The sequence below is a fragment of the Halalkalibacter sp. HAAS-P014 genome (assembly GCF_056619965.1).
This window is the reverse complement of record NZ_JBWQTV010000017.1, coordinates 57672-173014: the sequence shown is the minus strand read 5'-3', so window position 1 is coordinate 173014 and position 115343 is coordinate 57672. Positions and strand designations below refer to the sequence as shown.

The window sequence follows — 115343 nt, the reverse complement described above, 5'->3', positions numbered from 1 at the left end:
TTGCAGTAAGTACGATTAATAATTGCTTTTTCATTATGACTCCTCCAAAATTTTTCTCTTTTCATCTAGATGACAACATGATTATGATAATCACTCTCAATACATTCATAAGTCTAATTTCTTTTTTCCTTTTTGTAAAGGGGGTTTGAGAAATTAAACGAAAATGATTCTCATTTTTAGTGTTTTTTGTGTTACACTATATTCATTGATAAACCTTATCATTTAGTCTACATTGAACACGGAGGGATTTTGTAATGAGGACACCTATTGAAGCGAATAAATTGTCTATAGGTTATCATGACCATTTACTATTTGAAGACTTACACTTATCGATCCCACGAGGCGAAATATCGGTATTTGTGGGAAGTAATGGTTGTGGAAAATCGACACTACTTCGTTCCATGGCACGTTTGTTAAAACCTGCAGATGGTTCTGTTCTATTAGAAGGAAAAGACATTACTCGTTTGTCTTCAAGAGAAGTGGCAAAAAAATTGGGTATTTTACCACAATCCCCTATCTCTCCCGAAGGACTAACTGTGCAGGATTTAGTAAAACAAGGACGATATCCACATCAGTCATGGTTAAAACGCTGGACGGAGGAAGATACAGAAACAGTTGAAGAGGCAATGAAAGCAACTCGTGTTTTTGAGCTCCGTGACAAACCAGTAGATGAACTATCAGGTGGTCAACGTCAACGGGCTTGGATTGCGATGACCCTTGCACAAGATACGGAAATTATTTTGCTTGATGAGCCAACAACTTATTTAGATATGACCCATCAAATCGAAATATTGGACCTTTTATTTGAATTAAATGAAAAACAAAATCGCACCATTATTATGGTGTTACATGATATTAATTTAGCTTCTCGCTACGCACACAATATCATTGCCATTAAAGATGGCTCTGTATTTAACCAAGGTGCACCCGAGTCAATCATTAATTGTGAGCTAGTTAGAAGTGTATTTGGAATGGAGTGTCAGGTAGCAACGGATCCAATTTTCGGAACTCCCCATTGTATTCCTTATGGGAAAGGTCGATGTGTTTTCCCTACTAATGAGGCGATAAAAAGTGGTTAACCTGGAAGAACTTAAACGATTCCAGGTCCAAGTGGAGGATCAACCAACCGGCTTTATGTCAGTTGATGACATGCTTAACGGAAAAACGGATCAGTTGTTACCCTATATTAAACAGTCATTTGACACTCCAAATGACTCGGTAGCAACTTCTATCTTCATGCGTCGATATGGTTTTTTTATAGCAGCCCAACTTTTCCTAAAAGCACATCATAAAATCTGGGACGGCTCTTTAGAAAATATATATTTAGTGAAAAGTGAAGGTGGAATTACGTTTACGATTGACCCCAAATACCTTAGGGATACTCAAGAAAACGACTTAGCGATGATACTTGAAAAATTTGGTTATCATGTCGTCCAAAGCATGTCGAAGCTTGGTCATATATCCAAAATTACACTATGGGAGAATATTTGGGGGTATGTTCAGTGGATGTACAGTCAACTCGAATTAGAACAAGGGAAAAAAGACTTAAAGAAACTGCTAGATTATTCTGTTTGGCACCCACATACTCGCAAATCCATGTTTCAGCTATTCCTTAATGGTCAAAATTTTGAAGAAGCAGCTGCCAATTATAAACGAATCACATGCTGTTTATTAAAGGAGTTACCTGCAACAAATAAATGTCCGTATTGTCCACATTTGAAGAAAGAGACGTAAGGGTAGTGAAAGAAGGCATTTTTCCCTTTTTCACTACCCTACAGGCAATGAGCGAAGCCGTTACTCTCTTTTGAAAGCCTTACTATGAGTGGGTTTCTCATAGTAAGGCGCGTAACGTGTCGAGCCATTGCGCTCCCTCGAAAGGATTATTTCAACACTTCTTGTCTCTTAAGTCTTTGTTCCAAGTCTCGTTGAATAAGTTCCTCCCCTATAAAAACCAATACAGGCTTTACTTGAACATGGGACTTTATCCGTTCATACATTGGATATCCATATGCATAATTAAACAAGTACATTGCAGGGCTATCTGTTAATTGGATAAATCCCTTCACCCTTAAAAGTTGCTCTTGATTCTTTTCCAAAAAATCCTCTAGTTGAATACGGTCTATAGGTTGTTCCATTGAAATGGCACAAGTTTTTAAATGTAGGCTTGTAACATCTGTTTTGATCTCAGACCGTTTCGTTTGTAACCTATCTTTTGGATCCTTCGGGCCTTCAAGAATAGACATATCCATTTCAGAGAATGTCACCACTTGTTTTACTGCTAAAGGATTCTCCTGTTCAATAGTAGCTTTTACTTTTGTCAATTCATCTACGGTTAATTGATCGATTTTATTAATTAGTACTACATCAGCAAATTTCACTTGATGCGTAATCAATTTTTTTAGCTTGTTATTCATCTTTTGATCTAGCCATTGCTTTGCATTCACTACAGTGATAATTGCATGAATCTGAATCGTTTCTAATAACAAAGGATGAGTGCATGCGTCAAGCACATCTAACGGATGGGCAGCTCCAGTTGCTTCAATATAAATCACATCAAGTTCATGCTCTTCTGTCATGCTTTTTAATTGGGCACTCAGTTCTCCTTGTATCGAACAGCAAATGCAGCCATTTAACATTTCCTTTAAAGGGATATTTGTAGGGACAACAGATGAATCGATACTCACTTTTCCAAGCTCATTCATTAGCACAGCTACCTTACGTCCCTTTTTCTTTTCATAGGAAAGAAGTCGAGATAATAATGTACTTTTTCCACTCCCTAAAAATCCACTTAAAATGACAACCTCAACTTTTTTCTTCATTCTAACACCTCACAGTTACCCTTTCATTCCTTTATACCCTTTTACATCAGCTAATACCTTATCTAAAGCCTGCCAGGCCATTAATGCACAGTTATGTCTTGCTCTTAACTTATGAACACCTTCAAGTGACATCGCATCCTGAAGATCAACTTCTTCATTCGCTAGCTTTCCGTTTCGAATCAATTGCTCAAACTCATACCTTAGCTCCGAAACATCACCTAGACTTTTTCCTTTAATTAATTCTGTCATCATCGAGGAGGCAGCCATGCTAATGCTACAACCTTCTCCTTCAAATGAAACATTCTTGACCTTATTCTCTTCGATATCTATATACAATGTGATGACATCTCCACATGTCGGGTTTTTATAGTGAACCTTCTTAACTTGTTCCCCATCCAACACACCTGCATTCCTACGATACTTTGCATGATCCATCACCACTTTTCGATAAAGGTCTTGAAGCATGTAATCACACCTTTCATTATCCTAATTCGTAATCATTCCGAATTAAAATTCACATGCATTCATTATAATTTAATATAAACCTTCAACTACTATCTCCAATGCTTTTGCCACTCGAACTCCTTCTGCTGCTGATGAAAGTGGCAGAACAATAAAATTCTCTTCCTTAATAGCTGTCACATCCGTTAATGCTGGATGTGTTAGTAATTGTTGACGTTTCTGTTTTGCAGTTGTTTCACCGTAGTCAACAATGATGATGACCTCAGGATCTCGTTCGACAACTTCCTCCCAGCTTACTTCAGCCCAATTTTTATCTATATCAGAGAAAATATTCGTAGCTCCAGCCATCGTAATAATTTGATTTAAGAAGTTTTGTCCAACTGTAAATGGTGCTGCTTCGCCATTATCAAAAACGAATACTCTTGATTCAGGTTGGTCACTTGGAATTTGTTTCTTTAATTCGTTAATATCATCATCTAGCTCACTAATTAACGCCTCTCCTCTATCACTAACATTGAAAACCTTGGCAATATTACGTATATCTTCGTATATATCTTCAAGTGTCGGTCCTACTTTTGTAGAAGATTGATGAAGGTATGCGTCTATGCCGAAGCTCTGCAACTCCTCTACCGTACCAATCGCTTCTTCATTAAACGCACTGCCCCACCCTGCATATGCAAAGTCAGGTTCAACGTCTAAAAAGACTTCTTGAGACGGGTAACGTTCAGCTAGAACTGGAATCGACTCATACGCTTCCTTCCATTCAGGTAGCACATCATCATCTAAATAAGCGGTTCCTACCATATGATCCTCTAGCCCAAGAGCCAGCATTACTTCGGTTACATGCTGATTTAATGTTACCGCACGTGTTGGCACTTCAGAGATTGTTAATGTGCGATCCCCGTTTTGAATTTCTACTACTTCATTTTGTGATGTTTCTTCTGCTCCATTAACTTGTTGACTAGATCCATCTGCTTCTGAACAAGCAACGACAATGGCTGCAATTCCTAAACCTAAGATAGCTCTTTGAACTAGTTTCTTCATTCCACTTCCTACTCTCTTCTTGATAATTTAACAATTACTGAAAATGAATGACCATTTTTCTGTACGGTGTTAGATAATGGAGATCCACCACCATCCCAAGCATCTTCTTTATATGGATAATTCCCCATAGCCCTACCTTTCCTTAGCTCTGAAGCCAGCTTTTTAGCTGAAGATCAAATATTCCTTGTTTCATTCCTGGTGAAACATACAGGACTTGTACTTTTTGAGTTAAAGGGTGTGTCCATATAGTTGCTTCTACTTGAAAGACCTCCTCTAATAGTTGCTTTGTGAGAATTTCTTTTGGTGGCCCGTTTGCTACCAATCTACCATCCTGCATAACAAGGAGCCGATCACAATAAGAGGCTGCTAGATTTAAGTCATGCAGGGCAGTAAGTACCGTCATCTTAGAACCTTGTAATACATCGAGAATATGAAGTTGGTGGTGAATATCTAAATGGTTCGTAGGTTCATCTAAGATAAAGAAGCTAGGTTCTTGTGCAATCGCTCTAGCAATAATGACACGCTGCTTCTCTCCACCAGACAATGTGGCAAAACTGCGCTGTTCATAACCATCTAGTCCAACATGTTTAAGTGCATTTATAGCAATGTCATGATCAACCTTTGTTTCTTGGTCAAGTAAACGTTTATGTGGATTTCTTCCCATAAGGACAATATCGAGAACGGAAAAATCAAAAGGAACAGAACTTTCCTGTCCTACGACAGCTACTCTTTTAGCAAACTCTTTATGATGAAAAGAAGTAATTACTTCATCATCTAACATAACTGCACCTTCAGAAGGTTTGAGCACTCGATATAACGTCTTTAGAAGTGTCGATTTCCCACTTCCGTTTGGACCAATTACCCCAACAAATTCCCCTTCGTTTACATTGAAGCTAACATCTTGAACAATGGCTTGGTGATTTAATTCAGTAACTAACTCATCAACAACTAATTTCATTTTTCTCCACCTCCCCCAAATGAGTACGAACTTTTTCTTAATAGCCAAATAAAGAATGGTCCTCCACATAAAGCCGTAATAATTCCGATCGGTAGTTCTTGTGGCGCTACGATTGTTCTTGCAATTAAATCCGCCCAAATCAGAAAAACCGCCCCCACTAATGCACTAAGTGGAAGCACATATCGATGGTTAGAGCCGATCACTAATCGAACCATGTGAGGTACCATTAATCCTATAAATCCAATAGCACCACTAACAGAAACCAATACACCCGTTAATAGCGCCGTTAAAACAATTAGCCACTTCTTTAACCTCTGACTATCTACACCTAAGGTTGCTGCTGCATCCTCCCCCATAAGCATCAGGTTAAGAGGTCTTGCAAGAAGCCTTAGTATTATCAAAGCGAGTATGAGACTAAATAATGGTATTGGTAGCTGTGACCACTTTGCACCTGCCACACTCCCCATCATCCAAAACATTGCATCTCTAATTCCTTCTTCACGTGGAGCAGAAATGACAATATAACTAGTAACAGCTGAAAGCATCATAGATACAGCAATTCCGGCTAGCAAAAGTCGAACCGTGGAAATGCGTCCATTTACTTGCGATAGAATAAACACAAGTAACACAGAAAGCAACGCACCACCAAAAGCAGCTGTTGACAAGGCAAATTGTCCAAACACAGAGAAAGCACCGAAAATAATGACAAGTGTCGCCCCTACCGATGCACCAGAAGAAACACCTAAAATATATGGATCCGCCAATGAATTTCTAACAAGTGCTTGGATAACCACTCCAACAAGGGACAACCCCGCACCAACTACAGCTGCTAATATCACTCGTGGAAATCGAAGCTCCCAAATAATTTGTTGCTCAGCACGTGACCAATCCACTATGATGTAAGGTTCTATGAACGAAATCTTTGATAAGATTACCTTCCACGCAGTAAGAGGGGGAATCGTAACAGCACCTACCATCACTGAGATGGTCATTGATATTGTTAGGATGATGAGCATCCACCATGTTAAGAAAACAGGGGATCTCAGATGAAGACTTGAAGATACGTTCATCTTTCGCTTAGTAACTTCTAAAGTACCCATTTCTTTCCCTTTCATCGCTCCTTCTCTTCTGGCAAACATAAATCAACCTGGGAGAATCATTTTTCTCATACCTACTACCATCATAATCACCAAATGTATGGAGAATGGTAAACCCAACTCCTTCCAACATCACATCTAATTTCTGGCGTTCATATAACTTTACTCGTTCCTCATACTCTCTTAATGCCCCTTTATCTTCTACTTTGATCTTCTTTACTACCGTATTGTCGATAATCATTCGATATTGAAGAATAGAAAGGTCATCAATGACATCCTTTGAAAAAGGGACAAGGTAATTTTCTAAGAACGATGGATTCAAATAATCAAAGACAAAATATCCATTTGTTTTCAGTGCATCATAAACATTCGCTAACACTTTTATATTCTGTTCATCCTCTTTAAAATAGCCGAAGCTTGTGAAGAGATTAACAACTACATCAAAATCGTCTTTATAATAGAGTTCTCTCATATCTGAGCGCACATAATGAATGTCATTTCCGTATTCTTTCCTTTGTGCTTCATTTAATAATGTAGGTGACAAATCAACCCCCGTTACATGAAAGCCTTGTTTAGCAAACCACCTACTATGCCTCCCATTCCCACAACATAGATCTAGTAATAACTGACCCTTTGTCGTTGGCACAAACTTCATTAATTGAGTTAACTCCTTATGAGCTAAATCATCATTACGATGTTTATAGATTCTTAAATAGTCTTCATTAAAATGTTCTTCATACCACTTCTCCATTTGCTCCTCCTAAATCATAATGATTACGATTTGCGAAGTGTACTTCCCCTAGTTTTCTAGTTTCACCTAAGCAAGAAGTAAGCTACTTGACGTAGCCTACTCTTAACTCACAATACATTCGTTAAATTGTTTTTCTAGTTCAACCTTATCTAGATTTCTTCCAATGAAAACTAGTTCCGTTTTCCTTTTTTCTCCCTCTTTCCACTTCTTGTCAGGTTTACCTGTGAACAACATATGTAATCCTTGAAACACAATTCTTTCTTGCATCCCTTCGATATTCAGTATCCCTTTATAACGAAGTAAATCTTCTCCCTTTTCTTGAACCAAGTAGCTCATCCAACGATCTACCTTGCTCATATCAAGGGGCCTCTCTTCCGTAAACGCAATCGAAGAAACACGATCATCATGATGATGGTGATGATGATCATCTAGAAAATGTGGGTTAACATTCAGCTTATGATCGACATTAAAAGTAAGAATATTTAAGATGTCATCTAGATTGATCTGGCAATTCTCGGCATAAAGTCTTTTAGCTGTTGGATTCATTTGGCTGACCCTTGCTTCTAGTTGCTTGATTTCATCAGCATTGATTAAATCTTGCTTATTAAAAACAATCACATCGGCAAAGGCAATTTGTTCCTGGGCTTCGTCTTTTTTATCTAAGTGTTTTGTAATGTGTTTACTATCTACAACTGTGACGATACTATCTACCTCAAACACCTCGCGCAACATCTCATCAACGAAAAATGTTTGTGCAACAGGAGCCGGATCAGCTAAGCCCGTCGTCTCAATGATTACTTGATCAAAATGCACATGCCCTTGTTCCATTGAAAAGTGTAAAGTACGAAGAATTTTTATTAAATCACCACGGACCGTGCAACAAATGCACCCATTGTTCATCTCTATAATTTCTTCCTCAGAATCCACAACAAGCTGATTATCAATCCCAACCTCACCAAATTCATTCACAATGACAGCAATCTTTTTATTATGTTTTTCAATTAAAATACGATTAAGTAAAGTTGTCTTCCCAGCTCCAAGATAACCTGTTACGATCGTTACTGGAATCTTTGATTGCTTGGCAAAAACCATTACATCACTTCTCTCTTAATATTGTTTTGACACTTTCTTTACCTTTTCCGGGTCTTTAGAGATCCCTTTGGAAATTCCCTCTACACGTGCAAACCCTTCACCCGTATATGTATGACTTACTTTCCCTGTTAGATCTCGATTTAACACAAGTGAATGAACAAAGTCGCTCGCATCCTCTGGCACCAATCCTTTGTACCATTCCCCAGAAGGATACACGACTGCCACACAACGATCATCACATCGCCCGTTACAGCGAGTCCTTGTTGTATGTATAAGTTCATCTAAGTTTCTTTTGGAAATCTCATGGCGAATCGCTTGTGTGACATCTTCAGCTCCCCACTTATTACAACTACTCCCATTACAAAACAACACATGATGCTTCGTTTCACTAAGATCCCAATTTGCCACTTTAACATCCCTCCAAAATCGTAATCATTACGATTTAATAACCATTCTTATCCTCTTCTTCTGAAATTTATTCATCGGATCGATGTAAATCGTAATCATTACGATTATAGTTCTAAAAAAGAAGAGCTGTCAATTACAGCTTTTTAATATATGTATATTTTATCGTAATTTAATTTTTGTTTTTCAACTATAGCTGCGTTACTTTAAGTACAATGTTCACAATATCAGACATACCTTACTGCACAAATATCATTTTATTCGAATAACAAAATAAACATCACAGCCATTTTTTCTTTGCCATGATGTTTATTGATTTATATCATTATAATTTCTAGCATTATGAATTATTCGAACTACCTCTACTGTATCATTACTAATACGATAAATTATTCTATAATTCAATAACACTTTTTCTCTAATCATTTCATGTTTCATTTCCGGAATAATTCTACAAGAGTATGGAAAGACCGCAGTAGTTTCAATTATATCCATTATTCTTCTTGCAAACATCCTTGCATATTCTTCGGGGTCTTCAGCTATATAGGTACATATATTATTTAAATCTTTTACAGCTGATTCTGCCCATCTTAATTTAGCCATTTCCCCATTTTCTCCTTAACTTCATCATGAGAAAAAACCTTTCTAGCGTTTAATTCTTGAATACCTTTATCAATTTTTGATCTTACATAAAGCTCCCTCATTATATCTTCGAGAGTTGCATTTTCTGGTAAATTTTTAATTAACTTTATTACTTCTTCCTTTGTGCTCACCAATCTCTACCTCCCTTCAACTCATGTTTTTATTATAAATTAAAAATTGTATTATTACATTTCATTTTTCCTTTATGTTCATCTTATGCAAGTGTATCTTTTAAAATATCGTTCTTCTCGCGCTCCCATTATAATAATTATTAATAGGAAGCAGTAGTGAAAAGGGGTGATTTCCCCTTTTTTCACTACTGCTTCCCTACATATTAATTAAACAACAACTTCCACTAACACTTTTACATCGTCTTTTAACTATTGCTGAATACTCCACAAGTTCTTCTACATTTTTAAATACTAGATTTTGATTTGTGACAATCGCAATAGATAATGATACAAGTGCTGTTTTTTCTTTTATCCCTTCCCGGTTTTCAGCGACTATATATTGTTGCAAAAAATCAGTGACAGTATAAAATTCTTTCGTTATCTTTTCAAAATCTTTAATGAGCGATTGACATTTATTATAGATATCATAATGCTCTTCAATAACAATAAAATCGTCTCCACCGATATGACCTAAAAAAGAACCTTTATTGGCAAAATATTTTTTTAGAAGCTCTGCAGTAGTTTGGAGAAATTCATCCCCTTTTTTAAATCCATACCTATCGTTATAAGCTTTAAAATAATCTAAATCAAAGTATAAAATACTGTACTTTTCCTTTCTAATAACTTCATTTAATTTTCCTTCAATAATATGGTTTCCCGATAATCCAGTTAGGGGATTTAAGTAGCTTGCAAATTCTACTTGAATATCAACTAACTTAAATAATAATCTTTCAATACTAACAACGCCGATATATTTATTTTCTCTTGTTACAATTACATAATCATAACGATTCTTTTCTTCCCTTTCCATTGCTAACTTGCTTACTTCTGTTATGGATTGAAAATAATCGACAATAAGAGAATCTGAATGAAGCATTAATTCAACTGATCTTCCCATGAAGAGATGATACCCATATTGGGTCCCTATTTTTTGGTAAAAATACGATTTTGATATAAGAGAAATTGGGACTTCTTCATTTAAGACAACGATTCCTTGTATTCCTGGATTTCTTTTAAAAACCTTGTCTATTGTACTATTTATCTCAAACTTAGAAACACTAGGAACAGGTTCTACAATTTCACCAATATATGTAACCATAGCTTTCATCCCTTTTCTACCATACTATCCTAACTTTAAATCGGCTGAGAGATGTCGTGATGTAGTATTATATTGTGGTACTCTTCCCAGTTTCACTTCTTCTTTTGGTTGACCTAGAGCATATCCTTGACCGTAATCTACTCCTTGTTTCTGTATAAAAGAAAATTCTTCCATTCGCTCAATTCCTTCTGCGATAATTTCAGAAGAAGATTGTTTGGCATAATCGATTATTAATTTTACCAACTGTTGTTGTTCTATATTTTGATCAATATTTTGAATAAGTGACTTATCTATTTTTATAAATTCAGGCTTTAAATAAATTAATGTTTTTAGACTATTGTATCCAGACCCTACATCATCAATAGCTATGCGAAACCCTTGTGAACGATAATTTGAAAGAACCTGTTCAAACAGTGAAAAGTCTTCCACAGCGCTTTTCTCAGTCAATTCAAAAACTACCTGTTTCGGTTCAATTCCAAGCTTAGATAATATTTGAAGAGTTTCTCCACTATGATAATTTAAATCAAGTAAGACATTAGGATGAATATTGATAAATATTAATGTGTTCCTTTTAAATCCATCCTCTTTAAATCTTTCAAAAAAGCGTTTAAGTGAAATGTTTCTACAAAAACATTCAAATGCGAAAACTTGATTAGATTGTCCAACAAAATCATAAAATGTTTCCGTATTCGAAAATAGGCTTGATGAAGAAGGACGATTTAAGACTTCAAAACCTATCGTTTCTCCTGAATTCACTTTAAGAATTGGTTGAAAAAATGTTTTAATCGATTGGTATTTCATAATTCTTTGTAATTCCTTTATCCTTTTATAATATAAGAAATCATTTTTTCTCCTATTATTTAAGTAAAGTAAAAAAGAATAGAAACGATTCGTCCTTAAATTTGATAGTAATTGGCTTTTTACTTGTTCATACATAGCTACACCCTCTTTGAGTATATTCCTAGGCTTACACGGGGACGATTCTCCCTTATTCAGTCTTAAATTTCCTAGTTACATTAGAAAGTGAAGTAGAAAGGTGATTAAGCTTTAAACCAATGTCATCGGTTTTTTCTAAGTGCTTAACCTGATTTTCACTAACAGAAAGTATTTCTTCTGCATTTTCTACTGTTTGGTTAGATACCGAAGAGAAGCTATCTACTGCTGATTCAAGATCAGGTAATATCCCTTCTAACCCCGTTAGTTCGCCTTGCATTCCTTTTAATTTAGTACTAACACCGGTAATTTCTTGCATCATTTCATCAATTGAAATTTTAGACTCGTTCGCTGTTGATAAAGTTTGGTTTATTTTCTTAAGGATTTGTTCAAATTCCTGTGTAGCCCCAATCGTTACATCCTCCATATTTTTTATCGTTTGTGATATTTCTTTTGTAGCATTCGTTGATTGTTCAGCTAGTTTCCGTACTTCACTCGCTACAATGGCAAATCCATTCCCTGACTCCCCTGCTCGTGCAGCTTCTATAGCTGCATTAAGTGCTAAAAGTTTCGTTTCCTCTGCAATCCATCTAACTAACTCAACTAATTTTGTAATAGAAAAGGAATATTCCTTCACATGCTTAATCGTTTTCGTTAATTGATCAAAATCCTTTTCAAAAGTATGAATCATGGTAATTAAGTCAGTTATATTCTCTTCACCACGCTTTGAGGAGAGATTCATATTTTCTGAACTGGTATAGACTTCTTTCATGTTCTTCATCATTTCTTCTATCTGCGATTTCATTTTCCTATAACTCATTTGAGTGTTATCCGAGCTACTCGCTGTTTGTTCTGCGCCTTGTTTGACAATATTAATGGTAGAAATTAAATGCCGACTGGACTCAAGATTATGTTCTGAGGAATCCTTCAAGTCCTTCCCTTTCGTTTCAAGTTCGATGGTGGTGCTTTTCAGTTCGAAAATGATATGACGCATCTGACCAATCATCGCATTGTAACTATCATGTAATGAAATAATTTCTGGAATCGTTGTTTTCATTTCCAATGAAGGCTTTAAGTTCCCATCACGAACTTCTATCATTGTTTTACCTAGCATATTTAGTGGCTTAGTTAATGTTCTTACGAAGAGAATGATTAGTATCGTAATGATGATCGTACTGACTAAAATCACTAGTAATGTAAAATACCCCATTTGAGTAACTTCTGCCATATATGAACTTGTTGGAATAAGCATGACGTATATACCGTTAATATCTTCCATATCCTGAGAAACGATCGTATAATCCTCATTATCTATCCTCTTATGTAAAACTCCATTTTGATGTGTTGCTATATGATTTATAATCTCATCTGGTATGGTAGGTAACGAGCCTTCACTCACTATAAAAGGCACTACCTCATTATTTTTTATGTATAAAAAGTCAGACTTGATCCCATCTTCTTCAAGAATATTTTTCTGATTACGTATATTCACTTCTACTTGCTGCATAAAATACTCTTCATCACTAACATAAACAAACTTCAAGTTTTGTGTGATATATCCCATCAAATCAACTTCTCTAACTAATCTATTTTCGATTGATTCCATTGATAGATCCTTCGCCTTTATATAAGAGCTATACCCAACGATCACAATCGATGTTATAAACAGAATCACAAATATCAAGAACAAACGGGTATTTAAATTTAATCTTTGTAAGAAGCTTTTCGTAACATTCTTCATTTTATCGGTAAAAGTTGCATGGTCTGAGGGCCCTTCGTACAAACATAAAACCTCCTAACTTTTTAAAATATTTAGTATATATGAATTTAGTATAGAGGAAAGTTTGTAAAGCTAGTGTTAAGTTATGTAAAGATTTCATACACAGTTCTCAACAAAAAGGACTAGACATTTTGGTTAATGGATTCAGTTTTGGGAGAGAAAAATGTAAAAATCAGTAAACATTTAACAGTGTACACAGCGAACAAAACCGCTCATATTTTTCTGAGCGGTTTTATCGTAATATTAATTTTTGTTTTTCAACTATAGCTCCCGTTACTTTAATAAGTTGTCGGGTTCATAAAAGCTATATATGCAATAATAGCAAATAGTATAGGCAACAAAATTCCCACGCAACTACAAATAACTCCTGCTACTGCAACCTTCTTACCATCTTGTTCAAAACGATTTATTTCTTTGAGCCCTATTATTCCAAGTATTAAGCCGATAACACCAAGTATAATTCCTATAAATGCTATTATCACTGTTATAATTGATACAATGCCAAGGACTAATGAAGCAATAGCTTTACCGTTCGTTATATTACTTTTTTGTTCTTCAAGATTACTCATTTTATTCCTCCCTCTATAAAACTACACTCCATATAACAAACCATAAAAATCCAAAAACTCTTTTTTATTATCCTGCTCGTTACTTCAACAAGAGAAAAGCGATAACCTTTATTAAGCAATCGCTCTCCTTAAGTTCAATATCCTTTTTTCTTTTTAGCTATGTGATAGATAATATTGTTGATATTGAGAACCCTCGTTAGTAGTGGGTTCCCATGTTTAAAAAATCGCAAGGAATATTCCTTGCGACCCTGAATAATTATTTCTCATATTTCACTAATGAAAGTTTTAGTTAAGTCTTCTGCTTCTTCTTGCGAATAGTGATTAACATTGTATGAAAACATATAATGTCCATCATCGACAGCGATAAAGTATTGATAGTCTGTTCCGTTGTTTCTAAACAACACTTCGTTTCCATCTATCTCTACCCACTCTTCACTAATACCGCCCTCTTCGTTATTAAGCATTTCTGGCATATCTACCTTACTGAAAACAAACCAAAAGTACATATCTCCCCCATTCACATAAGGAGGAACGAGGTGTTTCATCCCTGTTTTTTCTTTTTCTTCTTCCACAATGATTTCATTTTCAAAACGTTCATCTTTATCCGATACTTCTGCATGATACTGGACATCAAAAGAAAAAGGTTCTTCGCCTGAAAAAGAAACAAACGCATTTTTAATTTCTAAATCTTCCATCTCTGGAATAAAGATATTATCTACAGATAATTCCGTTTCGGCTTTTCCCTTTATTTCTTCAATGCCACTACTTTCTTGAATAGTATCAACAGAACTTCCCTCTGTCTCAGTACTTTCTTCACCAGAACCGCATCCTACCAATCCCAGAATGATGAATAAAAAACAACTACATACCAGTATTTTCTTCATGTCTAATAACCTCCGAAAATGTACTCATAAAAATGGTAACATTTTTTTTCGGAGTGTTGGTAACTAGTTGCTTACACAAAACAACTGCTTATAGAATTACAGCAGTTTAAAATAGGTTAGGAATGATTTCCCATTCAGTTGCTTTCCTATCAGCTCAATAAGGCAAGCGATGCCTTGTTAAAGCATCGCTCACCGTTAGCGTAAGAGCGACAGTGGATTAAAATAAGGTTGTCACTTCTTCAGCAACAACCTTTACATTATTTCCTTATACGCTTTCTTTCTGTTCTTGAAGGTAATATGTTAATAACATCAACGTATCCATCATTTTCATGTACTGCATAGTAAATTATATAGTTCAACATTTTATGTCTACTTTTACCGTATACTAATCTTCTTAACCCTTTAAAACTTCCACTTTCAACTGATTGACCAATGAAAGGGTTACTGGAAAGCTTATCATCTATATAATCAATTATTTCGTCTTCTTTGGCGTACCACCAGTTTAAGGTTTCTTCTCCTTGATCAGAAAAGAAATGTTGAATTTTATCTAAACACAATTCAAACTCCTCTGTAAAAAGAACAGTATAAGGCTTTTTATTTTCTCTTTTCATTACGCTTAGATTTCAGCTCTCTTCCAGAATACCTTTTCATATCTGGATTATCTAAATACCTAGTCAATGAAGCTTTAAGTTCAGGAAATTCTTCAATTTCTTGTGCTAAATCAGAATCCAAAGCATGATCTATTCTTTCTGATTCACCTTCTACTTCAACAGAAACTAATTTACCATTCATAACAAAGACTCCTGACTCTCTTCCATTTAGAGCACTAAATAATTCTTGTTTTGCCTGTTCACTCATTGAATTCATTTAGATTTCACCTCAGTTCAATTATATCAAATGTCTCTACAAGAATTCTATTCAAAATGAAATACACTTGAAGCTCACTACCCAATAAGTCACAAAGTCCTTACTCAAAGCTACCCGTTAGTTATACATATATAGATTTATAAAAGTTGTTACTATTGCAATAACCCCAAATATTACCCACATAACTATACCTCCATATATTTTTATGTATATCGTGTAACAAAGAAAAGCGAATACCCTTGTTAAGCATTCGCCTCCATTTAGTTCAAGAAGTTATCTTCTCATTAGATTAATCCTAAGAAACCCCCATCTCATATATAAAATTATTCCGTTGAACAGTCGGATTTAACACCTATATTGGAATGAAAAAAGAAAAGAAAACGGATTCATTTTATCATGCACTTTAATATTTGAAGCATCTCTTGGCAAATTCGATTGATGGGTAATTAAATCTCGTAAAGTTATTTCTTTTCTATTATTTGAAAATGCTTGGATATAACTTGGCTGATATTTTAATACGGAATCATCTAATTGAACTATATTATCCCTTATCATTGTCTGTAAAAATACAGCAGTAAAAACTTTAGAAATAGAACCAATTTCGAAAATTCTGTCTTCAACAAGTATACTAGATTTATCTTCTATGCCTACTGAGTATATCTGTCTCCCGTTTTGATTAACAATACCAAGTAGGATACTTGAATCCTTACTTCTATTTTTATTAGACACTAAAATATTCTTAATCCTTGTTTCCATATTTTCTCCTTTCATATAAAAACTTTTAAAATCCTCTGGTAGAAGAATAAAAGTTAAACATTTTCTACCATGAGTATAATTTATCCTTCTTACGTAAACCTGCCCGTTAGCTCAATAAGCCAAGCGATGCCTTGTTAAAGCATCGCACTCCGTTTGTTGAATAAGTACCCTCATGCAAATTTTGCTTAGAATGGATTCTCCCCTTTTAAAAAGGGAACTACAATTATATAAATTGAACCGACAAATAAGAGCCAAAAAATCTTTGATGAAAGAAATCGATTATAAAATTTAACTTCCTTAAATAGGGACACATCGGGACGGTTCTCGCGCTCCCATTATAATAATTATTAATAGGAAGCAGTAGTGAAAAAGGGTGATTTCTCCTTTTTTTACTACCCTTGAACCGTCCCCCTACTCCCACTACATATTAATTAAACAACAACTTCCACTAACACTTTTACATCGTCTTTTTACTATTGCTGAATACTCCACAAGTTCTTCTACATTTTTAAATACTAGATTTTGATTTGTGACAATGGCAATAGATAATGATACAAGTGCATAAGAAAAGACCATATCTGTTAATATGATCTTAAATAAAATGTTTGGTTAATTTTCACCTGGAAATAGAACAGCTAATATAACAACATCATTGTTAATCAATTTATAATATACTCTAAACCTTTTAACAGCTACCCTTGTAATCCCTTTATATTTTCCGAATTCTTCAGTGTACGTTTGTCCAATTATTCGATTCTTTAATAGATCTTCCGTTTCGATGATAAACTGAGAGATAAAATCGAGAGTCTCTTCAGGTGTGAACTTTTCACTCCTAAACTGAGTAAGTTTTTCCTTAACAGCAGGTGCCAAATAACATTTCGGTCATACATTACATAAAATCCTTTTTAGACAAGGAGTTTAATAATTCTGAAGTAGACATACCACGTCCATTTTCATACTGCTCCACACTTTCTTTTAACATGCGTTTAAGTTCAGGATTTTCTTCAGCTTCAAATTGTATAGATTTTTTATCATCATCTTCTTGTAAAACAAGTGTAAATTTTCCTTTGCCAGGAATAGAAAACTGTAATACAGAGTTATCACTATTCATATTCTCAATATATTTCATAAGCTCTTCTGAAGATTGAATTTTTCCCATACTATTTTATCACCACCGTTGTTATCCTTTTTCTTATAATATCATCCATTTAAACATGTAACGAATCAAATATACTTATTGTGGTAAGCTTCCGTTTGTTTAATAATCTCTATCCAAAGTTCCTATCCTTTAAGTACAAAGATCCAACTCTCTAATTAGGTCTTATAGTTCCTGCTCCTCAACTATCGCTTCCGTTAATTTGAGAGTCACTTAGTTCCAATCAGGCTCTGCCTTCCCTTCCTTCCACCACTTCACCTGAAATTGTCCTTGATTACCATTAATAGCTCGAACAACAATATATTTTGTCGTTGTCTCTTTAAATTCCACGCTCAATACATCGTCATTTTCTTCATTCATCCCTGCATGATCGCCGTTTTCATCGTAAAGAGATACGCCATGGCTATTTCCATTGCTAAAATGATGTTCTACGTCAAAGTAAATTTGTTCACCTTGCTCTCCATGAATAGGTATCAAATGCTCCCCATTAAAATATTCGTATTCAACCTCTACAAATGTATCTCCTGTCACTTCATTCCATCCGACTTTACTTGTATGATCCAAAGGAATCATCACAAAACAAACAAGCGGTACAACGAATACAACCCAGCTATACCATTTTAAAGGTCTTAACTTTTCTTTACCTAGTAAAAAAAGGAGTGAGAAAAAAGCACCAACTGTTCCAGCAACCAACACGTATTCGATTGGTATCAAAACAAAAAAAATGAGATATCCGAACAAAGTATAAAGCAATATTTGTTTACCAGTAGAAAAATTAGGAATGAATTTCCCAATAAAATCAATGACAATGGAACTAATTAATCCGTAACCAAAAAACACAGCCCAAATCGCTGGTGTTGTAATCAGATCGTGGAATTCAAACAAATTAAACCCACTACTGCTGATCATGATAATAAAAAAGATTGATATTGAAAAACTGGCCCCTATCAACTTCTCTAACAAGCTACTGATGATTAAATGTTTTTCCAATTATGCACAACTCCCCGTTCAACAAGCTACCCTAATAATTATTCATTAAAATATCTTTACCATCAATATTTACTGATTCTATTTTTGAAGTATCTAAAATTCCAGAAGGCAAGAATTTAATAATAACATCATTCTCCTCATTAAGACTCATTACCGAATCAAAAGTGAGAACACTTCCATCATTCATTGTAGCAGTTACTTTAATGTTACTTGAATTATTAAAATCACCATTCCCATATATAGTGATACCTAGTGGAGAAATAGACACCTTATCGGAACTCCAAGTTTCGAATTCTTGTTTAAAATCGATTCTTTTTTCTTCTCCAGTGGTCGGCACTCTAAATGTAGTGCTCCAGTTTCCTGTTATAAATTTCTCGCTTGATACAAAATACCCCATTAATTTATCATTATTGAAATCAATACTGTCTATGCTAAAAATGTATTCAGTAAATTCTCTACCATAGTTTGTTTCATCTGAATCATCTATTCCATAATTAATATTAGAAGGATGGACTTCATTACCATTTTCATCAATAAAGTAAAAATAACCGTGGTCATCTATACCATTCGCTGTCCAATTAGCTTGGATATGGAGACGGTTATCGATAACGCCAATATTAGAGATATGCATAAAGTCTATTCCTGGTAGTGAAATAGAATTTTGGTTTGGTTTTAATACCTGTACTATACCTTCTTTTGATAATTGATGATATAAAGGACCACCGCCACCTGGAATGTTGTTCATATCAAGAGAAATTGTTTCAGGAACAATATTTGTTAAAGCCGAAAGATTAGCATTTATTGGCTGTTTAAATGTTTCTTTATGGCTTAAAAAAGATTCTATACGAAAATTAACTTTTCTATCTTTAAGTTCCCTACCTCCATTTGCTTGTATTCTAAATAAGGCAGTATTTGTTGCTTCATCAAAATCAATAATTTGACTGTTAAACATTTGAACACCAGTTAAAGAGTAATCATAAATATCTACTGTTTCATCAATCCTATTGCCAGATATATCCTGTAGTGTAAGATAAATTACAGCCATTTCATTATCGTTCATTGCACCAACTACTTCAGCTCTAATTCCATTATTCTCACTACTTTTTTCAATCGGCTGAAGCATCAATGCCACATCTGGATTTACGTTAGATATTAAATTATTAAAGCTTGGAATATGCGCAGCACCTACGCCAGCTGAAAACAAAATAGCCGTCGAAGCAACTAATGATAGCGCCACTTTTTTTAATTTCGTTTTGGGTTTTTCTGATTTTGCTTTTAATATGCCAAGCCTTGCCCTGTCGTGAAGTTCTTCTGGAATCTCTATTCTTTCTAATTCCTTTTTTATATTATTTTTCACAAATATCAGCCCCCTTTGCTTTTTTACGAAGTTTTTCTAACGAACGATATAATATCGTTTTTGCTGTACCTAATGGTATATTTAACAACTCTCCAATTTCTTTAAATGAATATCCCTTATAGAATCTTAAAATGATAATGCTTTTTTCATCTTCGTTTAATGTTTCCAATAAGTGTTGGAGAGTTATTGAAAGAGGAACGTCTTCACTCTCCGAAGGGATAAACTCCTCATACTCTGGTTTTAAGTGAACTACCTTTTGATTTTTTCTTAAACAATCAATAGAACAACTAATTGTAATTTTTATTAACCAAGTTTTAAAATACTCAGGATTTTTTAATGTTTCTATATTGGCAAATGAACGATACGCTACTTCTTGCACTACATCTAATGCATCGTGATTGTTTTTTACATATACATAAGCAATGCGATAAATATCCTCTTCATATTTTTGGAAAATTTTCAAGAAGGCTTTATCGTCTCCTTTTTGAGCCTTTTTAACTAATCGAATAATTCTAATCCATCCTTCCTTTTTTTGTCTTACACCTATTAGACAAATTAAAATAACATTTGGCTTTAATATTTTTAATTTAACTCAAAAAAATAAAACAAGGAATCGGATCCTTGTTTCTCAGTCGTTTTTCTTTAAGTTTCAACTAACAAATATAATTTTCCTTCTTATACTCTTCTGCTTCGTTAGTTAAATAAACCTGTTCTATTTTCCTCTATAAATTTCAACATAAGAATCAAAAAAACTTCTGAATACAGTTTCTATACTCCTGTTTAGTGGCTCTCCTTTAATTGAACCCTTTACGTTTAGGTCATTGTCCTTTTTGTTGGGTTGATCAAGTATAGAATTGTCTGTTTGGAAAATGCTAGTAAGAGTGGAGATTTAGGAAGGAGAATGCTTGATGAGTCGTTCAAATGACCAAAACCAAATTCAACAGATGGCCGATTGGCTAAAAACAAATGTTGTGCATAGTACGGAGGGTTCCGTTAATAAAACAATGATTCGACATCGTCTAAGTTTGGAATTTGACGTTCAAGATGAAGAGGTGGTCGATGAGGTGTATGATTTAATTACCGAATAATAAAAGAGATCTTCTCTGCGGAGAGACCAGGGGACTATGGAGACGGTTCTCGCACTCCCAAATTATTAACAGAAGCAGAATAACCGTCCCCATCCTCCCCTTTATATAACTATAGAAAACAACATTATATATATATACCAAGGTAGTAAGGAAATAAGTGGGACAAGATACGCTTTAGAGTGCTTAAGGTATATACGTTTCATTATTGCTTCAAAACCAGATACAATTGTAATAACGATAAAAACTGACAACCAACCATTAAAATAGTCTGGCCACCAATTTAATATAATGACAAAATAAGCAATCACGAATATTGCAATGGTCCAATTACCATACACGTATATCTCATAACCATCATTGGTTTCTGAAATCTTACCGTCCACCAATTGAAACTTTTTCTTTACAATTTTCTCAAATAGGAATCCTATTCCTAAAACTACAAGTAATAATATTACATCGACCATTAGGCACTCCCCCTCCCTACATCTTTTCAACTCTTCCAGGACGCATGAGGAAGCAAAAGAACCGACTCGCTGCTCCCCCGTTAACTCAATGACTTTGTTGTTTTTTATGATAGTGATAACCAATAAAATAACTGCAAATTATTCCGAGAATAAAAGGTATTACTGACATACCAGCTTCAATCCCCGTTGAAGTTTCCTCGTAAATACTTATCATTAATAATTTAATTTCAAATAATTGTCCAATCAATAAAAGGAAACTACTGATAAATATAAAAGATGCTAAACCGACAAAAATGGTTTTCAACAAATTTACACCCTCCTTTTTTAGTATGTAACGTTATAAATTGCTAACCACCAAGCGAAACCTGCCTCCTCCAACCCCTTACTCATTGTTTGACTTCTTCCATTCATATGGCACTTTAGACCAATTATAAAAAATAATAATCAAGAACATGACAAAAGAGAACGATAGATTTTCAATCCAATTAACCTCTCTATTAGCAAATAATTGCCAAGCAGTACTTGCTATAAAAGTGATTAAGGGTAAGCGAATGCTTTTCTTGATCATGTCAGCTGTATCCCCCCTACTTAGTCACAGTGATCAATACAGTCCCTTCACTTTAACATTAATTTCCTTTTTATTGTCAAAGAAAAAAGCATTCCTTGTTGAAGGAACGCTCCCGATTACTGTATTAAGTCTCAAGATTTTACTTTTATCAACTTCACTAAAGCTATTATAATCGGCAAACCAGTGCCCAAAAAGACCAGTGGTAAAAGAACGAAGCCGATACCTTCTCCCCACCCTAAGGCTATGATCATACTATTCATCATCGCAATGGCAAACAAGATTAAGATAAAGTTCTTTATATACCCAACCAGTGAGCGTGAAATACGGTATGCTGCTTCTGCATTTGATTCAGTAATCTTGATTGGATAGTTATGTAAATGTGGGTATTTCTCAAGCACATTCATTAGCAGATAAAGAGCTGCTCCGACAATCACCAGGACCACCAATTCCCATTTGGAGCCATATCGGGATACCTCACCAGTGATACCAAAATGGGCAGGAACCTGGCCTGGCAATTCACTCCACATTCCAATAAGAAAAACGACACTCCCCCCGAATAATAAGATACTTATTATCGATAGAAATCGTTCGAACACTGATTTCTCCAACTTTTCAAGTTTAATTTCAGGTCGATCTGAATGAAAAATACCCACTTGGAATGCCCCCATATTCTCATTTTTTATAGATTTGGATCCCTTTTCAACGTTTTAAATCAGCTTCAAAATAACTCCTGGCTGACGAAGAAGGAGAAAACTTTACTTTGTATTTAATCCCAAGTTCGTTCCTAACTTTTTCTGTTAGTTGTTGACCAAGTTCATTATGTTTATTTTCCAATTCAACCCCGTTTGGGAGCAATCGATCCAAATTCCAGTCAATCCTCTCACCATACAACATTGCCCAACTCATCAGCTGCTCTTTTAAATCAGCTGACAAAGGAACTTCTTCTATATCAAAGTTACACCCACATTCATTACACCACAAGGGGTCTGCCCCAACATCACCCTCAACTTTTACATGTCGAGTTTCATGATCCTCACAAAAACAATGCATCAAATAAGCACTCCCTACATTATTATTTGAGTTATTTTATTATAACTGACTTGACGCAAGGGACGGCTCTCGCTTGAATGATCTTACTAAATTTTTATTGTTTTTACTGATATATACAAAGTTAGCAGTACATAATAAAGTATATAAGGTTTACTCAGTAAAATAAGGTATAGTATATATGTTGAATAGATTCTCTTTAAAGACAGGAAAAGTAGGTGAACAAAGTGGGAAAATATCAATTGGATGCCAAAGGCCAGGTAGCTGTGAGAAAGTTTCATGAAAAACAAGGGCCTGCTAAATCTGCTAAAAAGCAGCAACTTGAAAAATTACGTGCGGAGTATTTGAAAAAAAAGCAAAAACAAACAGATAAATAATATGAATGAAAACATAGGAAGATTAAATTCTCCCTATGTTTTTCTTATTCGAAGTTCTTTTTTCATTTGATGATAGAGTTTCTTGTGCCCTTGCTCCCCTCCCAGCTCCACCCCTTGTTTCCATAGAAAGGACTTTACAGTATAATAAAAATGAGAAGTGCGCCAACACTTCTCGTCTCATTCTACTTTTAAGTAGTTATTTGTTATTGAGGGCCACCTTTGCTTTGCACGGCGTAGGGTGGTTTTCTTTTTGTGTTATAGGTTCTTCATTTAGAATGGCTGTCATCAATCTCCCCTCCTATTTGCTTCTACTGCATCACCTTTAGATATTCTATATACGGATCATAGCGAGCCTTGAGTTTCAGAGTATCCAAGAAAACCTTTTTTTATTTTTTTCGATCTTTCCTAGTAAAAATAAGACTTAACAATATCGTAATTCCCACTAAAAAGAAAACCATAAAAGAACTAATCGCAATAAACATCTCACCCGTAGCAAATCCCGCTGTAGAGGCAACAAATACACTAAATAAAATCAAACCAATTGAAAGTGCATAAAGAGTTGCACGAACCTTATTCATCGCATAGTTTTGCTTTGTCTCTCTCGTTAAATAGCTATACGTTACGACAGCTCCACCCAACACAATAAAAATGGCTGGCCCTGAAACAGCTTCTAAAGAAAGACCCAGAAAAAACAACATCGAAGTAGTTAAAATTCCAAATAATATGACTACTATTCCTACAACTAACCCTGCAGTGGAAATTCGTGCTGACATGTTTGTATAGATCGCTTGTTTCGCTTTATCCTGGCCAACCTCTCGCATATCATCAACCAAACCACTAAGATCCCCTAAAGAACTGACTGCTTCCTTAAATGCCTCCTCTTCATCCATTTCTGACTTTTTATAATCAGCTATTTTTTCTTTTAAATTGGTTGTCAACTCTTCCTTCAAATCAAATAATTGTTGACTGTCTCCAACACCCGAAAATAAATGATCTACATATGAATTTACCTTTTTGTCTAAATCACTTTTATTTCTCATCGGTCGTAACTCCTCCTTCAATTAATTTGTTTAATATGCCTTTTGCAAAATTCCATTCTATTTTGTATTGCTCATATCGCGCCAACCCTTCTTCCGTAATTCGATAGTATTTCCTTCGACCACCTTGGGTTTCATCTCCCCAATACGAGACAAGCAATCCTTCCTTCTCTAATCTGCGAAAAGCTGTGTACAACGTTGCTTCCTTTAATTCATACTGCTTCTCACTCATTTCAATAATTGTTTTATAAATTTGGTAGCCATAACTATCATCATGTCTAAGGACATTTAAAATGATCGTATCTGTATGACCACGAATTAAATCTGTGGAAATCTTGTTACCCATACTACATCACCTCCTTTAATATAATATACGGCACATTACTTTGTCTGTCAAAGTACTTTCTCTATAATATGTACTTTGAATACTAATTATGAGATGCACACTTATAAGTGCACGCTAATTAATGTGACTAGCCCCGTTTAGGAAGGGGCTAGTGAAACCTATTTCAAAGTTGTTTCGTAGAAAAGTAAAAGGGAGTGAGAAGGTTGAAAAAATATGTTGTATTTATTTTAAGTTTTGTTTTGTTATATATAGTATTTCAGATTTCATCAGGCTTGCTCCTGACAACTCTTTACACTCCAGATTTATCCTCAAATAACAATAATGTGAGTCAAGAAGTGGTGTTTGGACAGACTTCAATAATTCCATTTTTGGGAACTTTATTAGTCGCAACTTTGTCTTACTTTCTGTCTCAAAAAATATTTACAGCGAGTAATAAATAGTTTCACTAACGAGAGCTTTACATGAATAGTTTTTTGGAAGCATTGATTAAATTTTGCCTTTTACTATTATGATTGGTGTCATTATATTAGTTTTAGTCAGTATTTCTATTAATCAAAAACAAAAGCGTATTCTTGAAAAAAAATTGGAAGATTGCAAGGAATGAAATGCACATAGGAGGTATAAAAAGTGGACTTATTACTTTTGATAACTATTAGTTTCATCATAATCGGATTTGTTGTTCTCGTTTCTTTGAAAAATAGTATGGAAAGTAAGCTCGCTTTTATAAAAGCAAATATGGCAAGCGAGGAAAATTCAACAAAAGCTAAATCCGTAATTTGGTGGATAGTGAGTGCCACAGCTTGGGGAATAGTAAGTATCATTCTTATTGTTTGGTGGTTTCATAATCACTTTGGATAACTGTTGGTTTCAAATGTACTTAAACAAACGGGTAGCTAGAGCGCGAACTAAAAGTTGTCAGTTGCAGCCCCAATGCTTATTGTGTTAACGAACTTCTCCAAAACTCAAGACTATAGACCAACACTCTGATGTCAATAAGACTCTCCCACCGCCTCTAAACAAAGACACCTAGTTACGATTATTTGAATCGTAACTAGGTGTTTAGTTTTATTGTTATTCAAGTGTACCGATGATTGGTAAGTCTTCCAATACAGAAGCGCCGTGTGGAGATGCTGCAATTTGGTCTGAGTTGTCTTCACCAGCCATTACTCCATTAAAGTGTTCTCCACCTTCCCATGCTCCAATATCTGAAACATCGTAAACGACTCCGTCAACCGCTACATAAGCAGGGTTTCCATCTTGCCCATTATACTCACTAAGTTCTTCCAGTGTGAATACTTGACCTTCTTCAACTGCTTCATCTGCTGAAGCGTCTGTTTCTTCTGCAGTATTTTCCTCTGTAGTTTCTTCCGTTGTCGACGTATCTGGTTCTGCAGTTGTTTCGTCCCCACCACAAGCTGCTAAAACAAAAGCCGCCATTGACAATACTAATAAACCTTTAAATTTTTTCATTTTCTTGCCCCCTACATTTTTAAAAACTTTTTTATATAGTTATATGTTAAATGTTATCTCTCCTCACTAAAAGGGATTTTGATGACTTTAACACATTGTTCACTTTCTTTTAAAAATGTGGTCACTTTTTTGTCAAATATACTCATGGTAGAATGAAAAAATGGATATTAGGCGAGGAGATTTCAAGTGAAATATAGTAGGATTTGTGAAATACCGTACTTAAGTAAACGGGTTGCTTTACATGAATATTTTTTTAGAAAGGGTTGATTTAATTTTGGCATTTATAATTATGATTGGTGTCATTATCTTAGTTTTAGTCAGTATTTCTATTAATGAAAAACAAAAGCGTATTCTTGAACAAAATACATTGTTATTTAAGGTAAAAAACAAATTTAGTGGCAAAACCTTTGTCGTCTATTCAATAAAAAATGAAGATAATGAAAGGACAGAATTTTTAATATACGATAACAACCAATGGCAGTGGGTGTTAAGTGACATGTATATACCGTATTCAACAAACGGATAGCATTAATTTAGCAATTGAATAGGAGGTTGAGTTATGAGTAACCCCTTTTGGATTCCATTAATAGCTTCATTTGGTACGATGATATTACTGTTTACAATAGGCATTATAGCTGATTTGAAATTTTTAATGTTTAAAGTTTCTCCCTCATATACTGAAATTTCTTTCTTACCAATCGGTGTTGGTATATTAATAGGATTAATTACAGAACGAATTCTAAAATTTAAATCTAAAAAATATGAAACCTAAATCTTGTTGTGCTAACGGAAGCATTTGTTGAGGAGCTGTTGTTATGACGGTTTCTACTGATATTGAAGTAACGGGCAGGAATGTTGCGATGTTTATTTGGGTGAAATGAAATCAAAGATTGGATGATTTATTTGAAAAAGATTAAGAGTATTATTTTTATGATGTTGTTAACGTTGGTCGTTGTTGGATGTGGAATTGGTGGAGAAAAAATAGAAATACAAGGTTATATCTTGAAAGTCGAAAATGAACGAGTTCTATTTGCTGATAACATTTCTCTTGAAGAATATAACGAAATGAAAGACCTTTCAATGGAAGAACTATTTTCGTTAGAAACCGTTCCTAATCTCATTTATTTAACGTATGTAAAAGCATATGATTTAAACCAAGGGGATAAAGTTTCAGTTATCATTTCAGGAGAGGTGGAAACTTCTTTGCCTGGTCAAGCAGAAGCAAGTAAGATAAAGAAAATAGACTAAGAGCAATAAGTTATTGAGCTAAACAGGGGTGATAGCTGAATAAAGGTTATCGCCTTTGTCCTCTTGAAGTAACGTAGAGCATTCCTTCAACAAGGAATGCTCTTTTTCCTCGTCAATAAAAAGGGAATTAATGTTAAACTAAAAAGCAGGATAATTTAATAAGAATTTAATGTAATATTTATTGACAGGGGTGCGTTATATGAGTTTTTGGACTTGGGTTGCAATTGCAATTGCGTTGATAGGTGGCATAGTTGGGGGTATAGTTGGCGCTAATTCAAAGAAAAAGAATTAATTTTATTTGAATTACGTAACGCAAGGGGACGGTTCCAGTGATATCCATGCTCCCCTCCTTCCCCTCACTCCTTCCTCCCAGACCTCCACTTCAACATCCGAAGCTGCTGCTTCAGCAACTTGTTCTCTCTTATTAGTAATTCTTTCTCAAACTGGTATTTTTGAACTTGCTTTTTCAACAGTGACAGATCGTACGCTACTTTTAATTGCTGAACTTCTCCCATGTGTGGCCTCCTTTTTTTGTCCACTGAAAAAGAGTGCTTTTTCCTTTTTTCAGTGGGCTTTCGAGTTCTTTTCCCTTTTCCAACAACTATGTTTTTGCTAAATTCACAAACCTCCCATATTCCTTCTCAAATAAGACCTCCACCGTCCCAACTGGTCCATTCCGTTGCTTTGCGACAATGATTTCAATTTTGTTTTGTTGGTCCGTTTCATGATCGTAATAATCATCGCGGTATAAAAAGGCAACAATATCTGCATCCTGCTCAATGCTGCCTGATTCTCGGATGTCCGACATCATTGGCCGTTTCACTTGGCGTGATTCAACCTTCCTTGATAACTGCGAAAGGGCGATAATCGGGACATCGAGCTCTCTTGCCATTGCTTTTAGGGAACGTGAGATGTCTGACACTTCTTGTTGGCGGTTTTCTCCTCGTTTGCTAGAGGGCTGAATGAGCTGGAGGTAATCAATGATTACAAGATGGTCTCGGTTCGGGTACTTGCGTTTGATTTCGCTTAATTTAGAACGCATTTCAGACACTTTGATACTCGGGTTATCGATGATTTCCATATCCCACTTTTCAATCGTTCCGATGGCGTTTACGGCTTGATGATAATCGCTAGCTGAAAAGAAACGTGTCGGGTTTTTCCATTTCATCCCGTCAATCTGCCCTTCTGCGTTAATCCACCTCATCGCCAGTTGTTTATCTGCCATCTCGAGGGAAAAGAAAGTCGTCACTCCTCCCCTTTGGCAGTTAGCAGCACCCATGTGCAAGGCAAACGCCGTTTTTCCGACAGAAGGTCTTGCAGCGATAATGATCAGGTCCTGCTTTTGCCAGCCTCCCGTCATTTTATCGAGATCGATAATGCCACTTGGTCTTCCCCTGAGATCTTCGGTCGGTTCGTGCAACGTTTCGACGACATCAGCAAGGATCTCCATTTTCGTCCGGTGTTGTTTCTTAATCGTCAGCCCCTGTATCTGTTGGAGCTCCGTGATCAGAGTAGATATCGTCTCATCATTTACTTCATGGTGAAATTGTTCAGTAAGCTTTAGTGCTGAGCGTCTTCTAACATGTTCGAAGGTCAATTCTTCGTAGTGCTTGAAGTTGCTTGTTGTGGCGACGGCATTCATCAGATCAGAAAGGTACGCCACTCCCCCAATTGATTCGAGGACTTCTTGTAACATGGTAACGACAGCTACGATATCAGGAGGCGTTTCGGACTGTTCTAATGCTCGCATTGCTTGAAAAATGATTTTATGGCGGGCTTCGTAGAAATGTTCTTCCTGTAGACTGCATTCTTTGATCAGTTCAGGATCAAGGAGGATGGCTCCAATAACAGCTTGTTCGGCAACGGATGGATGCTCACTCATCTTCTGCCTCCGTTAATGTAAGCTGCTTGAAGCGAGCCTGGAATTCTTCGATTTGCTCTTTCGTTGGGGGATTCTCAGCAGCACGTTTTTCATACTCCTGCGTTTTTCTTAACACTTCGTTTTCCTGAAGTGGATAAGAGGCAATATCTGAAATCGTTGGTGGCCAAGAGTTGGTGATGATGTATTCATTCAACCGTTTCATGACCCCAGCAAGATCCATTTGCAGTAAGGCTGGGACAAGGATTTTCATTTTCCGTTCTGTGATTTCATAGGATGGATAGACTTCGTGGATCGTTAGGAGAACTTCGGCTGCTTCTTCATTTGTCATGAAAAATCACCTCGTTTCACGCGTTCAAGTAGATCCGTTGGGGATGTTTTCGTTTGTCGCTTCTTTAAGTGGGTTTCGGTGGCTTGAATGTCTTGGATGGTCTTTACGTTATTATTCGACCATTTTTTTAAAATTCCTTCTGCATAATCCCACCTTTTTTGCTTCATCAAAGCTTTTTTTATCGCAAGCATCACAACTTCTGGACTTAGCTCTTCTACCCATAAGGCAATCGACTCTGCGATAAATGGATTCAGCACTCCAATGTTTTCTTCGTAAAACCTGAATACGACGGCGTATGGTTCTTGTTGTTTTTCTTGTTCTTGTTCTTCTTCTTTTTCTTCTTCTTGTCCACGTAACGTCGACGTAACGTCATTTTCTGGGTAAAAGGATGCGTAAAGGTCTCGAATCGACTCATTGGTGACGGCTTGTCCAACATATTCAACAAGAGATCGATCCTTGACGTCCTCTAGTTCCTTCCGAATACAATCAAGCATTGGTTTGCCCCCACGCCCGAGGTTATGCTTGCCCCAGTTCTTGATCGCAAGCTCCCTCGTTTCAGCATTGTAACGAATGAGCCTATGCTGGTGCAAAAAGCGCTCGAATAACAACTGCACCGTTTCAACGGAAAAGCCTGTTTCAAAAGCCACTTGTTTCTTCGTAATCCGGTAGACGCCAATTTGAGTCACTTGTGGATTGGTAAGAAGATACATGAAAAAGAACTTATCCTCCGGTGTCATCTCCTCCATCACTTTCGGGTCATTCCAAAACCCTGTTTGAATCATACGGAATTTAGCCATATGAAGATCCTCCTATCGTATGTATGTCTTCATACTTTATATATAAAGATATGTTGATTTTTGATAGGAGAATTTTAAAAAAATTACTTTTTAATAAAAAATTTATTCGTTATTGGGGGAGTGAATAGTCACTCCCCCTTGATGCTAAAAAGTGATGAAATATATATTTAGATTTCACTCCAATCCAAATTGCAAAACCTATTTGCTTTCGCCGTTCAACCTTTACCTCTTTTTTTTCCCTTTATTGTTATCGCCACTAACTGGTTCTTTGCCATGTAATTCTGGTGCATTTTGATTACGGCTGCCTTTATTGTATTTTTTGGTCATATTTCACATCTCCTTTCTTGATTCTTTTTCAGTTTATCCCGTTTTTGAAATGATATGATTTTCTGTTCATATATTATAGCTAGGCATGTGTTTTGCATGGAAAAATGGCTTTAGTTTTTTACGCAATTTGGATGACTTGGGTTCTTTAATATGGGGAAAGAAGTGTGAGGGGGGTATAAAATGTTTAGTAAAAGATTCTAATTGTAATCTTTAACATCAACAGGAGAGGGAAGGACCATCTCTTTCGTTATGAATTATTATCAAAAATGCGCTATTCCCTAAACGCTCTTTCTTATCAACACGTAAGCACAGCCACTATACACGTATTTTGAAGGATCTAGCATTGGTCGTAATCATTTATCCAATGACAAATCTAACAAAGTAAAAAAAAACGCCTTCCACAAAATGCAAAAAACGTTTGGCCGCATTGAGTATGTATGGTACTGGTGGTCGAGAGCGAAATACGTTTTTTAGTACTGCTTTAATAAGCTTTATGTCAAGAGTGTGTATAATTTGGTGTTAAATGATTTGGATGTGTAAATTCATTAAGTAGGTGATTCGCTTCCACCTGCTTTTATTCAGTTTTTCGTCATAAGACTGCTGGCCTGCTTACTAAAAAGTATAAAATAATTGTAAAAGACAGCTGCATTAGCTTCGATGTTCCAAATATGTTGAGTACTGACTGTAGATAATATATTCAAAAGATGTAGCTTTGTTCACCTTTAAATAAAAAACATCTTCGGTAACCGATAGGGGCTGCACTTCAAGCACCCCCTCTATCTATTCACTTCAGCGTAAACTTCATCCATCATATCTCCATTATTACTTTTTTAATTCCTCGTTCTCTAAAATCTTTATAAGAAATTTTTCGTTTCAACCCTCAACAACATAACCATTATTAATAAACTCATTTATCTGAGTCTCCGAATACCCCAATTCCAAAAGAACTTCTGTATTGTGTTCACCTTTTTTTGGTGGTGGAACATTAGTAGGAAAAAACTTGCCATTATATAATATCGGACTGCCCATTGCCTTCACACTTCCTGATGGCAGATTAATATCAGTCAATGGGATAGTTGATTTAAAATGATTATCATGAGCAATGTCTTCAAAGTCATTTAACGGTGCACACAATATATCCGAGATTTGTAGCTTCTTGATCCATTCTGATGAAGTTTTTTTCAAAAAGACCGAATCCAATAATTTATTTAATTCTTCCCGATTTTCTAATCGCTTCATATTGTTATTATATCGATTATCATGTTCTAATTCGGGTTGTTCAATCGCTGCACAAAACTTTTTCCAATGAGACTCTCTTAAAACCGCGATAGTTATATACTTGCCATCTGCAGTTTTAAATGAACCAGCTGGTGATAGTGACGGATTTTGATTTCCGTGTCGTTCAGGTAATGTATTTTTGATTAAATACTCCGAAAATAAAGTTGTCATTAAACCTAATGAGGCATTCATAAGGCTTATATCAATATTTGCTCCTTCTTTTCCTTCCTTTTTGGCATATAAAGATAAGAGTATTGCCTGAACAGCATTGTTAGCAGCAGCAATATCAATTAAAGGAAAAGCAACACGTAATGGTGGTCCACTACTTTCTCCAATCAGATTCATCATGCCACTAATAGATTGTAAAACCGTATCACTACCGGGCAACTGAGAATACTCACCTTTTTGACCAAAAGCTGATATAGTACAATAGGTAATAGTAGGGTTAACCTCACAACAACTTTCATAGCCAAATCCAAGACGCTCCATAACTCCTGGTCGGTAGTTTGAAATAATAACATCAGCTTTTTTTAAGAGTTGGTTCAAAATTTCACGTGCTTTATTAGTACGAAGATCCAAACTTAAGTCACGCTTGTTTCGATTTAGAGCTATGAATTGGGGGTTTAATCCTTCTGTGCCTTCTCGTGTTTTGGCGAAATTCCTCCCCCAATCACCTTCAGGTCGTTCAACTTTAATCACTTGAGCTCCCATATCACCTAAAATGGTTGAAGCGTAAGGGCCAGCAACCCCCTCAGTCATATCGATCACTGTTATATCAGATAGGATTGTCATTTGTTTACTCCATCCTCTCTCGTTTGTTCAAAACCCCATGTTTTAGCAAACACCACGATGAATGAAAACTAGGACTAACAACTTAGTTTTCATATAAAAAGGATAATTTGTTTTATGCATATACTACCTCTTTGCTGTTACTGTGGTACGGTTGATAGTCTCGAGGCATTACAATAAGAGGTGGGCATGATCCTCCTTCGCAAAAGCCAATTGTTCTTGTCATACTGGCTTCCTGACTTGGGAGTCATGCCCACAGAGCTCATTGCCAAACCCGACTATGACTTTAGCACCTTATGACCTAAGCCACATGAGCCCATATTTTGTATATCTAGTTTTTTACAGATGCTGATCTAGAAGAGGTACGTAATAGATTACCAATTAACATCTGGACGTCCTGTTTTTTATTGAAATTCATCAGGCCACACGTCGTTTTCTTCATACCATCTTATTGCGCCTTGATGATATTCCACACCTAATTCGTTCACCAAGTAATCTACTCCCATGAAGGCGTTATCTATATTGTATTCTGCCCCACTGATATGAACTTCTTCGATTTCACTAGTGTTCTCATGCATTGCTTTAAGCATTTCATAAACCTTTTCCTCGGGCAGATCTGAGCGAACTAGGACATAAGTTGAATGACCGAACATTGGTACACTTTCATCCACCCCTTTATAAACTCCTTCTGGAACCTCAGTTGAGTAGATATCAGGTTTAGACTTTCGTATTTCTTCAACATAGTCCTCTGTTATTGGAAGTATACGTATGTCCGTTGTAGTGACAAGGTCTGAAATGGACGGTGTTGGAACTCCTCCAGCTAATATAGCCCCATCAATTGTTCCATCTCTTAAAGCACTGACTTGTTCAGATTGATCTAATTCAGCTGCATCAATATCTTCAATAGTTAAACCGAAGGTAGATAGCAGAACATTGGCTTCAAATCTTAGGCCACTCCCCGGCGGACCTACACCAATACGATTTCCTTCAACAAAAAGCTCCTCAATACTTGTAATACCTGAATCTTCGCGAACAACCAAGTAAATATTATTTGTATGACCAGCGGCCATAAGTTTCAATTGAGACGGATCAGCTGTCCCATCATCAATTGATGAAGCTACATCTGAAGAGCTCACTAGTCCTAAATCCATGTCACCGCTGCTAACCCTCCGTGTGTTTTCTAGAGACCCACCTGTAGCTTGAGCAGTGATTCTTATATCAGAAGCATGATTGTTAATAACATTGGCTAATCCACTTCCAACAATAAAATAGGTGCCACCCTGCGCTGCAGTGCCAAGTAAGAAAGAGGATTTATCTGCAACTCCATTTGTAGTCTCATTTAAAGGCTCATTTGATGATACCTCTGATGATTGCTGGCTACACCCTATCGCGACAAGTGCTAAAACGATGATTAAACAACATGTTAACCAAAAGTTACTTATTTTCATTTGTTTTCCCCCTTAATCTTTTGAATGTCACTTTGATTCCTTTAGGTTCGTCCGTGTGAATCGTTGTTGTCACTTGCGCATTTGTTTTCCAGTCCTTTTATTCTTAAGTGTTGCCCAACTAGATGCTTATCCCCCCAATACTATGATATATTTTGTGTACCTTTAGTTGTAGTAACTTGCGCATTTTTATTTTTAATGAAATGCGCAATATGAACAAACGCTATTATCAACAGACCTATAAAACTGAGGACGGGAACCGGTATAACTAAAATGATACCGCTTACAAAAATAGCTAAACGTTCCCACCAACAAATTGATGTCTTATACAAGATCATTCCTTGTAATGCACTAGCCAAACAGTAAACCCCCACGCCTGCGGTGACAAAGGCAATAAAAATTTCGCTGACTGTTCCATTTAACAATAGGACGTCATTGTATACGAAAAAGAATGGTAAAACATACAAGACATTTGCTATCTTCATAGAACTCCAAGCAATCTTAAACGGTGGTGCTCCGGCAATCCCTGAGGCCACAAAAGCATCTGGAGCTGCTGGGGGGGAAATTGCTGCTATAGCTCCAAAGTAGAAGATAAATAAATGGGCTGCTAAAGGATTAACATCCATACTAATGAGAGCAGGAGCTACAGTGATAGCTAATATAGAATACGCTACTAATATTGGTACACCAGTACCAAGAAGTATGGCTACTACAGCTGTTATAACCAATAGTATGAATAAATTCCCATTGGAAAGATTGACCATGATATTTGACATATGGAGACCAAAACCACTCACCATAACAATTCCACCTATTAAGCTTGCCAATCCCACTACACTTGCAATAATTAACGAATCACGAACACCAAGTACCATAATCTCCCTAATACGGTTAATTTTTTGCACTATGCCTTTGGTAGATCGATTAAAAATTAAAAATACGATAATACATGTTATAACTCCCCAAAATCCAGCTCTAGCAGGGGAGACACCTGCAACAGCAAGCATGTATATAAGAACAATTATTGGTATAACATGAAACCACCCATTTTTTATTGTAGGCCAAATTTTAGGAATTTCCTCAGCTTTGACTCCACGCAAATTCTCTTTAGCGGCCTCAAAATCTATCATAAAAAACAGACTTAAGAAGAAAAGAATTCCAAGAAGTAGGCAAGCTTTTGCTATCTCCCAGTATGACATACCTAGTATTTCCATCATGATAAAAACCGAACTTCCCATTATTGGGGGCATGATTTGGGATCCTAAGCTACTGCATGCTTCGACTCCTCCAGCAAAAACGCGACTATACCCGGTTCGTCTCATCATGGGGATGGTAAAAGCTCCCGAACTTGCTACATTTGCCATACTACTTCCAGTCATCATCCCAACTATAGCACTAGCCACCACTGCAATTTTACCAGCACCACCACGCACTTTCCCTAACAAAATCATACCCAAATCATGAATAGTCTCGGACGTTCCAGAATATCGAATATAAGCAGCAAACATCAGAAAAATAAAGATATACTCGGCTGCTATTCCAGTAATCGAACCGAATGGACCATTTGTTGTCAAAAAGAATGTAGCCATGAATTGGGGGATATCATACCCTATATGAGTAAAAGGCTCAGGAAACCAAGGGCCAAATAAAGCATATATCACAAACAGGGCTACTACACTTGTAAATCCCCACCCGATCAACCTTCGTGACACCTCAAACAAGATACAAAAAGCAAGAATACCCATGAATACATCTAGGAATGTTGGAGGTAGACCTACTCTATCATTGTAAGTTTGAAATGTAGAGAATACGTATGCCCCCGTAGTAATCGCGATAGCAGCGAGTGACATATCGACCACTAGTGCCCACCGACTCTTTATTAACCGAGAAGAGATCGGAACTAAAAGTAATGCAAAGACCAATCCTCCTGTTAAGTAGATTGAGCGATGTTCAATTCCTGGCAAACCTCTAAAACCTGCAGCGTATACAAAGTAGAGTGCATAAACAAGCATCAAAGTAGACAGTATAAATTCTCCGTATTTTGGAAAAACGCGATATTTACTATTATATTCACTATCATTACCCTCTTCTGGCTGTTTCACTTCTACACTTTGCAAAGAAAACTCTCCCTTCAAAAGACTATGCCTCATTTACTCAACTTTCGCACTTATATAATAATTCCACTTTAAAAACCCTATGTTTCACTTGCCCCTATTTATCCCAGTTAGTCTTTTGAATTTTCAACATAAAAATTGATTTTCACTTCTTGATTTAAAGAAGGCAGAAAATAATTCAGCCAAGGATAGATTTAAATACTTAATTTTTGGTTACCTATTGTATTCCATTACTTTTTCATTGTTTTTAATTAAAGGGATGGAACACATGAATCATTACCTTTCATCTGAATTTTGCTGAAAAGACGAAACTTTTGTAAATTCCTCTATATGAGATCTCATCCTGCGTACTGCGGCTTTTTCATCTTGTGCAACAATCGCATCAACTATTTTCTGGTGTGCATAAATCACATCCTCAAACTGATCGTTAGTTATTTCAGATCTGCGTGTAACTTCGTAAATGAATGGTTCTATTACTTTCATTAACATTAATAGAAAGCGATTTTGAGACGCCATTGCAATAGCCAAATGAAACTCCACATTTTTCTCCTCTTCGTTACCTTGCCCTTCCCTTAATGCAATTTCACAATCTTGCTTCGTCTCCATAATGTAGTCAATATCTTCCGGTGTTGCTCGTAATGCTGCTAATCCAGCACAAAGCGCCTCTAATTCAATTTGTGTTTCCATTAATTCAACTGGATTGATGTTGTTTAAACTAATCAAAGAAGAAAAGGAGCGGGTAACTGATGTAGTATTTGGTTCACGTACAAAAACCCCTCCTCCTACTCCTGGCTTGGATAAAATTAGTCCTTCAAACTCTAACAATAATAGCGCTTCACGTGCTGTCGCTCGACTGCATGACCATTTCTCAAGAATTTCACGTTCCGACAAAAAACGAGTATTCGAGGGGTATTTACCTTCAAAAATCATGTTTCTTAATTCTTCTGCGATCATATGGGATACTTTCAAATGGGATCTTTCTGTATTATATTTGTTGACGACCACATGCCCCACTCCTATCTAATGTACTTGTAAGGGAATGCTTCAAACAGAAACAATCCCTTAACAACTCCATTATATCCTATTTAAATGGAAGTTTTATAACTGCTGTACCTGGTACACAAACATCTCCTTTTTGATTAACTTCTTCAATCTCCACAAATACAAGGCCTTCTCCATTCTTCACCTCTTTTTTTATAACTTTACCTTGGCAGGTCAGAGTGTCTCCAGGGACAGCATAACGCCTCACACTAAGCTCCATGCTTTTCAATTCACCCTTATCGCCCATCCAATCTGTACATAATTGTGTTAAAAACGCGCCATGCAAATGAGATTGGACTAAGATATCCGGATAGCCTTCTTCGCTAGCATAGCTTTGATCATAGTGAATCCTATGCGTATTCCAGGTAATAGCACTATATCGAAATAATTGTAAATGTGTAGGTGTTTTCACCAATTTGGGAAGTTCATCACCTACATGAACATCTTCAAAATACGTAGGGTCTAAAGAAACAGAAGACTGAAGTTCCATCGAATTACCTCCTTTAAAATATCTGCTAACGAGCCATTATTGTACGCTTACAAACACTGAGTGTATTTTCATTCTCGTCTTGATATGTGTTCGTTTCTACTAAGAAAGCGACCAAACCTTTTTTTCCTGTCTTAGTAAAAGTATCCGTGACTTCAGAAGTGAGGGTAACATTTGTCCCTGCAACCACCGGGCGTAGAAACTCTTTTTCTTCCCCTCCACCCATGATTTTGATGCCTTGAAACTCTTTTGGTAAAAAACCTTCTTGTGGCATACCATCTCGATGTAAATTTTCCTCCTTTAGACCCACTCCCCATTCAATTACGGAAGCAAGTAGATTGGGAGGAGCAATGACATCGGTATACCCTTGCTCTTTTGCAAATTCCTTGTCATGATATAGTGGATTATCATCTCCAACAGCTAGTGCATATCGTTGAATAAGCAAAGGAGTTATTTGACCAAGTGACTTCTGCTTTTTTGTTCCTACCAAGGTTGAAAAATATTCTGCTAATTGTTCAATTTTGGTTGACATACATACCCTCCGATTGCTTGTTTTTCTCGTAATACTTGCAACTGATCTGGACTTAAATCTAGTAAATCTGATAACACTTGATCTGTATGTTCACCTAGCTTTGGGGATAGGCGTACTTCTTCTAACTCCGATTCAGATAATCGAATAGGAGAACCAGGCACCCTAATTTTCCCTCGTTCAGGATGGTCAACTTCCCGAATCATATTTCTGAATTTCAGATGAGGATCATCGGCTACTTCCGAAATAGACATAACAGGAGCACATGGAACTTGAAATTGCGTCAAGTTGTGAACTATGTCTACTTTCTCCTTCGATAACATAAAGCTTGCTATAATCTCGTCTAACATATCCATATTTCGAGCACGCTCCTGCTTCGATCGAAAACGGGGATCTGTTTTTAATTCCTCTTTTCCTAGATATCGAAGGAAGTTTTCCCAATGTTTCTCTGACATACAAAGTATAGCTACATAGCCATCCTTTGTTTCATAAACATTATAAGGAGCTTCTCCTAGACCACTATGTTTGTTCCCAGTCCGTTCTGGTACTTTTGGTTCAACATCATAATAAGCGGCAAGTGGGGATGCTAAAGCAGGGTACATGGCATCATGCATAGATACTTCAACCATCTGTCCTTTCCCTGTTTTTTCTCGTTGATAGAGGGCTGTCATAATCCCACCAAAAAGATGGATTCCTCCTGAGATATCAGCAAATGCAGGACCTGATTTTAATGGGGGACCGTCAGGATACCCAGTAGCAGCCATCACCCCACTCATTGCTTGAACAGTTAAGTCCATGGCGGGAAATTCCGCATACGGCCCTTCTAGCCCATAACCTTTCCCCGTTGCATAAATCAGACGTGGATTTACCTCTTTTAGCACATCGTAGTCCAGACCCAAACGGCTCATAACCCCAGGGGCAAAATTTTCAACTATCACATCAGCTTTTTTTACCATCTGTATAAACAAATCTTTTCCTTCTTCTCCTTTCAAATTAAGTGAAACTCCCAACTTATTAGAATTAAACATGAAGAATTCATGGGGTTCATCCCGGCGTTTTCTAAGCACTTCACCATCCAATGATTCTATCTTGATTACTTTAGCCCCCTGAAAGGCCAACAGTAACGAACAGTATGGTCCATTGTAAATTTGTCCTAGATCAAGAACAAGAAGATCTTCAAGTGCCTGGGCCATTTTTTTTACCTCCCTATTTGGTAAGAATTTATAATAGGAACATTTACTACAACTTTACTTTTCCACTAAGCAAATCTCTAGCTACAACCATGCGATGAACTTCCGAAGGTCCTTCTCCAATTCGTTTAATTCTCATTTCCCTATACCATCTCTCAAATGGAAATTCTTTACTCACTCCCATACCACCAAAAATTTGAATAACCCTATCAATCACTCTTCCTGCTGTCTCTGTCGCATATAATTTGGCTGCAGAAACTTCAAAACGAGCATCTTTTCCTTGATCCGCTTTCCAAGCCGCATCATAAACCAACATACGAGCTGCTCTTAATTCAATTTCCGAGTCTGCAATCATCCATTGAATCGCCTGTTTATCAGCTAATTTGCTCTTAAACGTTTCTCGAATATTTGCATATTCAACAGCTTTACGGAGAGCAGCAGCCGCTATACCAATACATCCAGCAGAGTAAGGAATGCGATTATTAATCAACCATTTTTGAGCAAATTTAAAACCATGACCTACTTCTCCAAGAACATTTTCCTCTGGTACTTCTACATCCTCTAAAAACACTTCATTTGGTGACCAAGAGCGAATAACTGGAGTCATTCGGTAACTAAAACCAGGCGTATCTCTATCAACTATAAATGCTGTAATTCCATTCCTTCCTTCGCTAGTCCGTGCGAACACTATTCCATAATCAGATCTTTCTACCATTGAAATAAATACTTTTTGGCCATTCAAGATCCAACGATCACCCTTTTTGACCGCTCTAGTCCGAATGGAACGTGCGGGATCTGCTCCTCCACTTGGTTCAGTGATAGCTATGAAAGCATGTCGCTTGCCTTCTACTGTTGGAATCACATATCTTTCAATTTGGTCCTTAGTTCCTTCATATAGAATATATGGTGGTTCATTTCCAAATGCCCCCAGTGCCGGTTGATACGCTCCCCAACGATGTCCCGAAGCCTCTTCTGTAACCACAGCTCTAGCAAATAAACTTAGATTCGCACCACCGTATTCTTCAGGAACACCTAAACACCATAAACCTGCTTTTTTGGCTTTAGATTGTAATTCTAACAATTTTTCCTTTGGTAATTCGTATTCATCGTAGTCCATTTCTTCTTCTATAGGAATAACTTCATTTTGTATAAAGGATCTAACTGTACTTTTTAACATTTTTAGTTCATCAGACATCACGAATCCATCTCTATGGATTGTTGTAGTTACTGTGTTATCACCCATGTAGACACCTCTTTTATGTTTTTTAAATTAAATTCAAAATATTCTGACTTAATTAACCGGACGTTTAATTTAGATCTTTTACTTTGTTATTGTTCATGATCTCTTTTGAAATTTCTACTTCCATCCGTAATAAAGCGGATCCCATAGTTTTCCCTAAGTTATCTCTTCTTAGTGAAGATGACCCACCACCTCCAAGTGCTTCTTTAAGGTGAAACTTTAAGGCCAATACATTAGGTACTTCATATCTGATCACTTCCCCTTGTACTAGTTCTCCATAATAGTCTTTAATACGATTAGTAGTTAATCGCTTCTTCAACTCTTCATATATTTGTTCATTAGGCGCAAATACATTGATGTCCGAGTCATTGCCTTTATCTCCACACCGAACTTGAACTATATCTTTTAATAAAACTTTCATTTATACCACCTCTACTCTAATATTGTTATCAACTATTTCTTTATCAACTAAGATAGGACAAATTCCCAAGAGCGCTCTTGGCCTCTTCATACCACTCATCCCTCCTGAGAATGGGGGCCCATTTAATCCTAATGGTGGAACTAACCTTCCCAATCTAGTGGCATCTTCCTTAGTTTTTGTATGAATTGCAATTCTTAAATCTACTTCATTCAAGTCTTGATTAGTATCTACCAAAGGGCCATGGAGAGAATTGTGTCCTATATAAGAAATATGAATATCATCATATTCAACGTTATCACGCTTCATGTGTGCAACTAGTATTTCAGATGCCCTCTTTGCTTTTTCCAGCGCATCTGGCCAACTATAACCAATAGTTGCTTCTCCTATATACCCATTTGCATAACCAATGAGAGCTTTATAAGAATCCGGTGCAGGTTTCCCAGTTGTCCCATATACACGAACTACATCCTTTCCAATTTCTTCGAATTGAGTGTCTGCGATATTAACAATTACATCTGGAAGAATATAATTGTATGGATCATGTACTTCGTATAGCAACTGTTCTTTGAGTGTATCCTTGCTCACTAAACCACCAGAATTCGGTGTTTTTGTCATAATAGCTTCCCCTGATTCATCCACTTCCGCAATTGGATACCCAATGTTTATTAAATCAATAGATTGCCAATCTCCACTAAAATTACCACCAACTGATTGAGCAGAACACTCCATAAGATGGCCTAACGTCATCGCACGTGCTAACCGATCCCAATCATCCCAACCCCAACCAAACTCATATATTAAGGGTGCAGCAAACTGAGCTGCATCAGTTGTTCTACCAGAGATCACAATATCAGCACCTTTTGTAAGCGCCTCAACCAAAGGTCTAGCACCTATGTAAGCGTTAGCAAAAGATACTTGATGATCTTTCAAATTAAATTTTTGGCCATTTTGCATATTAGACAATAGATCTCGTTCTTCTAGAATACTTAGTTTACTCATTAAATCATCACCTGTAACCACAGCCACTTTCAAATCTAATCCTAGTTCTTTTACTATCTGATCGACTACTTTTTTTGCTCCAACAGGGTTTACACCACCTGAATTGGTCATTATCTTGACCCCTTTTTCTGCACACAATGGAAGTAATTGACGCATAAACGGTTCTAAATCTTTTGCGTAGCCCCATTCTGGATTCTTTTGCCTATCCTTTTGTAAAATGGCCATGGTGAGCTCCGCTAACGCATCAAAACACAAATAGTCTAAATTTCCTTCCTTTACCCCTTGAACTGCAGGTCCGATTGTATCCCCATAAAATCCTGTAGCTGCTCCTAAACGAATTTTTGTCATTCAATCTTACCTCCCATTCGTTAATAAATACTTGAAATAACTAAATCCCCTCGAAACATTATAATGTTTATAATGAATTAACTACCTTACCTAAATATTATAATGTTTATAACCTTTAGTCAACAGTATATTTAAAATTTTCTGAATTTTTTATTTTGTTTATTTACCACATGTTTTTAAACCTATGAAAAACAGGGTAAGAGTACTATACAACGGGGTTTCAAGAATTTTTTTCATAACTTCAGAATCCTTCTCCCAATTAAATAGACGTCCTCATTGGACGTCCAATTGTTAATTATTCCTAAATTCACTATTACTAATCTTCTCTTAAGAATAGACCTTATCTTCTTTTCCGACATTACATTGCACCATCTTCCTGCCAAGATCTTTTCCAATAACCTTGTGTTTACATGCCCACTGGAGATATCTTCATCTTTCAACACTTGCTTTAAAAATGGAATCTTTGTACTAATTCATAAGCGTTGTCACCATTCTACTAATAGCGTGTGGCCTATCATGACTATGAACAATCAACTTTGCAATCATCGAATCATAAAAAATCGTGACGGTATACCCTTGGTAGTAATGTGTATCCACCCTTATCCCAGACCTTGTGGCATTTCCCATTTCGTTATAAGTCCTTGCCGGAAGCCTTCCTCCAACGATTCTGCATTAATTCGGCTCAATTGAGTGACCTAAGAAATTAATTTCAGATTGAGCAAGCTGTAGCTTTTCACCGTTAGCGACATTGATTTGCTGCTCAATTAAGTCTACGCCCGTTGTCGTTTCTGTCACCGGATGCTCCACTTGAATTCTTGTATTTATTTCAAGGAAATAAAATGCTTCCTCATCCTGATCGACAATAAATTCAACGGTACCCGCATTTTCATACAAATTATTTCCCACCAATTTGACAGCTGCATTTCGAATGTCCTCACGCAATTCTCCTAAAGTGCCGGGGGGCAGGAACCTTTTCCCGGCTGTCCTCTTGCTACCCGTAGGAAAAAAAGCAACAGGTACAGCCTAACCAAGCTGCACCTGTCGCTTTTTCATTTCAGTATTTCACTTAAAGAACACTTTATCTACATTGTACTTCGCCCTAAGTTCATTAATAATAAACGTCTCATAGATTTCTCTATGTACAGGGCCTTCGATCACACAAACATCGATTTTAGTAACTTCATCTCTATGCATTTTGATTGGTGATACAGTATCCTCAAAATGTTTTTTGATTCTTTGTCTTAACTTCCTTGCTTTACCGACGAACAATAACTCCTTCTTGTCATTATAAAACATAAAAATACCACCCTTATCTCTGGGGATCAGATGAAAATCAGTAAATCCATAGATATTACTTAGCTCTGGATTATCCTGTTTGGTAATCGTAACATTCGGTGTTGGAATCGTTATATTTATCACGAAAGTTCACTTCCTCTTTAAATATTAGCTATTTTCATTATTTATCTATGCCCATTCAGTAAAATATCAACCTTTACCAAAACTTTAATCAACCATAATACGATAATACCTACATTACATTTTAGGTTTGAAATGCCATCTTCAATCGCCTTAATTAAGATACCGTTCATTTTATCGATTATCAGAGAGGGCTATTCCAATCAATTGTGATAAACATTAGGTATTCTAGGCATTGTGTGTTATGCTTCATCTAACCATTTTTCCACCTGTATCATGTTTGCCCGAGGCTGACTATGTAAAATGCCAAATCCGTCAATTCGAGAGTATAGACTTTACCATAAGGTTTATATATCGGTTGTTAAACGGGTAGGCATTCATTAGTCAGCCTTTTTTGTATGGTTTGTTTGCATAAAAAAAGGACTCTAATCTAGAGTCCCTTCTCAATTATGCTTTGTTTACATTAACAGCTTGAGGTCCACGTTGACCTTGCTCAGTGTCAAATGTAACTTTTTGACCTTCGTCTAAAGATTTAAATCCTTCGCCTTGGATAGCTGAGAAATGTACGAATACATCATCTCCACCTTCAATTTCGATGAAACCGAATCCTTTTTCTGCGTTAAACCATTTTACTGTACCTTCTTGCATGTTTGTTTCCTCCTGTGGTGGATTACGTCCACCATTTTATTACTATAGTTGTTCAGTTATCAAAGGCGAAAAGTTTAACACTTATTCGTTCCTGCAGATCGAACAAAAATAATTCTTCCTTAGAATAACAGATAGGATTCAGAAAGGCAAACTGTGCTTAAAGTCGGGACGCACCAGGATGGTTTTAGACTGGTGAAAAAACAGGTAGTAAAAAAGGGAAAAATGCCCTTTTTACACTCCCCTTGAATCTCCCTGCTTGCTCCCAATGGTGCTTACGTCTAAATACGCATTAATGTACCATTAGGCTCTGGTAACTCTTGATCTGTTATCTGATTCATTTTACAAAAATGTTCAAAAAATTGTTGTGCCAGCTCTCGTTCCTCTGGATCACTCTTCAACGAAACTATATCATATAAAATCTGAGCCATCCATAAATTATCAAAATAACGGTATTTACCTGTATTCCATGTCATCTTCTGGGGGGATCTCTCATTTGCATAATATCTCCAGAAAAGCACCTGATCAGATTCCTGTTCTGTAAGCTGCAGTCTGTATTTTGAATGAGCAGGTATATCTCCATCTTCACAAAGCTTTCCAATAAAATCTTCATTCACCATATAGACACCTAAGATACGTCTTTCTTTTTCAGGCATACCAGAATCTATTGTTGTTAACAGGACAGCGCTATTTTGGTGCAAGCGGATGGGTTTGTTTGGCTTCCCCTTGTTATTACCACTTTTTATTACACCTGAAAAAACCTTCCACTCTGAAAGAGAACGATTCTGTTCTTCGTTGTCACACCAAAAAACCATTTGTGATTCGGGATGAAGTTTATGATTTTTCATAAGTTTTTCATGCTCCAGGCGAAGTGCGTGCTTTTTTTGTTGTAGTTTCTTTTCCTCTTCCTTCTTCCATTCTTCCTCCTTTCGTTCCATTTCCTTTCTTTGTATAATTTTTTCAAGTGAATCAGCAACACTTTTATCATGTAGTATTAGGTGCTTTTCAAATACATCTGGGTAGACAAACTTTTTAATTTCCGATGCGAAATGTATTTCGATACTAGAATCATTATGTTTAACTATACTACCAATGCCAAAACGCTTGTGTGTAACTTTCTTATTGATTAGATCCATTATTCTAGTCCTCCTTGTAGAACAAAAACTTGGTTACTATTGAATAGTAAATTCACCTAACTTACCTTTAAAGCTCACACAACTGTTTAATTTAAAAAAGGATATTAAAAAACGCATTCATAATTCTATCTGCAAAAAAACAGGCGAATTCTGAATACGACCAAAAAAAACAATTGAAAAATTATTATACCATTTTTTCCAAAATACCACAATTTATTATTGACAAGATATTTAATTTTGAGATAAAATAAAAAATTATTCTCTTTATTTTTTGAAGTAGTTATGAAATACAGGCTCCAAAAAGTCGCGAAACTTCTAGAAAGCCCCTATAAAAAATCCACATGATTACTTACTTAAAAAAGGGGCCTGGCCCCCAGTGCACGTAAGCACAGCTTAACGTGTGCCATACCTTCGAAATTTGAAAACCCCCTTACTAAATGTCATTACCCAGCGAAATCGGATTTTCACAAGAAAATAAAAGATAGGCACTAAAATAAGCGTACTCTTTAACTATCGATTAACCGATTTTTTCTATGCTCAAAGAAAAAAGCCCTACCGAAGCAGGACTTAGTTAGTAAACGAAGGATGCTCCCAATACTCATCGGCCACATCCGGTAAATTACCATGTAAGAAGTTTTCGAAATTAATCTTTTCTAGCGTCTCATCATACAGATTGATACGCATTATTTCGCCTTGATTTTCATTACCGTACTGATCGACCAACGGGAACTGCCACCGAAACGCTAATTCTCTAACGTCAAAAGCTTCGTTTAATTCCTCTGTTATATCTAGTGTATCGATATAAATTCCGGTCCTTATCATATTAGAAGAAAAATTATCACTAGCATTTAGAGTCATCAAAATGACTTTCTTATCCGGATCATTGGCGTAATCATTAACAGCGATAGATTCAATTGATTGTAGGCCCATATTCGTTTCTTCACCAAGATTATCGAGAACTATTTGTTGTGCTAATTCTTCGTCAGTTAGTTCGACCTCTTCTATTTCTTCGGTCTCTTCCGGTTCGTCAATTGCTTCTTCTTCGGGCTCAGTATCGTCTTCAACTTCTTCTACTAACTCATCTTCAGTTTCCTCTATTGCGTTCTCTTCTTCCGTTGATGGGTCAATAATCGCGATAATGATTACCAAGAAAATAAACCCATATATAAACGTAGCACACCCCATCTTCCAAGGTTTTCTACTTCTATAACCTGGAATCTTCATAAAATTCACTCTCATTTACCATATTTTTACCAATTAATATACTCTCATAAGTACGAAAGCTTGTAAAGTTTGGATCCGTTTACTTTCCCTTTAATTTCTTGATAATTTAAAGAATCTTGGATCACCTTCTTCCGTAATCTGAAGGGTAACAGATATGGGGCTGGTTGAGTGAAACTATCCGGTTCAGGACTTCCATTAACCTTAATTACAGTTATTAAAAAATGATAAATCCAACATTGTGATTATATTTTCTAAGGAAGGAGAGGTTTGATGGAGTTTAAACAATTACATTACTTTGTGACCCTAGCAGATCATTTGAATTTTACTAATGCGGCTGATAGTTTGTATATATCACAATCGACCCTTAGTCAACATATAGCAAAGTTGGAAAGTGATATTGGTGCGCAACTTTTCCTTCGAAACAAACGAAGTGTCAAGCTAACCTCTATTGGTGAAGAATTTCTATTGGAAGCAAAATTATTAATTGATAGCTATGACACGATTAGAAATAAGTATAGACATAAAATAAATACAAATGTTCAAGTACTAAGAGTTGGATATCTGCCCTCATATGCAAGTTTGTTTATTTCTAACTTAGTAATGAATTACATTAGTAATCACCCTCAAATTCAAATTGAGATGAACGAATTCATGCCTGAGCCTTTAGAAAATAAATTTAAAAATGATGAATTAGACATTATATTTTCGATTACAAATAAATCAAATGAATGGGAAAAAAATTATTACTACCAGAAAATCGCAAGTGATCAGTGCTCTATAGTTGTTTCATCACAACACCCTTTAGCATGTAAAGAAATGATTTCTTTGCATGATATAAAAGAAGAACCTTTCATTATGTTAAATAAAGATGCTTCAAACTTAGGTTACCAAGAAGTAATAAAAAACTGTTATAAGTATGGTTTCTCACCCAAAATCACTTCGCAACCTTTAAATTATAGTGCTATCTTAAATCTAATCGAAGCAAACTATGGTGTATCTATAATCCCTAATGTATATAAGCATTTATCTAACCAAAAAAATGTAAAATTTGTTAAGATCAAGAACAATCCTTTTAAGTACGATTTCTTTGTAACTTGGAAAAAAAACAATAACCCAATTATCGCATCTTTTATTAAAGAAATAACTAATATTAATATTAAGTTATCCTCTATGTTAGGATAGTTTTCGTACGATATTTTAGTAGTTAAGTAAATACACGGAAGTCGAGACAAAGAAAAGTAGAATACGCTATTTGTAGAAAAAAAGAAGCCGAGCTTAATCCAAAACGGTGTGGGATTAGCAAAGGCTTGCGAGGAACTTCAAAGAAAAGGTACCTGCCCCCATTGGTTTAAAGGGGGACAGGTATCTTTTTCTTCTTTATTATTCGTTATGGTTTCCTTATCTGTAAAAGCCCCCAAAATGGATACTTCTGGGTATGTAAATCTTAGCAATAATACTTTTCCCTTGTTTTAAGGAAATAAATTGATTTAGGTAGTATTCTTGTATAACAAAGCCCATTACATTACCCATATAGAAATGTGATATGTGTGCAGTTCTTTATCATGGGGATGTTCATTAGTTTTATAAAATCCTCCCATTTTTATCGCAATTCTCCTTAAGACCTTGAACCCAATGACTCATATATTTGTTCATTTTTGAACTGTTATTTTTTGCGCAACTTGTTTGTACCAAAACATTGCTTGGACATGGTTAATATTAACCCCTATCCCTTTTTCGTACATTATCCCTAACTTGTACTGCGCTTCTACATGCTCTTTTCTTCCTGCCCTTTCATACCACTTGATTGCTTCTTTGTAGCTTTGGTTCCCTCCTAGTCCTTCCTCATAGATTTCCCCTAATCTAAATTGTGCTTCTACATGTTCTTGCCTTCCTGCCCTTTCATACCACTCAATTGACTTTGAGTAATTTTGACTCACCCCTAGTCCTTCCTCATAGATTTTCCCTAATCTAAATTGTGCTTCCGCATGCTCTTGCCTTCCTGCCTTTTCATACCATTCAATTGACTGTGTGTAATTTTGACCCACCCCTAGTCCTTCCTCATAGATTTTCCCTAATCTAAATTGTGCTTCTGCATGCCCTTGCCTTCCTGCCTTTTCATACCATATAATTGATTCTATGAAATTCTGGCTTACACCTAATCCTTCTTCATAGATCGTTCCTAACATAAATTGTGCATGTGAATACCCTTGTTCTGATGCCTTCTTGTACCAATTTATAGCAACAATATAGTCTATGGTCACTCCTAAACCTAGTTTATATATATTCCCTAATTCATATTGAGCAATTGCATGTCCCTTTTCAGCTGCGTTACTATAATAATAAAGTGCCTGTTTATGGTCAGGTTCAAGATTTCCAGTCCCTCTTTGATAGATGGAGGCAATTTTAATATAACTTACTAAAAGTTGTTGTTCTGAAGCTTTTTTATACCACTTCAAAGCTTCTTTAATATTAACCTCCTCCACACCTAATCCATTTTCATACATTAACCCAGCATTATATTGGGCGAATAGATGCCCCTTACTACCAGCTTTTTTATATAATTCAAGAGCCTTCACTAGGTTAGTATCTCCTGCAAGTCCATGATGATATATATAACCGGTTTCAAATTGAGCATCTATGTGATCTTTTTGGGCAGATTTTTCATAGAAAACTAATGCTTTCTTATAATCCACATCACTTTTAAACCCTTCTTCATAAAAATTTCCGAGATTATACAATGTGAATTTATTATTAGATTCACTAAGATAATTTTCCAATATAACCTGATATTTAATATCTTGTTCTTCAAAAAGATATTGGCTATAATCATTTTCACCATATTTAATTACTAACCAAACAATAAATTCATAAAAGGATTCAAACAATTCAATTGTCTTATTAAGATTTTTATAGTTCTCATGAACAGCTTTGTTACCAAGTATTCTTATCTCACTTAATGTCTTGAAGAATTTATTTGGTATTAATTCTTGCATAAACAACACGTCATTAATTTCTTTTAAATTTTTATTGTCTTTTATACCTACTCCCTCATAATTTAGAATATATCTTAGTATTAACTCTTCAGCTTGTCTCAGTTTAATTAAAGATATATTTGAACTTATATAAATGTTCTTTTCAATGTCATTTACAATCTCATATATTTCTTCCCACTCGTTTTGCAATATTTTATAAGGTACATTTAAAAACACTTTTATCCCACCAGTAACTTGATTTTAGTAATGGAATAACTTTTCCTAGTCCATATTTAAGAAATGATATAGAATTGTAGGCCTATGGATATGTTTCTCCAGAAATTCATAATATCTCTAATGACTTTTTTTGTCTGCAACAAATCTAATACATCCCTCAAACTAAAAAGAAACTTTGAAGCGCATTAAAAATAACTGACCTCTCCCAAGTCCAGATGGAGTTACTAGTTTCATCTAGATGAAAAGAGTGCATATCTCCCATTTTAGCACGGGTTTTAAAGGGGTAGAACATTCTATTTGCCTTTAGTGAAATTATAATGGTTAAGTTTGTGGTCAAAATGTTTATCCTCTATTTTTTTGTATGCAAAATTAAAACATGAAAACATATCCTCTTTAGCAACAAATTCAAGGAATTAGCTAGAGAAGGAGAAACGATTGTAGTTGATAGCATTACGCGACTTTCGAAAAGGTTCCTGCCCCACTGGCATAGCACGTATTACAAAAAGATACATAGAAACCATTTATTTACATATACGGTTTCTGTGTATCTTTACGAAACAAAAAACTCCTATTGTAGAAGTTGTTGCCCTTGTTTTGTTCCCTTAAACAAACAAGTCTTCTACAAAGGAGTTTTACCATCAATAATAAGAGTATAGGGCGCGAAATGCGAACGAGAGGAACTAGCCAGTGCTTTAGACTACTTGAGAGATGGAGACAAGCTCGTCGTATACAAGGTAGATCGGTTAGCCAGAAGTACATTCGATTTACATAAGATTGCAAAAGAACTGCAAGATCGAGGGATTGGATTAGTTCTTCCTGAAAGAGTAGATAGACTTTACCATACGTGGAGCAATAGAGGAATTTGAACGTGATCTAATTGCTGAGAGAACAACTGAGGGACGAGAAAGAGAAAGAGAAAGAGAAGAGAAAGAGAAAATGGGGGCGTATCGGCAAAGCTGAGAACGAAGTTAAGAAGATATTGTAAGCCGAACAAAACTCCAACTTTTAAAAGTCGATTCCCTATTTTGGTAGGGGATCGACTTTTTATACTCATGATTAAAAAACTTTCAATACATCAAGAATCAAACTGAACAAAACTAAATTCTTATCTGTTGCAGATTCAAATAACGTTATCAGTTCAGCACACAAATAGAATCACCATTGTGAGTGTAGTTATTAGGCATCGTTGTAAAAAACTTTCTGATCTTTATGCTACTTGATTGCTTATTAAAGATTACCTTTCGAGTAGAAAACCTATATTGATACTCATTATATACCCTTACATCATTTCTATTAAGTGAGATCCTAGTATTATCAGGATGAGGATACGGAGAGTTTCCGTCTCTTAACAGTAAGATGTGTTGATTTGATAAAGGACATCCAAATTCTAAAGAGACGTTACCTTTAGTGATATGTTTGAAATTTATTATTGGATTATCCGATATAAGAAATTCATCAGTAACATACATTCGCCTAACTCGCGGATCTTTTGCTTCTTCTGGCGAATCAATACACCCGATATACCATTGAAAACTTGTCAAGAAAAATTCACTTAATCTCTCTAATGCTCCCGAACTTAGATAAAGAAGTAATAATTCATTATCACTATATGTTTCGTTTGCTTTCGAAAAGAAAGGATCGACCTGACTTAAGAATGCAAAAAAATTCTTAGACACAGATCGATAGTATGGGGTTCTTATAGATTGAAGAGCTAGAAAAAGTGCCAATTGACCCTTATCCACAGATGTAACTATCTCATTTATTTCAGTAAAGTTAGGCTTTTCTTTTAAACGCGTTGTAATATTTTCAAATGATACGCCAATATCTGACTCTAATGCGTTTGCGAAATAATCCTCTAGAAATTGCTTATCTAGGAATTTTTCATCAATCTCCATACCTTCTTTTTTAAACAATTCAAGAAAATCCTCACTAAGATTATAGAAATATCTTTGATGAGCAACATTACTATAATGCATATTTTTCATAGGTTTCCTTAAGACCTTGTCGAAATATTGAATCTTTTCATGTGAATCGGCAAATAACTTCAAATAAAGCTGTGGAACATAATGTTGCCGCTTAGTAGCCACAATTTTCACCTCCAACTCTAATAATTTCGACAAAAGGAGCCTTTTCCCTTTAAGTTATTACGAAAAATTTATACTTACTCATTCATCACACAGAAAAGAAAAATAAACTAGAACATTTGTTTCTAGGCTATTTCTTAGAATTAACAAAAATAATTTCAATAGGATTGCAGTTCGGACCACTCAGCTCTTTTTTCCAGAAAAAGGTTCCTGCCCCCCAATACGTTAAAGTTTTACCGTACTGGGGGGCAGGAGCCTATTTTTTTGTCAGCCCTCCCAGGGTAAGCACACAATCCCCCTCCATATCTTCTCTTCATTTACTTGATATACCCTTCAGCAGTAAGGAATTTGATTTGTTTAGCAATCTTATCCAAGTATACCTAGCTCCTATAAAGTTCGTGTTCCTAGAAGCAGAGGTTTACCGCTGACTTCCTTCAGATTCTGGGTCACCCCAGACACCCTTGTCTTGAGCTAACTGTTACTACTGCATTCACAGCTCGGGACTTGAACAACCCTAGAGAATGTGTACATGCCTGGCACACTAAGAGCAAGAGCCTTTCTATACGAAGAGGCTCTTTACTCAAAGTTATAACCATAATTGACTGGATAAATCATGAATAGCATGTTGAGTGCTGATTGTAGATAGAAGATGTAGCCTTGTTCATCTATATTGTGTACCTAACTCTCGCGTACTACATTGGATCTTTTTACCTCTTCAAGCTACCCCTCTATCCATTAACTTCAGCATAAACTTCATTCATCATATCTTCCATTATTGCCTCTTTAAATTCCTCATTTTCCAAAACCTTCATAAAGAATTTTTCGTTACTGCTCATACGATCGATAACAAAATCCATGAACGATTTTTCGAAAGCGAATTTGAAGTTATCTTTTGTATTGTTTTTCGCTTTTTGCTGAATGTCTTCGCTATTCATCATATCTTCTTTCACTTGATCACGTGATAGGAAGTCAGTTTCAGTAAACTCAGTACCAAAACGGTCATTCAACTTATCTAAAATCGATGATAAATGAACCTTTTCATCCTCTACTGCACCACCAGCACCATGTGAAGTCGGCTTTAGGTCGACACCACCTGTTTTCTCTAGTTCGATGCTGCCTTCAAATACCTTCTGATTACGATAATATTGAAGTGCTACATCATCGGCAACATAGATGTCTTTGTCCTTTCGGTCACGTGGGAGCTTACGTAGTAAATAATTTAAATAAATATAAAGCTTGTGTAAGTCTACATCTATGAAAGAAGCAATTTGTAAAATGAATGAGTATGTACGTGTAAATTTCGTGGCTGATCCTTTAAACGCTTCTTTTTCCTCATCACTTAATTTTTTGAAACGGTCGACACCTTTATCGATCCATGCATTCAGCTCAGTTTGTGCTTTTGTTGACTTTTTAAAGCCACCTTTGATTTCTAACTCATTGACTGCTTTTATCTCTTCTTCTGTAAAAATTTGAAACGGTTCTAACTCCCCTTGAAGGTCATATAGAATGTTAGGGTCTGTAACTTCTTCAAGACCTGTAGCTTCATAATAAGGTTGGAAAGAAGCCTTAATATCCTCTGGGTCATTCACAAAGTCCAATACGAAGGTATCATCTTTGCCTGGACATGTACGATTTAATCGAGATAAGGTTTGAACGGCCTTAATTCCACTTAGTGGCTTGTCGACATACATTGTATGCAGCAACGGCTCATCAAACCCTGTTTGATATTTCTCTGCAACGAGTAACACTTTGTATTCATCCGAATTGAACTTATCGGGCAATTCCTTTTCACTAAATCCATTCATATCAGGCTCTGAATATGGAATTTCACCGTCTTTGACGATACCAGAGAAAGCAACAACTGTTTTCAGGTCACCGTAGCCCATTTTATGGATGTATTGATCAAACGCAATTTTATAACGTACAGCGTGCAAGCGACTTGCCGTCACGACCATTGCTTTCGCACGACCACCTATCTTATGCCGGGTAAAGTTTCGATAGTGTTCAATAATGATTTCTGTCTTTTGAGCTATATTATGTGGATGGAGCGATACGTATTGAGCAAGTTTCTTTGTTGCTTGCTTTTTCGAAACCAAGGGATCTCCCTCAACTCGCTTCGCTATTTTGTAAAAAGTCTTATAAGTGGTGTAGTGACTTAACACATCAAGAATAAACCCTTCTTCAATCGCTTGACGCATTGTGTATTCATGAAAAGCATGAGGCTTCCCATCTGTACCTAACATACCAAATTTTTCAACGGTCTTAGGCTTTGGTGTTGCAGTGAAAGCAAAATATGAAAGATTATCTTGCTTACCACTTTTTATAATCGTCTCAACAATTTGTTCGTCTAAGCTATCCATATTTTCTTCCAAAATACGATCTTCCTCGAACGCATCTTCCAACGTTTTATCTGATAGGATATTTGTCAATGCTGTCGATGCCTTACCACCTTGTGAGGAATGCGCTTCATCGATAATAATTGCATACTTTTTGCGTTCAATACTAGCTACCTTTTCCACGATAAACGGGAACTTTTGAAGCGTGGTGATGATAATCCTTGTTTCACCACTGATCGCCTGTGCCAACTGGTTCGAATCCTTCGTAATTCGCTCCACCATGCCTGCCTTATGCTCAAGTTGGTACACTGCATCTTGCAACTGCTTATCTAGTACCCGACGATCCGTAATCACAATCACACTGCTAAACACTGCATCATTTTCAGCATCATGCAGCTTGGCCAGACGGTGTGCCAACCACGAGATCGAGTTCGTCTTCCCACTTCCTGCGCTATGCTGAATAAGATAGTTATGACCGACCGACTTAGCTTGTACATCACTCTCAAGCTTACGGACTACGTCTAACTGGTGGAACCGAGGGAAAATTAGCATTTGTCGCTGCCCAATTGTTTCACCACTCGAATCTAATATATCGTCCTTTTTGATAAAGACAAAGCGAAATAAAATATCAAGCAAGCTATCAGGGACAAGAATCTCCTCCCATAAATAATTAGTTCGATAGTTATTGTAAACAGTCGGATTCCCCTTTCCTCCATTATTCCCTTTATTAAATGGTAAGAAGTATGTCTTATCCTTCTTCAACTCCGTTGTCATGAATACTTCATCTGGATCAACTGCAAAATAGACAGCGACTCTCTCGTTAAATTTGAAAAGCTGCTCTTTGGGATTTCGATCACGTTCTAGCTGCTTCATCGCATGTTCTACCGTCTGCCCTGTAAACTTATTCTTCAGTTCCATCACCACAAGTGGAAGACCATTTATAAATAGGGCCATATCTAAGCTATTGTTGTTCTCATCACTGTAATAGACTTGACGACTCACCGTGAACTTGTTCTTCCGATAAAGTTCGTTCATTAGCTGATTCATCGTTGTTGGAGGCTTGTTATAAATCAGCCTCAAGGTCACTCCCCGATCTTTGATCCCGTGACGTAAACAATGAATTAACCCTTGCTTTTTCAACTGATCACAAATACGATTCAATACCTTGGGTTTATATTCTGAACCATAGGACTTCTCCAATGCTCGAAGCGACTTTGCTTGTGTATCTTCTAAAAAAGCAAATAGCACCTCAACATCCAGTGCGTATTGCTTAAATAGACGACTTGCATCGCCCTCAAGCTTGCGTTGCTTATAGCCACTCACGATTAGTGATGCTTCAATATTCGCCTCAAACCCTTTTTCCGTTGCATCAATTGCCATATTTCTCACCTCATTTCGATTCTAATTTAAAATCACGAACATCGATCTTACCAGTTACCACCTCGTAAATAAGAGATTGGCGATAGCTTTTAAGTTTTTCAATTTGACTTACTAAGTCTTTTTTACAACTATCTAAAATTTCAACTTCTCTATCTAAATATTCAATAATTGCAATTTGTTCCTCAATACTTGGTAATGGATATGCAAAGTTAACAAACGTCTCTTGATATAAATGCTTTATTGTAGATCCTGTTTCCATGTATTTAATATATTTATCAAATACAACTGAATTAAGAAGCCAAAACATATATTTTGTTAAATAGTGATTATTTAACGGACGTGTGACGAATACACCGCTATTCAAAATAGCTCTATCTGGCATATTTTTAACAATCGCTATTTTTCCGATTGTCCCATCTTTTGTAATTAATAAATCATCTTCTTTTAGTTGAATTGATGGTGCCTCATTATACCTTTCTTCACTTATATGATAGGAATTTGTCCAATTAACCATACCGTCTTTGAAATCAGTTCCTGTAACTAGATACGGCCCATCATCTATAAATTCATCTGATTTTAAACCTTGCCATCCGATTCTCCCTTTGACATAAGTTGTATACTTAATCTTAATAGTATCCCAATGTTCAGGTATTTCACCAATCCACTCAATACCAGTATCTTTCATTTTCACATTTGGATTTAACCCTTTTGTTACAGCTTCTGTAATCATTGATTGGCGTTTTTCTTCTATCAACTTAATCAATTTCTCTTTTGAATTAATAAGATTGTCAATTTCAAATAATTTTCTATCTAGAAAATTTATTATGGATATTTGTTCCTCATAAGAAGGTATAACAACTAAGAATTCAGCAAGCATAGGCCTTCTTAATGAATCGACTGTTGACTTAGCATTTCCACTTAAAACCTCAAACGCTAAATTCGATTTTAAATAATAGAATAAAAATTTACCTATTACCTTTTTAAACTTTGTAAAAACATATACACGTTGATGAGCAGAAAACTTTCCTTGGTAATGGTGAAATACCTTCCCAACTCCTACTCCGTCTCCAGCAGTCATAATCGCTTCTTCGTCATGTGTATACTCATCTAGTTTTTCTATAATTGGCGATCTAACAAAAAATGGATATTTACCTTGATCTGTTTTATCCTGAGTATCTTTACTACCTGTGTTTATATCACACAAGAACTTCAATTTTTGTAGTCCCCAATTTGCAGGATATTTGTTAAGCCACTCAATTTCTACTTGAACATACCTTGAGTATTTATTTCTCATTCCATCACCTTCTTCAACTTCTCAAAAATTACAGCTTCAAGCTCTTTAATTTCAGCCATAATTTCTTTTGAACTACGAATGGCTGTATAATTATAGAATTGACGTGTAAATGGAATTCCATAGCCTACTTTTGTTTTTGATTCATCAATCCAGGCATCAGGAACATGAGATTTCACTTCCCTTTCAAAGTAATCATAAATATCTTCTTTTAACGGTACGTTTTCAGTATCACGTAAGTCTGCATCTGGCTCAGCATCAGTCTTATTTTTCCTACAAATATCCGCTGTTTCATCCTTTTCAGACAGACCAGCTATAATTGATTTTAGAACTGGTGCGCCGATTGTAAGTGCCGCTTGCTTAAACGAACGCTTTAATAATTTTATGAACTCCTCACGATTCTTAAAGAGTTGCTCACTTTCTAGACTGCTTAACACCTCAATAATCTTTGCCTGCAAAACCTTCCCAGTCTTAATCTCCACAAGTCCGTTATCGCCTTTTTTCTTTGAAGTCGCAAGGTTCTGGAACGCCTTTTGCTCGATAACTCGCTGAATGCGTTCAACTGAAATCAGGAAGTTAAGTCGTAATGGACGTTCAACTGTTATTTTGTGATAACCAAAGTCTTCATTATCAAAAATCTTAACATGGTCACTCTCTTTAAAATTCCCGTACAAACGCACAATTTCGTCAATTTGTGCTTGACTGATTTCATTACGCTTACTGCCCATGCTCTTCTTCATCTTCTTATAAAAGTCAACTGCATTAATAAGTTGTACTTTACCTTTACGAAATGCAGCTTTATTATTCGTAAGAATCCAAACGTATGTCGAAATACCTGTGTTGTAAAATAAGTCGTTTGGCATAGCAACAATACCTTCTACTAAGTCATTTTCAAGCATGTAACGACGAATCTCGCTCTCCCCCGAGCCTGCATCCCCTGTGAATAATGGTGATCCATTCATAATAATTGCTAACCGAGAGCCTTTTGGGTTTTCCTCTGTGACTGGCTTCATCTTCGAAATTAAGTGTAGTAAAAATAATAACTGTCCATCACTCGTACGAGGTGTGCCTGGTCCGAAGCGTCCATTATAGCCTTGTTCTTCATGTTCCGATTTAATCGGCTTCTCATACGACTTCCAATCGACCCCATAAGGAGGATTGGAGATTAAATAGTCGAACTTATCTCCTTTGAACCGGTCGTTTGATAATGTATTTCCCAAGCGAATGTTTTTCGCGTCCTCCCCTTTAATTAAGATGTCTGCTTTACAAATCGCATACGATTCATCATTAATTTCTTGGGCAAAAAATTCCAAGTCCGCCGTTTGATTAAATTCTTTTAAATACTCCTGAGCAACAGAACCCATACCACCAGTACCGGCTGCACAGTCGTATAATGTTTGAGTTAAGCCAGGCTTCGTTAATACATCATCATCACTCAGGAATAACAGACTAACCATCAGACGTACAACTTCACGCGGTGTGTAGTGATCACCAGCCTCTGCATGCTCTGAAAAACGACGAATTAACTCTTCAAATATATATCCCATTTCAACATTTGACACTATTTCTGGATGTAAATCTAGCTCACTAAAGCGTTTAATTGTTAGATATAAAAGGTTGTTGTTTTCCATCTTTTCAAGTTGGCGATCAAAATCAAAGTGATCCATAATATCACGAGCCACTTTTGAAAAACCGTTAATATAATCCCTTAAGTTATCGGCAATGTTATCAGCATCACTTAATAACTTTGGAAAATCATATTTACTTGTATTATGGAAGTTTTGTTTAGCGATACGATTTAAAATTGGCTCACGCGCCTCTTCATTCATTGCTTTAAATTTCTCAAAGTTCAAAAGCACTTCCTCTTTCGTACTCTCTAATACGCAATCAAATCGACGTAATACCGCTAAAGGTAAAATCACCTTCCCGTAGTCCTCTGGTTTATACGGTCCACGCAAAACCTCTGCAATTGACCAAATGAAACTTACTTTATCTTGAAAATTAATCATAGTATATCTCCTCAGTTTTTAGATCTTATTTAACTCTAAGCATATCGAACTATATCATTTTTTTAAAGTAGCTTTCAAAATATGTAAATAAAAATAAAACGTATGTCTCAAAGTTATAAGTTTTGGACGTAAGAACAACAGGCTCGATTCCTATACGAAAGAATCCCTTTGCACTGTCTAGAAGTTAATCTAATATCACATGAACAGAAGTTACATAAATTTCAGACAACAAGAGAAAGGACTAACACAATGGCTATTATCGGATATTCAAGAGTGTTAACTCAAGACCAGGAATGGGAGTTACAAATAGACAAGCTCAAAGAATACGGTTGCGAAAAAATCTTCATGGAAAAACAAAGTGGAGCTAAAAGCGATTGAGAGGAACTAGCCAAAGCTTTAGACTACCAAAGAGATGGAGACATACTCGTCGTGTACAAGCTGGACCGTATAGTCAGAAGTACTTTTGATTTACATAAAATTGAAAAATACTTCAAAAACGAGCAATAGGATTAGTTTTCTTAAAAGAACAAATAGACTTCCCAACTACAGCCGGAAAGCACATGTCTACAATACTAGGAGCTATAGCAGAGTTCGAACGGGATCCAATTGCTGCCAAGAGGACAGCCGAGGGGCGTGAGGCAAAAGGAAACAAGGAAAACACAGGGGGCGTGTTGGTACGGCCGAGAAGGACAAAAGAAGTCCTTGAAATTATTATGTAGAAAGAGAATTCATTGGCTTGAGCGTTAACGATATTGTTAAAACGAAGGTAGTTCCAGATCCGACCATTATACAAAAGTAAAGACTCAAATTTATTAACTACCAAATTCAATACTAACAGGGGCCAATGTCAGAACCTTCAAAGGGTTTTAGAGGAGAGAATTTACAAATTTAATTCCTCTCCCTTGTTTGTAACTTAATTCTATAGCTTCGTGATAACAAACAATATCACAACTGCAACAGGTACATAAAATAAAAATTCAGTACGTGAGCGTAAACAAGCAAAATATGAAAATTTCTTTTCACCCCCGAATAAATACCTAACATTGTTTATGTTTACTTCGAATGGTTTTCTTACAGATTTACTATCTCTAACGTTTTCAAAAAGTCGTCTATACTTACGTTCTAATTGCAAATAATAAGTATCTAATAACCAAAATACAATAATAGGAATAAAGGCAATTAAATAAAAATTCTTATCTGCCCCTTCACCAGAAAGTGTTAGAATCCCAGCAGCTAAGGTAACAGACCAACCTTTTAATAAAAAAGAATTAGTAGCCATACGAGTAATTACACTTTGAACCATTTCTAGGTAGCGTATTTTGTTCTCATCCATTTAACACTTTTACCTTAGTTATTTCTTTATTAGCGTATAGGATATCCAATGGATAGTCATGGTTAGTTCTGCTGTTTAAAAGGTTCCAATTGGTTAGATCTTTTTGATCTAAATCATATAGATGGTCTAAAGGAACATCATATTTTACAACTAAGTTTTTCTCGGCTTCTGCCAGTTCATAGCTTTTTTTTATGAACCCTTTCCTATATTCCTCTAATTTTTTCTTTCTAACTAACTTAGTCATGGCTAACTCGTGATAAATCCAAGGTGATTCTGTTTTATTAATGACTTCGTCAGCAGTTAGGGATCTTGGTGTATTAAGGAAGAATAGACATTCTGTTCTATCAATCATCATAGTAAGTGCAGTCGAGAGCATCATATGGACATGACTTGTAGAATAATTTCTTCTCTCGTAACTATACGTTTTCCCATCATTTTGGAGACAATACTCATTGTCAATCTTTCTAAGTAGCTCGACAGAATATCCCCATACACATGAGTCAATAAATACCTTCAAACCAAAGTTTTGATCTAACCAACCTGCTAAACCAATTGCTTTTCTCTGATCTCGATGTGAATGAGAAATAAAAATATCTGCATCAATTTGAGGAAACCAATTATCTTGCATTTGGGTACCGTCTAAAGCTCCATTTGAATCAACAACAAACTTTTCAAGCCTTTCTTTTATAATACGTCTATTAGATTCATATCTTTCCTCTCCTTCTAAATAGAAAGCATCAAAATCTAAATCAGTTGTTAGATTAAATCCTGTAAACACCGTATTCCCCACCTTATTTTTTATAAATTCACCAACTCAACAATACCAATATTATCCACTACAATACCATGTGCGATCAAGAGTGCCCTTTAAAATCTTTGTATCATCCATTTTTAGATCAAACCATGTATCATATATTCGTCTGGAAATATCACCGGCATTCGATCTTGTTTGTATAGTTGTAAATCGTACAAGACGTGATTGGTTCATTCCATTGCTTCTAACCCTCTTATAACCCAGCCATTACGAATGATATTGTCTTAATACGATAAGGCAGCTTAGGTTAACAGTCTTTTCAATTCATAAAACCCCAGAACTTAAAGGACACTTTTTATAAACTGTTATAATCTTTATTATATACTTTTAAGAAAAACTCTCTGAATTCCTTTTCTTTCAATGGTAGATATTTTTTTATAATAGAATGAGTAATTGCAGTTAAGAATGTTCTCGCAAGACTTATAGGTACCTTTGTTTCATGATAATTAGTATTCCTAATAGGATTCAATGCTATTGAACCATCTTGATTTTTTAAGTTAGTAATTGATTTTAGACCGTGCGCCTCAGCAGACATTCCACCATAAAGGGTTTGGTGAACCCCTTTTAAACTAGTATTGTTAGAGAGAAGAGATAAGTTTTTTGGCCCCCGAAAAAGTGAATACCACTTCGGAGCATAATTCAAATTATTTTCTTTTTTCGTCCTTATTATTTCCCTTTTATATTCTTTAAAGGTGCCAGCTAGTAATTTTTCATTGTCCGACCTTTTCTTTATAAGTAATTCCTTTGATAACAAAGGATACTCCTTCTTTAGTTGTTTGTTAATAAACTCAACCTCTTCATATAACCAACAACTGTAATACGAGAGGGCCTTACTATTAAATTTCACACCATCTTTGAAAAGGTATTCTAACTGTAGAAAGACTTCATAAGCTGACCGTTGAATAGTAATTGAAGGACTTTCTAAACCATGATCGAATAATACAAATAATCCATCAATATTTTCTATTAATTTTCGGTAAAGTGTAATCACGGTTAATTCTTCATAACTAATTGATTCTAATTCAGTAAGTTCTTTAAGAATTCCATGACTGTACCTAATGGCGTTACTTAATGTAGTTATTTCTTGAGGAAGTTCTAAATCATACAGAGCATAACTAATATTTTCCAAAAATTCACCTACTTATGTAATCTAGTCTTTAAGTTTTACTGTAATTTATTTACGCCCGATAAAAAAAGAAAACGTCAGTAATCATATGTAACTAATTTAAGAGCCTTTTGTAATTTGTAACAATATTTTAACATATATCTCCGATTACCTAGTAAATAGCAACGCCAACTATTGATATATATATTAGAAGCAAAAAGAAAAGAGCCTACAAAATTTTAATCTCTATGCGTTTCCTAGGGATCAATAAATACATTTCGCTTGCCTTTTCTCTATGAATTTCTTCATAGATCTTAGCATTTCTTAGCAACCGATGACCTGTAACTTCTGCTGATCTCTCCCTATCCCTCGCACGAACGGCAGCATTGGTAGCATCGTAATCAATTTGAGATGGTTCCTTTACTTCCCTATATTAAAAATCACTAAAAAAAGAACGGATCTGTTTCCATTCTTCTCTGAGATGCATTAGTATCAATCAAAATTAAAATAAATTTGATTGATACTAATACATTTAACTATTCAATTTTGTAGTTACAACAGTAAAAGAAATAACGTATATATTATAAATTTTAACTAAGATAGTCATCAATTAGCATTTTGAGATGGTCAAACATTGTTGCCTTAAAGTTAATGGCTTTAGACAATATCTTTATTTGTTGTGAGTCTGTTAACTTTGCAAAACGTTTTTCTCTATTTAAAAAAGAAACAATAAACTTTCTTCTTTCGTCTGTTAATCTTTTTTGATCTTGATAAGGAAGCCCAGCACGTTTGAATAATAACTTCTTGATTTCCGGTCTAAATGGTTGATTATCAATCCAGTTTAATGTTATTTCAGTTGTATAGTCATTTATATGTTCAGATGGAACCGTTGGATTATATTTAAGGTTACTAAGTTCTTTTTTCGTTAAGGAAGTATATTGGCTGACAGTTTTCCAAATCACTTTTCTACTTTCTAGTAACTTCAATACACTTTGCCGGCACTTTTCGTTTTTTCACCACTTGGGTGACTCCTTCTCAAAAGCTTAAAATACTGAGAATTTCCCCCTGAATATGGTTCTACTATACAAGGCACAGTCTTCATCAAAGTTTTATTAAAGATAAAATGATAATAATCATATTTTCCAACCAAAATATATTCATCTTTTTTAGGATCTTTCTCTACAGGTAAAAGTAAATCAAAGGTCGATAGGTGCTGAAAATTCCCTTTCATTCTAGTTAGAAATACTCCCGTAACATCAGGGGGATACAACGGAACTATCTTGTCCAGGGGTATATATACAATGTCATCGTATTGATCAGATTTTTTTGCTTCATTAACCATACCATCCCTCCTCATACTCAACATATGAATTGAGAATATTGTCCTATTACAGACGGTTTTTTTACGAGGATAGGGTATCAAATAGAACTCTTATAACTTATGGAAACCAAGGAACGATTCTCTTACTTCTTTCACTTCCTCTATCAGAGTGGCAGGCCAAACAATCCTATTTTCAAGCCTTCCCCATCATCTCACCATCTAGAGAAACACATACAAATATAAACAAGCCCCCCTTAATAAGCTTTTTTTCCACTTTTTCTATAGCAGCTGTGAACTGTGATCAGACACCCCAACCCATTTCATTGTATTATAGCCCCTTATCTCGTAACATTAAGTCCATAGCCTAATAATTAGTTTAAATACAAAATACCATTACAGCTGCCTTCACCAATTTATAATAAAAAAATACTCAGAGGTGTTAACATGAAAACAGCCAATCCAACTCCCCGCTCATTTACATGGACTACTTTTTACATGGAATTTGCTGACAAACTACTACAGTACAAAGATAGAAGAACAGAACTTTTAACTATACTTAAAGAAGTCTATGATCATTTAAGGATGCGATACCCTTTTACTGACAATGGCGAACCCATTGACGATATTTGCCCGTTTACTGTTTTTGGTAGTTTCAACAAAGGAATAACGAATGACAATCGTATTGCTATCGCTAGAGAAATTAGTACTAGAATCGGGGTTGAAGCTGCTGTTCCAACTAATTTTGATGGAATCCCTGTTCTAAACAATATGAAAGCATGGTTTTTTGCATATAAAAATGATAGAGAAGCGGATGAGATTCCAAACCTCTGGCACGTATTTGAAGCAGGCATACAATACGCCGACCATCAATCTGAAGATACAAAGAAAGAGTTTACCGATAGTTATGAGAAAGTAAGAAAACAGCGAGGGGTTAAATGGAATCTAACGATGGGACTCTATTGGATTCGCCCACTTTTTTATTTAAACCTTGATGAAAGAAATAGAACATACTTATTACAGAAAGCTAGTCCCTATTCGGCTGATGTAACGAAAATATCAAAACTTAAGGACTTACCTAATGCCACTGAATACTTAAAACTAATTCATTACTTTAAAGACACATTTCAAACAGAAAAGGCTCCACACCAAAGTTTCCCAGAGCTATCTTTAGCAGCATGGAAAGCACCATCACCAAAAGAAGTAGACGTTAATATATCGAAGGCTAGCTTCCTTAAATGGTTTGCCCCACTTATCAATGCTTTAAAGGCACTTGGTGGTTCTGGAACACCAGAAGAGGTTCGGAAACAAATAGCATCTGACTTACATCTCACAGATGAAATTTTAAATGAAACTCGTGGAAAAAGTGGTGTGAAAAAGTTTAACAATGAGGTTTCGTTTGCTAGAAATTATTTGGTCTATGAGGGGTACATCGATAATTCTATTCGTGGAAAGTGGTCACTAACTGAAATGGGGCGAGCCGCAGAGATGAATGATGAGATATCTAGTGACATCTTCAACAAATGGGCAGGGAAGCTGAAAAAGCAACGAGAAGAAGGTTCCTCCTCTCCTTCTGATGTGGTGAACGAAAAGGAAAAAAGATACTGGATTTATTCGCCTGGCCATAATGCTTCCAAATGGGAGGAATTTTACTCTCAAGGGATCATGGGAATTGGTTGGGATGAGATGGGTGATTTAAGTCAGTTTTCATCGAAACAGAAGATGAAAGACAAATTGAAAGAATTATATGGACAAGAATATACATATATAAATGCTGCTCATGCAACATGGCAATTCGCTAACGAACTCGTACCAGGAGATACAATATATGTTAAAAAAGGAACGTCAAAAGTAATCGGACGGGGAATTGTTGAATCGGAGTATATGTTTGATCCAACTCGAGATGAATACAAACATATTCATAAAGTGAATTGGAAGGATAATGGCGAATGGGAACATCCAGGTAAAGCTGTCAATAAGACACTTACCGATATCACCCCCTATATGGATTATGTACGGAAGCTTGAAAATCTGTTTATCGATGAAGATGATGATGATGTAGATGAAATAGAAGTTGATTATGATCCTTATACCGAGGAAGATTTGCTTGCTGAAGTGTTTTTGGATGAAGATCGTTACAATAAGATCGTTAATCTTCTCAAAAAGAAGAAAAACGTCATATTACAAGGAGCGCCAGGCGTCGGAAAAACATTTGCTGCTAAAAGACTTGCTTATTCGATTATGGGAGAAAAAGACAGAAGTCGGGTAATGATGGTACAGTTCCATCAAAGCTATAGTTATGAAGATTTTATTATGGGTTATCGTCCAACAAATAATGGATTTGAACTTTCAGAAGGACCATTTTATGAGTTTTGTAAAAAAGCAGAAGAAGATAATGAGCGCGATTATTTCTTTATTATTGATGAGATTAACCGTGGAAACTTAAGTAAAATATTTGGAGAACTCCTGATGCTCATCGAAAAGGACAAGCGTGAGCAAAAACTTCGTCTTCTTTATGCCAATGAATTATTTTCCGTTCCTAAAAATGTCTATATTCTTGGAATGATGAACACGGCAGATCGAAGTCTTGCCATGATCGATTATGCCCTTAGAAGAAGGTTTGCTTTCTATAAACTTGAGCCTGCCTTTGATTCGGATGGATTCCAAGAAATAATGAACCAGGCAAACAACCCAAAATTCACTGCCCTTGTGGAGCAAATTAAAGCGTTAAATAGCTACATTCGTGAAGATGAATCTTTGGGTAGTGGATTTCAGATCGGACACAGTTACTTATGTTCAGATGAAGACGTAACAGATGAATCGATGTCATCGATCATAGAATATGAATTAATCCCTTTGTTAGATGAATATTGGTTTGACGAACCTTCTAAAGTTGAATTATGGACAAATCGACTTCGTGGTGTTCTAAATGATTAGAATTAAAAATATTTACCATATGCTTGCTTATGCTTTTCAAGTTTTAAATAAAACTAACTATGCAAAATTAGAAACCGAAGAATTTGAGTACACATCTGATTTATTTGCTTCCATCCTAGCAAAAGGCATCGGCAACCAAATCAAACGGGGATTAGGGAGGGACTATGTTGATAAATCGGAGTCCCTTAGATCTCCAAGAGGGAAGATCAATGTTACTCTCTCCGTCAAGCAACAAACCATGCTCAACAAGCAGTTAATCTGCGACTTTGATGAATATACGGAAAACACCTATATGAATCAAATTCTAAAAACGACTGCCCTGTTATTAATTAAAACTCCAGAAGTTTCAGTGAAAAATAAACGAGACTTAAAGAAAATCCTGCTCTATTTTTCAAACGTCGAAGAGATAGACTACCGCAGAATTCAATGGTCAAGCATAAAATACCATCGAAACAACGCTACCTATAAGATGCTGATTAACGTATGTTACTTAGTTATCAAAGGATTGCTCCTTACCGAGCAAGAGGGAAATCGTAAATTAGCCAGATTTATCGATGATCAACAGATGCATCGCCTTTTCGAGAAGTTTGTACTGGAGTATTATCGAAAGCATTTCCCACAATTTCACGCTTCTGCTTCTCATATTAATTGGAATGTAGATGACGGGATTGCAGAACTTCTCCCTATCATGAAAACAGATATTACTCTGCAATATAAAGGGAAAACGCTAATTATCGATACTAAATACTACGAAAAAACCATGCAAAGAAACAGCTATTATGATAGCAGAAGTTTTCACTCCAACAACATGTATCAGATCTTCACCTATGTGAAAAACAAGGATTCTACAAATTCCGGAAACGTGAGTGGTGCTTTACTATATGCAAAAACAGACGAGGATATTGTACCAGATAATGAGTTTTTAATGAGTGGAAATCGAATAGCAGTTAAGACATTGGATATGAATGCGGATTTTATTAATATCAAAGAACAATTGGATCGGTTGGTTGAGGGGTTTATAAGAGATTAGGATTATTGTAGCGACTTTTAGGTGAAATTGGAAATGCTTGTCGTAGTTTCTTATTTATAGGCCCCCTCTGATTTGGATTTTCTATCTATTTTAGAGGGGGTTAATTAAATGTCTCTTCTATTCTATGATACACGCAGTATTTCTATCATTATGAAGGAAAAGGTTCCTGTCCCCATTGCTTTAAATATACTTTTCGAGTAAACGAGTACTAACCCTTCCGGACACAAAATCTTCATCAGTTAAAACGTGTCGTAAAAATGGCAAGGTGGTTTCAATACCATCAATGTTGAATTCATCCAACGCGACCAACATCCTCTTTAAGGCATGGTCTCGATCCCTACCATGAACAATTAGCTTTCCAATTAACGAATCATAATAAATTGGTACTTCATAACCGTTGTAACAGTGAGAGTCTAACCGAATTCCTGGCCCTTGTGGGGGTTCCCACTTTGTAATAAGACCAGGTCTTGGCTGAAATCCATGTTCAGGAGATTCTGCATTAATACGACACTCAATAGCATGACCAGAAAAACGTACATCGGATTGAGTAAATTGTAATTGTTTTCCCCCAGCAATATTAAACTGTTCTTCTACTATATCAATCCCCGTAATTTCTTCAGTGACCGGATGCTCAACTTGAACCCTTGTATTCATCTCAAGAAAGTAAAACTCCTCTGTATCCTGATCAACAATAAATTCCACTGTTCCCGCACTTTCATATGAGATATTTTTGGCGAGCTGTACAGCAGCCTCCCTCATTTGAGTGCGGAGTTCTTCAGAAATCAATGGTGCTATTGTTTCTTCAACTAGTTTTTGGTGCCTTCGTTGAAGGGAACAATCTCGTTCACCTAAATGTATTACTTCTCCAAAATGGTCACCTATAACTTGCACTTCAATATGCCGTGCGTTTGCTATATACCTTTCAACATATAAAGTTCCATCTCCAAAGGCCGATTGTGCCTCAGCTTTTGCGGATTGAAAAATATCTTTTAAATCATTTATATCTGTCACAATTTTCATACCACGACCACCTCCACCAGCAGCGGCTTTCAGCATTATGGGCAACCCAATGTTTTCTACAATTACAAATAATTCTTCATAGGATGCAATTTTTTCAGAACCTTCTAGTACTGGAATCCCAGCATTTTTAGCTAAACTACGTGCAATGAGCTTATTCCCCATTTGGCGAATGTGATCTGGTTTAGGGCCAACAAATATAAGACCATTTTCAGCACAAGCTAATGCAAGTTCGGGAACTTCTGATAGAAACCCATAACCTGGATGAATCGCATCTGCACCTGTTCCCAATGCAGAAGAAATAATCACTGGAATATTAAGATAACTTTTTGATGCACTTTCAGGGCCTACACAAATCGTTTGGTCTGCTAACTTTGCAGGTAAACTTTCTTTGTCGGCTTCTGATACCGCTAGAACAGTCTCGATATCAAGTACTTTACAAGCTCTAATTATTCGTAATGCAATTTCTCCACGATTTGCAATTAATACCTTTGAAATACTCATTTTAATGTACCTTCATTATTTGGTCGTACTTTGAGCAATGTTTGACCATATTCAACAAATTGAGAATCCTGTACACAAATTTCAGTGATTACACCACTAACGTTAGCTGTAACTGCATTGAAGACTTTCATGATTTCAATCAAACCAACTGTAGTTCCTTCTGTAACCTCATCTCCTACTTGCACATAAGCTGGTGCTCCTGGCTCCGATTGAGTATAGAACAATCCTGCAGTTGGAGCAGGAATTAAAATCGTATCTTCTTGAGCTTCCGTAGCCGTTACTTCCGCTTTACCAAAAGCTTCTTGTACTTCACTACTTGGTACTGATTTATGAGAATGAACTTGAGATTCAACAGATTTAGGTTGAGGTTGAGGAGCTTTAATGGTAACACCTGTCTCTATTGTTCTTGTGTCAGGTGATAGTAAGTCTTCCTTGCCAATTACAATCTTTACATCCTGCATATCTAACTTTAGTGTATCAAAAGAAGATTCATCTAGTTTTTGAATTAAATTCATAATTTGTTCTACGTCATTATTACTTAAAAATCCTAAATTAGTTTTATCCTTCATCTTTATTCCCCCCAATATTTTTAAACAAAATGTATAACTTTACTAGAACTTTATTTACGAAGCGTCAATGAATCCTGACCATGCTTCACCTGAATATATTTAACTGTTGACTGTTTATTAAGTTCGCTCAAAAGTTGAAGGATTGGAGTATCAGCTGTAAAATATTGTTTCGGTGGACCAGCCGCCCGCATAGCTTCAATCTCTTTTGTACCTTTCATAATGTAGCGAAGTAAAAATTCTTCATCCGAAACCCCAGTTGCATCTAATTGTTGCCGAATTTTTTTAAGTGAATTATCACTGTTTTCATTCCATATATTTCGATCTCTTAGCTCCTTTGCTCTTGGTAAACTAAGAATTTGATCCTTTAGATTTTGATCCATAAAACTATAACCAGAATCCTCACCAAATGTTCCAAAAGCAAACTGAATTAATTCATCGATAATAACCTTGTAACGTTCTCCTGTTGCTACATTAATTGCTGATTGAGTAACAACAAACTGAGAATATGGGGTTATCATAATCGGATAACCAAGATCTTTTCGAACTTGGACGGTCTCTTGCAAAACTTCATCAATCCGATCTGAAATATTTAATTGAGTAAGTTGGTGTCTTAGATTAGAAATAACACCACCTGGTATTTGGTGGATATATTGTGCATAATCGTATTCCAATGGAACACCAATTGGCATGTTTTCCATTTTAGCCATTTCAGTAAGGCGGTCTGAAATTTGTTGTATTTCTGTTTCACTTATTGTAGTCGAATAATCTATGTCTAAGTATCTAGCATTCTTATTTATATTGAAAATGGAAGGTTGGGATGAACCGTTAGCAAGTGGTGGTATAGCAGTATGAAGTGTGCTAACCCCCATTTTTAATGCTTCCATATAGACGACTTCAGCTAACCCTGTAGTACAATGAGAATGAAGCTCGACTGGTACTCCTCCAGCATTGTCAATGATCGTTGGAATTAATGTTCTAACACGTTCAGGTGTTAGTAACCCTCCTGGATCTTTTAAATAAATAACATCGGGATTAAGTGCTAAAATTTCGCGAGTTTTCTGTGCATAATATTCATCAGTGTGCCGTGGAGAAATGGTATATGCAAGAGCAAGTGCAATTTCCATATTTAAATCCTTTAAAAATGGAACAAACCATGGAAAGGCACGACCAAGGTCATACGTATTTGTAATAACTTGAGCTCTCTCTAATGCTCCCATTTCTGCAATATGCTCGTAAAATAGTTTCACCATCTCGATTGGACAATCTTTCATCTCGAACGTATGAATAAACGGACCTGCCATACAAGCCTTCTTCGCATTTGGCATTTTACTTGTTAACATCCGTAACATATCCCATGGATCTTCTTTCAAATCCCTTACAAACTTTTTCATAAATATAGGAAACATCGGAATTTCCACAGCTTCAAATCCTGCCTGATCCATATTTTCCGCAACTGCTTCCATCATCCCCGTACGCAATCCCAATGCCCATAAGCTTTGAGAACCATCTCGAAAAGTAGTATCAATATACTTAACACCCATCGGTGATTCACCTCCTAAAATATTCAATTAAAATTTAAGATAATAAATGACTTTCTTGGTCGTTCGAATAAGAAGTATTCCCTATCAAAAGTTTTAATATAGTTCTTTAACTAGTTTTGATTTCATTTCAAACCTTGGTAATATTCCTGGCTCCACTAATTCAATCCCCGCTGTAAAAATAAGTTTTTCTCGTAGTACCTTTTCTAGTGATTTCTTTAAATCTATTAAATCCTCTTCCGTTACATTTGGTCCATGTTCTACCTTAATCGGTAAAGGCGGGTGTACTAGAGGTGGTGCCTGATGTAACTGGATTTGAATTTCTCCTGTTGTTAGAGGCCGAAAACTGCTAACAACTTCACGTATTGCACTAGGGAATACATTTACTCCACGAACAATGAGCATATCATCTGTGCGTCCAATGCAACGAAGTCGGAAACTTGATAATCCGCAAGAACAAGGTGAAGTTTCTATCCTTACTCGATCACGAGTTCTAAAGCGAATTAATGGAACACATTCTCTATCAATAGCTGTATAAACCAACTCCCCTTCACAATCCTTTGTTGTATCTAGAGGCTCTCCGGTTTCCGGGTCAATAATTTCACAAATCACATAATCATTGGCTACAAAATGCATCCCTTGTTGTTCCTGACATTCTCCAAACATAATTGGTGCCATATCAGCATTCCCCATACCTTCAACAACTTTACAACCCCAATCCTCCTCTATTTTCCTACGGGTTTCAGGTAATCCTGCACCCGGTTCTCCACCACAGTGAATGATCTTCAATCCTAATTCTTTTGGGTCTTTCCCCCATTTATTTCGTACATGTTCGGCTAAATAGAAGGCATAAGAAGGCGTACATAACATAACATCTGCTTTTAAATCAATCATAGATTGTATAACTCGGTCAGAAGCGCCTGTTCCAATCGGAATGAAAGTCGCCCCTAGCTTTTCAATCCCATCTTTTGTCGAGGAGCCAACAAAAAAGGAGGTACCCATAGCAAAAATTACTCTGCTATCACTTCGTATTCCATTGACATACATAACTCTTGAAATAATTTCAGCCCATATTTCATGGTCACTTTTCGTAACCCCAACATAGGTTGGCTTACCAGTTGTACCTGAAGATGAGTGAACACGAATAATATCTTCCATACCAACAGCGACGTGCTTCCCTAACGGAGGGTAAACCATTTGACTTTCCCTCAACTCATCCTTTACAGTAAATGGGAGTTTCTCTAAGTCCTCCACTCCACGAATATCTTCCGGTTTAATTCCTGCTTGATCAAATTTTTGACGATAAAACTCTGAATTCTCATATACATATCGTATTTGATAGGTAAGCTTTTCCACTTGTAAGCGCTTTAATTCAGAGTTAGAATAGCTTTCTTGTTTTAAAACGTTATCTAATTGACTACTCATATTTGCTTTAACCTCCGATAATTTATTAAACTTCTATACTTAAAATAATAATTCATCACTTTAAAAATATATATATAGTTTCCCTACTGAATTTTAGTATCATCATGCACTTTTCCATTTGTATTATTGATATAGGAATTTGATAAAGTATTATACTAAACATACAAATTGTGTTTTGCAAAATAAAAGTGGCTCTTACGCAATTTGGGTGAAAACTTACGAATTCTTCATTGAATGCATGGATAAATTTTTTTACAGTCTATAAAGAATTCGCTTTTTTAAGAGAGTTAAACTTGCGCGTCCATATAAAAATCGCTTTATGGTTTTTAAACGATTAATATGCCCTTCCAAAATGGCATTACTGTAGGTATAAGTTAAGGCTGTTCGGATAGAATTCTTTTCTTCCCATAGTTTTTCTATAATTAAAACAATGTCCTTTAGCTCATAGTTTCCCCTGCAAAATACATACAAATCGTTTGGTTGAAATATTAATTAACCTCAGTAAAACAAAAAAAGTTAAACCAAAGCACGGCTTAACTTTTAAAAAGACAACTTAAAGGTTATTTAATACTAGTCTAGTTCAACAGTAAAATTCCTATTTCTTGATTTGCACAAGAAATGTATTCCGTAAACAAAATTAATAAATTCCTAATTTATTGGCAACTACTCTTACCTCACCTCCAGCAGTCAATCCCCCGTCAACGGCTATCTCCGCTCCATTGACATAAGAAGATTCATCAGATGCTAAAAATAATATAACATTTACAACCTCTTCTGGTTTTCCCGGTCTAGCCAACGGGGTTACACAATTAAATTCATCAACAACATCAGATATAGACTTTGCTAAAGACGTCATTATAAATCCAGGATGTATGGAGTTAACTCTTATTTTATATTTACCCAACTCCATTGCAGCTGCTTTAGTCATTCCCCGTACAGCCCATTTACTAGCAGCGTATGGAACTGAAAAATAGCCAGTTAAACCAGCAAATGATGAAATATTTACAATTGAACCGCTTTTTGACTTTGCTAATAATGGTGTTAAGTGCTTAATACCTAAAAATACTCCTTTTTGGTTTACATCAATTATTCTATTCCAATCATCCACACTACAATTTTCAAATGTTAATGGTTGTCCGATACCAGCATTATTAACAACAATATCCAGATAACCAATTTCTTTCTCTATCCGTCTGGTTACTGAAAGCCAATCTTGTTCTTTGCTAACATCCATTTTTATAGTAATTACTTTTATATTATGTTTCTCTTCAAGCACCTTTGCTGATTTTATTAGTTTATCTTCAAGTATGTCAGTTAATATAATAACTTCTATACCTTCTTCTGCAAATCTCAAACACGTTGATGCACCTATTCCATTTGCAGCACCAGTTATCAGAGCAACTTTTCCTTCAAGCCTCTTAGCCATTTTTTTCCTCCTATAAAAAAAAGTAAAAAATTTATTCCGTTTGTAGGAAATTAATGTAGCCCTCTAGGGAAATAATACGGATTTTGTACATTGAGTCTTTTTAGTATTTCCTTACGTGTTAGTTTTTCCCCTGGTGAAACCGGTTTTAATTGATTATTTTCCACAGCCGGATCGTCTTCCCTACTATTTAAAATGGTAACTAATTTTTCTCTCCATTCATTCATTATATCTGGTTCTGTTGATGCTAAATTCTGACTCTCACCCTCATTGAGATTAAATAACAATTCGTATCCATCCTCTTCATACCAAATATACTTCCATGAACGATTAGCCAGCATTAAAGAACGATTACCCACTATTCCAAATTCACCCATAACTGTTTCTCGAACAGATGAGACTGAACTTTTTAGTAAAGGTACTAAACTCTTACCATCAATTCCTTCAGGTATAGATCCGCTTGCAATATCCAGGCACGTTGGTAATATATCTTGTAAACCGATAACCGAATCATTCGTTGTTCCCACTTCATACATATCTATGAACTTTTCTCCCATAGGAGGAGTGACTATAAATGGAATATTACACGAGCCTTTCAAAAAGTTCGCTTTTTGCCATAGGTTATGGTCACCTAAGTTATCACCATGATCTGAGGTAAAGATAAACCATGTATTTTCAAGCATTCTCTCTTCGCGTAATGTTCCAATAATTTGGTTAATTTGTCTATCAACTTGAGTTACCATTGCAAAAAACGCTTTATGGGCAAGCTCAACCTGATATTTAGTCAATTTTTCTTTCAATAAAACTTGATGTGCAGTTGGATGTTGATCAGCCCAATCACCAATTACTGGCTTCGGCACTTCAGCTTGATCATAAAGATATAAATCCCTTTGTAATGGTGCTAAAGGCGGATGTGGTGCTGTAAAGGATGTCCATAAAAATAACGGTCTAGTCCAATCACGTCGTTTGATCTCCTTACATGCTTGATTACCTATCCATTCAGTCGGGTGAAGGTGATCAGGTAAATGCCACGGCGTAACCGCATATTCATTTAAAGCTACACCATGTGTATAAGCTTGACCAGGGTAACCCTGTTCAGCAAGCCATAGTTCATAGTCATCGTAACCTCTATTTTCCCCGTAAGGTGTACCAAATCTACGACCCTCTTCACAAAGGACCATCTCATCAAAACCGTAATGACAGCGCTCCGGATAAACATGCATTTTACCAACAACTTTTGTCTGATATCCCGCTTCACTTAGCTGCTTAGGCAATGTTTCTTCCACAGGGAGTTCGAAACCGGCACTATAATGCGTAAGTCCTAAATTTTGTCCTTGCAAACCCGTCATTATCGTACCACGTGCTGGGATACAGATTGGTGTTGTTGAATAGGCTTGAGTAAAGCGTACTCCCCTCTCTGCAAGTTGATCAATATGTGGAGTTTGAATAACAGGATGGCCTGCACACCCTAATAAATCCCCCCTTAAATGGTCACATGATATCATTACTATATTCGGTTTATCACTCCGATTATTCATAATAACCTCCAATCTATTATCTAACTAATTATTAATTAACTAAAAATAGTACAAAATATCGGATATTTAATCCTTATCTTCCAACATAATCTACATTATAGAAGGTAAGAATGTAATGATTTGTGGAAATAATATAAACAAAGCAATAATAACAAAATCTGCAACAACAAACGGAATGCTTCCCTTATAAATATCGCCTAGATTACTTCCTGGTACTGCTCCTTTTAAAATAAACAGACTTATTCCAAATGGTGGAGTAACCAAAGATACTTCTACTAAAAAGACAAGCATGACACCAAACCATATAGGATCGTATCCTAAGGCAATAACAGCAGGAAATAGAATAGGTAATGTTAAAAACATGGCAGAAATCATGTCCATAAACATCCCCATAATTAAATACATTACAATAATACTCAATAAAACAACTATCGGTGGAACTGGTAAGGATACTAAAAAGTTTGATAGATTTGTAGGAATTCTAGTTAATGTCATAAAATAACTAAAAATATATGTGCTACCTACTAAAAGAAAAATCATACTCGTTGTTGAGGTTGTTTCTAGAATTGAGTCTTTGATTATTCCCCAATTTAAACCTTTTGCTATTAGCAACATAATGAATACAACAAAAGCCCCGATGGATCCGGCTTCTGTAGGTGTGAACGCACCAGAGTATAACCCTCCTATGATTACAATAACTAAGATTAGAAATCCCCATATATTTTTTAGTGATGATATACGCTCTTTCAAGGGGCTTTTTGGTAAAGCTGGAGCAATTGAAGGATCCCTTTTTACTAAAATGTAAATTAACACCATATAAACTAATGCTGCTAAAAGCCCAGGTAAAAGTCCTCCTATTAGTAGTTTCCCTATTGATTGTTGAGTTACAATAGCAAAGATAATCATCATAATACTTGGAGGGATCATTACAGCCAACGGACCAACTGAAGCAATAGTTCCAAAACCTAATCTATTATTTACTCCTGCTTTAATCATTTCTGGATAAACTATTTTAGCCAATGTAGCGGTAGAAGCAATACCTGATCCAGAAGTAGCACCAAACCCTGCACCTCCTAAAACCGTCGCTTGAGCTACCCCACCTGGTATATGACCTATCCATTTTTTTGCAGTAGCAAACAGTTCCGAAATAATTCCTGAATGAGATGCAAAATAGCCCATTAAAATAAATAAAGGAACTGCAACAAAACTCTCACTTCTAAGAACCGAATAAAAAGTGGTCTGCATAATATTTAAAGCCGGTGTTAAACCATTGATCAATAAAAAACCAATAAAACCAACAAATGCCATTGCGTATGCAACTGGCACTCTCAGAAACATGAGTACTAACATGACAACAATTCCTATATATCCAATCGTTTGTGGCTCAAATGTCATATTCATCCTCCCTCGTACTTATATTCGGTAATATAATATTTTTACAATTCAGTATGTGCTTCTGTTTCGCTATCTCTGTTTTTAATAGTAGATCCAATCAGAATAACATTGGTAAATAATCTTATAGATAGAAAAGTTAAACCTAAGGTAAGGATACATTTTGCAGGCCAAATTGGAATCCTAAGAAGACCTGAACTATATTCATTCTCAATAAATGATGAAAATGTAGCTATACCAGATTGCCATGCAATAATGCCAATGACAAATAATCCTATAAGTAGTCCAATAAGATCTAATATATTTTTAAGTACATTCGGTAATGCTCCTGTTCCTAACTCAACTACAATATTTTTATTTTGAGCCTGTACATATGGAAAACCTAAGGCTACAAGACCTATAAATGAGTAAGTAACCATTTCATATACAGCAACTAAAGGCCTATTAAACATATTTCTCATAAATACATCAAATGTAACAAAAAGCATTACAAGTATTGCGATAATTCCGGCAATTAAGGCTAAAAACTTTTCTACCTTCAGTAATTTCTCATCTATTTTTTTGAAAAAAGAGTACAATAGAATGACCTCCTAACCTTTTTTTACCTTACAAAAAATATGTATAGTAAACTACGACAGATTGTTGTTTACTATACATAAGTAAAAGATATATTTCTCAATTATTTATATGGATTTTCTTTTTCATACCTTTCAATTAACTCAATAAATGTATCTAAAACCTGTTGACCTGGAAGTCCATTGTCCTCTTGTTCTTTTGCCCAATCTACCCACACAATTTCATCTGCAATGTCTTTAACATTTTGTATATCCGCCGAAGATGGTTTATGAACTACAACATCTTGTTCTGCATAAACTTGAGCAGATCTTTCATCCGCATCAGTAAAGAGTTCGTGCATCATATTGGAATCATAATCTTGTTGCACCTCATCTATGACTGTTTTTATATCATCCGGTAAACTTTCATATACGTCGATATTCATACCAATAATACTAGTTAATCCTGAAACAGGTAATTGCCATAATGAATCAATTACTTCGTGAACACCGATTGCTACCCCTCCTGAAAAATTAAATAGCATACCATCAATAGTCCCTCTAGTCATTGCTTCATAAGCTTCTGTGTGTATAATTGGTACAGGGATCATACCAAGCCCTTCAGCTATTAAAGCCTGAGGTCTACCAACAGTAGAAACACGTAAACCTTTTATATCCTCAAAGCTAGACACATCTTTAGTAGATAATATTTGATACTGTGGTGCCGCGTATAACCCTATCTTTTTTATTCCATGGCTTTCTAATTGGTCTTTAACTGCTGGTTCAATCTCATATAATTCATGAAGTGCTTTGATTACAGGCCAAACATTTTCATATATTGCTGGATTTGTTGCCACTGTACTTAATGAAACTCTACCAGACTGTAATTCAGGAATGATAAAAGCTACATCAGTTACACGGCTTGAAACTGCATCTATGACATCTTCTCCACCGGCCAAAGATGAATTATAAAATCTTTCGAATATAATTCTTCCATCGCTTCTTTTTTCAATTTCATCCAATATAGCGTCAAAACCAACTGTCACTGGCATATCAGGAGCTGTATGAATACTAGCCGTTAAATTAATTACACCCTCTTTATCTAAATTATTAGTAGTATCCTGATTTGAGGAAGTAGTTGAACAGCCAATAAGACTAAATATAATAATGAAGTAAATACCCATTAATATTTTCACGATACTCATCCCCCCACATTTTAATTAAGTTTAATCTTATAAACCTCGACCACCATCTAATTGAAGCGAAACCCCTGTAATCATTTCTGCATCTTCTGATACTAAATATAAAGCTGCTTTGGCGATTTCATCCGCTGTAACAAGGCGATTTAAAGGGGTGTTATTAAGGTATGATGTAATACCTTCTTTCTTATTATCACCAGCAATGGTTTGCTCTAACATAGGTGTATCGACAATTGAAGGACATAAAGTGTTTACTCTAACATTAAACGGAGCTAACTCTACAGCTAAGGCTTTTGCCAATGTATTCAGAGCTCCCTTACTTGCTGCATAAATATTAGAGCCTGGTGCCGGTTTAATTCCAGCTAATGATGATGTGAATAATATAACCCCCTTTTTTTGTTCCTTCATATATGGAATTACATGTTTTGCTCCTAGAAATGAACCTTTTACATTTACTGTTAAAATTTGGTCAATTAATTCTTCAGGCTGATTTTCAGCACTCATAAATGGATGTGTAATACCCGCATTATTAAATAGAATGTCTATTTTCCCATATTGCTTTGCTGCTTCCTCCATCAATTTTTTTATCTGTTCCTCTTTACTAATATTAATCTGAACAAACAATGCTTCCCCACCGTTTTGTTCAATTTCATTTTTTGTTATTACACCTTTACTCTCATCCAAATCGGCAATGACTATTTTTGCTCCTTCTTTTGCAAATAATAAACTTGCAGCTTTTCCAATTCCTGACCCAGCTCCTGTAATAATTGCTACCTTATTTAATAATTTCAAATTTTCCACCTCTTAATTCATCCCTCGTTTTTGTAAAGGCTTACATTTTTAAAAAACGTTACTTTATTTTTATATTTCAAATACACCATAGTTTAATAGTATTTTTAATGCTAGATGTGTATTAAATAATTCTTCTTCCCTTGTTATATCAATTTTACTTATCTCTTGAATTCGCTTTAGACGATATCTTAACCCACCAACTGAAATCATCATTTTTCGAGCAGTATTTAAGATATTACCTTGGTTTTCCAAAAATATATAGAGTGTTTTTAATAATTCAGAGTCATTTTTTTGATCATAGATTACAACTTCTTTAAGTAATCGATTAGCGAATCCGTGTAATTGCTCCCCATCATGTACATTAAAAAGAATTCCTAATATCCCTAATTCATCAAACAACACTATATTCTCAACTGAATTTTTTGAAAGTGACATAACAACACATTTTTGTGCCTCCTCATAGCCATTGCGGAATGTTTGGATACTCTTGCACAGTGAACTTATTCCAAGATTAATTTGAAATTCTTTATATTTTGAACTGATCATTTTGTAAAGTAATTCACCAAAAGGTTTAGGTTCAAAATTTAATTTTGTTAAGATCTCTTCAGGTATGATGGCTATGAACTTATCCAACCTACTAAAAACAATACTATTATCTCCGTATAAATTTAGTTGTTCTTGTAGAGTCTCCTCTAACCTCTTCCTTTGCACTATTAATTTTTGTTCATTAGTACTATCGAATTGTTTTAAACTAAAAAGAAAGACATAGTGAGGCTTATCTAAATCGTAACCCATTAATTTCATTCGATAAGAAATACTCTCAATATCGGCGTTTTCTACAAGAAGTTCATTTAATAATTCACCTTTCATTCGATGTTCTGTTTCAATTGCAATTCTTTCATTTAAAATCTGTGCGGCACAAATAGTAGAAGCACGCTCTAAGCAAATTCGTTCCATCTCATTAAAATTTCCATACCTTTTAATTAATGAAATGTATCCACATACTTCATTTTTTAATAAAATCGGAGTAATTAAATATTGATTTTCACTTTCCGAACCACTAAAACTTTGTAAGTGGACGGTTTCCTTTCCATTCATTAGCTTTTCAATAAGCTCAGGTTCATCATGTGATTGAATAATTTGTAATAAATTATCCTGTTTATATTTCTCTGACGGAACCATTGGTTTAAAATTTTTATCTTTTAGAACAACTATTGTGTCTAAATTTTTTTCCAATGTCCTAATAATTGTAGATAGACCACCACCTTGAATTAAAACCTTTGATAATAACTCATTAATATTAAGTATATTTTTTAATTCTTCTTTCTGCTTTTCAATTCTTTGATATGCCCTATTGAGTTCTACCCCTAAATTTTCCTCTTCATATAAAGGGAGTTCATCATGTACTTCTTCACCCCAATGTTCAAGGGATCTCCCCATCCAGTGACAATAAGAATCTCCTTTACCACAACATTTAATTTCTCTAAATACAATTTTCTTACCTAATATTTCACTTGCAAATCCACCTGCATAACCAACAAGGGTAGAGCATACCTGTTCATGATAATAACCAAAGCTTTCGATATGTTGTGCAACTTCAAAGGAATCATGCCAATATCCTTCACTATAAAATTCCCCGGTTTCCTTATTGAATTCTCTCTTTTTTAACACTACTTGAAATAGTCCGAAAACACTTTGGATTTTGAGGCCATGATGTAGTAACTCAACTTCAGACTTTGCTGGGAATTTTTCTTTAATATGTTTGGCGTCACTAGCACCACAACGCCAACCATACCTCAACAAAAACCCTTTCGCCCGATCCATTCCTAAAGTAGACACTAAGTCTTTACGTAATATACCAAAAGCCTTATTTCTAATAAAAGAAACTTGTCGATCTTCAAAATATAATTTTGTCTCATCTGGATCAAAAGTAAGTAATTTTTTGTTTAATAAATCATTTTCAAACATGATAGTTCCTCCCACTCTTTTCAATAAAATTAAACAATACATTACATTAACGTTTAAGATAGTCCAACTATTTTGTAATCGGAAAAGGAGGTATAATTATCGAGCATTGTCCAAAAAAAACATTGAAAATGTAGATAGATAATAAATAAATATAAATAATTAACTATTTTTTATATTCAGTTATTTTTATCGTGAATGCTATTATTAAATGTATCTCTGTTAAATTTCCCATGTCTTTCAGCCCTTAAATATACCATACTATATTACTCTTATACTTTCTACGCATAATTATATAGGATTTATAAAGCACTTTGTTTATTTATTACTGAACGATTCGTACAATTTGACACTTACTTTTTGTACTAAAAGTATCATTAACTTTGTTTTGAACAATATCGATTTGTCAAGATAAAAGAGCAATATAATAACTCTATAGAATTAGTAGATCTTAATGGATTTAAAAGAGTACTGAGGAAGGAGAAAATAACGCACTTAGTTCTTTTTAACCCCGTAAATCTGAAAACTTGTACTCTATTTCTGGTACACTCACCTTTCAAACTCTGGCTATCTCGCTTAATCCGTCTAACAAGATAAAATCTTATATCGAATATTTTCAAAACCACTAGTGCTGCATAAATAATATCGACATTTTCAGTTTTATTATATGTTCTGGTTCAGAGCCAAAAAGGTAAATACCTAAACAAAGGTGGCTTCATCCATTTGGATAATTATTCACAATTAGACCTGTGTGACAACGACAGTTTACTTATTAAGGGGACAGACTTTCCTTCAAGCAACTAAACTAAAAAGCCTATGCACCAAAAAAGTGTTCCTCCATCATACGCATGCCCCTACTTTTTAACATTTGGCAGTAAAAGTACCCATAATCTCCTCCTACGTCCTAATCTATCACTTTCATTAAATAGTGACTTTCACTACTTCCCCCTTCATCCAATTGACAAGTTCTTGAGTGGAGCTTTACTTTATGCAAAAACAGACGAGGATATTGTACCAGATAATGAGTTTTTAATGAGTGGAAATCGAATAGCAGTTAAGGCATTGGATCTGAATACGGATTTTATTAATATCAAAGAACAATTGGATCGGTTGGCTGAGGGGTTTATAGGAGATTAGGATTATTGAAGGTGGCTTTTTGGAGACATTGGAAATGCTTGTCGTAGTTTCTTATTTATAGGCCCCCTCTGATTTGGATTTTCTATCTATTTCACCTGAAGGTTCCTGACCCCCGATGCATTAAAGCTTTACTGCATTAGGGGTCAGGCGCTACATTCTTACTAAATCACTACCATCACTAGCTGTAGTTGCGACAAAAGCACCCATATGTTTTGCAAGTTGGATAGCAAATGTTCCTACTCCCCCTGATCCTGCATGTATTAATATTTTATGTCCTTTTTCAATTCTCAGAATATCATGTAAAGCTTGGTAGGATGTCAATCCGACTAGAGGGATAGAGGCGGCTTCTTCAAAACTTAAATTTTTAGGTTTTAATGCAATATCTTCTTGGTTAACAGAGAGATATTCAGTAAAAGTTCCCATTTTATTTGCTCTAGGTCGACCATATACCTCATCACCGACTTTAAACTTCGTGACACTAGTACCTACTTCAACAATTTTTCCAGAAAAATCGTTTCCTAAAATTAACGGCATCTTGTATTTCAATAATAATTTTAATTCACCTTTTCGAATTTTTGTATCAAGAGGATTTATACTTGCCGCATATATCTCAACTAAGACCTCGTCATTATTTATTTTGGGCATAGGGAAGTCTAAAAAATTTGGTTTTTTACCGTAGTTTTCAATTGCTAAAGCTTTCATTACAATCCTCCACATTTTTATTTAACGCACATGTATCTTTTCATAACGAACCTAAGAAAAAAGATTATGAATATCCCTAGATGGGATATTCATATTAAATAAATTATTTTAAGAAAGGATAATCTGTATAACCTTCTTTTCCTCCTGCATAGAGCGTGTTTTTATCAGGTTCGTTTAGGGGAGCACCTGATTGAATCCGTTCTACAAAGTCTGGATTAGCTAGTACCCAAGTGCCTACTGTGACAACATCTGCAAGATTATTATCTACATCAGACGAAAGTTGATCTAGAGGACGACCTGGACGGTTAACAAGAAGTGATTGATCCCAAAGTTGACGCACATCTTTTAGGAATTGCTCGTTTCCAAAGTGCATTAAATGCAGATATGCAAGGTTAAGCTTATTTAATTCACTTATTAAATAGCGATACATCTCAAGGCTATTTTCCCCCTCATCAATGCCTTGCAGTGTTCCTTGAGGAGAAAAACGGATGCCTGTTCTTTCTGCTCCTATTTCATCAACAACTGCTTTAGCTACTTCAATAGCAAATCGAGAACGACCCTCAATCGTACCACCGTATGCATCTTGACGATGATTGGAGTTTTCACTAAGGAATTGTTGGATCAGATAACCATTCGCTCCGTGAATTTCAACTCCGTCTGCACCAGCTTCAATTGCTGAACGTGCTGCTAAACGAAACTCATTGATAACATCTTTTATCTCAAGCTCACTCAATTCTCTTGGTGTTGGAATTTCTTTCATTCCTTCTGCCGTGAAAATTTCTACACCAGGTGCAATAGCTGACGGTGCAACTGCTTGGCGATGGTGAGGTGTGTTATCAGGGTGTGATACACGTCCCACATGCATAAGCTGAACAAAAATATGACCGCCTTCACTATGAACTTTAGAAGTTACTTTTTTCCACCCTTTAATATGATTTTCTGTATAAATACCAGGTGTATTAGTGTAACCTTGCCCATCATCTGAAGGTTGGGTTCCTTCACTTATAATTAAACCGACTGAAGCACGCTGACCATAGTACTCTGCTACTAAATCGCTCGGCGTACCATCTGGTAAAGCTCTACTTCTAGTCATCGGAGCCATACCTATACGATTTTTTAAGTCAATGTTTCCGATACGAACTTTTTCAAATAATCTGCTCATATGAATACTCCTTTTTAATAAGAATTAGAATCTAGAAATGAATTTACGTGTTCTGCAAATAGTTCTGGAAATTGAAACAGATGCCCGTGACCAGAATCAGGATATATAATCAGCTGTGCTTTGGGTAATTTCTCTGTTAAGATATAACTGTTTTTAGTCGGTACCATCACATCATTAACACCATTAGTAACAAGTACAGGATGTTTGATGTTTTGTAACCATTCATAATCATGATTAGATTTTTGTTTAGCCCATTTTGCAATGGCTTGTAATTGTGCCTCTTTTACTTGTTCTGAACTGTTTACTTTTTTCTGATTAAAAATTCTTTGTAGTGAAGCCATTCCTGCAGATTTACTTGTTTCGGTTTGTTCGTAGAAAAAGAACATAAAATCATTTATTCCATCTTCTTCGGTTCCTCCGTGACGATTCATTCTTTCAAAAATCTCTGGATTTGGATTAATACCAGATTCAGGCGAAGTACCTGCCATAATAATTTTTCTTACTAAATCTCCTTCTTGTAAAGCTAGCTCTTGTGCTACCATGCCACCAATGGAAAAACCAAGAATGTCAACTTGTTCTAATCCAAGAGCTTTTATAAATGTTGCTGTATCTTTTGCCATATCAGCAATTGTAGTAGGCGTTAGGCCATCGGTCTCACCAACCCCTTTATTGTCAAATAAGATTACTGGGCGTGTATTTGCAATAGGTTCAAGCATGTTTGGATCCCAGTTTTCCATCGTTCCTCTAAAGTGAACAAGAAATACTACTGGTATACCATCTTGTGTACCAAATTTTCTATATGCGTAACGAGTTCCATCTGCTTCAATAAATTCTGATTCTGTTGGTATTTTAAAGTTTGTCATTTTTGTGTTCCTCCTTAGAAATTAAAAAACGATTTTATAAGTATGCATAGTATGCATTATGATGGTTTGTTTCATATTAATTTTAGAATGAACGTTCTAAAAACGGTAAAAAAAGAAAGCTAGTCCAACACTGAAAGTGCTAGAGTGATGATGCCTTCTAATTCTTTTTTATTATAATTAGTTTTTATTAGTACTCTTAATCCTACTAAATTGTTGTGTAAGAAACGAGATGTGTTATCAGAATCGATTTCTTTTGATAGCTCTCCACTAGTTTGGCCCCGTTTTATAAGGTTATTAAACATATCTTCAGTACGGTTAAACATTTTTGTAACTATGCGTCCAATTTCTTTGTCCAACAAAGATAATTCAATGGCTGCATTTACTGATAGACAACCTTTTGGGTATTGTTCAATGGAATTCAGTGTGAAAATAAAAACATCACGTATCGCCTGTTTAATGGATGAAGTGCTGTTAATTATGCTTTCCATCTCATTGACGATGAGCTCTTCATAGTGATTAAGGGAAGCTAAAAACAATGAACGCTTGTCACCAAATGTGTCATATATACTCCTGCGGTGTATCCCCATATGATCCACCAAATCTTGCATGGATGTTTTTTCATAACCCTGTTCCCAGAAAATCTCCATTGCTTTTCTTAATACTGCTTTTTCGTCAAACTCTTTACTTCTAGCCATTTTATTTCTCCTTAAAAAAATCCATGAACCAATACTAACAAAAACAAACGTCATAATCCATTATAGAATGAACGTTCTAAAATAAACACATGAATTTCAAACCATGATTAGATAATACCCTTTTTAGAACGATTAGTAAAGAATTATAACTAACTAATAATTCCTAACACATTTGCTACATATCACATGTTATCCATTAACTTTCACTTAGGGGTACCGCCAAACATTTCTTCTATTCGTTTAGTTTCTTCAGGATTGTTTTCTTCCACTGTTTCAATTAATGGATCAAATTCTTCTACAGATGCACTCATACCAAATAAACAAGAAACAGCAATTAGAAAAAACCATCTGAGCCCTTACTCAACCAAACTGCCCTGTTTAGTTTAAGTATATCTCTTCACACAATCTCACTTAAATTTTAACATAAATATCCAGATACTTTTTATTTATGTTATTCCATAAAATGGCCCGTTTGTTTAATACCTACTTCCGATAAATAAAACCTTTTAATAAAGTACATTCTTGCATAAACGAAGTTATTGTTGCACAGTATGTGTCTACTACGTAATAAAAAAATTGGGTTCTTTATAATCATAACCAAACAAAAAATACGCACTCTTTACCATAGGGAGGCACCAGCTCTTGGAATATTTGAGATTTAATAAGATTAACTAAAAAAAACTCTAATAATTATAAAAAGCGAATACCGATGTATTCGCTTTTCAATATCCTTTTATAGAATCTTCAATCTCTCTTGGATAATCTTCTCTTTTGATCCACCTTAACTCCTTCTCCGTTATATCAAACCATTCACCTTTACACCTCTTCTCTCCAAAATATCTGTGGAATAGATTTTCTGTTTTATACGGATTTTCACTTTTTATGAGGTGAACGATTTCATGATTATGAGCCGAACCGGTGCTAAGCTCCTTTCTACGCTGTTCAGGGTCATCTGCTTTTCCAATTTTTATATGTTGCAAACCTGATTCCCTTATAAAATAAACATAACTAGTATTCAACCCTTTTGAATCATACCTTTGACTTAAAGGCGCTAAATGGTGCCATTCTTGCATTTCAGAAGTTATGGTTTCCCCTTTAACAAATACAGTAAAAGCTTTATAAATGAAAAAGATGCTTAAAACGACACTTGCTAAAACTAATAAATCCATATTACCTCTCCCCTTTTAGAAGAATTCGTGGGGAAAAAACCGTATTTAAAGGATAGAAACCACTTCTCACTTTAAACGTTACCATGTGTCGGTGTTTCTCTAGTGTACGCTTTGGACACCTTTTTTGTTTATGTTCCTTTCGTTCCACAACAGCAGATAAAATGGGCTGATGATTTTCATAAGAACCACTTATGCCGTTGATAAACACTCTTTCACAAGGTAACACCGCAAACAAATCGTTTATTATCTTGTTTAAGCAACTGTACACATAGAATTGGTATAAATCATAACGTTTTGTTTTCGGCATTTCATGGTAACGAATTTTCCCTCGCTTTGTTGTTTTTTCAATTTTGCTTGGGATTATATTTTCTAGTGAATGAAGAAAAACATTACACTCTACTGTTTCGGTATCAAACACATGTAAGCTATACGCTTTTGCAACTTTACAATTCTGATAAAAAGATGCATATTTTTTTACTGCCTCTCTCCATGATTGTTGTTGACCCTCCACTATTTTTTTAGAAAAAGGGTAATTTCTTTCCCATTTTTGATAAAGTAAGCTATCTCTTTTGCCTGCTTTGTTTCTATTTAATTTGTAATAACTATTAATGATTGAATTTATCCCCAGTATTTGCGATAAGAAATTTGATTGAAATTGCTTCTCCTTCTGAATCCAAATTCGTTCATTTGGTCCAATTGAATTCATTGGAAATGGTTCTTTGATTTCCCTTTCCCAATTAATAGAAGGACACTCATCAAAATGAAATGCTTTTAATTCATCCAAAATCGCTTGTTGTCTACTTGTTATTTTATATGTCACGATACATCACCCATCTTAGTATTTGTAGAAAACAAGAATAAGATGTGATTTTTTGGAACTAATCTGTTATGAGACGACCACTGGTATTCATAAAGTGAATTATCATCTAAAACGGGGGTTTTATATGGACATCCTAGAAGTTCGTTTGGATCAGATCATATGGGATTTAGAAAATAGGTTTCACCTCGACATTAAAAGTATGAAGAAAAATATCCAGCAAGTAGGTCTTCTTACTCCACTATTCGTAGTTGGACCAGATAAATATAGTAAGTATTATTTAATTGACGGGTCCCGAAGATATAATGCGTTAAAAGCGTTAGCTCTTTATAATCCAAATTATAAGAATGTTAAAGTCATCCGTTATAAAGAAAATATCGGCACAAAGCTTGAAAGAGAGACGTTACGATTCCACCTTAATAATACCTCCAAGAAAATTATAGGCGCTGATGTACAGACAGCTATAGAAAACATCCAAGAAGCTGGACAGTATTCCGATGAAAGAGTAATTGAGATAATACAACCTAAACCTTCACATATTAAACGAATGAAAAAAAGCCGAAGAATTGATAAAAATTTACGAAATGAGGTCTCTGAAAATAGAGCGAGTCAACATGCGTTAGAAGTAATCTATAATATGGACATTACTTATAAACAATTTTCAGATCTTTATCATCTGTTACTCGACCGTAAGCTTATAGGAACCGATGCGGATGCATTGAAGAAGCTTGATAATCATCCTCTTTTTGCAGATTTAACAGATGAACAAAAGTCCAAAGTCATAAATAAAACATTAAAACAAGCAAGATTTACAAATAAAGAAGCAGAGCTGATTATTTTATCTGAAATAATGAAAGATGTTCCAAGTGATTATACGGATAGTGCATCGGATTGGATTAACTATTTATCAAGTACGCTCGCCGAGACTGTTAGTATGATGCATTCGGATATTGAACTTTTGGCTAATGATCTGCAAAGAGAACAGTTTAGAACATTACTATCAAAATTAAACAACCTATTATCTTGGACTTGGAATCATGAATACCAAGAAAATAGTTTCGGTAAAGAATTGAACAAATCTTTTCCAGACTTAACAAGTGAGCAAACTCAAACAGGATATAAGTTTCGATTTCATTAATATCTTCAGGACCATTTTCTCCCTGGCGCCTGGAAAAGGTTCCCGACCCCCATTACTTTTTATATCAATTTAATTTTTTAGATAAGTAATAGTCTTGAAGTTATAAATCTTAAACATAGGAAAACCAAATCGGTTCCCTAAAAAAACCTTTTCGATTGGTACGCCTAATGATTGTTCTAATTGAACAAAATGTTGTTCTCCTATATACTTAATGATTTTTGTGCCCACAATATTCATGCAGCTTAAATTAAAGTTTCCCTTTCTGCTCTATAATCACCACGCCACGAGTATAAGAAAGCTGTAGAACTAGACGTTCTACAGCTTGTTTTACGTTTATATTTACTTTCAAATATCTATAGGACTGACTTCTCTGAATCACCTTGTTAAACTCGGTAAAAACGTAACGATATCTGGAAAAAGAACTAATATAAACGTAAAACCTATCATAACCAATACTACAGGCAAAACCCCTTTAAATATTTTCTGAATAGGCACATCTTTAACAACCCCTTTTATAACAAAAATACTCACACCCAACGGAGGCGTTAATATTCCAGGAAAAAGCGCCTGTCCCCCAGTGCAGTAATACTTTACAGTACTAGAGGTCAGGCACTTTTATCACAGTTAAAATAGTTTAAAAAGCTTAAGGATTAATCTTCATCAAGCTCCCACTATTTTATGACAATTATTTACAAATCTATTAAAAAAAGTTGTATAATAATAGAATAGTCTGTAAAAAGGAGCGGATATTATGCCAATACCAAATTCCCAAATTGAAACTTGGGCAAAACAAGGAAGCGTTACAAAAGCTCTTAACTCTCATCACAAACTAAGAGATGTCTTGGATGAAGCTGGTAAGTCTATCATTAAAGAAAAGCCTATTAATTACAGCATGTTCTTACAAGGATCCTATGTAAACAACACTAATATTCGTGGAAATAGTGATGTTGACCTTGTCGTAATGTTAACATCAACTTTCCATAGTAATAAAGAATCCCTTTCTGCTTCAGATAAAGAAGAACATGATAGCATCTATTCAACTGCATCCTATCGATTCAAAGACTTCAAGAACGATGTATACATGACATTAGTAAACAAGTATGGTTACGATAAAGTGGAACAGGGAAGTAAGTCAATTAAAGTCAAAATGGATGATAATTGGTGGGCTGACGTAGTTCCAGTGACGCATTATAGAAAGTATGACGTAAAAAAAGCAAATATAGATTTTTCTAAAGACTATGTTGGAGGTGTGTATTTTGTTTCTTCGAGTGGACACTCCATTATAAACTTTCCTAAACAGCATAAGGAATATGGTTTTGCCAAAAACAAAGCAACTAATGGAATGAGTAAAAAAATGGTAAGAGCCTTCAAAAATGCACGGGATCGCTTAATTCGTGATTATATTATTACGGGAAAAGGTTCCTGTCCCCCATTACTTTAAAGTGCCGGGGGCAGGAACCCTTTTCCACGTTTGCTAGAAATTATTTGGTCTATGAGGATTACATAGATAATTCTATTCGAGGAAAGTGGTCACTAACTGAAATCGGACGAACCGCCTATATGAATGATGAAATTGCTAGTGACATCTTCATCAAATGGGCAGGGAAGCTGAAAAGGCAACGAGAAGAAGATTCCTCCTCTCCTTCTGATGTAGTGAATGAAAAGGAAAAAAGATACTGGATTTATTCGCCTGGCCATAATGCTTCCAAATGGGAGGAATTTTACTCTCAAGGGATTATGGGAATTGGTTGGGATGAGATGGGGGGATTGAAAGAAGATTAAAGTGGTCATCCTTTCTTACGCTTACTATAATTCTGACAAATGAGGTGTCAACTATTACTCATTTAAACAAGCTTTCCTTTGTTTAGCACTTAAGGCTGAGTATAAATGAGGTTTCAAAATCGAGCTTTTTTGTTATCATACCGTTAACCCTATATCGCTCTGCTTTTGTGATAAGTCATCGGTACAATTCCGTTACAAAATATAGCCAATGAAATAAGGTAAAATAAATCATTTTGATGGCTGATTAACAATAACATTTCAATTGTACCGATGGAACTACATAAGCTAATTCTAATAACAAAATTAATGATATAATTTGTTCACGAGATTTCTCTAAGCCTTCTCCTGCAAGTGGAATGATATAAAGCAAAGATTAGAGGTGAATTAATAAGAGAGAGTTATACCTTTTTTCTAAGTCTATTCTAAATCACTTGCATATCTTTCTCAGCATCAATATCTTAGATTGCATTTATTTTAGTAAAATCTGCTCAATCTATACAACTTGTGTTATTTTTTTCACTTCTCAAAAACCCTTTTCAAATAAACTCCTACTTTATCAATGGCTTTCTTTCCTTGATCTAGTACTCCATCAAAACAAAAAAAACCATGAATCATTCCTTTAAAACACTTGTATTCTACCGGTATATTAAATTCCTTTAATCGATTAGCATAATTAGCACCATCATCTCTAAGTGGGTCATATTCTGCTGTAATAATTAATGCTTGTGGTAATTCGTTTAGATTTTCAGCAAGCATTGGGGAAACCAGTTCATTTTGTATATCTTCATTAGTGTTAAGATAATTGCTTCTAAACCAATAAAGATTATCATCATTAAGTATATAGCCTTGACCATTTCTTTTAAAAGATTCACTTTGATAATTAAAATCAGTTATTGGATAAATCAACACTTGTGCATGAATTAGAAACATTCTTTCATTCTTGGATTTTATTGAGACAACTGCAGCTAAGTTTCCACCTGCACTGTCACCACCGACTGCTACTTTGTCAGCATTTCCATCTAAGGTCGAAGCGTGTTTACACACCCACTTCAAAGCTGCATAGCCATCTTCAATTGGAGTTGGGAATTTAAACTCCGGCGCAAGTCTGTAATCCACAGAGACAACAATACAATTAGAGATATTAGCTATTCGTCTACACTGACTATCTACCATATCCAATCCACCAAGTACATATCCCCCACCGTGATAATAAATGAAAATTGGAAATGGTCCTTTTCCATTAGGAGTATAAATACGTATATTAATATTCCCACCTTCAACTGCAATTTTTTTATCCTCAACCTTTCCTACCTCTTCAGTTACACCACTTAACACCTTCAACCGAGAGAATGTAGAACGAGCTTCATCTACAGGCATCTCTATAAACTGTCGTCTTTTATTTGACTCTAATTGTTCTAGCAAATTTATCACCTGAGGGGCTAATGGCATATTAACACTCCTATCTATTATCTACTATATAGGCAAACTTTAACTACCTACATAAAATTCTTATCTTCAATAATATTTCCTATACTTTAAATATTTAACGGGAAGTTCACCTAAGCTCTAACGGCCTATCTGAATCGCCCCTATATTGGGACGATTCAAAAAACCGTTTTATTTGTAAACTGTTAATGTTATAGAAACTAGCAAATTACGCAAGGCTTACACACTATACACTCTTCACTATTTAGTATAAAAATCAACACTTACTAAGGTTCGGTGATTTGCAACAATAATTAATAAATCTGTATCGTTGCATTGGTAATTACTTGTAATAATTTCACCAAATGGTAGAAAAAAATCGTCCGGTAAAAGCAAGCTAATTTCCTGTCATTTATACACGTCTGTCGCCTCTTACCGCAAGCGCTTTCATGCAAATGCAAATATAGCTTTCGCACTTATATTCGACATAAAGTGACTGAATTCTAATACCGACTTTGTAGCAAACTTTTAGCAGAGAGAGAAAAATGAAAATATACTAAATTCTTTAAAGTACCCTAACCATTACTAACGTTGGAGTACAGACTAGTTTCCATCAAGTTTTCATTAAAAATATTAGGCTATTTCATCATTTAAATCCTTAGGTTTATTCTTATTAAAGAAACGAAAATCCTGAGGTTCGATAAATAAAGAGATACCAATACCAATAATTAATGACCAGAAAGCAGCACCTAACCCTAATATGGTAATCTCCGAGGCAGCAATCAAAAAAGCAAGAATAACCCCGATTTTATGTGTCCCAGCTCCAAACGAATCGCCCATTATCGATATTAAAACTTTTAATAACGCTAGACCGGTGACGATTGCCATAAAATAGGATGGCATTGCTTCAAAAAAAGTAACTAACGTTCCATAGAAAGGACCAGCAATAGCTAATATAAAACCAAATAGCACAGCACCGACCCATCGTTTTTCTTTTGGCCCCGCTTCTGAATTACTTAATATAGCTGATAATGGTCCTCCAACAGCGAGGTTATATGTGCCAAAAAAACCTCCTACTGCTGTTGCTAATCCATTAACAGCAGAAATTCCATTTGTCGGTGGTCTATACCCTTCATTTTTAACTATAAAATTAGCCGCAGGAATTTCCTGTCCAACAATAATTATGATTAACGGAAGTCCATAAATTAGAAAAGCTTCTAATGAAAAGACCGGTAAAACTAACTCTGGATAGGCTACACTAAATTTAACCCCTGCAAACGATACATTACTAACAAGCAAATAAATAACTCCTACAATAATGGATGCCATAATTGGAGGAAAAGCAGGAATCCATTTAGAAACAATTAAGAAAATTCCAACCATTAAAACAGCAGGAAATAGTGCATTTTCCAACGTCGTAACCAAACTTAAACCAAACTTTAAAAACACACCCCCAACCATCGCCAGAACAATCGGTGTTGGAATCACATTAATTATTTTTCCCATATAGCCTTTTAATCCTATAATAAAAATAATAATCCCTGCCAATATTGAAGCACCTAACGTTTCCGCAAGTCCTACTTGTATTATCGATGTAGCAAATAGAACCGCTGCTGGCAGAGCACTGGCCATTGCTAATGGTTGGCGGTAATATATAGCAAGTAGTATACCGAATATTCCCCCTAATAAATACACGCTGGTTACCCACAAAGTAATTATTTCAGAGCTTAATCCTGCTACTGTTCCTGCACTTATCATTACCGTTCCTCCTGAAAGTCCAAAAGCTCCAGCGGCAATTGAGGCAGATAAATTTTTGGGGTTTATACCTCTTACAAAGTCACTTGATGCATTTTTATACCCCACGCCCTTTTCTATCATTTTTTCCAACCCCTTCTATTTCCTTAAGATTTTTTCCGAATTCTCTTGTTTTGTTAGAATTTCATACAGATCTATTTATGGATATCTGCAGGTGAGAGTGGACATATTTAGAACATAGAAGATTCTAACGTACTCTTCTCCCAAATTGTGAATATTTGGTGGAAATAGTATATAACATGCTTCACTCTCCCCTTCAAATTCCTCTTACATAACTGTGTAAAAAAATGATCCTCTGTTCATACGCTCCTATACAAGGACCATTAATTACAAGCAAACCTTGAACAAGCAACAGCCCCGTCTATTTTTGATAAACATTGAAAATTTGAAATTTGAAGTAGATCCCTATATTCTACGATGAAAAGAGTTTTTTCCTTGTAACTTTATTTGAGGCTGTTGATCAAGAAACCTATCAAAATATAGGTATGTCGCAGGGATATAGTCTACTTATTCCAAGAGCCTAAATGTAAGATTTTGGCTTTTTGCATTCAATTTACCCATCAAAGACTTTTACAACCTAGGTATTGCCACAAGAAAAAAGGGGTCATACCATTTTCAAAACAGGCTTGATAGTATGTCCACTCTCCGAATCATGGCAAGCCTGATTGATGTCTTCAAAAGCGTAATATTTGATAAACTTATCATATGGAAATTTACCTGATTGGTATAAATGAATCAGATAAGGTATAAATGTTTGAGGAACAGCACCTCCCTCAATGACACCTACAACTGTTCGATTGTTACGTAATTGTCTGACATTCAAGGTCACTTCATCATCCAGGGAGCCAATAATAGCTGATACTCCTCTCTGAGCAAGAACATCCACGGATTGACGAATCACAGCAGCACGTCCGCTTGTCTCTATTGCATAATCTACACCTTTTTTAGTAATTTTGATGATCTCTGTTACTGGATCTAGTTCCTTTGCATTTATAGTATGTGTTGCACCAATTTCTTTTGCCAGCTCCAAACGTTCATCTTGAACATCCACTGCAATAATTGTTGCACATCGAGCAACATTGGCAGCCAGCAACCCACTCAAACCTACGGCACCACATCCAAAGATGACAATGCTTGATCCGATATCAGGTTTTAAAATGTTAAAAATTGTCCCTGCGCCGGTCTGTATTCCGCAACCCAATGGAGCCAATACCTCGAGGGGAACATCTTTGGTTACTTTAACCACATTACGTTCTGATACTACTGAAAATTGTCCAAAACTTGACTGTCCAAAAAAGGTGGCTAGTTCCGTTCCATTTTTATGCAGTCGATTGCTTCCATCAGCTAATCTACCTCCAAAATTTAGCTCTAGAAACTCATTACAGACATAGGGTCGTCCTTCATGACAGTTTGAACACTTTCCACAGGAATTATAGGAAAGGACAACGTGGTCCCCAGGCAATACACTAGTTACTCCTGATCCTACTTTTTCAACAATGCCTGCTCCCTCATGTCCAAGAATAGCTGGTAATGGTACACCGGACATTTGATCACGAGCAATCATATCAGAATGACACATTCCTGATGCAATAATACGGACCAATACTTCACCAGATTTAGGTTCATTCAAATGGACGTCTTCAATTTTAAAATCTTCTCCCTTGCTATACGTAATAGCAGCTTTCATCATAATTTTAACCACCTTTCTTAGTGAAACCTTCAAATACTATAAGATTGCTAGCATTACCCTTGTATAAGCCTTCCTCCATCTATCACGTAGCTACTTCCTGTAATATATGAAGCTTTATCTGAAGATAAAAAAAGAATTAGATTTGCAATTTCCGCTGGCGTTGCAAATCGTTGTAACGGAATCTTTTGCTCAATTGCCGATTTAGACCTGTTAGCATTTTTTTGAATTGAATCCATCATATTAGTATCGACATTTCCCGGACAAACTGCATTAACTCGTATATTTTCAGAAGCAGCTTCAGCAGCCGCTGTTTTCGTTAACCCCATCACAGCATGCTTTGTTAAACCGTATGGTGCATAGCCCGGCGTCCCCAAAAACGCTGCAACCGAAGCTGTATTAATAATATTCCCTGACTTATTTTGTTTCATGACTTTTAGAGCATGTTTAACACCGAAGAATACACCTTTTAAATTAACATTTAGTACCTTTTCAAATGATTCAGCAGACGTTTCGGTAATAGGACCAAATTGCCCTTCAATTCCCGCATTGTTTACAAACACATCAATCGTTCCGAATTTATTTACTACTTCTTGGACAATTGCAGCCACATTGTCTTCCTCAGAAATATCTGTTACGATTTTCAGGTATTTATCTGGATCAATATTCAAAATAAGTTGATCCATTTTCTTTTGATCCAAATCAACTAGGACAAGTTTTGCTCCTTCACTGGCATATTGTTTTACCGTTTCGTATCCAATTCCACCAGTCGCTCCTGTTATTACAACAACTTTATCTTGGAATTCCATTGTGTGTCACCACCTATATATTTTAACTACTTAAAAACGAGAATAATATTAATAGTAGCCGCTATTACATTAAGTTCATAGACAGTTTTTTCTTATTTTTATAACTATCTTAATAACGACTAGGCTAATGAAAAATACTATATAAAAACATCATTATATTGCTTTATATGTTATGTTCTATCAAATAAGGGTTAAAAACATATTAAACTAAAAATAATTAATATTCGTACTTTTTTGATTAGTGAAGTGTTCTAGACAAATTTATTAATAACTTCTCAAGGCTTAGAATTAGGCCATAATTACATCCAAGTCTTTCGCAACAAAAACTTTACCTGAAAAAACTCTTGATGCTTCATTGTATACTTCTTCAACATCAATTTTTGGCAAGAAATGCGTTAGGTACATTTCCGGTTCCTCTATTTCGATAAGTTAACTTCTAGCACACTGGATGCTGATCTTCCCACAGAATAAAGTGCCTACAGGACCTACGACGGTAAACTCCCTTCGCCCTTCTACCCATCCACCAATCAAAAACTGTCCATATCCTAAACTATGATCTGCATGAAGATGGGCAAAAAAAACACATGCTTTCCATCCAGAGGAGCAATACCAGCCTTCATCAGTTGAGTGGTTGCTCCATCAACAAAATCGACTAGTATTGGTAGATTCTTATTAATTGTAATCGCGATAACCATTTTGTACGCTAATCCATTTAACAGTTGTGAACTTCTCAATTGCCCATTCACCATTGAAGCGACCTAACCCGGATTCTTTTTCACCTCCAAACGGGACATGTGCTTCAGCATTCACCGAGTGATCATTTATGTGAACCATGCCTGTTTTAATTTTTTTAGCAACCTCTACACCGTGATGAACATTTTCTGTAAAAACTGAGCCACTTAAACCATAAGGTGAATCGTTGGCAATTTTAATGGCGTCCTCTTCATCTTTTGATTTAATAATAGGAGCAACCGGACCAAAAATTTCATTTTTAGCAATCGGCATGTCGTTTGAAACATTTGTTAAAATTACTGGCTGCATCAAGCATTTCTCAACGACTCCTTCAAGATGAATCGTCGCACCTTGTGCAACACTAACCTGAATGTCTTGTTGAATTCTTTCTACTTGTTGTATGTTAATAAGTGGACCAACAGTTGTTGATGGCTCAGCTGGGTTACCTGTTCTAAGTCCTTTAACAATTTCAGTGAATTTTTCAACAAATTCATCATGAATGGTTTCATCCACAATGATCCGATTTAATGCCATGCATATTTGTCCTTGGTGTGAAAATTTACCATAAACTGCTGCTTTTGCGGCCTGATCAATGTTTGCATCTTTTAAAACTACCATCACATTGTTCCCACCTAGTTCAAGGGCAACTTCTTTTATATTTTCCCCTGCAAATCCTCCTACCCGGCGTCCTACTTCAGTTGATCCTGTAAACGATATCACGGATGGTATAGAGTGTGTGACAAATGCATCCCCAATTTCAGAACCACGCCCTACCACGACGTTTACTAAACCAGCTGGGAATCCAGCTTGTTCGAATAATTCACCGAACAATAATCCTGAAGTAACGGGGGTGTCAGATGCCGGCTTAATTACAACACTATTACCAGCAGCCAGGGCAGGAGCGACTGATCTCATTGTTAAAAGAAATGGGAAATTCCAAGGACCAATTACACCAATTACTCCCTTTGCTGTTCGATAAACGCGATTTTCTTTATTCGGTACAGAAGAAGGTAAAATTTGTCCCGTAATACGCGTCATAAAACTCGCAGACTCTTTTACCATGGTAACAGAAGCTTCAAATTCAACTGTCGCTTTAATTAACGTACTACCTGATTCGTTGATAAGCCATTGGATAATATCTTCTCTTTTTTCTTCTAATACTTGTACTAAACGCTCAAAGAGTTTTCGCTTCTCACCTAGTGGTAAATCCTCCCAGATTGATTGAGCTTGCTGCGCAGCAGAGTAAGCTTGATCTAGATCGTTTTTGCTTGCAGCTTGAATAGTTAATAGTTCTTCACCGGTATACGGATTATAGTTTTGAATCGTTCCAGGACTTCCACCATCTTTCCATCGACCGTCAATAAATTGTTTCGTGAAACCTTGTAGCAGTTGATTCATGTGCCATTCCTCCCACTTTATAATTTACTAATAAATAATTGGTTTAATAGATTTTTATCGATTAAGGATTGTGAATTGTTTTTTTCTTACTTCTTATTTTTAATTAACTTAAAAGAAATTTTTTTCTGTGAGAAGCAAGAAACGTTCAGGGATAAATAGTTTGCCAGTTTTTAGTATTGATAGTACTATCCGAACCGACGAACATCACGAAAATTCTAACAATATTATTGCTGGCTGATTTAAATTTAATCAAGCTTGTCACAAAGAAATTAATTTCAATAGCGCTCTTACATTTAATGACATTAAATGTTCCTCTTAATCAGCCACTATATAAGCACACTTTTCAAGCGAAAAGCCTTCATATTCTTTAGAAGCTACCTGATTACAAATTTGACGGTATTGATGAAGGCCACCTAAATATATTAGGAAACCTTTTGGTCTAGGCTTACCTACTACATTCGAACCTGTATACCATGAATCTATTTTTGCAACTAATCTTGTGTCTGCTATCTCTTTACATAACTTACTCCATTCGTATTCATTTTTTTCATTTGCTTCTATAATGTCGATTCCTTCTGTACGTGCGTAATTAATAAAATCAGAAATCCATTCGACGTGCTGTTCAATAGCAGCAACCATATTTGTAGTTACAGATGGACTTTCTGGGCCTGTAATCATGAACATATTAGGGAAACCTGCAGTCGCCAACCCTAGATAAGTTCGTACATGCGCCCCATTCTCCCACTTATCTTTCAGGGATACGTTGCCTTTACCCCGGATATCGATATTAAATAAAGGGCCAGTAATTGCATCATATCCTGTAGCAAAAATGATCATGTCTAATTCATAATGATGATTTAGTGTTTGAATACCTGTTTCTGTAATCTGCTGAATTGGATCTTTTTTTACATTAACGAGCTTAACATTTTCACGATTATATGTTTCATAATAGTTTGTATCAATAATCGGACGCCTTCCCGCATATAAGTAATCTGGCGTTAAGTCTTTTGCTGTTTGCGGTTTTTTTACAATTTCATGAATTTTCTTTTGAATAAATGCAGCCGCAACTCTACTCGAGTCTGGATTTGAATTGATATCATTATAAGTATTTTGAAATGCTTGCGCACCTTTATTCCAAGAAGCTTCGAAATTCTTCATTCGTTCTTCCTCTGAATCATCCATAGCCGATCGTTCACCTCGTAATTGTTGCGTGCCCATTGGTGTCTGTGTTCGCAATTTTTTTAATTTCCACGCGTTCGCTTTTGTCTTAGCTATAAACTCAGGGTCCAATGGATAATTTTGTGCAGGTGTAGTATATTGTGGCGTCCTCTGAAATACGAAAAGTTCTTTTACTTTGGGAGCAATTGTTGGAATCACCTGCACACCGGTAGAACCTGTTCCGATAACACCAACTTTCTTTCCTTCAAAAGAAACCTCTTCTTTTGGCCATCTTCCAGTGTGATACCATTCCCCCTTATAATCGTTTAATCCTTTCATTTTTGGCATGTTTGCAGATGATAGAACACCAACCCCTGTGATAAAGTAATGTGACGTAACGATAGATTGATCCTCTAGAGTTACACGCCAAAGATTATTTTGTTCGTCATAGTGAGCCGATTCCACCTTTGTGTTAAATTGAATATCTTTTTTTAAGTCGAGCTCATCGGCGACATAATTTATGTAGTTTAAAATTTCTGGTTGTTCTGGAAACCTGGAAGACCAAGTCCATTCTTGTGTTATCTTTTCAGAAAATGAATAACTATAAAAAATGCTTTCAATATCACAACGTGCCCCCGGGTAGCGGTTCCAGTACCATGTTCCTCCAACGTTATCCCCTGCTTCAAATATCTTTACTGAATATCCATCGTTACGTAGTTTGTGAAGCATATAAAGGCCAGAAAACCCTGCTCCTACTACAATTGCATCAAAGTTGGTTATTTGTTTTTTTGTCATGCAATATCCCTCCATGAAATGAATTAACATAACAATTCCTTTGTTGGAATCGAAGTTTTATGTTAGTAAGCGTTTACAATTTAATAATAGTGCATAAGATATTAAGTTAATATTCCCATTTTTTAATTCTGAATCCCTGAAAACAATTAAGGTTCTCTATTTTTAGGGGGATCACAAATAAAAAGTGGGGGAATACAGGTTTTTACCGTCTTTTCCAGCTCAGGCGAATCTTGACATGAATTTTGTTCACTGTATAATATCTTTTACGATTATTTTTAAAACATTTTGATAATAAGAACTTTTTCGAACAAGGCTCTCACATTAAAATAAGAGGAACATTAATTTAGAATAGTCCTTATTTCTAGATAACACTTAAAAACAGCACTATGTTTTTGGGAATTTCAATATGAAAAGGAGAGGGTATTCATGGATACAGAGCTAAAAAATTATATCCGGCTGATTTACGAAGCTACCGATCACGAGGATCGAATCCGAATTGCAACGAGAGGATTTATCAGTCTATTTCCTTTTTCTCGTGTTCATTTATATAATTACGCTATTTTTAATGAAACTATTGAAGGAGTATTAGATATCAATAACAATGGTACCAGTCCTTTAAATATTAAAGATGACATTCGTAACCTACCTCTTGTTCGTAAAGCTATTCGTACACAGGAATCCGTGTATTTAAGTGGAAAAGATTTTGTTCAACAAGCCCCAGCCAAATATGTTTCAACGGATATGTACCAAACTTTTTTAACTGTCGTACCGATAACCAATAAAGCTACCGTTATTGGTTATGCTTGTCCAGGTGTTTACAATGGTACTAATCCTATTAATGATACACTTCTTCAGCAATTGACCCTATATGGACAATTAATAGGTAATGCTATAGTGTCATTAAATCATCATATAGTCAGTTCTAAAAAATTATCAAAACGAGAATTAGAAACCCTACAGCGTATTTCTTGGGGAGAAACGGTTAAGGAAATTGCAAACTATATGCAAATTAGTGAATTTACGATTCAAGATTACATTAAATCTTCAATTAAAAAGCTCGATGCAAACAATCGGATGCACGCCGTTTCAGAAGCGTTACGCTTAGGAATCATTATGTAACTGTAAAACAGATTTAGTACTTTACCGAAAACTAAAAGAATGTTTAAAATTCCAAGTGTTCTTTCCATAAAAAATCTTCATATTAAATTTGAAAGTAAAAGCGCCTGACCCCGGTGCATTAAAGTCCTACTGCACTGGGGTCAGGCGCTACATTCATGTATTTTTTTTATCCATCACAACATAAGGAACTATTCCTCCCGTTATGTCTTTACCAATCCTGTTCACATCCCAATTAGTAGCCTCATAATCGTTTTCTGCCAAACCAATTGCTTCTTTTTGGTTAGGAGCAGATACTACACATTCATAATTTTCTGATTTTAAATAAAAAAAATAGAATCGAGGGTGTTTAATATATTTTCGTAACCCTATTATTTGTTCAAGTCTTTTTTCAAATTTTTTAAGATTGGGAAGCGAATGTTTTTGCCCTACTAAATATGTTGCATCCTCCCCTAAATAGTGATCGACGTTCTTATCAAACCCATCTTGGAAGATTACACGTGTAACACAGGAGGGCTGATCTGTCGCAAACAAATCCGGTTCTGGATAGGTGAATGAGCGAAAATCGAACTCTTCCAATAACTCTTCTAATTTTTTAATCTTATTGTTGGGAATTTTAAATTCTATTTCACCTAAACGAGCAACATACATTTCCCCGCGCCATTTAACAGTACCATCATGATGAACTTCCACATCAAATACAGGACAATTCCCATAGCATGGAGTTCTAGAAAGAAAGATTTTGTTGAACATGCTTGCATCTCCTCTGGTGCTTTAGTAATTATGATTTTTTAGTATATAGCCTAACCACTGCTTTCTCACCGATTTACAGATATTCATTTCCTAGTTATATTCCATTAGATTATCCGTATTCCTCCCCCAAATCTTCTTTGGGTACAAAAAAGACACCCAAATACGAAAGACGAGCCCTTCAAGATAAATAAGAAAGTGAACTTACAAGGATTTCCCATTATCAGGGTGCTCTTATCGCGCTACGACCGCTCTCCAAAGTGTAGGTTTTTCTCTTCGAATATTATGTTTTACTAACCTAATATCCCCAAATAGCTACATACTGATTTTGCAATTCAAACCTATTATCATTCCATCCTAGTGTGTTTAAAACATATCCTAAAGAATCTGCATTATATCTTCCAGCAATTTTTTGGTACGCTAATAGCTCAAATACTTTATTTGAATCAAAATCTACAGGATATAAGCCGCTTAGAGGATTCACAAAGCCTGTAATAGGACTCTTCAGTTTCCCGTTTTCATCATATATTTCATTTAAATACTCCGGACCTTTTGTAGAAATGTCTATAATGTACTTTTTATTATTGATCTTGCTGACAACCTCAACTTTGTAATTGTCTTTATAAATAACCTCATATTGATATTGCTCATTAAATATATTGAAATCAAATAGTAATTGTGCTCTATTTTCCACGAAGGAATAAATATAATGGTACATGATTCCTCCACTACCACCAGTAACAACACTTATTAAAATATCATCTACCCCATTGCCGGTAAAATCCCCCAAGAATATAGTAGGATTGTAACCAGCATTCTCACGAAGTGGAATACTGTTTACCACTCCAGTTCTTCCATCTTGTACGAGAAGGGTAATATTTTGAATAAATGGACTATCTGGTGTAGTGATTCCGGTTAAGTAGACATTATCTGGCACTCTATCACCAGTTACATCCCCACGAGCAAATGAAACAATAATCGGTTGAATCGAATTAGTCATAGAATAAAAATTACTCATACCATACTCCCTTTCATGATGACGATCATAAACATTTTCTAATTAAAATTATTATGCTTATCAAGCTGCAAGTATTAAGTAATATCTATTCAAATGCATAATAAAATTTTAAGGCCAATTGCATGCATGGGGTCGGTTCTTTTGCTCATCTACTCCATAGCTAATATGAGCACGATAGTAAGGGTAAACTTTTAGAGTGATCTCATACAGTCCACCAATTCCAGATACCTGTTTGATTTTAAGTATTTCTGTGTCATCTAATGCCCATGTAAGACCTTCTGGTGCAGGCTCTTCTTCAATATATTCAATTGTAAATTCTTCAAATTCTCTTTCTTCAGAAACTTCATTTCCTTCCATATTCAACGACCCATGAAGTGGGAGTCTTCTCATCTAAAAATAATAAAGGAAATGCCTTTCATATGACGAACTTTTTACTATATGTGCTCTACAGCTCAAAATTAACATGTATAATTAATTGATTAATCGATTTTTAAAATAGAGCTACGAGAGGTGAACAATGTGTTTCAGGAAAGCCCAATAGTAGAGCTCAAAAGAGAAGTGACAGACGGATTAAAAAAAGAGGTTATTGCATTTGCTAATACAAATGGTGGAGAAATTTTTATTGGTGTAGAAGACGACGGTACCGTGATTGGATTATCTAATGCTCACAAAGATTTAGAATCGATTAGTAATATGTTGCGTGACAGTATTAAACCTGATATTTTAGTGCATACCACAGCAGAAATTGTCACTATTGAAGGGAAAGAGATTATCAAAATTTCAATTTCAAAAGGGACAAGAAGACCGTACCATATTGCTAATAAAGGGATGAAATCGTCAGGCGTATTTTTACGCCATGGAACATCTGTCAGCACGCTTCCGATGAAGCGATTCGTCAAATGATAATAGAATCAGATGGTTCTCAATATGAAGATATGCGTAGCTTAAATCAATCTTTAACGTTTGTAGAAGCTGAAATCCAATTTAAGCAATTGAACATATCATTTGAACAACAACATAGGCGAACACTTGGTTTAATCAATGAAGAGGGTTACTTTACCAATTTAGGACTACTCCTTTCAGATCAATGTGAACACTCGATTAAATGTGCTCGTTATGACGGACTTGATAAACTTCATTTTCAAGATAGAAAAGAGTTCCATGGCTCTATTATAAAACAAGTAAAAGACGTGTATGAGTACATTGAATTGCATAATGGAAAATCTGCTTCGTTTCAAGGTTTAAATCGGGTAGAAATGTCTGAATACCCTGAGTATGCCATCCGTGAAGCATTAATAAATGCTGTCGTACACAGAGACTATAGCTTTAGTGGCAGTATTTTAATCCATATTTTCGATGATCGTATTGAAATGGTCTCAGTTGGTGGATTAGTTCAGGGGCTTACTCTGGATGATATTGAGTTAGGTATTTCGCAAAGTCGAAATCCTAAATTAGCCAATTGTTTTTATCGTATGAAATGGATTGAAAGTTACGGTACCGGATTACAAAGGATCCGCGAAAGCTATAGACATGCCGAAAAACAACCATTTTGGGAAGTATCACCGAACGCATTTGTAGTGACATTGCCCAAACAAATATGGCCAGTGAATGAAGAAGAAGAGGGAATCAAAACGTGGTTAGCTGAACATGAGGAATTTTCAAGTAAAAAATTAGAAAAGTATTTAGATATGAGTAAATCCTCAGTTCGCCTCATCCTTGAAAAGCTACTAAATGATCATGTGATTGAACGAATTGGCAAAGGCCGTGCAACAAAGTACAGACGATTAAATTAGATACTAAATACTTAAAATCAAATACTATTGGAGGAATTAGAATGGAACTTGTTGTTTATTTAGCAGGTCAGATTCATGATGATTGGAGAGATGAAGTTGCAGAAAAAGCAAAGGCTAAAAATCTTCCGCTTCATTTTGTCGCTCCGCAAACAAACCATGATCGTTCAGACAATATTGGCGAAGAGATTCTAGGAAAACAGCCTTCTCCCCTTTATAAAGATGATGCAGCATCAGATATTAACAATCTCAGAACACAAGTCTTAATGCAGAAAGCTGATATCGTTATTGCCTTATTTGGAGAAAAATACAGACAATGGAATACAGCAATGGACGCCAGTATGGCCATTGCTATGAACAAGCCGACGATTATCATCAGACCTGAATCATTCATTCACCCATTAAAAGAGCTCTCAAACAAAGCAAATGTAACTGTAGAAACTGTTGATCAAGCGATAGATGTCATCAGTTATATTTTTGACTGATATCCAAAATAGAAAAAAACAGTGAGTTTGACCAGAAAAAGGTTCCTGTCCCCCATTGCTTTAAAGTGCCGGGGGACAGGAACCTTTTTACGTAGGAACCTTTTTACATAACCAAAAAGATAAAAAAACTTCTCAAAAGTTAGTCAACTAATGAGAAGCCTCTTTTATTTTCACTATGTTCTATACAGCGTTACCCCATTCCAATAATCACCAATTAACTAAACCCAATCGAGACATATTTGACCTCTAAGAATTCTTCAATACCATGGTGTCCACCTTCCCTGCCGATACCACTTTCCTTAAACCCTCCAAATGGAGCTTGAGGCACAGAAGGGAGACCATCATTGAGGCCAATAATGCCATATTCCAGGTTTTCGCTTATTCTTATGGCTCTTCCAAGATTTTCTGTAAAAACATAAGCTGCAAGTCCGAAGTTCGTATTGTTTGCCCTTGCTACTACCTCCTCTTCTGTTTTGAATGAAGTAATAGGAGCTAGTGGACCAAACGTTTCTTCCAACATGCATAACATCTCGTCTGATACGTTAGAAAGAATAGTTGGTTCAAAAAATGAGCCATTTTCTCTTTCAAGCCTCTTGCCACCAAACTCAACTTTTGCTCCTTTATTCTTTGCATCTTCTATTTGTTGAATAACCGTTTCAGTTGCATTACGATCTATAAGGGGACCAATATCTGTTTCTTTATTCATCCCATTACCAATCTTTAGATTTGATACCTGACTAACTAGCTTATCAATAAATTCTTTTTCAATTGACTCATGTAAATAAATACGATTTGTACAAATACAAGTTTGACCAGCATTTCTAAATTTAGAATTTATTACTCCTAGGACGGCTTTGTCAATGTTTGCATCATCCATCACTATAAATGGAGCGTGGCCCCCTAATTCAAGTGAAACTTTTTTCACTGTACTAGCACTCTCACGCATTAAAAATTTGCCGACCTCTGTTGAACCTGTAAATGTAATTTTTCGAACTCTCTCATCTTTCAAGAAAACATTACCTATTGCTTGAGAGTCGCCTGTTACAACATTTATTACCCCTTTTGGGATACCAGCTCGTTCGGAGAGTTCTGCCAATTTTAATGCAGTCAGTGGGGTTTGCCCTGCCGGTTTAACGACGACTGTACAGCCTGCTGCTAATGCTGGACCTACCTTCCTTGTAATCATAGCTGCTGGAAAATTCCAAGGTGTGATAGCCGCTACAACTCCGATAGGTTGCTTTTGAACTAAAATCCTTTTATTTTGATCAGAAGAAGGAATGGTTTCCCCATAAACTCGCTTTGCTTCTTCCGAATACCAAGAAATAAATCCATTGGCATAATTAACTTCTCCAATAGCCTCAGCTAAAGGTTTCCCCTGTTCTGTTGTAAGGATTTCCCCTACTTCTTCCTGATGACTATCAATCAATTCATACCACTTTCTCAGCAAGATACTTCTTTCTTCTGCTGTCATTTTGGACCAAGTTGTAAAAGCGTAACTTGCTGCATTTACAGCTTGAGTTGCTTCTGTCTCTCCACCTTTAGGAACCGTGCCAATAATTTCGTTATTATAGGGATTGTAAACATTGATTTTCTCTAGGTTTTCTCCTGTCCATTCCCCGTTAATGTACATTAAGTTTAGCATTTGAGTAAGCTCCTTTTTTGAATACTAGCTCGTTCAAAGTAATTCGTTAATGCAGTCGTTAGACCACCATTGCCAAATTTTGTTCTTTTGTTATTTTTAATACAAGTACACTCAAGAAAATGAAGGATTATTTCTCTCCTAAGTTCAATTTCTTTCATTCCATTTTCGTAAAACCAATAATCGATTGTATTATATACACCTCTATTAATCCCATAAACTTCGAAACATTGATTTGCAAAAGCAAGATCTGTAAGATTATTATCAATTGAACTCATAATACCCCGATCATGCCCCCCTCTAATAAACCAAACTTAGTCTTTACTTCTCTTATATCTTTTTCTATTTGTGAGGTTAAATCGTAAATGGAAGCAAATTGTTTCTTTTCTCTAATAAAAAATTTCACCTCTACAGTGAGTTTTTCACCATAAATCTGTTGATTAAAATCAAAAATGAAGATTTCTTTAGATTTATCTGGAGACAGGGAGTTAAAGGTTGGCTTAAGATCCGTGTTCATGACTCCGTAATATTCACGGTTTTCATAAAATACTTTCACCCCGTACACACCATTTCTTAAGACAGGCTCTTGAAAAATGGATTGTATATTTGCTGTAGGATACCCCAATCCCTTTCCCATTCCTTGGCCATAAGCTACAGATCCCTCAAAGCGACAAATAGAGTCTTCACGTTTGCTCTTAAACAAGTCAGAAATTTTAATAGAAGGAATGTTATACTCTTTTGAAATTTCTGTCATCTCTAACGATGATGCGACCTCTCCATCTTTATTTAGAATTTCACACAGATAGCTAATGTCTGATGAGCATCCAGCCTTTTTTACTACTTCTACTGTTGCTTCAGAAATTCCAATGTGATCTAATATTCCATTTTCAGAATAGATTAAAGGGAAAACATGACCTGGTTTCTTAAAATCGTCTGGCTCTACCCTTAGGTCACAAAGGGCCTTAATGGTATCGGCCCTCTCAAAGGCTGATATTCCTGTTGTTGTTGTTTTATAGTCAATAGAAACAGTGAACTTTTTATTATTATTTTCACTGGTCATTAATGGCAGTTTAAGATCCCTTGCCCTATCACTGTTGATACAAACATAGACTAGCCCTTTGCCGATCTTTGTCATCAAATTAACATTAGCGGCAGTCACCTTTTCTGCTAATCCCATTAAATAACTTGTTTGAGTTTCGATATCATCAACAATAATGATCAAATCCCCATTTTTTACACAGTCTAGAATATTGTCTTGAACAATTGGAATCATAGGTACCCTCCTAGCTTAAAAAGGCTGGCTTTCTTAAGATTGTGTTGTGTAGGTCGTATTTTTTAATTGTTTCTGCATAAAAACCACTTCCTGAGCTAAGTCTTCAACGCGTGTTAAGACATCTTCATCTGTGATTTCTTTTACTTCGTTAAAATGGGAATCATGCGCATATACATAGCCAGGCGCAACATAAGCTCGAAAGTAGCCTGCAATTGGTTTTAATTGATTCTCAATTACTAAGTAATGTTGAAACGTTCCACCTGTAGCCACAAATCCCATCACTTTCCTTCTTAGTGCACTTACAGGGACTAGATCAAATACATTTTTTAACGCGCCCGTAATCGATCCCTGAAAAATGGGGGTTCCTATAATATAAAAGTCTGCTGAACTTACCTTATCTATTAACGTTTTTGTATCCCCTGTATACGTACTAGGATCTCTCCCATCACAAAACTGAACATCATAATCTTTTAAATTCAAGAATTCGACTTCGATTTCTGCATTCAATTCTTCAACCTTTTTAAGAACTTCCTTAACCAAAACTTCTGTTTTTGAACCTGTAATTGTTCCAGATATACCAAGTAGTTTCACCGTTCGTTCTCCCCCTTTTAATTGTTACATTATCTCATAATAAAAGGATCTTGAATTTTATCAGAAGAAGTATTGATCCATACCGTTTTAGTCTGCGTATATTCATAAATCGCTTCTATTCCACCTTCTCTGCCATACCCACTTAGTCCTGATCCGCCTATTGGAGCAATTGGCGAGACGCTTCGATAGGTGTTAATCCAGACAATTCCTGCCCGTACTCTTTTGGCTACCCTATGTGCCCTTGCTATATCGGATACCCATATCCCTGCAGCTAGTCCGTAGTCCGTACTATTTGCCATTTGAATAACTTCTTCTTCGGTTTTGAAAGGGATCACACTAAGGACTGGACCAAAAATCTCTTCTCTTGAAATGCGTGAAGCATTATTTGAATGTTCAAAGATCGTTGGCTCATAGTAATATCCTTCAGTTAGGTGTTGTGGCCTCTTACCACCAAGTATGAGTTTTCCACCTTCTTGTTTACCTATCGAAACATACTTCTCAACGTTTTCTAACTGAGACAAAGTAGCCATAGGTCCCATTTCAGTTTCTTCTGACATCGGGTCGCCAATTTTAATTTTTTCCACACGATCTACAATGATTTCCATTATCTTTTCATAGATATCCTCGTGTAAGAAAGCCCTAGAACCAGCAACACAACTTTGCCCTGAAGCACCAAATATCCCCGCGATTATTCCCATAGCTGCATTTTCTAAATTAGCATCCTCAAATACAATATTAGGAGATTTCCCTCCTAGTTCCAGAGAGACTTTCGAGAAATTACTAGCCGAATTTCTTACTACATGTTTTGCCGACTCCGCTCCACCTGTAAAAGCTATTCGCTTTACGAGTGGATGTGAGGTTAATGGACTACCAACACTTTCTCCAAAACCTGTCACAATATTTACAACACCTGGAGGGAACCCAGCTTCCTCAATTAACTTTACAAACTCTAACAACGACGCAGATGTGTACTCTGATGGCTTTATCACAATTGTATTACCCGCAGCTAAAGCAGGTGCCAGTTTCAAAAAGGTCAAGTATAATGGTGAGTTCCAAGGAGTAATAGCAGCTACAACACCAAGAGGTTCTCTAGAAGAGAATACAAACATATCCTTTTTATCTATAGGCAGAGTCTCGCCATGTATTTTATCCGCCAGCCCTGCATAATAGTAAAAAAACTCTGGTAGATAGTTTAGTTGTCCACGCATCTCCCTTATTAATTTTCCATTATCAAGCGATTCAAATTGTGCAATTTCATCAGCATGAACTTTTAATAAATCCCCGAGCTTTCTAAGTAAATGACCTCTTTCGGTATAGCTCATATCAGCCCAATCAGTTTGAGTAAAAGTTTGATGTGCTGCTAATACTGCCCTATCGACATCTGACTCGTTACCTCTAGCAATTAAGCACCATGGTTTACCTGATGCAGGATTAACACTTTCAAAATACTCTCCATTTGAGGGTTCGACCCATTCACCATTTATATACATGTTGTATTTTTTTAAGTTTTCCAATATAAGTACCCCCTACACTCAACTGCTATGCTTTTTAATAAAAGAGTCGAGAACCTTATTTACTATTTCTGCTCCTTCAATTGGCAGCATGTGTCTTATTGAAGGAACGATCATTAGTTCGGACTCTTTTATTTTATTATGCATTTGTGTTGCCATATCTGGAGATGACCCTACATCTGCCTCTCCAGTCATGATCAACGTTGGCCTGCTAATTTGTTCTAATTTGCCCCAAAGCTCTTGATCGGCAGTTGCAAATACTGTATACGCTTTCAAATAGGCTAATGGATCATTCTCCATCAGTTTATTTTTAATCTGCTGAATGACTTCTAAATTACCTTGCATATAGTCTTCATTAAACCAACGTGAAATTGCTGCATCTATTGTAGCCAAGTGACCTTCTTGTTCGACTTGCTTGACTCTACTAATGACCGCCTCTTGTTGGGCTTTCGTACGATTTGCTACTGCGCTCATAAAACAAAGCGACTGAACTCGATCAGGGTGTAACACCCCAAATAATTGAGCTACCATTCCTCCCATCGAGAAGCCAACAATATGAGCTTTGTCAATATTCAAATAATTCAAAAGATCCCGGAGTTGTTCAACAAAGTGAATGAGCTTATATTCTCCGTTCGTTTTTTTCGACTTACCATGACATAACATGTCATAGGCAATCACTCTATAGTTCAATGACAAGGAGTCTATTTGGTATTTCCACATGGTGTGGTCTAAGCCCACACCATGTATTAAAATAACTGGTTCTCCAATTCCCTTTTCAATATAGTTAATTGTTTGTTCACCAGATGTTACATTTGGCATATTAAACCAATCCCATCTCTTTCATATCAGAATGTCTATCCCCTGTTCTTGGATGTGGGCGACCACCAGTAGAAGCTCCAATGGCTACAACAATCTCGTCAGCACGAGGGGCATCTCCAATACTAGTTTCAAAGGTAATGTAGTGTGATCTTTTTGAATCATCATGCTTATGAACCATTGGAATGGTAATATTTGTTCCAGGGCCACCTCGCTTATTCGTGAAGCTCAAAAAGCTAGTTCCCTCTACCGAATTTCTAAACTTATTACCAAATTTTAATGTATGGATATAAGCAGAAGCATGCTCCATTTCACCGTCAACCCCTACTACAGCCGCTTTACCAAAAGCCTCCACATCATCCGCTGTGCCAATAGCTTTTAATAATTCTGCTACAAGTAACTCACCTAATTCAGGCGCATATTCATCAATTTTGGGTTTGAGATCTTCGACGAACCCTTGATTAGCCCATGGGTTTTTAATAACAGCTACAGCAGCAACCATCTTTATTGGATTCTCAAGCGCTCTTCCACCATCAGTACGTGTTTCCTCAATTGTTGTTAAAACCTTTCTAATTTCTAACATTTGCTTTTTCCCCCTTGATTTCATTTGTTTTAAAATTCGGCATTACTTTTTCAGTGAACAGCTTTAAACTTTTCATCATTTTGTCATGAGGTAAGCCATTATGGTTAACCCAGAGCAATAAATTTTGTAAATTTAATTCTTCTTGCAATTCTTTAATTTTCTCCGTTACGTATTCAGGTGTTCCAAATAATAGATTACGAGGATGTAAGAAATCGTATGTTAATTCTTGCCCTGGTTTCACTTCTTCTCCAGGATCCATTAAATTTCCAAGTCCTCTCCAATGACAAATCCAGCGATAATTGTTTAATACTGCCTCAGCAGCATCTTGACGTGCTTGTTCCATTGTTTCTGCAACATAAACATCTCTTACTAGCGCAATTCCTTCTCCTAAAGGAACTTCTCTACCTTGTGCTTTAGATGCTGTATCCCTATATAATTCGAACCTTCCTTTTAGCTCCTTTACGGTCGGCATCCAAAACATCCCATTTAAACCGCTTTCAGCTGCCAGTTGGATTGAGCGTGGCGAATCAATGGTTTGCCAAAATGGTGGTGGTGACTGAACAGGACTCGGAATAATTGAGATTTTATTAATTTCCCCTTTTTCAAGATCCATAAACTCTTCTGAAGCAGGACTCATTGGGTGGTTCCACTTTAAGCCCTCAGGTGGAAATTGATAGATATTACCTTGATGAGAAAAGAACCTTTCTGATAGCGCTTTCTTAAGAATTTCAAAAGTCTCTTCAAATAAAGCTCGGTTTTGTTCTTGATTTTTGGGATCTGCAAGGCTGTTTAAGTTGGCTGCTTCACGCCCGTATAATCCACGAGCCAGGCCAACTTCCACCCTCCCGCCACTTAGCTGGTCTAACATGGCAATATCTTCAGCTAAACGAAGAGGATGCCAAAACGTTATTACGTTGGCCGCTTGCCCTATTCGAATATTTTGGGTTCTAGCTGCAATATCAGCTCCGATTAAAATAGGGTTAGCTATTAGCTCATTTCCTTCATGACCGAAATGGTGCTCCGTATACCAAATAGAATCATAACCGTTTTCATCACAATAAACTGCTTGCTCTCTTGCTTCATCTAGCACTTTATCAAATTCTCCCAAACGTCCTCTGCCAGCTAAGTTTGCAAATATCCCAAATTTCATTCTACTTTTCCCCCTATTAACTATTTTTTATAGAGTTTATTTAAGATTCCTTTTTGAAGATGTAACCCACTTGCTTTAACATGCTTTCGCATCGCTTCTTCAGCTTCTTTACTTTTTCCACTTTTAATCATATCGAGCACTTCCTTGTGCTCTAAAAGTGATTGCTCAAGTCGATTAGGGACTTCTATACTCAAATAGACATACCGATTATAAGGAATTTGGTTTAAAAGAATATTGAAAAGGTAGCTCAACTTTGAATTATCCGAACCCTCAAGGATCGCTTTATGAAATTCACTATTAGCTTCAACAAAAAGGTTACTATCTGACAGATCAACTGCTTTCTCCATTTTTTCTACAGCTTGCTCCATGGCAGAAATTTCTTTAACGCTTCCTCTTTCAGCTAACAACCCAGCCGCTAATCCTTCCATTACTTCCTTAATCGTAAACAGTTCTTTAAGTTCTTTATCCGTTGGTTTAGAGACACAAGTCCCGACTCTAGGAATAATTTCTACTAATCCTTCTCTTTCTAACTGTTTTAATGCTTCCCTTACTGGTGTTCTACTTACCCCAAAATATTCTGAGAGTGCAGCTTCCGATAATTTTTGACCTGGCTCATATTCACCACTTACTATTGATTGACGTATCGCATTTGTTACTTGAGATGTAATACTTGAAGTTGAAATAACAGACATAGGATCCTCCTGATTGCCATGTACCATGGTAGGTTTTTTAAAAAAATATACTCCTCTCTATTCTACGGGATTAAAAGAACTTTTCCAACACTTTGTCGGCTCTCTATCCATTCATGTGCAGCAGCAGCCTCTTTTAAAGGGAACTTTTTGGTGACTTTAATCCTTACACTGTCTTTCTCCACATAGGATATAACCTTTTTAGCTAATTCCCCTACTTTTTCTGGCTTCAACTTCCTGTACATTCCGAAGCTAAAACCCAATACATTACGATTACTTGGGTATAACTCATCAATATCAACATACGCTTTTTGCTCAGCTGCATTTCCATAGTAGGCAATTCGTCCAAAAGGAGCTAGACATTTTAAAGATTCTGAAAATACATTTCCACCTAGAGAATCTAAAATGACATCTACACCTTTTCCTTCTGTAATTTCTAGTACCCTCTCAGAAAAGTTTTCATTAGTATAATTTATTATATGTTTAGCGCCAACCTCTTCTACAATGCTTTTCTTATGTTCTCTACTAACTGTTGCAATTATATTACTAGCTCCTAGTAACCTTGCAAATTGTATAGCTGTAGTTCCGAAACCCCCACTCGCTGCATGAATCAAAACGCTTTCTCCCTTTTGAACTCTTACAATATCATTCAACAAACTAAAAGAAGCAAAAGATACGATTGGGAAAGCCGCAGCCTTCTCTAAACACATAGTTTCAGGTATCGGAAAAACTAAATCTTCGTTAACTGCAATGTATTCTGCATATGAGCCAGTA

Annotated in this window: 119 protein-coding genes and 3 pseudogenes (2 of these 122 cut by a window edge); 22 read left to right on the top strand and 100 right to left on the bottom strand. The window is 35.8% G+C overall.

Going from position 1 to position 115343, the window contains the following annotated elements; translation table 11 throughout:
• Positions 1 to 34, bottom strand: the 5' end (the start) of a protein-coding gene (locus AC1FXZ_RS15075) for an ABC transporter substrate-binding protein (protein WP_480055065.1). 947 nt of this gene lie to the left of the window's left edge; 34 of the gene's 981 nt are visible here — the first part of the coding sequence; it begins with the start codon at positions 32 to 34; the stop codon falls past the left edge of the window.
• A gap of 220 nt (positions 35 to 254) precedes the next feature.
• On the opposite strand from AC1FXZ_RS15075, the gene AC1FXZ_RS15070 reads away from it, so the two are divergent.
• Positions 255 to 1079, top strand: a complete 825-nt coding sequence (locus AC1FXZ_RS15070) for an ABC transporter ATP-binding protein (protein ID WP_480055063.1) — start codon at positions 255 to 257, stop codon at positions 1077 to 1079.
• The gene (locus AC1FXZ_RS15065) at positions 1072 to 1734 is read left to right on the top strand and encodes a hypothetical protein (RefSeq protein WP_480055061.1); all 663 of its coding nucleotides are present in this window, start codon (positions 1072 to 1074) and stop codon (positions 1732 to 1734) included. Before AC1FXZ_RS15070 ends, AC1FXZ_RS15065 begins: the two co-directional genes overlap by 8 nt.
• Positions 1735 to 1880: 146 nt before the next feature.
• Here AC1FXZ_RS15065 and AC1FXZ_RS15060 read toward each other — a convergent pair whose 3' ends face one another.
• The 23 genes from AC1FXZ_RS15060 to AC1FXZ_RS14950 all read right to left on the bottom strand — a co-directional run bounded on the left by AC1FXZ_RS15060 (position 1881) and on the right by AC1FXZ_RS14950 (position 20348).
• Positions 1881 to 2819 carry a CobW family GTP-binding protein gene (locus AC1FXZ_RS15060; RefSeq protein WP_480055059.1) on the bottom strand — a complete coding sequence of 313 codons (939 nt, stop codon included), beginning with the start codon at positions 2817 to 2819 and terminating at the stop codon, positions 1881 to 1883.
• Positions 2820 to 2834: 15 nt separating this feature from the next.
• Complete coding sequence (gene sufU / locus AC1FXZ_RS15055; protein ID WP_480055057.1) at positions 2835 to 3284, bottom strand: Fe-S cluster assembly sulfur transfer protein SufU; 450 nt, start codon at positions 3282 to 3284, stop codon at positions 2835 to 2837.
• Between the two features lie 69 nt (positions 3285 to 3353).
• Positions 3354 to 4325, bottom strand: coding sequence for an ABC transporter substrate-binding protein (locus AC1FXZ_RS15050; RefSeq protein WP_480055055.1), 972 nt, complete (start codon positions 4323 to 4325; stop codon positions 3354 to 3356).
• A 142-nt stretch (positions 4326 to 4467) separates the two neighbouring features.
• Entirely contained in the window at positions 4468 to 5283 is an 816-nt protein-coding gene (locus AC1FXZ_RS15045; RefSeq protein ID WP_480055053.1) for an ABC transporter ATP-binding protein, read from the bottom strand.
• Positions 5280 to 6299, bottom strand: a complete 1020-nt coding sequence (locus tag AC1FXZ_RS15040) for a FecCD family ABC transporter permease (protein WP_480055217.1) — start codon at positions 6297 to 6299, stop codon at positions 5280 to 5282. Before AC1FXZ_RS15040 ends, AC1FXZ_RS15045 begins: the two co-directional genes overlap by 4 nt.
• Positions 6300 to 6360: 61 nt before the next feature.
• Positions 6361 to 7131, bottom strand: a complete 771-nt coding sequence (locus AC1FXZ_RS15035; protein ID WP_480055051.1) for a class I SAM-dependent methyltransferase — start codon at positions 7129 to 7131, stop codon at positions 6361 to 6363.
• Between the two features lie 102 nt (positions 7132 to 7233).
• Positions 7234 to 8223, bottom strand: coding sequence for a CobW family GTP-binding protein (locus AC1FXZ_RS15030; protein WP_480055049.1), 990 nt, complete (start codon positions 8221 to 8223; stop codon positions 7234 to 7236).
• Positions 8224 to 8238: 15 nt separating this feature from the next.
• Complete coding sequence (locus tag AC1FXZ_RS15025; protein WP_480055047.1) at positions 8239 to 8631, bottom strand: (2Fe-2S) ferredoxin domain-containing protein; 393 nt, start codon at positions 8629 to 8631, stop codon at positions 8239 to 8241.
• Between the two features lie 306 nt (positions 8632 to 8937).
• The gene (locus AC1FXZ_RS15020; protein WP_480055045.1) at positions 8938 to 9231 is read right to left on the bottom strand and encodes a type II toxin-antitoxin system RelE/ParE family toxin; all 294 of its coding nucleotides are present in this window, start codon (positions 9229 to 9231) and stop codon (positions 8938 to 8940) included.
• Entirely contained in the window at positions 9219 to 9401 is a 183-nt protein-coding gene (locus tag AC1FXZ_RS15015; protein ID WP_480055043.1) for a hypothetical protein, read from the bottom strand. The genes AC1FXZ_RS15020 and AC1FXZ_RS15015 overlap by 13 nt, the downstream gene beginning before the upstream one ends.
• Before the next feature lie 196 nt (positions 9402 to 9597).
• Entirely contained in the window at positions 9598 to 10539 is a 942-nt protein-coding gene (locus AC1FXZ_RS15010; protein WP_480055041.1) for a GGDEF domain-containing protein, read from the bottom strand.
• Positions 10540 to 10563: 24 nt separating this feature from the next.
• Positions 10564 to 11475 carry an EAL domain-containing protein gene (locus tag AC1FXZ_RS15005; protein ID WP_480055039.1) on the bottom strand — a complete coding sequence of 304 codons (912 nt, stop codon included), beginning with the start codon at positions 11473 to 11475 and terminating at the stop codon, positions 10564 to 10566.
• A gap of 52 nt (positions 11476 to 11527) precedes the next feature.
• Positions 11528 to 13255 carry a methyl-accepting chemotaxis protein gene (locus tag AC1FXZ_RS15000; protein ID WP_480055037.1) on the bottom strand — a complete coding sequence of 576 codons (1728 nt, stop codon included), beginning with the start codon at positions 13253 to 13255 and terminating at the stop codon, positions 11528 to 11530.
• A gap of 275 nt (positions 13256 to 13530) precedes the next feature.
• Positions 13531 to 13821 carry a DUF4190 domain-containing protein gene (locus AC1FXZ_RS14995; RefSeq protein WP_480055035.1) on the bottom strand — a complete coding sequence of 97 codons (291 nt, stop codon included), beginning with the start codon at positions 13819 to 13821 and terminating at the stop codon, positions 13531 to 13533.
• A 263-nt stretch (positions 13822 to 14084) separates the two neighbouring features.
• Complete coding sequence (locus AC1FXZ_RS14990) at positions 14085 to 14705, bottom strand: hypothetical protein (RefSeq protein ID WP_480055033.1); 621 nt, start codon at positions 14703 to 14705, stop codon at positions 14085 to 14087.
• Positions 14706 to 14962: 257 nt separating this feature from the next.
• Positions 14963 to 15316, bottom strand: coding sequence for a type II toxin-antitoxin system RelE/ParE family toxin (locus tag AC1FXZ_RS14985; RefSeq protein WP_480055031.1), 354 nt, complete (start codon positions 15314 to 15316; stop codon positions 14963 to 14965).
• A complete protein-coding gene (locus AC1FXZ_RS14980; protein ID WP_480055029.1) occupies positions 15300 to 15572 on the bottom strand; it encodes a hypothetical protein in 273 nt (90 codons plus the stop codon). Before AC1FXZ_RS14980 ends, AC1FXZ_RS14985 begins: the two co-directional genes overlap by 17 nt.
• Positions 15573 to 15917: 345 nt before the next feature.
• A complete protein-coding gene (locus AC1FXZ_RS14975) occupies positions 15918 to 16328 on the bottom strand; it encodes a serine hydrolase (RefSeq protein WP_480055027.1) in 411 nt (136 codons plus the stop codon).
• Between the two features lie 609 nt (positions 16329 to 16937).
• Positions 16938 to 17198 carry a type II toxin-antitoxin system RelE/ParE family toxin gene (locus AC1FXZ_RS14970; protein ID WP_480055025.1) on the bottom strand — a complete coding sequence of 87 codons (261 nt, stop codon included), beginning with the start codon at positions 17196 to 17198 and terminating at the stop codon, positions 16938 to 16940.
• Between the two features lie 19 nt (positions 17199 to 17217).
• Positions 17218 to 17487: a hypothetical protein gene (locus AC1FXZ_RS14965; RefSeq protein ID WP_480055023.1), complete on the bottom strand. Its 270-nt coding sequence runs from the start codon at positions 17485 to 17487 to the stop codon at positions 17218 to 17220.
• Positions 17488 to 17697: 210 nt separating this feature from the next.
• On the bottom strand, positions 17698 to 18474 hold the full coding sequence (locus AC1FXZ_RS14960) for a hypothetical protein (RefSeq protein ID WP_480055021.1): 777 nt from the start codon (positions 18472 to 18474) through the stop codon (positions 17698 to 17700).
• 31 nt (positions 18475 to 18505) lie between these two features.
• Positions 18506 to 19831 (bottom strand): hypothetical protein, encoded by a 1326-nt coding sequence (locus AC1FXZ_RS14955; RefSeq protein WP_480055019.1) that lies wholly within the window; start codon positions 19829 to 19831, stop codon positions 18506 to 18508.
• Positions 19821 to 20348: an RNA polymerase sigma factor gene (locus AC1FXZ_RS14950; RefSeq protein ID WP_480055215.1), complete on the bottom strand. Its 528-nt coding sequence runs from the start codon at positions 20346 to 20348 to the stop codon at positions 19821 to 19823. Before AC1FXZ_RS14950 ends, AC1FXZ_RS14955 begins: the two co-directional genes overlap by 11 nt.
• 391 nt (positions 20349 to 20739) lie before the next feature.
• On the opposite strand from AC1FXZ_RS14950, the gene AC1FXZ_RS14945 reads away from it, so the two are divergent.
• Positions 20740 to 20919: a hypothetical protein gene (locus tag AC1FXZ_RS14945; protein ID WP_480055017.1), complete on the top strand. Its 180-nt coding sequence runs from the start codon at positions 20740 to 20742 to the stop codon at positions 20917 to 20919.
• 101 nt (positions 20920 to 21020) lie between these two features.
• On the opposite strand, the gene AC1FXZ_RS14940 is transcribed toward AC1FXZ_RS14945, so the two are convergent.
• The 5 genes from AC1FXZ_RS14940 to AC1FXZ_RS14920 form a co-directional block, all read right to left on the bottom strand.
• Complete coding sequence (locus tag AC1FXZ_RS14940) at positions 21021 to 21383, bottom strand: DUF4181 domain-containing protein (protein WP_480055015.1); 363 nt, start codon at positions 21381 to 21383, stop codon at positions 21021 to 21023.
• Positions 21384 to 21468: 85 nt separating this feature from the next.
• A complete protein-coding gene (locus AC1FXZ_RS14935) occupies positions 21469 to 21690 on the bottom strand; it encodes a hypothetical protein (RefSeq protein ID WP_480055013.1) in 222 nt (73 codons plus the stop codon).
• A 75-nt stretch (positions 21691 to 21765) separates the two neighbouring features.
• On the bottom strand, positions 21766 to 21951 hold the full coding sequence (locus tag AC1FXZ_RS14930; RefSeq protein WP_480055011.1) for a hypothetical protein: 186 nt from the start codon (positions 21949 to 21951) through the stop codon (positions 21766 to 21768).
• 131 nt (positions 21952 to 22082) lie between these two features.
• The gene (locus AC1FXZ_RS14925; RefSeq protein WP_480055009.1) at positions 22083 to 22604 is read right to left on the bottom strand and encodes a DUF1648 domain-containing protein; all 522 of its coding nucleotides are present in this window, start codon (positions 22602 to 22604) and stop codon (positions 22083 to 22085) included.
• A gap of 46 nt (positions 22605 to 22650) precedes the next feature.
• Positions 22651 to 23001, bottom strand: coding sequence for a hypothetical protein (locus AC1FXZ_RS14920; RefSeq protein ID WP_480055007.1), 351 nt, complete (start codon positions 22999 to 23001; stop codon positions 22651 to 22653).
• Positions 23002 to 23225: 224 nt separating this feature from the next.
• On the opposite strand from AC1FXZ_RS14920, the gene AC1FXZ_RS14915 reads away from it, so the two are divergent.
• A complete protein-coding gene (locus AC1FXZ_RS14915) occupies positions 23226 to 23375 on the top strand; it encodes a hypothetical protein (RefSeq protein WP_480055005.1) in 150 nt (49 codons plus the stop codon).
• 386 nt (positions 23376 to 23761) lie between these two features.
• On the opposite strand, the gene AC1FXZ_RS14910 is transcribed toward AC1FXZ_RS14915, so the two are convergent.
• Entirely contained in the window at positions 23762 to 24415 is a 654-nt protein-coding gene (locus AC1FXZ_RS14910; RefSeq protein WP_480055003.1) for a permease prefix domain 1-containing protein, read from the bottom strand.
• On the bottom strand, positions 24405 to 24758 hold the full coding sequence (locus tag AC1FXZ_RS14905; RefSeq protein ID WP_480055001.1) for a PadR family transcriptional regulator: 354 nt from the start codon (positions 24756 to 24758) through the stop codon (positions 24405 to 24407). Before AC1FXZ_RS14905 ends, AC1FXZ_RS14910 begins: the two co-directional genes overlap by 11 nt.
• Before the next feature lie 203 nt (positions 24759 to 24961).
• Between AC1FXZ_RS14905 and AC1FXZ_RS14900 the strand changes: the two genes are divergently transcribed.
• Together AC1FXZ_RS14900 and AC1FXZ_RS14895 are read left to right on the top strand one after the other, a co-directional pair.
• Positions 24962 to 25198, top strand: coding sequence for a hypothetical protein (locus AC1FXZ_RS14900; protein ID WP_480054999.1), 237 nt, complete (start codon positions 24962 to 24964; stop codon positions 25196 to 25198).
• 187 nt (positions 25199 to 25385) lie between these two features.
• On the top strand, positions 25386 to 25616 hold the full coding sequence (locus AC1FXZ_RS14895; protein ID WP_480054997.1) for a hypothetical protein: 231 nt from the start codon (positions 25386 to 25388) through the stop codon (positions 25614 to 25616).
• A gap of 213 nt (positions 25617 to 25829) precedes the next feature.
• Here the strand turns inward: AC1FXZ_RS14895 and AC1FXZ_RS14890 are convergent, their stop codons facing one another.
• Entirely contained in the window at positions 25830 to 26228 is a 399-nt protein-coding gene (locus AC1FXZ_RS14890; protein WP_480054995.1) for a cytochrome b5 domain-containing protein, read from the bottom strand.
• 274 nt (positions 26229 to 26502) lie between these two features.
• On the opposite strand from AC1FXZ_RS14890, the gene AC1FXZ_RS14885 reads away from it, so the two are divergent.
• From AC1FXZ_RS14885 to AC1FXZ_RS14875, 3 genes are all read left to right on the top strand, one after another.
• Complete coding sequence (locus tag AC1FXZ_RS14885) at positions 26503 to 26754, top strand: hypothetical protein (protein ID WP_480054993.1); 252 nt, start codon at positions 26503 to 26505, stop codon at positions 26752 to 26754.
• Between the two features lie 33 nt (positions 26755 to 26787).
• On the top strand, positions 26788 to 27000 hold the full coding sequence (locus tag AC1FXZ_RS14880) for an ATPase (protein WP_480054991.1): 213 nt from the start codon (positions 26788 to 26790) through the stop codon (positions 26998 to 27000).
• Positions 27001 to 27131: 131 nt separating this feature from the next.
• Entirely contained in the window at positions 27132 to 27476 is a 345-nt protein-coding gene (locus tag AC1FXZ_RS14875; protein ID WP_480054989.1) for a DUF3221 domain-containing protein, read from the top strand.
• A 356-nt stretch (positions 27477 to 27832) separates the two neighbouring features.
• Here AC1FXZ_RS14875 and AC1FXZ_RS14870 read toward each other — a convergent pair whose 3' ends face one another.
• The 20 genes from AC1FXZ_RS14870 to AC1FXZ_RS14775 form a co-directional block, all read right to left on the bottom strand.
• Positions 27833 to 27991 carry a hypothetical protein gene (locus AC1FXZ_RS14870; RefSeq protein WP_480054987.1) on the bottom strand — a complete coding sequence of 53 codons (159 nt, stop codon included), beginning with the start codon at positions 27989 to 27991 and terminating at the stop codon, positions 27833 to 27835.
• 86 nt (positions 27992 to 28077) lie between these two features.
• Positions 28078 to 29358, bottom strand: a complete 1281-nt coding sequence (gene dnaB, locus AC1FXZ_RS14865) for a replicative DNA helicase (RefSeq protein ID WP_480054985.1) — start codon at positions 29356 to 29358, stop codon at positions 28078 to 28080.
• Complete coding sequence (locus AC1FXZ_RS14860) at positions 29351 to 29686, bottom strand: hypothetical protein (protein WP_480054983.1); 336 nt, start codon at positions 29684 to 29686, stop codon at positions 29351 to 29353. The genes dnaB and AC1FXZ_RS14860 overlap by 8 nt, the downstream gene beginning before the upstream one ends.
• Positions 29683 to 30483, bottom strand: a complete 801-nt coding sequence (locus AC1FXZ_RS14855) for a DnaD domain-containing protein (RefSeq protein WP_480054981.1) — start codon at positions 30481 to 30483, stop codon at positions 29683 to 29685. Before AC1FXZ_RS14855 ends, AC1FXZ_RS14860 begins: the two co-directional genes overlap by 4 nt.
• Before the next feature lie 1200 nt (positions 30484 to 31683).
• The gene (locus tag AC1FXZ_RS14850; protein ID WP_480054979.1) at positions 31684 to 32880 is read right to left on the bottom strand and encodes a CaiB/BaiF CoA transferase family protein; all 1197 of its coding nucleotides are present in this window, start codon (positions 32878 to 32880) and stop codon (positions 31684 to 31686) included.
• 401 nt (positions 32881 to 33281) lie between these two features.
• A complete protein-coding gene (locus tag AC1FXZ_RS14845) occupies positions 33282 to 34325 on the bottom strand; it encodes a TAXI family TRAP transporter solute-binding subunit (RefSeq protein ID WP_480054977.1) in 1044 nt (347 codons plus the stop codon).
• 140 nt (positions 34326 to 34465) lie between these two features.
• Positions 34466 to 36439 carry a TRAP transporter permease gene (locus tag AC1FXZ_RS14840; protein WP_480054975.1) on the bottom strand — a complete coding sequence of 658 codons (1974 nt, stop codon included), beginning with the start codon at positions 36437 to 36439 and terminating at the stop codon, positions 34466 to 34468.
• Between the two features lie 273 nt (positions 36440 to 36712).
• The gene (locus AC1FXZ_RS14835; protein ID WP_480054973.1) at positions 36713 to 37441 is read right to left on the bottom strand and encodes a FadR/GntR family transcriptional regulator; all 729 of its coding nucleotides are present in this window, start codon (positions 37439 to 37441) and stop codon (positions 36713 to 36715) included.
• Between the two features lie 76 nt (positions 37442 to 37517).
• Entirely contained in the window at positions 37518 to 37967 is a 450-nt protein-coding gene (locus AC1FXZ_RS14830; protein WP_480054971.1) for a hotdog family protein, read from the bottom strand.
• Between the two features lie 25 nt (positions 37968 to 37992).
• Positions 37993 to 38496 carry a MaoC family dehydratase gene (locus AC1FXZ_RS14825; RefSeq protein ID WP_480054969.1) on the bottom strand — a complete coding sequence of 168 codons (504 nt, stop codon included), beginning with the start codon at positions 38494 to 38496 and terminating at the stop codon, positions 37993 to 37995.
• A complete protein-coding gene (locus AC1FXZ_RS14820; RefSeq protein ID WP_480054967.1) occupies positions 38472 to 39686 on the bottom strand; it encodes a CaiB/BaiF CoA transferase family protein in 1215 nt (404 codons plus the stop codon). Before AC1FXZ_RS14820 ends, AC1FXZ_RS14825 begins: the two co-directional genes overlap by 25 nt.
• Positions 39687 to 39732: 46 nt before the next feature.
• Positions 39733 to 40926 (bottom strand): acyl-CoA dehydrogenase family protein, encoded by a 1194-nt coding sequence (locus tag AC1FXZ_RS14815; protein ID WP_480054965.1) that lies wholly within the window; start codon positions 40924 to 40926, stop codon positions 39733 to 39735.
• A 64-nt stretch (positions 40927 to 40990) separates the two neighbouring features.
• Positions 40991 to 41344 carry an AtuA-related protein gene (locus AC1FXZ_RS14810; protein ID WP_480054963.1) on the bottom strand — a complete coding sequence of 118 codons (354 nt, stop codon included), beginning with the start codon at positions 41342 to 41344 and terminating at the stop codon, positions 40991 to 40993.
• Positions 41345 to 42691 (bottom strand): acyclic terpene utilization AtuA family protein, encoded by a 1347-nt coding sequence (locus AC1FXZ_RS14805; protein WP_480054961.1) that lies wholly within the window; start codon positions 42689 to 42691, stop codon positions 41345 to 41347.
• Positions 42692 to 43159: 468 nt separating this feature from the next.
• Complete coding sequence (locus AC1FXZ_RS14800) at positions 43160 to 43318, bottom strand: hypothetical protein (RefSeq protein WP_480054959.1); 159 nt, start codon at positions 43316 to 43318, stop codon at positions 43160 to 43162.
• A 45-nt stretch (positions 43319 to 43363) separates the two neighbouring features.
• Positions 43364 to 43633 (bottom strand): ATP-binding protein, encoded by a 270-nt coding sequence (locus AC1FXZ_RS14795; RefSeq protein WP_480054957.1) that lies wholly within the window; start codon positions 43631 to 43633, stop codon positions 43364 to 43366.
• A gap of 120 nt (positions 43634 to 43753) precedes the next feature.
• Positions 43754 to 44110: a nucleotide excision repair endonuclease gene (locus AC1FXZ_RS14790; RefSeq protein WP_480054955.1), complete on the bottom strand. Its 357-nt coding sequence runs from the start codon at positions 44108 to 44110 to the stop codon at positions 43754 to 43756.
• Positions 44111 to 44554: 444 nt separating this feature from the next.
• Positions 44555 to 44755, bottom strand: coding sequence for a cold-shock protein (locus AC1FXZ_RS14785; RefSeq protein WP_480054953.1), 201 nt, complete (start codon positions 44753 to 44755; stop codon positions 44555 to 44557).
• A gap of 278 nt (positions 44756 to 45033) precedes the next feature.
• A complete protein-coding gene (locus tag AC1FXZ_RS14780) occupies positions 45034 to 45888 on the bottom strand; it encodes a malate synthase (RefSeq protein WP_480054951.1) in 855 nt (284 codons plus the stop codon).
• A gap of 567 nt (positions 45889 to 46455) precedes the next feature.
• Positions 46456 to 47112 carry a hypothetical protein gene (locus AC1FXZ_RS14775; RefSeq protein WP_480054949.1) on the bottom strand — a complete coding sequence of 219 codons (657 nt, stop codon included), beginning with the start codon at positions 47110 to 47112 and terminating at the stop codon, positions 46456 to 46458.
• A gap of 270 nt (positions 47113 to 47382) precedes the next feature.
• Between AC1FXZ_RS14775 and AC1FXZ_RS14770 the strand changes: the two genes are divergently transcribed.
• Positions 47383 to 48294 carry a LysR family transcriptional regulator gene (locus tag AC1FXZ_RS14770; protein ID WP_480054947.1) on the top strand — a complete coding sequence of 304 codons (912 nt, stop codon included), beginning with the start codon at positions 47383 to 47385 and terminating at the stop codon, positions 48292 to 48294.
• Between the two features lie 467 nt (positions 48295 to 48761).
• Here AC1FXZ_RS14770 and AC1FXZ_RS14765 read toward each other — a convergent pair whose 3' ends face one another.
• Positions 48762 to 50321, bottom strand: coding sequence for an SEL1-like repeat protein (locus AC1FXZ_RS14765; protein WP_480054945.1), 1560 nt, complete (start codon positions 50319 to 50321; stop codon positions 48762 to 48764).
• A 656-nt stretch (positions 50322 to 50977) separates the two neighbouring features.
• On the opposite strand from AC1FXZ_RS14765, the pseudogene AC1FXZ_RS14760 reads away from it, so the two are divergent.
• Positions 50978 to 51236, top strand: a pseudogene (locus tag AC1FXZ_RS14760) (recombinase family protein); the annotation flags it as partial.
• A gap of 218 nt (positions 51237 to 51454) precedes the next feature.
• On the opposite strand, the gene AC1FXZ_RS14755 reads toward AC1FXZ_RS14760, so the two are convergent.
• The 4 genes from AC1FXZ_RS14755 to AC1FXZ_RS14740 form a co-directional block, all read right to left on the bottom strand.
• Positions 51455 to 52408, bottom strand: a complete 954-nt coding sequence (locus tag AC1FXZ_RS14755) for a DUF4238 domain-containing protein (RefSeq protein ID WP_480054943.1) — start codon at positions 52406 to 52408, stop codon at positions 51455 to 51457.
• A 725-nt stretch (positions 52409 to 53133) separates the two neighbouring features.
• Positions 53134 to 56121 carry a type I restriction endonuclease subunit R gene (locus AC1FXZ_RS14750; protein WP_480054941.1) on the bottom strand — a complete coding sequence of 996 codons (2988 nt, stop codon included), beginning with the start codon at positions 56119 to 56121 and terminating at the stop codon, positions 53134 to 53136.
• 10 nt (positions 56122 to 56131) lie between these two features.
• Complete coding sequence (locus AC1FXZ_RS14745; RefSeq protein WP_480054939.1) at positions 56132 to 57415, bottom strand: restriction endonuclease subunit S; 1284 nt, start codon at positions 57413 to 57415, stop codon at positions 56132 to 56134.
• On the bottom strand, positions 57412 to 59421 hold the full coding sequence (locus AC1FXZ_RS14740) for a type I restriction-modification system subunit M (protein WP_480054937.1): 2010 nt from the start codon (positions 59419 to 59421) through the stop codon (positions 57412 to 57414). Before AC1FXZ_RS14740 ends, AC1FXZ_RS14745 begins: the two co-directional genes overlap by 4 nt.
• Before the next feature lie 249 nt (positions 59422 to 59670).
• Here AC1FXZ_RS14740 and AC1FXZ_RS14735 point away from each other — a divergent pair.
• Positions 59671 to 60140: pseudogene (locus tag AC1FXZ_RS14735) on the top strand (recombinase family protein).
• Positions 60141 to 60340: 200 nt separating this feature from the next.
• Here AC1FXZ_RS14735 and AC1FXZ_RS14730 read toward each other — a convergent pair.
• The 7 genes from AC1FXZ_RS14730 to AC1FXZ_RS14700 all read right to left on the bottom strand — a co-directional run bounded on the left by AC1FXZ_RS14730 (position 60341) and on the right by AC1FXZ_RS14700 (position 64015).
• Positions 60341 to 60754 (bottom strand): hypothetical protein, encoded by a 414-nt coding sequence (locus AC1FXZ_RS14730; RefSeq protein ID WP_480054935.1) that lies wholly within the window; start codon positions 60752 to 60754, stop codon positions 60341 to 60343.
• Positions 60747 to 61532 carry a hypothetical protein gene (locus AC1FXZ_RS14725; protein ID WP_480054933.1) on the bottom strand — a complete coding sequence of 262 codons (786 nt, stop codon included), beginning with the start codon at positions 61530 to 61532 and terminating at the stop codon, positions 60747 to 60749. Before AC1FXZ_RS14725 ends, AC1FXZ_RS14730 begins: the two co-directional genes overlap by 8 nt.
• A 51-nt stretch (positions 61533 to 61583) precedes the next feature.
• Positions 61584 to 61742, bottom strand: coding sequence for a hypothetical protein (locus tag AC1FXZ_RS14720; RefSeq protein WP_480054931.1), 159 nt, complete (start codon positions 61740 to 61742; stop codon positions 61584 to 61586).
• A 121-nt stretch (positions 61743 to 61863) separates the two neighbouring features.
• Positions 61864 to 62697, bottom strand: coding sequence for a DUF5677 domain-containing protein (locus tag AC1FXZ_RS14715; RefSeq protein ID WP_480054929.1), 834 nt, complete (start codon positions 62695 to 62697; stop codon positions 61864 to 61866).
• 205 nt (positions 62698 to 62902) lie between these two features.
• Positions 62903 to 63079, bottom strand: a complete 177-nt coding sequence (locus tag AC1FXZ_RS14710; RefSeq protein ID WP_480055213.1) for a terminase small subunit — start codon at positions 63077 to 63079, stop codon at positions 62903 to 62905.
• A 184-nt stretch (positions 63080 to 63263) separates the two neighbouring features.
• Positions 63264 to 63635, bottom strand: a complete 372-nt coding sequence (locus AC1FXZ_RS14705) for a hypothetical protein (protein ID WP_480054927.1) — start codon at positions 63633 to 63635, stop codon at positions 63264 to 63266.
• A gap of 20 nt (positions 63636 to 63655) precedes the next feature.
• Positions 63656 to 64015: a hypothetical protein gene (locus AC1FXZ_RS14700; protein WP_480054925.1), complete on the bottom strand. Its 360-nt coding sequence runs from the start codon at positions 64013 to 64015 to the stop codon at positions 63656 to 63658.
• Between the two features lie 423 nt (positions 64016 to 64438).
• Between AC1FXZ_RS14700 and AC1FXZ_RS14695 the strand changes: the two genes are divergently transcribed.
• Positions 64439 to 66928 (top strand): AAA family ATPase, encoded by a 2490-nt coding sequence (locus tag AC1FXZ_RS14695; protein ID WP_480054923.1) that lies wholly within the window; start codon positions 64439 to 64441, stop codon positions 66926 to 66928.
• Positions 66921 to 67958 carry a 5-methylcytosine-specific restriction endonuclease system specificity protein McrC gene (gene mcrC, locus AC1FXZ_RS14690; RefSeq protein ID WP_480054921.1) on the top strand — a complete coding sequence of 346 codons (1038 nt, stop codon included), beginning with the start codon at positions 66921 to 66923 and terminating at the stop codon, positions 67956 to 67958. Before AC1FXZ_RS14695 ends, mcrC begins: the two co-directional genes overlap by 8 nt.
• Before the next feature lie 180 nt (positions 67959 to 68138).
• On the opposite strand, the gene AC1FXZ_RS14685 is transcribed toward mcrC, so the two are convergent.
• From AC1FXZ_RS14685 to AC1FXZ_RS14630, 12 genes are all read right to left on the bottom strand, one after another.
• Positions 68139 to 69479, bottom strand: coding sequence for an acetyl-CoA carboxylase biotin carboxylase subunit (locus AC1FXZ_RS14685; RefSeq protein WP_480054919.1), 1341 nt, complete (start codon positions 69477 to 69479; stop codon positions 68139 to 68141).
• Positions 69476 to 70048 (bottom strand): acetyl-CoA carboxylase biotin carboxyl carrier protein, encoded by a 573-nt coding sequence (locus tag AC1FXZ_RS14680; protein WP_480054917.1) that lies wholly within the window; start codon positions 70046 to 70048, stop codon positions 69476 to 69478. Before AC1FXZ_RS14680 ends, AC1FXZ_RS14685 begins: the two co-directional genes overlap by 4 nt.
• Before the next feature lie 50 nt (positions 70049 to 70098).
• The gene (locus tag AC1FXZ_RS14675; RefSeq protein ID WP_480054915.1) at positions 70099 to 71589 is read right to left on the bottom strand and encodes a hypothetical protein; all 1491 of its coding nucleotides are present in this window, start codon (positions 71587 to 71589) and stop codon (positions 70099 to 70101) included.
• Between the two features lie 93 nt (positions 71590 to 71682).
• Positions 71683 to 73011, bottom strand: coding sequence for a phenylacetate--CoA ligase family protein (locus AC1FXZ_RS14670; protein ID WP_480054913.1), 1329 nt, complete (start codon positions 73009 to 73011; stop codon positions 71683 to 71685).
• A 252-nt stretch (positions 73012 to 73263) separates the two neighbouring features.
• Positions 73264 to 73482, bottom strand: a complete 219-nt coding sequence (locus AC1FXZ_RS14665) for a transposase (RefSeq protein ID WP_480054911.1) — start codon at positions 73480 to 73482, stop codon at positions 73264 to 73266.
• A 166-nt stretch (positions 73483 to 73648) separates the two neighbouring features.
• Complete coding sequence (locus AC1FXZ_RS14660; protein ID WP_480054909.1) at positions 73649 to 74437, bottom strand: SDR family NAD(P)-dependent oxidoreductase; 789 nt, start codon at positions 74435 to 74437, stop codon at positions 73649 to 73651.
• Between the two features lie 50 nt (positions 74438 to 74487).
• Positions 74488 to 75972, bottom strand: coding sequence for a sulfatase-like hydrolase/transferase (locus tag AC1FXZ_RS14655; protein WP_480054907.1), 1485 nt, complete (start codon positions 75970 to 75972; stop codon positions 74488 to 74490).
• 90 nt (positions 75973 to 76062) lie between these two features.
• The gene (locus AC1FXZ_RS14650; protein ID WP_480054905.1) at positions 76063 to 77367 is read right to left on the bottom strand and encodes a TRAP transporter large permease; all 1305 of its coding nucleotides are present in this window, start codon (positions 77365 to 77367) and stop codon (positions 76063 to 76065) included.
• 41 nt (positions 77368 to 77408) lie between these two features.
• A complete protein-coding gene (locus AC1FXZ_RS14645) occupies positions 77409 to 77942 on the bottom strand; it encodes a TRAP transporter small permease subunit (protein ID WP_480054903.1) in 534 nt (177 codons plus the stop codon).
• A 101-nt stretch (positions 77943 to 78043) separates the two neighbouring features.
• Positions 78044 to 79114 carry a TRAP transporter substrate-binding protein DctP gene (gene dctP / locus AC1FXZ_RS14640; protein ID WP_480054901.1) on the bottom strand — a complete coding sequence of 357 codons (1071 nt, stop codon included), beginning with the start codon at positions 79112 to 79114 and terminating at the stop codon, positions 78044 to 78046.
• Positions 79115 to 79150: 36 nt separating this feature from the next.
• Positions 79151 to 79909: an SDR family NAD(P)-dependent oxidoreductase gene (locus AC1FXZ_RS14635; protein WP_480054899.1), complete on the bottom strand. Its 759-nt coding sequence runs from the start codon at positions 79907 to 79909 to the stop codon at positions 79151 to 79153.
• Between the two features lie 69 nt (positions 79910 to 79978).
• Complete coding sequence (locus AC1FXZ_RS14630; protein WP_480054897.1) at positions 79979 to 81877, bottom strand: XylR N-terminal domain-containing protein; 1899 nt, start codon at positions 81875 to 81877, stop codon at positions 79979 to 79981.
• Positions 81878 to 82843: 966 nt separating this feature from the next.
• Here AC1FXZ_RS14630 and AC1FXZ_RS14625 point away from each other — a divergent pair.
• Entirely contained in the window at positions 82844 to 83011 is a 168-nt protein-coding gene (locus tag AC1FXZ_RS14625; RefSeq protein WP_480054895.1) for a hypothetical protein, read from the top strand.
• A 159-nt stretch (positions 83012 to 83170) separates the two neighbouring features.
• On the opposite strand, the pseudogene AC1FXZ_RS14620 reads toward AC1FXZ_RS14625, so the two are convergent.
• The 6 genes and pseudogenes from AC1FXZ_RS14620 to AC1FXZ_RS14595 form a co-directional block, all read right to left on the bottom strand.
• Positions 83171 to 83713 (bottom strand): annotated as a pseudogene (locus tag AC1FXZ_RS14620) (NADP-dependent oxidoreductase); the annotation flags it as partial.
• Positions 83714 to 83816: 103 nt separating this feature from the next.
• Positions 83817 to 84875 carry an alkene reductase gene (locus AC1FXZ_RS14615; RefSeq protein WP_028401896.1) on the bottom strand — a complete coding sequence of 353 codons (1059 nt, stop codon included), beginning with the start codon at positions 84873 to 84875 and terminating at the stop codon, positions 83817 to 83819.
• A 14-nt stretch (positions 84876 to 84889) separates the two neighbouring features.
• Positions 84890 to 85738: an alpha/beta fold hydrolase gene (locus AC1FXZ_RS14610; RefSeq protein ID WP_028401895.1), complete on the bottom strand. Its 849-nt coding sequence runs from the start codon at positions 85736 to 85738 to the stop codon at positions 84890 to 84892.
• Positions 85739 to 85857: 119 nt separating this feature from the next.
• Positions 85858 to 86433 carry a TetR/AcrR family transcriptional regulator gene (locus AC1FXZ_RS14605; protein WP_480054893.1) on the bottom strand — a complete coding sequence of 192 codons (576 nt, stop codon included), beginning with the start codon at positions 86431 to 86433 and terminating at the stop codon, positions 85858 to 85860.
• Between the two features lie 722 nt (positions 86434 to 87155).
• Positions 87156 to 87602, bottom strand: a complete 447-nt coding sequence (locus AC1FXZ_RS14600; RefSeq protein ID WP_480054891.1) for a GIY-YIG nuclease family protein — start codon at positions 87600 to 87602, stop codon at positions 87156 to 87158.
• A gap of 1 nt (position 87603) precedes the next feature.
• Positions 87604 to 88422, bottom strand: coding sequence for a hypothetical protein (locus AC1FXZ_RS14595; RefSeq protein ID WP_480054889.1), 819 nt, complete (start codon positions 88420 to 88422; stop codon positions 87604 to 87606).
• Between the two features lie 124 nt (positions 88423 to 88546).
• Between AC1FXZ_RS14595 and AC1FXZ_RS14590 the strand changes: the two genes are divergently transcribed.
• The 3 genes from AC1FXZ_RS14590 to AC1FXZ_RS14580 all read left to right on the top strand — a co-directional run bounded on the left by AC1FXZ_RS14590 (position 88547) and on the right by AC1FXZ_RS14580 (position 91339).
• Positions 88547 to 89557: a ParB N-terminal domain-containing protein gene (locus AC1FXZ_RS14590; protein WP_480054887.1), complete on the top strand. Its 1011-nt coding sequence runs from the start codon at positions 88547 to 88549 to the stop codon at positions 89555 to 89557.
• Between the two features lie 751 nt (positions 89558 to 90308).
• Positions 90309 to 90998: a nucleotidyltransferase domain-containing protein gene (locus AC1FXZ_RS14585; protein ID WP_480054885.1), complete on the top strand. Its 690-nt coding sequence runs from the start codon at positions 90309 to 90311 to the stop codon at positions 90996 to 90998.
• A gap of 119 nt (positions 90999 to 91117) precedes the next feature.
• Positions 91118 to 91339, top strand: a complete 222-nt coding sequence (locus tag AC1FXZ_RS14580) for a hypothetical protein (protein ID WP_480054883.1) — start codon at positions 91118 to 91120, stop codon at positions 91337 to 91339.
• Between the two features lie 516 nt (positions 91340 to 91855).
• Here AC1FXZ_RS14580 and AC1FXZ_RS14575 read toward each other — a convergent pair.
• The 6 genes from AC1FXZ_RS14575 to AC1FXZ_RS14550 form a co-directional block, all read right to left on the bottom strand.
• A complete protein-coding gene (locus AC1FXZ_RS14575; RefSeq protein ID WP_480054881.1) occupies positions 91856 to 92788 on the bottom strand; it encodes an alpha/beta hydrolase in 933 nt (310 codons plus the stop codon).
• Positions 92789 to 93397: 609 nt separating this feature from the next.
• Positions 93398 to 94642 (bottom strand): benzoate/H(+) symporter BenE family transporter, encoded by a 1245-nt coding sequence (locus tag AC1FXZ_RS14570; protein WP_480054879.1) that lies wholly within the window; start codon positions 94640 to 94642, stop codon positions 93398 to 93400.
• A gap of 541 nt (positions 94643 to 95183) precedes the next feature.
• Positions 95184 to 96272: an NAD(P)-dependent alcohol dehydrogenase gene (locus AC1FXZ_RS14565; RefSeq protein WP_480055211.1), complete on the bottom strand. Its 1089-nt coding sequence runs from the start codon at positions 96270 to 96272 to the stop codon at positions 95184 to 95186.
• A 50-nt stretch (positions 96273 to 96322) separates the two neighbouring features.
• Positions 96323 to 97075: an SDR family NAD(P)-dependent oxidoreductase gene (locus AC1FXZ_RS14560; RefSeq protein WP_480054877.1), complete on the bottom strand. Its 753-nt coding sequence runs from the start codon at positions 97073 to 97075 to the stop codon at positions 96323 to 96325.
• A gap of 672 nt (positions 97076 to 97747) precedes the next feature.
• Positions 97748 to 99205 carry an aldehyde dehydrogenase family protein gene (locus AC1FXZ_RS14555; protein ID WP_480054875.1) on the bottom strand — a complete coding sequence of 486 codons (1458 nt, stop codon included), beginning with the start codon at positions 99203 to 99205 and terminating at the stop codon, positions 97748 to 97750.
• 315 nt (positions 99206 to 99520) lie between these two features.
• Positions 99521 to 101158, bottom strand: coding sequence for a flavin-containing monooxygenase (locus AC1FXZ_RS14550; protein WP_480054873.1), 1638 nt, complete (start codon positions 101156 to 101158; stop codon positions 99521 to 99523).
• A 426-nt stretch (positions 101159 to 101584) separates the two neighbouring features.
• Here AC1FXZ_RS14550 and AC1FXZ_RS14545 point away from each other — a divergent pair, with 426 nt between their 5' ends.
• The gene (locus AC1FXZ_RS14545) at positions 101585 to 102277 is read left to right on the top strand and encodes a response regulator transcription factor (protein ID WP_480054871.1); all 693 of its coding nucleotides are present in this window, start codon (positions 101585 to 101587) and stop codon (positions 102275 to 102277) included.
• Between the two features lie 153 nt (positions 102278 to 102430).
• Here AC1FXZ_RS14545 and AC1FXZ_RS14540 read toward each other — a convergent pair whose 3' ends face one another.
• The 3 genes from AC1FXZ_RS14540 to AC1FXZ_RS14530 form a co-directional block, all read right to left on the bottom strand.
• Complete coding sequence (locus AC1FXZ_RS14540; protein ID WP_480054869.1) at positions 102431 to 103027, bottom strand: DUF6438 domain-containing protein; 597 nt, start codon at positions 103025 to 103027, stop codon at positions 102431 to 102433.
• A gap of 295 nt (positions 103028 to 103322) precedes the next feature.
• On the bottom strand, positions 103323 to 104042 hold the full coding sequence (locus AC1FXZ_RS14535; RefSeq protein ID WP_480054867.1) for a VCBS repeat-containing protein: 720 nt from the start codon (positions 104040 to 104042) through the stop codon (positions 103323 to 103325).
• A 108-nt stretch (positions 104043 to 104150) separates the two neighbouring features.
• Entirely contained in the window at positions 104151 to 104399 is a 249-nt protein-coding gene (locus tag AC1FXZ_RS14530) for a DUF3888 domain-containing protein (protein ID WP_480054865.1), read from the bottom strand.
• Between the two features lie 162 nt (positions 104400 to 104561).
• Here AC1FXZ_RS14530 and AC1FXZ_RS14525 point away from each other — a divergent pair, with 162 nt between their 5' ends.
• The 3 genes from AC1FXZ_RS14525 to AC1FXZ_RS14515 are packed head-to-tail and all read left to right on the top strand — an operon-like array spanning position 104562 to position 106317.
• Positions 104562 to 104945, top strand: coding sequence for an AlbA family DNA-binding domain-containing protein (locus AC1FXZ_RS14525; protein WP_480054864.1), 384 nt, complete (start codon positions 104562 to 104564; stop codon positions 104943 to 104945).
• A complete protein-coding gene (locus AC1FXZ_RS14520; RefSeq protein ID WP_480054862.1) occupies positions 104942 to 105835 on the top strand; it encodes an ATP-binding protein in 894 nt (297 codons plus the stop codon). Before AC1FXZ_RS14525 ends, AC1FXZ_RS14520 begins: the two co-directional genes overlap by 4 nt.
• Before the next feature lie 41 nt (positions 105836 to 105876).
• The gene (locus AC1FXZ_RS14515; protein WP_480054860.1) at positions 105877 to 106317 is read left to right on the top strand and encodes a YtoQ family protein; all 441 of its coding nucleotides are present in this window, start codon (positions 105877 to 105879) and stop codon (positions 106315 to 106317) included.
• Between the two features lie 214 nt (positions 106318 to 106531).
• Here AC1FXZ_RS14515 and AC1FXZ_RS14510 read toward each other — a convergent pair whose 3' ends face one another.
• From AC1FXZ_RS14510 to AC1FXZ_RS14470, 9 genes are all read right to left on the bottom strand, one after another.
• Positions 106532 to 107959 carry an NAD-dependent succinate-semialdehyde dehydrogenase gene (locus AC1FXZ_RS14510; RefSeq protein WP_480054858.1) on the bottom strand — a complete coding sequence of 476 codons (1428 nt, stop codon included), beginning with the start codon at positions 107957 to 107959 and terminating at the stop codon, positions 106532 to 106534.
• Positions 107960 to 108230: 271 nt separating this feature from the next.
• On the bottom strand, positions 108231 to 109229 hold the full coding sequence (locus AC1FXZ_RS14505) for a 3,4-dihydroxy-2-butanone-4-phosphate synthase (RefSeq protein ID WP_480054856.1): 999 nt from the start codon (positions 109227 to 109229) through the stop codon (positions 108231 to 108233).
• A 33-nt stretch (positions 109230 to 109262) separates the two neighbouring features.
• Positions 109263 to 109820, bottom strand: a complete 558-nt coding sequence (locus AC1FXZ_RS14500; protein ID WP_480054855.1) for an NADPH-dependent FMN reductase — start codon at positions 109818 to 109820, stop codon at positions 109263 to 109265.
• Between the two features lie 29 nt (positions 109821 to 109849).
• Positions 109850 to 111334 (bottom strand): aldehyde dehydrogenase, encoded by a 1485-nt coding sequence (locus tag AC1FXZ_RS14495; RefSeq protein WP_480054853.1) that lies wholly within the window; start codon positions 111332 to 111334, stop codon positions 109850 to 109852.
• Positions 111335 to 111352: 18 nt separating this feature from the next.
• Positions 111353 to 112150 (bottom strand): alpha/beta fold hydrolase, encoded by a 798-nt coding sequence (locus tag AC1FXZ_RS14490; RefSeq protein WP_480054851.1) that lies wholly within the window; start codon positions 112148 to 112150, stop codon positions 111353 to 111355.
• A gap of 1 nt (position 112151) precedes the next feature.
• Positions 112152 to 112730 (bottom strand): amino acid synthesis family protein, encoded by a 579-nt coding sequence (locus AC1FXZ_RS14485; protein WP_480054849.1) that lies wholly within the window; start codon positions 112728 to 112730, stop codon positions 112152 to 112154.
• Positions 112717 to 113880, bottom strand: coding sequence for an LLM class flavin-dependent oxidoreductase (locus tag AC1FXZ_RS14480; RefSeq protein WP_480054847.1), 1164 nt, complete (start codon positions 113878 to 113880; stop codon positions 112717 to 112719). Before AC1FXZ_RS14480 ends, AC1FXZ_RS14485 begins: the two co-directional genes overlap by 14 nt.
• Before the next feature lie 20 nt (positions 113881 to 113900).
• Complete coding sequence (locus tag AC1FXZ_RS14475; protein WP_480054845.1) at positions 113901 to 114572, bottom strand: GntR family transcriptional regulator; 672 nt, start codon at positions 114570 to 114572, stop codon at positions 113901 to 113903.
• Positions 114573 to 114634: 62 nt separating this feature from the next.
• Positions 114635 to 115343: the 3' portion of a quinone oxidoreductase family protein gene (locus AC1FXZ_RS14470; protein ID WP_480055209.1), read on the bottom strand. 269 nt of this gene lie beyond the right edge of the window; only the last 709 of its 978 coding nucleotides appear in the window; its start codon lies beyond the right edge, outside the window — the gene reads right to left on this strand; it ends in the stop codon at positions 114635 to 114637.

Excerpts from the sequence above, each read along its gene's own strand:
- AC1FXZ_RS14830 (WP_480054971.1), bottom strand. The coding sequence starts at position 37,967 with ATGGAACTTCAGTCTTCTGTTTCTTTAGACCCTACGTATTTTGAAGAT.
- AC1FXZ_RS14855 (WP_480054981.1), bottom strand. The coding sequence starts at position 30,483 with ATGGCTAAATTCCGTATGATTCAAACAGGGTTTTGGAATGACCCGAAA.
- AC1FXZ_RS15010 (WP_480055041.1), bottom strand. The coding sequence starts at position 10,539 with ATGGTTACATATATTGGTGAAATTGTAGAACCTGTTCCTAGTGTTTCT.
- AC1FXZ_RS14530 (WP_480054865.1), bottom strand. The coding sequence starts at position 104,399 with ATGGAAGGAAATGAAGTTTCTGAAGAAAGAGAATTTGAAGAATTTACA.
- AC1FXZ_RS14930 (WP_480055011.1), bottom strand. The coding sequence starts at position 21,951 with ATGATCAAGAAAAGCATTCGCTTACCCTTAATCACTTTTATAGCAAGT.
- AC1FXZ_RS14480 (WP_480054847.1), bottom strand. The coding sequence starts at position 113,880 with ATGAAATTTGGGATATTTGCAAACTTAGCTGGCAGAGGACGTTTGGGA.
- AC1FXZ_RS14660 (WP_480054909.1), bottom strand. The coding sequence starts at position 74,437 with ATGGCTAAGAGGCTTGAAGGAAAAGTTGCTCTGATAACTGGTGCTGCA.
- AC1FXZ_RS14545 (WP_480054871.1), top strand. The coding sequence starts at position 101,585 with ATGGATACAGAGCTAAAAAATTATATCCGGCTGATTTACGAAGCTACC.
- AC1FXZ_RS14905 (WP_480055001.1), bottom strand. The coding sequence starts at position 24,758 with ATGGGTAACAAGATTTCCACAGATTTAATTCGTGGTCATACAGATACG.
- AC1FXZ_RS14680 (WP_480054917.1), bottom strand. The coding sequence starts at position 70,048 with ATGAAGGATAAAACTAATTTAGGATTTTTAAGTAATAATGACGTAGAA.
- AC1FXZ_RS14655 (WP_480054907.1), bottom strand. The coding sequence starts at position 75,972 with ATGAATAATCGGAGTGATAAACCGAATATAGTAATGATATCATGTGAC.
- AC1FXZ_RS14980 (WP_480055029.1), bottom strand. The coding sequence starts at position 15,572 with ATGAATTCAATGAGTGAACAGGCAAAACAAGAATTATTTAGTGCTCTA.
- AC1FXZ_RS15045 (WP_480055053.1), bottom strand. The coding sequence starts at position 5,283 with ATGAAATTAGTTGTTGATGAGTTAGTTACTGAATTAAATCACCAAGCC.
- AC1FXZ_RS14805 (WP_480054961.1), bottom strand. The coding sequence starts at position 42,691 with ATGACAAAAATTCGTTTAGGAGCAGCTACAGGATTTTATGGGGATACA.
- AC1FXZ_RS14600 (WP_480054891.1), bottom strand. The coding sequence starts at position 87,602 with ATGGATTTATTAGTTTTAGCAAGTGTCGTTTTAAGCATCTTTTTCATT.
- AC1FXZ_RS14890 (WP_480054995.1), bottom strand. The coding sequence starts at position 26,228 with ATGAAAAAATTTAAAGGTTTATTAGTATTGTCAATGGCGGCTTTTGTT.
- AC1FXZ_RS14675 (WP_480054915.1), bottom strand. The coding sequence starts at position 71,589 with ATGGGTGTTAAGTATATTGATACTACTTTTCGAGATGGTTCTCAAAGC.
- AC1FXZ_RS14555 (WP_480054875.1), bottom strand. The coding sequence starts at position 99,205 with ATGAATCAACTGCTACAAGGTTTCACGAAACAATTTATTGACGGTCGA.
- AC1FXZ_RS14510 (WP_480054858.1), bottom strand. The coding sequence starts at position 107,959 with ATGCTAAACTTAATGTACATTAACGGGGAATGGACAGGAGAAAACCTA.
- AC1FXZ_RS15005 (WP_480055039.1), bottom strand. The coding sequence starts at position 11,475 with ATGTATGAACAAGTAAAAAGCCAATTACTATCAAATTTAAGGACGAAT.
- AC1FXZ_RS14695 (WP_480054923.1), top strand. The coding sequence starts at position 64,439 with ATGAAAACAGCCAATCCAACTCCCCGCTCATTTACATGGACTACTTTT.
- AC1FXZ_RS14800 (WP_480054959.1), bottom strand. The coding sequence starts at position 43,318 with ATGGGAAATGCCACAAGGTCTGGGATAAGGGTGGATACACATTACTAC.
- AC1FXZ_RS14940 (WP_480055015.1), bottom strand. The coding sequence starts at position 21,383 with ATGGTCGATGTAATATTATTACTTGTAGTTTTAGGAATAGGATTCCTA.
- AC1FXZ_RS14945 (WP_480055017.1), top strand. The coding sequence starts at position 20,740 with ATGAGTCGTTCAAATGACCAAAACCAAATTCAACAGATGGCCGATTGG.
- AC1FXZ_RS14580 (WP_480054883.1), top strand. The coding sequence starts at position 91,118 with ATGAATGATGAAATTGCTAGTGACATCTTCATCAAATGGGCAGGGAAG.
- AC1FXZ_RS14685 (WP_480054919.1), bottom strand. The coding sequence starts at position 69,479 with ATGAGTATTTCAAAGGTATTAATTGCAAATCGTGGAGAAATTGCATTA.
- AC1FXZ_RS14560 (WP_480054877.1), bottom strand. The coding sequence starts at position 97,075 with ATGGAATTCCAAGATAAAGTTGTTGTAATAACAGGAGCGACTGGTGGA.
- AC1FXZ_RS15070 (WP_480055063.1), top strand. The coding sequence starts at position 255 with ATGAGGACACCTATTGAAGCGAATAAATTGTCTATAGGTTATCATGAC.
- AC1FXZ_RS15030 (WP_480055049.1), bottom strand. The coding sequence starts at position 8,223 with ATGGTTTTTGCCAAGCAATCAAAGATTCCAGTAACGATCGTAACAGGT.
- AC1FXZ_RS14880 (WP_480054991.1), top strand. The coding sequence starts at position 26,788 with ATGAGTAACCCCTTTTGGATTCCATTAATAGCTTCATTTGGTACGATG.
- AC1FXZ_RS15050 (WP_480055055.1), bottom strand. The coding sequence starts at position 4,325 with ATGAAGAAACTAGTTCAAAGAGCTATCTTAGGTTTAGGAATTGCAGCC.
- AC1FXZ_RS14570 (WP_480054879.1), bottom strand. The coding sequence starts at position 94,642 with ATGATAGAAAAGGGCGTGGGGTATAAAAATGCATCAAGTGACTTTGTA.
- AC1FXZ_RS14720 (WP_480054931.1), bottom strand. The coding sequence starts at position 61,742 with ATGAACCAATCACGTCTTGTACGATTTACAACTATACAAACAAGATCG.
- AC1FXZ_RS14515 (WP_480054860.1), top strand. The coding sequence starts at position 105,877 with ATGGAACTTGTTGTTTATTTAGCAGGTCAGATTCATGATGATTGGAGA.
- AC1FXZ_RS14990 (WP_480055033.1), bottom strand. The coding sequence starts at position 14,705 with ATGAAGAAAATACTGGTATGTAGTTGTTTTTTATTCATCATTCTGGGA.
- AC1FXZ_RS14540 (WP_480054869.1), bottom strand. The coding sequence starts at position 103,027 with ATGTTCAACAAAATCTTTCTTTCTAGAACTCCATGCTATGGGAATTGT.
- AC1FXZ_RS14785 (WP_480054953.1), bottom strand. The coding sequence starts at position 44,755 with ATGCAAGAAGGTACAGTAAAATGGTTTAACGCAGAAAAAGGATTCGGT.
- AC1FXZ_RS14485 (WP_480054849.1), bottom strand. The coding sequence starts at position 112,730 with ATGTTAGAAATTAGAAAGGTTTTAACAACAATTGAGGAAACACGTACT.
- AC1FXZ_RS14810 (WP_480054963.1), bottom strand. The coding sequence starts at position 41,344 with ATGAAAGTTTTATTAAAAGATATAGTTCAAGTTCGGTGTGGAGATAAA.
- AC1FXZ_RS14730 (WP_480054935.1), bottom strand. The coding sequence starts at position 60,754 with ATGGATGAGAACAAAATACGCTACCTAGAAATGGTTCAAAGTGTAATT.
- AC1FXZ_RS14615 (WP_028401896.1), bottom strand. The coding sequence starts at position 84,875 with ATGAGCAGATTATTTGAAAAAGTTCGTATCGGAAACATTGACTTAAAA.
- AC1FXZ_RS14820 (WP_480054967.1), bottom strand. The coding sequence starts at position 39,686 with ATGGCCCAGGCACTTGAAGATCTTCTTGTTCTTGATCTAGGACAAATT.
- AC1FXZ_RS14995 (WP_480055035.1), bottom strand. The coding sequence starts at position 13,821 with ATGAGTAATCTTGAAGAACAAAAAAGTAATATAACGAACGGTAAAGCT.
- AC1FXZ_RS15040 (WP_480055217.1), bottom strand. The coding sequence starts at position 6,299 with ATGCTCATCATCCTAACAATATCAATGACCATCTCAGTGATGGTAGGT.
- AC1FXZ_RS14585 (WP_480054885.1), top strand. The coding sequence starts at position 90,309 with ATGCCAATACCAAATTCCCAAATTGAAACTTGGGCAAAACAAGGAAGC.
- AC1FXZ_RS14630 (WP_480054897.1), bottom strand. The coding sequence starts at position 81,877 with ATGTTTGAAAATGATTTATTAAACAAAAAATTACTTACTTTTGATCCA.
- AC1FXZ_RS14775 (WP_480054949.1), bottom strand. The coding sequence starts at position 47,112 with ATGAAGATTCCAGGTTATAGAAGTAGAAAACCTTGGAAGATGGGGTGT.
- AC1FXZ_RS14920 (WP_480055007.1), bottom strand. The coding sequence starts at position 23,001 with ATGCATTGTTTTTGTGAGGATCATGAAACTCGACATGTAAAAGTTGAG.
- AC1FXZ_RS14815 (WP_480054965.1), bottom strand. The coding sequence starts at position 40,926 with ATGGGTGATAACACAGTAACTACAACAATCCATAGAGATGGATTCGTG.
- dnaB (WP_480054985.1), bottom strand. The coding sequence starts at position 29,358 with ATGAGTGAGCATCCATCCGTTGCCGAACAAGCTGTTATTGGAGCCATC.
- AC1FXZ_RS14505 (WP_480054856.1), bottom strand. The coding sequence starts at position 109,229 with ATGATTCCAATTGTTCAAGACAATATTCTAGACTGTGTAAAAAATGGG.
- AC1FXZ_RS14750 (WP_480054941.1), bottom strand. The coding sequence starts at position 56,121 with ATGGCAATTGATGCAACGGAAAAAGGGTTTGAGGCGAATATTGAAGCA.
- AC1FXZ_RS14985 (WP_480055031.1), bottom strand. The coding sequence starts at position 15,316 with ATGAAAAGAGAAAATAAAAAGCCTTATACTGTTCTTTTTACAGAGGAG.
- AC1FXZ_RS14825 (WP_480054969.1), bottom strand. The coding sequence starts at position 38,496 with ATGTCAACCAAAATTGAACAATTAGCAGAATATTTTTCAACCTTGGTA.
- sufU (WP_480055057.1), bottom strand. The coding sequence starts at position 3,284 with ATGCTTCAAGACCTTTATCGAAAAGTGGTGATGGATCATGCAAAGTAT.
- AC1FXZ_RS14910 (WP_480055003.1), bottom strand. The coding sequence starts at position 24,415 with ATGAGAAATAAAAGTGATTTAGACAAAAAGGTAAATTCATATGTAGAT.
- AC1FXZ_RS14845 (WP_480054977.1), bottom strand. The coding sequence starts at position 34,325 with ATGAAAATAAGTAACTTTTGGTTAACATGTTGTTTAATCATCGTTTTA.
- AC1FXZ_RS14700 (WP_480054925.1), bottom strand. The coding sequence starts at position 64,015 with ATGGTTAATGAAGCAAAAAAATCTGATCAATACGATGACATTGTATAT.
- mcrC (WP_480054921.1), top strand. The coding sequence starts at position 66,921 with ATGATTAGAATTAAAAATATTTACCATATGCTTGCTTATGCTTTTCAA.
- AC1FXZ_RS14550 (WP_480054873.1), bottom strand. The coding sequence starts at position 101,158 with ATGACAAAAAAACAAATAACCAACTTTGATGCAATTGTAGTAGGAGCA.
- AC1FXZ_RS14780 (WP_480054951.1), bottom strand. The coding sequence starts at position 45,888 with ATGGATCTAATCAATAAGAAAGTTACACACAAGCGTTTTGGCATTGGT.
- AC1FXZ_RS15020 (WP_480055045.1), bottom strand. The coding sequence starts at position 9,231 with ATGGCTAAATTAAGATGGGCAGAATCAGCTGTAAAAGATTTAAATAAT.
- AC1FXZ_RS14475 (WP_480054845.1), bottom strand. The coding sequence starts at position 114,572 with ATGTCTGTTATTTCAACTTCAAGTATTACATCTCAAGTAACAAATGCG.
- AC1FXZ_RS14860 (WP_480054983.1), bottom strand. The coding sequence starts at position 29,686 with ATGACAAATGAAGAAGCAGCCGAAGTTCTCCTAACGATCCACGAAGTC.
- AC1FXZ_RS14575 (WP_480054881.1), bottom strand. The coding sequence starts at position 92,788 with ATGCCATTAGCCCCTCAGGTGATAAATTTGCTAGAACAATTAGAGTCA.
- AC1FXZ_RS14605 (WP_480054893.1), bottom strand. The coding sequence starts at position 86,433 with ATGGCTAGAAGTAAAGAGTTTGACGAAAAAGCAGTATTAAGAAAAGCA.
- AC1FXZ_RS14650 (WP_480054905.1), bottom strand. The coding sequence starts at position 77,367 with ATGACATTTGAGCCACAAACGATTGGATATATAGGAATTGTTGTCATG.
- AC1FXZ_RS14610 (WP_028401895.1), bottom strand. The coding sequence starts at position 85,738 with ATGACAAACTTTAAAATACCAACAGAATCAGAATTTATTGAAGCAGAT.
- AC1FXZ_RS14490 (WP_480054851.1), bottom strand. The coding sequence starts at position 112,150 with ATGCCAAATGTAACATCTGGTGAACAAACAATTAACTATATTGAAAAG.
- AC1FXZ_RS14520 (WP_480054862.1), top strand. The coding sequence starts at position 104,942 with ATGATAATAGAATCAGATGGTTCTCAATATGAAGATATGCGTAGCTTA.
- AC1FXZ_RS14535 (WP_480054867.1), bottom strand. The coding sequence starts at position 104,042 with ATGAGTAATTTTTATTCTATGACTAATTCGATTCAACCGATTATTGTT.
- AC1FXZ_RS14870 (WP_480054987.1), bottom strand. The coding sequence starts at position 27,991 with ATGGGAGAAGTTCAGCAATTAAAAGTAGCGTACGATCTGTCACTGTTG.
- AC1FXZ_RS14745 (WP_480054939.1), bottom strand. The coding sequence starts at position 57,415 with ATGAGAAATAAATACTCAAGGTATGTTCAAGTAGAAATTGAGTGGCTT.
- AC1FXZ_RS15060 (WP_480055059.1), bottom strand. The coding sequence starts at position 2,819 with ATGAAGAAAAAAGTTGAGGTTGTCATTTTAAGTGGATTTTTAGGGAGT.
- AC1FXZ_RS14975 (WP_480055027.1), bottom strand. The coding sequence starts at position 16,328 with ATGGAAACAAGGATTAAGAATATTTTAGTGTCTAATAAAAATAGAAGT.
- AC1FXZ_RS14850 (WP_480054979.1), bottom strand. The coding sequence starts at position 32,880 with ATGACAATCCTATCTGATATAACAGTGATCGATATGACTGAGGGGGTT.
- AC1FXZ_RS14590 (WP_480054887.1), top strand. The coding sequence starts at position 88,547 with ATGGACATCCTAGAAGTTCGTTTGGATCAGATCATATGGGATTTAGAA.
- AC1FXZ_RS14770 (WP_480054947.1), top strand. The coding sequence starts at position 47,383 with ATGGAGTTTAAACAATTACATTACTTTGTGACCCTAGCAGATCATTTG.
- AC1FXZ_RS14670 (WP_480054913.1), bottom strand. The coding sequence starts at position 73,011 with ATGAGTAGTCAATTAGATAACGTTTTAAAACAAGAAAGCTATTCTAAC.
- AC1FXZ_RS15035 (WP_480055051.1), bottom strand. The coding sequence starts at position 7,131 with ATGGAGAAGTGGTATGAAGAACATTTTAATGAAGACTATTTAAGAATC.
- AC1FXZ_RS14965 (WP_480055023.1), bottom strand. The coding sequence starts at position 17,487 with ATGGGAAAAATTCAATCTTCAGAAGAGCTTATGAAATATATTGAGAAT.
- AC1FXZ_RS14740 (WP_480054937.1), bottom strand. The coding sequence starts at position 59,421 with ATGATTAATTTTCAAGATAAAGTAAGTTTCATTTGGTCAATTGCAGAG.